The 115,343-nt window shown below is 67.3% G+C and carries 98 protein-coding genes, 2 tRNA genes, 1 pseudogene and 1 riboswitch (2 of these 102 running past the window's edge); of the genes and pseudogenes, 52 read left to right on the plus strand and 49 right to left on the minus strand.

What is annotated here, in order from left to right; genetic code table 11:
- Positions 1-524, plus strand: partial view of an MlaD family protein gene (locus tag C8J26_RS03295; protein WP_107956689.1) — the 3' portion only. The gene continues 439 nt to the left of window position 1, outside the view; the window shows 524 of its 963 coding nt (coding positions 440-963); the start codon falls outside the window, past its left edge; it ends in the stop codon at positions 522-524.
- Between the two features lie 8 nt (positions 525-532).
- Positions 533-1,114 carry an ABC-type transport auxiliary lipoprotein family protein gene (locus tag C8J26_RS03300; protein WP_056412228.1) on the plus strand — a complete coding sequence of 194 codons (582 nt, stop codon included), beginning with the start codon at positions 533-535 and terminating at the stop codon, positions 1,112-1,114.
- A gap of 93 nt (positions 1,115-1,207) precedes the next feature.
- Here C8J26_RS03300 and C8J26_RS03305 read toward each other — a convergent pair whose 3' ends face one another.
- From C8J26_RS03305 to C8J26_RS03335, 7 genes are all read right to left on the minus strand, one after another.
- Positions 1,208-2,044: an HpcH/HpaI aldolase/citrate lyase family protein gene (locus C8J26_RS03305; protein ID WP_244185133.1), complete on the minus strand. Its 837-nt coding sequence runs from the start codon at positions 2,042-2,044 to the stop codon at positions 1,208-1,210.
- 14 nt (positions 2,045-2,058) lie between these two features.
- Positions 2,059-3,678 (minus strand): alpha-D-glucose phosphate-specific phosphoglucomutase, encoded by a 1,620-nt coding sequence (locus C8J26_RS03310; RefSeq protein WP_107956691.1) that lies wholly within the window; start codon positions 3,676-3,678, stop codon positions 2,059-2,061.
- A complete protein-coding gene (gene glgA, locus C8J26_RS03315; protein ID WP_107956692.1) occupies positions 3,675-5,120 on the minus strand; it encodes a glycogen synthase GlgA in 1,446 nt (481 codons plus the stop codon). Before glgA ends, C8J26_RS03310 begins: the two co-directional genes overlap by 4 nt.
- Before the next feature lie 40 nt (positions 5,121-5,160).
- Positions 5,161-6,423, minus strand: coding sequence for a glucose-1-phosphate adenylyltransferase (gene glgC, locus C8J26_RS03320; RefSeq protein ID WP_082445047.1), 1,263 nt, complete (start codon positions 6,421-6,423; stop codon positions 5,161-5,163).
- 87 nt (positions 6,424-6,510) lie between these two features.
- On the minus strand, positions 6,511-8,673 hold the full coding sequence (gene glgB / locus C8J26_RS03325; protein WP_107956693.1) for a 1,4-alpha-glucan branching protein GlgB: 2,163 nt from the start codon (positions 8,671-8,673) through the stop codon (positions 6,511-6,513).
- Positions 8,670-11,102 (minus strand): glycogen/starch/alpha-glucan phosphorylase, encoded by a 2,433-nt coding sequence (locus C8J26_RS03330; RefSeq protein ID WP_107957039.1) that lies wholly within the window; start codon positions 11,100-11,102, stop codon positions 8,670-8,672. The genes glgB and C8J26_RS03330 overlap by 4 nt, the downstream gene beginning before the upstream one ends.
- A 174-nt stretch (positions 11,103-11,276) precedes the next feature.
- A tRNA-Tyr gene (locus tag C8J26_RS03335) sits at positions 11,277-11,362 on the minus strand.
- A 150-nt stretch (positions 11,363-11,512) separates the two neighbouring features.
- Here C8J26_RS03335 and rlmB point away from each other — a divergent pair.
- Positions 11,513-12,256, plus strand: coding sequence for a 23S rRNA (guanosine(2251)-2'-O)-methyltransferase RlmB (rlmB, locus tag C8J26_RS03340; RefSeq protein ID WP_055881478.1), 744 nt, complete (start codon positions 11,513-11,515; stop codon positions 12,254-12,256).
- Between the two features lie 161 nt (positions 12,257-12,417).
- On the opposite strand, the gene C8J26_RS03345 is transcribed toward rlmB, so the two are convergent.
- Positions 12,418-12,735 carry a 2Fe-2S iron-sulfur cluster-binding protein gene (locus C8J26_RS03345; RefSeq protein WP_056412212.1) on the minus strand — a complete coding sequence of 106 codons (318 nt, stop codon included), beginning with the start codon at positions 12,733-12,735 and terminating at the stop codon, positions 12,418-12,420.
- Between the two features lie 60 nt (positions 12,736-12,795).
- Between C8J26_RS03345 and C8J26_RS03350 the strand changes: the two genes are divergently transcribed.
- Together C8J26_RS03350 and C8J26_RS03355 are read left to right on the plus strand one after the other, a co-directional pair.
- A complete protein-coding gene (locus C8J26_RS03350) occupies positions 12,796-13,419 on the plus strand; it encodes a DNA-3-methyladenine glycosylase family protein (RefSeq protein WP_107956694.1) in 624 nt (207 codons plus the stop codon).
- A gap of 187 nt (positions 13,420-13,606) precedes the next feature.
- Entirely contained in the window at positions 13,607-14,923 is a 1,317-nt protein-coding gene (locus C8J26_RS03355; protein WP_107956695.1) for an Nramp family divalent metal transporter, read from the plus strand.
- On the opposite strand, the gene C8J26_RS03360 is transcribed toward C8J26_RS03355, so the two are convergent.
- The 4 genes from C8J26_RS03360 to C8J26_RS03375 form a co-directional block, all read right to left on the minus strand.
- Positions 14,920-16,434 carry a lipopolysaccharide biosynthesis protein gene (locus tag C8J26_RS03360; protein WP_107956696.1) on the minus strand — a complete coding sequence of 505 codons (1,515 nt, stop codon included), beginning with the start codon at positions 16,432-16,434 and terminating at the stop codon, positions 14,920-14,922. The genes C8J26_RS03355 and C8J26_RS03360 overlap by 4 nt on opposite strands.
- Positions 16,435-16,552: 118 nt before the next feature.
- Positions 16,553-19,327, minus strand: coding sequence for a DNA polymerase I (gene polA, locus C8J26_RS03365; RefSeq protein ID WP_107956697.1), 2,775 nt, complete (start codon positions 19,325-19,327; stop codon positions 16,553-16,555).
- Between the two features lie 377 nt (positions 19,328-19,704).
- Complete coding sequence (locus C8J26_RS03370; RefSeq protein WP_107956698.1) at positions 19,705-20,661, minus strand: isopenicillin N synthase family dioxygenase; 957 nt, start codon at positions 20,659-20,661, stop codon at positions 19,705-19,707.
- Positions 20,662-20,800: 139 nt separating this feature from the next.
- Positions 20,801-21,289, minus strand: a complete 489-nt coding sequence (locus C8J26_RS03375; RefSeq protein ID WP_107956699.1) for a hypothetical protein — start codon at positions 21,287-21,289, stop codon at positions 20,801-20,803.
- A gap of 136 nt (positions 21,290-21,425) precedes the next feature.
- On the opposite strand from C8J26_RS03375, the gene C8J26_RS03380 reads away from it, so the two are divergent.
- Positions 21,426-22,685, plus strand: a complete 1,260-nt coding sequence (locus tag C8J26_RS03380; RefSeq protein WP_056412187.1) for a multidrug effflux MFS transporter — start codon at positions 21,426-21,428, stop codon at positions 22,683-22,685.
- A 79-nt stretch (positions 22,686-22,764) separates the two neighbouring features.
- Positions 22,765-23,109 (plus strand): hypothetical protein, encoded by a 345-nt coding sequence (locus tag C8J26_RS03385; RefSeq protein ID WP_056412184.1) that lies wholly within the window; start codon positions 22,765-22,767, stop codon positions 23,107-23,109.
- Between the two features lie 33 nt (positions 23,110-23,142).
- On the opposite strand, the gene C8J26_RS03390 is transcribed toward C8J26_RS03385, so the two are convergent.
- The gene (locus C8J26_RS03390) at positions 23,143-23,349 is read right to left on the minus strand and encodes a hypothetical protein (RefSeq protein WP_107956700.1); all 207 of its coding nucleotides are present in this window, start codon (positions 23,347-23,349) and stop codon (positions 23,143-23,145) included.
- 296 nt (positions 23,350-23,645) lie between these two features.
- Between C8J26_RS03390 and C8J26_RS03395 the strand changes: the two genes are divergently transcribed.
- The 5 genes from C8J26_RS03395 to C8J26_RS20375 all read left to right on the plus strand — a co-directional run bounded on the left by C8J26_RS03395 (position 23,646) and on the right by C8J26_RS20375 (position 26,156).
- On the plus strand, positions 23,646-24,311 hold the full coding sequence (locus tag C8J26_RS03395) for an outer membrane protein (protein ID WP_056412176.1): 666 nt from the start codon (positions 23,646-23,648) through the stop codon (positions 24,309-24,311).
- Positions 24,312-24,725: 414 nt separating this feature from the next.
- The gene (locus C8J26_RS20795) at positions 24,726-25,523 is read left to right on the plus strand and encodes a thermonuclease family protein (protein ID WP_244185134.1); all 798 of its coding nucleotides are present in this window, start codon (positions 24,726-24,728) and stop codon (positions 25,521-25,523) included.
- Positions 25,524-25,565: 42 nt separating this feature from the next.
- Positions 25,566-25,742 (plus strand): CopG family transcriptional regulator, encoded by a 177-nt coding sequence (locus C8J26_RS03405; RefSeq protein ID WP_244185135.1) that lies wholly within the window; start codon positions 25,566-25,568, stop codon positions 25,740-25,742.
- 7 nt (positions 25,743-25,749) lie between these two features.
- Complete coding sequence (locus C8J26_RS03410; protein ID WP_279628930.1) at positions 25,750-26,019, plus strand: type II toxin-antitoxin system RelE/ParE family toxin; 270 nt, start codon at positions 25,750-25,752, stop codon at positions 26,017-26,019.
- Positions 26,016-26,156, plus strand: coding sequence for a hypothetical protein (locus C8J26_RS20375; protein ID WP_167398764.1), 141 nt, complete (start codon positions 26,016-26,018; stop codon positions 26,154-26,156). Before C8J26_RS03410 ends, C8J26_RS20375 begins: the two co-directional genes overlap by 4 nt.
- 284 nt (positions 26,157-26,440) lie before the next feature.
- On the opposite strand, the gene C8J26_RS03415 is transcribed toward C8J26_RS20375, so the two are convergent.
- The 4 genes from C8J26_RS03415 to C8J26_RS03430 all read right to left on the minus strand — a co-directional run bounded on the left by C8J26_RS03415 (position 26,441) and on the right by C8J26_RS03430 (position 28,832).
- Positions 26,441-26,716 (minus strand): DUF2442 domain-containing protein, encoded by a 276-nt coding sequence (locus tag C8J26_RS03415; protein WP_208631311.1) that lies wholly within the window; start codon positions 26,714-26,716, stop codon positions 26,441-26,443.
- A 116-nt stretch (positions 26,717-26,832) separates the two neighbouring features.
- Complete coding sequence (locus C8J26_RS03420; RefSeq protein WP_333998710.1) at positions 26,833-27,510, minus strand: DUF4145 domain-containing protein; 678 nt, start codon at positions 27,508-27,510, stop codon at positions 26,833-26,835.
- A gap of 6 nt (positions 27,511-27,516) precedes the next feature.
- Positions 27,517-28,569 (minus strand): ribonucleotide-diphosphate reductase subunit beta, encoded by a 1,053-nt coding sequence (locus C8J26_RS03425; protein ID WP_107956703.1) that lies wholly within the window; start codon positions 28,567-28,569, stop codon positions 27,517-27,519.
- A 59-nt stretch (positions 28,570-28,628) separates the two neighbouring features.
- Entirely contained in the window at positions 28,629-28,832 is a 204-nt protein-coding gene (locus C8J26_RS03430) for a hypothetical protein (RefSeq protein ID WP_107956704.1), read from the minus strand.
- 56 nt (positions 28,833-28,888) lie between these two features.
- Between C8J26_RS03430 and C8J26_RS03435 the strand changes: the two genes are divergently transcribed.
- Entirely contained in the window at positions 28,889-29,149 is a 261-nt protein-coding gene (locus C8J26_RS03435) for a DUF2171 domain-containing protein (protein WP_055881432.1), read from the plus strand.
- Positions 29,150-29,249: 100 nt separating this feature from the next.
- Here the strand turns inward: C8J26_RS03435 and C8J26_RS03440 are convergent, their stop codons facing one another.
- The 5 genes and pseudogenes from C8J26_RS03440 to C8J26_RS03455 form a co-directional block, all read right to left on the minus strand.
- Complete coding sequence (locus C8J26_RS03440; protein WP_425275390.1) at positions 29,250-31,136, minus strand: ribonucleoside-diphosphate reductase subunit alpha; 1,887 nt, start codon at positions 31,134-31,136, stop codon at positions 29,250-29,252.
- Positions 31,137-31,636: 500 nt separating this feature from the next.
- On the minus strand, positions 31,637-33,301 hold the full coding sequence (locus C8J26_RS03445) for an ATP-binding protein (RefSeq protein ID WP_425275394.1): 1,665 nt from the start codon (positions 33,299-33,301) through the stop codon (positions 31,637-31,639).
- Positions 33,278-33,742: pseudogene (locus C8J26_RS21155) on the minus strand (PAS domain-containing protein); the annotation flags it as partial. The pseudogene C8J26_RS21155 and the gene C8J26_RS03445, both read right to left, overlap by 24 nt.
- Before the next feature lie 105 nt (positions 33,743-33,847).
- Positions 33,848-34,573: a haloacid dehalogenase type II gene (locus C8J26_RS03450; protein ID WP_107956706.1), complete on the minus strand. Its 726-nt coding sequence runs from the start codon at positions 34,571-34,573 to the stop codon at positions 33,848-33,850.
- Between the two features lie 90 nt (positions 34,574-34,663).
- A complete protein-coding gene (locus C8J26_RS03455; RefSeq protein ID WP_244185136.1) occupies positions 34,664-37,342 on the minus strand; it encodes an EAL domain-containing protein in 2,679 nt (892 codons plus the stop codon).
- 376 nt (positions 37,343-37,718) lie between these two features.
- Between C8J26_RS03455 and C8J26_RS03460 the strand changes: the two genes are divergently transcribed.
- Positions 37,719-38,858 (plus strand): Gfo/Idh/MocA family protein, encoded by a 1,140-nt coding sequence (locus C8J26_RS03460; protein ID WP_107956707.1) that lies wholly within the window; start codon positions 37,719-37,721, stop codon positions 38,856-38,858.
- Between the two features lie 204 nt (positions 38,859-39,062).
- On the opposite strand, the gene C8J26_RS03465 is transcribed toward C8J26_RS03460, so the two are convergent.
- Genes C8J26_RS03465 through C8J26_RS03475 form a run of 3 tightly spaced genes read right to left on the minus strand, consistent with a single transcriptional unit; the run spans position 39,063 to position 45,163 of the window.
- Positions 39,063-40,640 carry an efflux transporter outer membrane subunit gene (locus C8J26_RS03465; protein WP_107956708.1) on the minus strand — a complete coding sequence of 526 codons (1,578 nt, stop codon included), beginning with the start codon at positions 40,638-40,640 and terminating at the stop codon, positions 39,063-39,065.
- Positions 40,637-43,918, minus strand: coding sequence for a multidrug efflux RND transporter permease subunit (locus C8J26_RS03470; RefSeq protein WP_107956709.1), 3,282 nt, complete (start codon positions 43,916-43,918; stop codon positions 40,637-40,639). Before C8J26_RS03470 ends, C8J26_RS03465 begins: the two co-directional genes overlap by 4 nt.
- 6 nt (positions 43,919-43,924) lie before the next feature.
- Complete coding sequence (locus C8J26_RS03475; RefSeq protein ID WP_107956710.1) at positions 43,925-45,163, minus strand: efflux RND transporter periplasmic adaptor subunit; 1,239 nt, start codon at positions 45,161-45,163, stop codon at positions 43,925-43,927.
- Between the two features lie 422 nt (positions 45,164-45,585).
- Between C8J26_RS03475 and rpiA the strand changes: the two genes are divergently transcribed.
- From rpiA to C8J26_RS03550, 14 genes are all read left to right on the plus strand, one after another.
- The gene (gene rpiA, locus C8J26_RS03480; RefSeq protein ID WP_107956711.1) at positions 45,586-46,260 is read left to right on the plus strand and encodes a ribose-5-phosphate isomerase RpiA; all 675 of its coding nucleotides are present in this window, start codon (positions 45,586-45,588) and stop codon (positions 46,258-46,260) included.
- A 70-nt stretch (positions 46,261-46,330) separates the two neighbouring features.
- Positions 46,331-48,421, plus strand: a complete 2,091-nt coding sequence (gene tkt, locus C8J26_RS03485) for a transketolase (RefSeq protein ID WP_244185137.1) — start codon at positions 46,331-46,333, stop codon at positions 48,419-48,421.
- Positions 48,421-49,545 carry a transaldolase gene (tal, locus tag C8J26_RS03490; protein WP_107956712.1) on the plus strand — a complete coding sequence of 375 codons (1,125 nt, stop codon included), beginning with the start codon at positions 48,421-48,423 and terminating at the stop codon, positions 49,543-49,545. Before tkt ends, tal begins: the two co-directional genes overlap by 1 nt.
- 127 nt (positions 49,546-49,672) lie before the next feature.
- A complete protein-coding gene (gene gnd, locus C8J26_RS03495) occupies positions 49,673-50,656 on the plus strand; it encodes a phosphogluconate dehydrogenase (NAD(+)-dependent, decarboxylating) (protein WP_107956713.1) in 984 nt (327 codons plus the stop codon).
- An 8-nt stretch (positions 50,657-50,664) separates the two neighbouring features.
- Positions 50,665-51,480: an HAD family hydrolase gene (locus C8J26_RS03500; RefSeq protein WP_107957046.1), complete on the plus strand. Its 816-nt coding sequence runs from the start codon at positions 50,665-50,667 to the stop codon at positions 51,478-51,480.
- On the plus strand, positions 51,477-52,220 hold the full coding sequence (locus C8J26_RS03505; RefSeq protein WP_107956714.1) for an HAD-IIB family hydrolase: 744 nt from the start codon (positions 51,477-51,479) through the stop codon (positions 52,218-52,220). The genes C8J26_RS03500 and C8J26_RS03505 overlap by 4 nt, the downstream gene beginning before the upstream one ends.
- A 4-nt stretch (positions 52,221-52,224) precedes the next feature.
- On the plus strand, positions 52,225-52,692 hold the full coding sequence (locus C8J26_RS03510; protein ID WP_107956715.1) for a GreA/GreB family elongation factor: 468 nt from the start codon (positions 52,225-52,227) through the stop codon (positions 52,690-52,692).
- Complete coding sequence (locus C8J26_RS03515; protein WP_056412115.1) at positions 52,692-52,874, plus strand: hypothetical protein; 183 nt, start codon at positions 52,692-52,694, stop codon at positions 52,872-52,874. The genes C8J26_RS03510 and C8J26_RS03515 overlap by 1 nt, the downstream gene beginning before the upstream one ends.
- 323 nt (positions 52,875-53,197) lie before the next feature.
- Positions 53,198-54,379: a BaiN/RdsA family NAD(P)/FAD-dependent oxidoreductase gene (locus tag C8J26_RS03525; protein WP_107956717.1), complete on the plus strand. Its 1,182-nt coding sequence runs from the start codon at positions 53,198-53,200 to the stop codon at positions 54,377-54,379.
- A gap of 56 nt (positions 54,380-54,435) precedes the next feature.
- Complete coding sequence (locus C8J26_RS03530; protein ID WP_107956718.1) at positions 54,436-56,205, plus strand: DEAD/DEAH box helicase; 1,770 nt, start codon at positions 54,436-54,438, stop codon at positions 56,203-56,205.
- A gap of 276 nt (positions 56,206-56,481) precedes the next feature.
- Positions 56,482-56,949 carry a YaiI/YqxD family protein gene (locus tag C8J26_RS03535; protein ID WP_107957047.1) on the plus strand — a complete coding sequence of 156 codons (468 nt, stop codon included), beginning with the start codon at positions 56,482-56,484 and terminating at the stop codon, positions 56,947-56,949.
- A 90-nt stretch (positions 56,950-57,039) separates the two neighbouring features.
- Positions 57,040-58,338: an Hsp70 family protein gene (locus tag C8J26_RS03540; RefSeq protein ID WP_107956719.1), complete on the plus strand. Its 1,299-nt coding sequence runs from the start codon at positions 57,040-57,042 to the stop codon at positions 58,336-58,338.
- Positions 58,338-59,000 carry a spermidine synthase family protein gene (locus C8J26_RS03545; RefSeq protein ID WP_107957049.1) on the plus strand — a complete coding sequence of 221 codons (663 nt, stop codon included), beginning with the start codon at positions 58,338-58,340 and terminating at the stop codon, positions 58,998-59,000. Before C8J26_RS03540 ends, C8J26_RS03545 begins: the two co-directional genes overlap by 1 nt.
- Entirely contained in the window at positions 58,997-60,052 is a 1,056-nt protein-coding gene (locus C8J26_RS03550) for an AbrB family transcriptional regulator (RefSeq protein WP_208631314.1), read from the plus strand. The genes C8J26_RS03545 and C8J26_RS03550 overlap by 4 nt, the downstream gene beginning before the upstream one ends.
- Before the next feature lie 95 nt (positions 60,053-60,147).
- On the opposite strand, the gene C8J26_RS03555 is transcribed toward C8J26_RS03550, so the two are convergent.
- Positions 60,148-61,500, minus strand: coding sequence for a sigma-54-dependent transcriptional regulator (locus C8J26_RS03555; RefSeq protein ID WP_107956720.1), 1,353 nt, complete (start codon positions 61,498-61,500; stop codon positions 60,148-60,150).
- The gene (locus C8J26_RS03560) at positions 61,497-63,296 is read right to left on the minus strand and encodes a sensor histidine kinase (protein ID WP_208631315.1); all 1,800 of its coding nucleotides are present in this window, start codon (positions 63,294-63,296) and stop codon (positions 61,497-61,499) included. The genes C8J26_RS03555 and C8J26_RS03560 overlap by 4 nt, the downstream gene beginning before the upstream one ends.
- Positions 63,297-63,499: 203 nt before the next feature.
- On the opposite strand from C8J26_RS03560, the gene C8J26_RS03565 reads away from it, so the two are divergent.
- The 4 genes from C8J26_RS03565 (at position 63,500) to C8J26_RS03580 (ending at position 68,947) form a co-directional block, all read left to right on the plus strand.
- Complete coding sequence (locus tag C8J26_RS03565) at positions 63,500-64,846, plus strand: dicarboxylate/amino acid:cation symporter (protein WP_107957051.1); 1,347 nt, start codon at positions 63,500-63,502, stop codon at positions 64,844-64,846.
- 60 nt (positions 64,847-64,906) lie between these two features.
- Positions 64,907-66,430 carry an alginate export family protein gene (locus C8J26_RS03570; RefSeq protein WP_425275395.1) on the plus strand — a complete coding sequence of 508 codons (1,524 nt, stop codon included), beginning with the start codon at positions 64,907-64,909 and terminating at the stop codon, positions 66,428-66,430.
- Positions 66,431-66,666: 236 nt separating this feature from the next.
- Complete coding sequence (locus C8J26_RS03575) at positions 66,667-67,863, plus strand: acyl-CoA dehydrogenase family protein (protein WP_107957053.1); 1,197 nt, start codon at positions 66,667-66,669, stop codon at positions 67,861-67,863.
- 4 nt (positions 67,864-67,867) lie between these two features.
- On the plus strand, positions 67,868-68,947 hold the full coding sequence (locus tag C8J26_RS03580) for an acyl-CoA dehydrogenase family protein (RefSeq protein ID WP_107956721.1): 1,080 nt from the start codon (positions 67,868-67,870) through the stop codon (positions 68,945-68,947).
- Positions 68,948-69,097: 150 nt separating this feature from the next.
- Here C8J26_RS03580 and C8J26_RS03585 read toward each other — a convergent pair whose 3' ends face one another.
- Positions 69,098-69,415, minus strand: coding sequence for a hypothetical protein (locus tag C8J26_RS03585; protein WP_056412093.1), 318 nt, complete (start codon positions 69,413-69,415; stop codon positions 69,098-69,100).
- A 51-nt stretch (positions 69,416-69,466) separates the two neighbouring features.
- A complete protein-coding gene (locus tag C8J26_RS03590) occupies positions 69,467-70,396 on the minus strand; it encodes a LysR family transcriptional regulator (RefSeq protein WP_107956723.1) in 930 nt (309 codons plus the stop codon).
- Positions 70,397-70,502: 106 nt separating this feature from the next.
- Between C8J26_RS03590 and C8J26_RS03595 the strand changes: the two genes are divergently transcribed.
- Positions 70,503-72,029, plus strand: coding sequence for a CoA-acylating methylmalonate-semialdehyde dehydrogenase (locus C8J26_RS03595; RefSeq protein ID WP_107956724.1), 1,527 nt, complete (start codon positions 70,503-70,505; stop codon positions 72,027-72,029).
- 93 nt (positions 72,030-72,122) lie between these two features.
- On the opposite strand, the gene C8J26_RS03600 is transcribed toward C8J26_RS03595, so the two are convergent.
- Complete coding sequence (locus C8J26_RS03600) at positions 72,123-72,440, minus strand: GIY-YIG nuclease family protein (RefSeq protein ID WP_107956725.1); 318 nt, start codon at positions 72,438-72,440, stop codon at positions 72,123-72,125.
- 110 nt (positions 72,441-72,550) lie between these two features.
- On the opposite strand from C8J26_RS03600, the gene C8J26_RS03605 reads away from it, so the two are divergent.
- The 4 genes from C8J26_RS03605 (at position 72,551) to mmsB (ending at position 76,755) form a co-directional block, all read left to right on the plus strand.
- Complete coding sequence (locus C8J26_RS03605) at positions 72,551-73,696, plus strand: acyl-CoA dehydrogenase family protein (RefSeq protein ID WP_107956726.1); 1,146 nt, start codon at positions 72,551-72,553, stop codon at positions 73,694-73,696.
- A 141-nt stretch (positions 73,697-73,837) separates the two neighbouring features.
- Positions 73,838-74,878: an enoyl-CoA hydratase/isomerase family protein gene (locus C8J26_RS03610; protein WP_107956727.1), complete on the plus strand. Its 1,041-nt coding sequence runs from the start codon at positions 73,838-73,840 to the stop codon at positions 74,876-74,878.
- A gap of 92 nt (positions 74,879-74,970) precedes the next feature.
- Positions 74,971-75,747 carry an enoyl-CoA hydratase gene (locus C8J26_RS03615; RefSeq protein WP_056412075.1) on the plus strand — a complete coding sequence of 259 codons (777 nt, stop codon included), beginning with the start codon at positions 74,971-74,973 and terminating at the stop codon, positions 75,745-75,747.
- 132 nt (positions 75,748-75,879) lie between these two features.
- Complete coding sequence (mmsB, locus tag C8J26_RS03620; RefSeq protein ID WP_107956728.1) at positions 75,880-76,755, plus strand: 3-hydroxyisobutyrate dehydrogenase; 876 nt, start codon at positions 75,880-75,882, stop codon at positions 76,753-76,755.
- Between the two features lie 3 nt (positions 76,756-76,758).
- Here the strand turns inward: mmsB and C8J26_RS03625 are convergent, their stop codons facing one another.
- The 9 genes from C8J26_RS03625 to C8J26_RS03665 form a co-directional block, all read right to left on the minus strand.
- The gene (locus C8J26_RS03625) at positions 76,759-77,154 is read right to left on the minus strand and encodes an MAPEG family protein (protein ID WP_056412068.1); all 396 of its coding nucleotides are present in this window, start codon (positions 77,152-77,154) and stop codon (positions 76,759-76,761) included.
- Between the two features lie 36 nt (positions 77,155-77,190).
- A complete protein-coding gene (locus C8J26_RS03630; RefSeq protein WP_055881323.1) occupies positions 77,191-77,409 on the minus strand; it encodes a hypothetical protein in 219 nt (72 codons plus the stop codon).
- Positions 77,410-77,494: 85 nt separating this feature from the next.
- Positions 77,495-78,865, minus strand: coding sequence for an MATE family efflux transporter (locus C8J26_RS03635; RefSeq protein ID WP_107956729.1), 1,371 nt, complete (start codon positions 78,863-78,865; stop codon positions 77,495-77,497).
- Positions 78,866-79,109: 244 nt separating this feature from the next.
- Positions 79,110-80,198, minus strand: coding sequence for an extracellular catalytic domain type 1 short-chain-length polyhydroxyalkanoate depolymerase (locus tag C8J26_RS03640; RefSeq protein ID WP_244185139.1), 1,089 nt, complete (start codon positions 80,196-80,198; stop codon positions 79,110-79,112).
- A 121-nt stretch (positions 80,199-80,319) separates the two neighbouring features.
- Complete coding sequence (locus tag C8J26_RS03645) at positions 80,320-81,579, minus strand: adenosylmethionine--8-amino-7-oxononanoate transaminase (protein ID WP_107956731.1); 1,260 nt, start codon at positions 81,577-81,579, stop codon at positions 80,320-80,322.
- On the minus strand, positions 81,576-82,193 hold the full coding sequence (gene bioD / locus C8J26_RS03650; protein ID WP_107956732.1) for a dethiobiotin synthase: 618 nt from the start codon (positions 82,191-82,193) through the stop codon (positions 81,576-81,578). Before bioD ends, C8J26_RS03645 begins: the two co-directional genes overlap by 4 nt.
- On the minus strand, positions 82,190-83,311 hold the full coding sequence (locus C8J26_RS03655; RefSeq protein ID WP_107956733.1) for an 8-amino-7-oxononanoate synthase: 1,122 nt from the start codon (positions 83,309-83,311) through the stop codon (positions 82,190-82,192). The genes bioD and C8J26_RS03655 overlap by 4 nt, the downstream gene beginning before the upstream one ends.
- Positions 83,312-83,363: 52 nt before the next feature.
- Positions 83,364-84,008 carry a 2-dehydro-3-deoxy-6-phosphogalactonate aldolase gene (locus C8J26_RS03660; protein WP_107956734.1) on the minus strand — a complete coding sequence of 215 codons (645 nt, stop codon included), beginning with the start codon at positions 84,006-84,008 and terminating at the stop codon, positions 83,364-83,366.
- Complete coding sequence (locus tag C8J26_RS03665) at positions 84,005-84,868, minus strand: 2-dehydro-3-deoxygalactonokinase (RefSeq protein WP_107957054.1); 864 nt, start codon at positions 84,866-84,868, stop codon at positions 84,005-84,007. Before C8J26_RS03665 ends, C8J26_RS03660 begins: the two co-directional genes overlap by 4 nt.
- Before the next feature lie 195 nt (positions 84,869-85,063).
- Between C8J26_RS03665 and C8J26_RS03670 the strand changes: the two genes are divergently transcribed.
- On the plus strand, positions 85,064-88,219 hold the full coding sequence (locus C8J26_RS03670; RefSeq protein ID WP_341871490.1) for a helicase-related protein: 3,156 nt from the start codon (positions 85,064-85,066) through the stop codon (positions 88,217-88,219).
- Positions 88,220-88,229: 10 nt separating this feature from the next.
- Here the strand turns inward: C8J26_RS03670 and C8J26_RS03675 are convergent, their stop codons facing one another.
- A complete protein-coding gene (locus C8J26_RS03675) occupies positions 88,230-89,093 on the minus strand; it encodes an N-formylglutamate amidohydrolase (RefSeq protein ID WP_107956736.1) in 864 nt (287 codons plus the stop codon).
- Positions 89,094-89,204: 111 nt separating this feature from the next.
- On the opposite strand from C8J26_RS03675, the gene cpdR reads away from it, so the two are divergent.
- The 8 genes from cpdR to alr all read left to right on the plus strand — a co-directional run bounded on the left by cpdR (position 89,205) and on the right by alr (position 97,784).
- Positions 89,205-89,582 carry a cell cycle two-component system response regulator CpdR gene (gene cpdR, locus C8J26_RS03680; protein WP_056412047.1) on the plus strand — a complete coding sequence of 126 codons (378 nt, stop codon included), beginning with the start codon at positions 89,205-89,207 and terminating at the stop codon, positions 89,580-89,582.
- A 44-nt stretch (positions 89,583-89,626) separates the two neighbouring features.
- Positions 89,627-89,701: transfer RNA gene (locus tag C8J26_RS03685), tRNA-Val, on the plus strand.
- 93 nt (positions 89,702-89,794) lie between these two features.
- Entirely contained in the window at positions 89,795-91,876 is a 2,082-nt protein-coding gene (locus C8J26_RS03690; RefSeq protein ID WP_107957055.1) for a TonB-dependent receptor, read from the plus strand.
- Positions 91,877-91,924: 48 nt separating this feature from the next.
- A riboswitch (cobalamin riboswitch) is annotated at positions 91,925-92,141 on the plus strand.
- A gap of 113 nt (positions 92,142-92,254) precedes the next feature.
- Positions 92,255-94,153: a TonB-dependent receptor plug domain-containing protein gene (locus C8J26_RS03695; RefSeq protein WP_107956737.1), complete on the plus strand. Its 1,899-nt coding sequence runs from the start codon at positions 92,255-92,257 to the stop codon at positions 94,151-94,153.
- 5 nt (positions 94,154-94,158) lie between these two features.
- Positions 94,159-94,947, plus strand: coding sequence for an ABC transporter substrate-binding protein (locus C8J26_RS03700; protein WP_244185140.1), 789 nt, complete (start codon positions 94,159-94,161; stop codon positions 94,945-94,947).
- Entirely contained in the window at positions 94,944-95,912 is a 969-nt protein-coding gene (locus tag C8J26_RS03705) for a FecCD family ABC transporter permease (protein ID WP_107956739.1), read from the plus strand. The genes C8J26_RS03700 and C8J26_RS03705 overlap by 4 nt, the downstream gene beginning before the upstream one ends.
- Entirely contained in the window at positions 95,903-96,706 is an 804-nt protein-coding gene (locus C8J26_RS03710; protein ID WP_107956740.1) for an ABC transporter ATP-binding protein, read from the plus strand. The genes C8J26_RS03705 and C8J26_RS03710 overlap by 10 nt, the downstream gene beginning before the upstream one ends.
- A gap of 40 nt (positions 96,707-96,746) precedes the next feature.
- The gene (alr, locus tag C8J26_RS03715; RefSeq protein ID WP_107956741.1) at positions 96,747-97,784 is read left to right on the plus strand and encodes an alanine racemase; all 1,038 of its coding nucleotides are present in this window, start codon (positions 96,747-96,749) and stop codon (positions 97,782-97,784) included.
- Here alr and C8J26_RS03720 read toward each other — a convergent pair.
- The 4 genes from C8J26_RS03720 to C8J26_RS03735 form a co-directional block, all read right to left on the minus strand.
- Positions 97,777-98,748 (minus strand): 2OG-Fe(II) oxygenase, encoded by a 972-nt coding sequence (locus tag C8J26_RS03720; protein ID WP_107956742.1) that lies wholly within the window; start codon positions 98,746-98,748, stop codon positions 97,777-97,779. The genes alr and C8J26_RS03720 overlap by 8 nt on opposite strands.
- Before the next feature lie 114 nt (positions 98,749-98,862).
- Complete coding sequence (locus C8J26_RS03725) at positions 98,863-102,135, minus strand: TonB-dependent receptor domain-containing protein (RefSeq protein WP_107956743.1); 3,273 nt, start codon at positions 102,133-102,135, stop codon at positions 98,863-98,865.
- Positions 102,136-102,282: 147 nt separating this feature from the next.
- Positions 102,283-103,470 (minus strand): acetyl-CoA C-acetyltransferase, encoded by a 1,188-nt coding sequence (locus C8J26_RS03730; protein WP_107956744.1) that lies wholly within the window; start codon positions 103,468-103,470, stop codon positions 102,283-102,285.
- A gap of 33 nt (positions 103,471-103,503) precedes the next feature.
- Complete coding sequence (locus C8J26_RS03735) at positions 103,504-104,499, minus strand: alpha/beta hydrolase (RefSeq protein WP_341871491.1); 996 nt, start codon at positions 104,497-104,499, stop codon at positions 103,504-103,506.
- Positions 104,500-104,576: 77 nt separating this feature from the next.
- On the opposite strand from C8J26_RS03735, the gene phaR reads away from it, so the two are divergent.
- On the plus strand, positions 104,577-105,137 hold the full coding sequence (gene phaR / locus C8J26_RS03740; protein WP_107956745.1) for a polyhydroxyalkanoate synthesis repressor PhaR: 561 nt from the start codon (positions 104,577-104,579) through the stop codon (positions 105,135-105,137).
- Between the two features lie 16 nt (positions 105,138-105,153).
- A complete protein-coding gene (locus C8J26_RS03745) occupies positions 105,154-105,339 on the plus strand; it encodes a hypothetical protein (protein ID WP_107956746.1) in 186 nt (61 codons plus the stop codon).
- Between the two features lie 4 nt (positions 105,340-105,343).
- Here the strand turns inward: C8J26_RS03745 and C8J26_RS03750 are convergent, their stop codons facing one another.
- The 3 genes from C8J26_RS03750 to C8J26_RS03760 all read right to left on the minus strand — a co-directional run bounded on the left by C8J26_RS03750 (position 105,344) and on the right by C8J26_RS03760 (position 109,816).
- On the minus strand, positions 105,344-106,792 hold the full coding sequence (locus tag C8J26_RS03750; protein WP_107956747.1) for an ArnT family glycosyltransferase: 1,449 nt from the start codon (positions 106,790-106,792) through the stop codon (positions 105,344-105,346).
- A gap of 7 nt (positions 106,793-106,799) precedes the next feature.
- The gene (locus tag C8J26_RS03755; RefSeq protein ID WP_244185141.1) at positions 106,800-108,020 is read right to left on the minus strand and encodes a S41 family peptidase; all 1,221 of its coding nucleotides are present in this window, start codon (positions 108,018-108,020) and stop codon (positions 106,800-106,802) included.
- A 260-nt stretch (positions 108,021-108,280) separates the two neighbouring features.
- The gene (locus tag C8J26_RS03760) at positions 108,281-109,816 is read right to left on the minus strand and encodes a TadA family conjugal transfer-associated ATPase (protein ID WP_055873623.1); all 1,536 of its coding nucleotides are present in this window, start codon (positions 109,814-109,816) and stop codon (positions 108,281-108,283) included.
- A gap of 135 nt (positions 109,817-109,951) precedes the next feature.
- Here C8J26_RS03760 and C8J26_RS03765 point away from each other — a divergent pair, with 135 nt between their 5' ends.
- Positions 109,952-111,454, plus strand: a complete 1,503-nt coding sequence (locus C8J26_RS03765) for a S1C family serine protease (RefSeq protein WP_107956748.1) — start codon at positions 109,952-109,954, stop codon at positions 111,452-111,454.
- Here C8J26_RS03765 and ada read toward each other — a convergent pair.
- Positions 111,430-112,482, minus strand: a complete 1,053-nt coding sequence (gene ada / locus C8J26_RS03770) for a bifunctional DNA-binding transcriptional regulator/O6-methylguanine-DNA methyltransferase Ada (RefSeq protein WP_107957058.1) — start codon at positions 112,480-112,482, stop codon at positions 111,430-111,432. The two genes, C8J26_RS03765 and ada, sit on opposite strands and share 25 nt — an antisense overlap.
- 115 nt (positions 112,483-112,597) lie before the next feature.
- Between ada and C8J26_RS03775 the strand changes: the two genes are divergently transcribed.
- Positions 112,598-113,443 (plus strand): oxidoreductase, encoded by an 846-nt coding sequence (locus tag C8J26_RS03775; RefSeq protein WP_107956749.1) that lies wholly within the window; start codon positions 112,598-112,600, stop codon positions 113,441-113,443.
- Between the two features lie 276 nt (positions 113,444-113,719).
- On the opposite strand, the gene C8J26_RS03780 is transcribed toward C8J26_RS03775, so the two are convergent.
- Positions 113,720-114,397, minus strand: a complete 678-nt coding sequence (locus C8J26_RS03780) for a dienelactone hydrolase family protein (protein WP_107956750.1) — start codon at positions 114,395-114,397, stop codon at positions 113,720-113,722.
- A gap of 332 nt (positions 114,398-114,729) precedes the next feature.
- On the opposite strand from C8J26_RS03780, the gene C8J26_RS03785 reads away from it, so the two are divergent.
- Positions 114,730-115,284 carry a F0F1 ATP synthase subunit delta gene (locus tag C8J26_RS03785; protein ID WP_056412003.1) on the plus strand — a complete coding sequence of 185 codons (555 nt, stop codon included), beginning with the start codon at positions 114,730-114,732 and terminating at the stop codon, positions 115,282-115,284.
- Positions 115,285-115,288: 4 nt separating this feature from the next.
- On the plus strand, positions 115,289-115,343 hold the beginning of the coding sequence (gene atpA, locus C8J26_RS03790; protein ID WP_055873607.1) for a F0F1 ATP synthase subunit alpha. It continues 1,475 nt past the right edge of the window; 55 of the gene's 1,530 nt are visible here — the first part of the coding sequence; it begins with the start codon at positions 115,289-115,291; its stop codon lies off the right edge, out of view.

Raw genomic sequence — 115,343 nt, forward strand, 5'->3', positions numbered from 1 at the left:
GCGCGATCCTGAACTCGGCACCGCAGTTGCTCGAGCGCCTGTCGACGCTGACCGAGCGGCTGACCGGGCTGCTGACCGACCGTAACCAGGCATCGATCGCGGGCATCCTCGAAAACACCAACCGGTTGACCGATGCGCTTGCCGATCGCGGGCCGGAGATCGCGGCGACACTCGCGCAGACTCGTGTTGCGATTCAGCAGGCGGGTGATGCCGCGCAGCAGTTCGGCGTGCTCGCCAAGACCACCAACGGCGTCCTGTCCGAGGACGTGAAGCCGGCGATGGCCAATCTGAACAAGGCGATCGTCTCCGCGCAGCAGAGCGCCGATACGCTGAATTCGGCGATCGGCGATGCGCGACCAGGATTGCAGGCCTTCTCGAAGACGACGATTCCCGAGGCCAACCGTCTGGTCCGCGATCTGCGGACGACGGCGGCGGCCTTGTCGTCGGTTGCCGAAAAGGTCGACCAGCAGGGTGCGAGTTCGCTGATCGGGCAGCAGAAGCTCCCGGGTTACAAGGGTAAGTGAGGCACGCCATGAAGACACCGCTCATCCTGATCGCGATGCTGCCGCTTGCCGGGTGCATCAGCTTCGGCGCAAAGCCGCCCCCCACGCTGCTGACGCTGACGAGCGCGTCTGCGGTGACGGTCGGGCAGAACCAGGATTCGGCGACGACCAAGTCGATCACGATCCAGGTGCCTGTCGTGCCGCAGTCGCTGGCGACCGCGCGCGTGCCGGTGCAGGCGACGCCGACCTCGATCGCCTATGTCACCGATGCGCAGTGGGCGGAGCCGCCGGCGCGTCTGTTCGCGCGGCTGGTGTCGGACACGGTCGCGTCGCGGACCGGGCTCGTCGTGTTGTCGACCGCGCAGTCGATCGGCGATCCTGGCGGCCTGCTCGGCGGCGAGCTCCGGACGTTCGGGCTTGATGCGACGACTCGCGAGGCGGTCGTGACGTTCGATGCCTCGCTGACCCGCGTCGGCAAGACGTCGGTCGAGAAGCATCGCTTCGAGGCACGCGTGCCAGTCTCGGCGATCGACGCCCCCTCGGCGGCGGCGGGGATCAACCAGGCGGCGAACCAGGTCGCGACCGAGGTGGCGGACTGGATCGGGCGGTGAACGCCGCGGCGGTCTGACCGTTGGGGCTCTCTGACAAGGAGAGCCGCAATGCCACGCGGCGCGCGAACGCCATGCGGTGAGCGCTAGCCGCTGTCAGAGCCGCAGCATCGCTTCCGCTTCGGCGAGGTGCAGCCGCTCGACCATCTGGCCATCGAGGCGAATGGCGCCCTTGTCCGCAGTGTCGGGCATCGCGAACGCAGCGACGATCGCGCGGGCCCATGCCAGCTCGTCCTCGCTTGGACCAAAGCCGCTATTTGCCGCCTCGATCTGCGATGGGTGGATCAGCGTCTTGCCGTCGAACCCCAGCATCGCGCCCTGCGCGCATTCGGCCTCAAATCGCGCCTGATCGTCGAGGGCGTTGCAGACGCCATCGAGCGCGACGATCCCCGCCGCGCGGGCGGCCATCACGATCGACGCAAGCGCCGGGATCAGCGGCGTCCGATCGGCCCCGAGGCGGCACCGCATCTCCTTGGCAAGATCGTTTGTACCCGCCACCAGCGCGGTCAGTCGCGCCGACGAGGCAGCTTCGGACAGCGCCGGCAGCGACAGGATCGCGGCACAGGTCTCGATCATCGCCCAGACCGGTGGGCCGTCGTCGCCAAGCGAGCCGCGGACCGCAGCCAGCTCGGCCGGGTAGGACAGCTTGGGCACCAGCACCGCATCGACGCCGATCCCGCGCACCGCGGCGATGTCGTCCGCGTACCACGCCGTGTCGAGGCCGTTGATCCGGACGACGAGTTCGCGCGCGCCGAAACCTCCTTCGCGCACGGCCGCGACGACGCGGTCGCGCGCGGCGATCTTCTCCTCCGGCGCGACGGCATCCTCCAGGTCGAGGATGACGACGTCGCAGTCGAGCGTCCGTGCCTTGGCAATCGCACGCGCGTTTGACGCGGGCATGTAGAGCGCGCTCCGACGGCGCCGATGCGTCATGCTGCCAGCGTTCATCAGGTGATGACGTCGGGGTTCAAGCGGCCGGTATGCTCGGCAATCCCTGCGATCGACTCCGCGGCGGCGACGATGCCGGCGAGCATCTCGCCGGTGTCGCGGTCGAGATCGCCGCCGACGGGTTCGTAGCGTTCGAGATAGACGCGCAAGGTCGCGCCGGTGGTGCCCGTGCCCGAGAGGCGGAACACGACCCGGCTGCCGCCTGCGAACAGGATGCGCACGCCCTGGTTGCGGCTGATCGAGCCGTCGGTCGGATCAGTATAGCCGAACTCGTCCGCGGTCTCGACGGTGAGGTCGCCGAACTGCTGTCCGGGGAGCGTTGCGAGGCTGGCGCGAAGGGCGGCCATCAGCGCGTCGGCCCGCTGGGTTTCGACGCCCTCATAATCGTGGCGTGCATAATAGTTGCGACCGAACTTGGCCCAGTGATCGCGCGCGATCACGTCGACACTCTCGCCGCGGACTGCGAGGATGTTGAGCCAGAGAAGGACCGCCCACAGCCCATCCTTCTCGCGGACATGGTCGGAGCCGGTGCCGGCGCTCTCTTCGCCGCAGATCGTCGCCATGCCCGCATCGAGCAGATTGCCGAAGAATTTCCAGCCGGTCGGCGTTTCGTAGGCTGGGATACCAAGCGCTGCCGCGACGCGGTCCGCCGCCGCGCTGGTCGGCATCGAGCGGGCGATGCCCTTGAGGCCGCCGGCGTAACCGGGGGCGAGGTGCGCGTTGGCCGCGAGCATTGCAAGGCTGTCGGAGGGGGTGACGAAGCGGTGCTTGCCGATGATCAGGTTGCGGTCACCATCGCCGTCCGACGCTGCGCCGAAATCGGGCGCGTCTGGGGCCATCATCGTCTCGTACAGCGCGTGCGCGTGGACGAGGTTGGGATCGGGGTGATGCCCGCCGAAATCGGGGAGCGGCGTGCCGTTGCGCACCGTGCCAGCGGCGAAGCCCAGCCGGCGTTCGAGGATCTCGGTCGCATAGGGCCCGGTGACCGCGCTCATCGCGTCGAACGCCATCGTCAGCTTGGCGGCGCGGATCGCGTCGAAATCGAACAGCGTCTCCATCAGCGCGGCATAGGCCTCGACCGGATCGACGACCTCGACGGGCATGTCACCGACCATGACCTCGCCGTCCTGGTCGAGATCGATGTCGGCCGCGTCGACGGTGAGCCAGCGGTCGATCTCGAGCGTCCGCGCGTTGATCGCGTCGGTGATCGATTCGGGCGCGGGGCCGCCATTGGCGATGTTGTACTTGATCCCGAAATCCTCGTCGGGACCGCCGGGGTTGTGGCTGGCGGACAGGACCAGCCCGCCGATCGCGCGACGCTTGCGGATCATGTGGCTCGCGGCGGGCGTCGACAGGATACCACCGCGGCCGACGATCACGCGGCCAAAGCCGTTCGCCGCCGCCATGCGGATCGCGACCTGGATCACCTCGCGGTTGAGGAAGCGGCCGTCGCCGCCGATCACCAGCGTCGCGCCCGCCTTGTCCGCGACCACGTCGAACACCGACTGGACGAAGTTCTCGGCATAGTTGGTCTGCTGGAAGACCTTCACCTTCTTGCGCAGGCCCGATGTGCCGGGCTTCTGGTCGGTGTAGGGCGTGGTCGAGACGGTGCGGGTCATGCGCGCTCCAGGAGGTTCGAATACAGGGTCGCGTAGCGGCGGCCGCTCTCGTCCCACGAGAAGTCCGCGCGCATCGCGTTGCGCTGCAACATGGCCCAGCGATCGGGGCGTGCATAGAGCGCGAACGTTCGGCGCAACGCATGGCTGAGTGCTTCCGGCGTGATGCCGTCATGCTGGATGCCCGTCGCGACCCCCGCGGCGATCGCCGCCTCGTTCGCGTCGATCACCGTGTCGGCGAGGCCGCCGGTGCGCGCGACGACGGGGATGCAGCCATAAGCCAGTCCGTAGAGCTGAGTCAGGCCGCAGGGTTCGAACCGCGATGGGATCAGGATCGCGTCGGCACCCGCCTGGAGCAGATGCGATACCGGCTCATCATAGCCGATGCGGACGCCGATCCGGTCGGGATGGCGCTCGGCAGCGGCGAGGAAGGCGCGTTCGAGCGCGGCATCGCCCGAGCCGAGCAGCGCGAGCCGGCCGCCGAGCGCGACGAGTTCGTCGATCTCTGCGACGAGGACGTCCATGCCCTTTTGCCAGGTCAGCCGGCTGATGACGGTGAAGATCGGGCCATCGTCGCGGTCGAGCCCATAGAGTGTCTCGACCGCGCGCTTGTTCGCGCGACGGCGGGTGAGCGTGCGGGCGGTGTAGGACGACGGGAGTGTCGCGTCGGTGGCGGGGTTCCAGACTGCGGGGTCGATGCCGTTGACGATTCCCGTGAGCCGATCGGCACGGACGTTGATCAGCCCTTCGAGGCCCATGCCAAATTCGCCGCGACGGATCTCGGCGGCATAAGTGGGGCTGACCGTCGTGATCGCATCGGCAGCCTCGAGCCCGGCCTTCAGGAAACCGACGCCGCCATAATATTCGACCCCGTCGAGCGCGAACGCCGCGTCGGGCAGCGCAAGGTCGGCGAAGATCTCCGCGCCATAGCGGCCCTGGAACGCGATATTGTGGATCGTGACGATCGTCTTTGCGGGGGTGCCGGGGCCGGGGGCATAGCGCAGATAGGCGGGCGCCATCGCCGCCTGCCAGTCATGCGCGTGGAGGATATCGAAGTCCTGGCCCTCGACCACGCCCGAGGCGAGATCCGCCGCGGCCCGGCTGAACGCGGCGAACCGCAGCCAGTTGTCGACCCAGTCGGCGCCGGTCGCGTCGCCGTACGGGCCGCCACCGCGCGTGAAGAGGCTGGGTGCGTCGAGCACGAGCAGCGGATGCTCGCCGATCCTGGCTTCGAGGATCCGGGCCTCGACGCCGAGCAGGTCGTCATAGCGGTGGACAACCTTCGCGTTCCCGGTGACCGCCGCGAGCGCGGGGTAGCCGGGGAGGAAGGTCGTCATCGCGACGCCGTGATGCGCGAGTGCGGCGGGCAGCGCGCCGACGACGTCCGCCAGCCCGCCGGTCTTGATCAGCGGATAGGCTTCGGAGGCTACTGAGAGAACGCGCATCAGATCTTCCTCGTTCGACCGGCAAGTCGGTCGTGCAGCTTCATTCCGTCAGCCGGTCGATCATCGATTTGGTCACGAGCACAACGCCGTTGTCGGTGCGGCGGAAGCGCTGCGCGTCGAGCACCGGATCCTCGCCGACGACGAGGCCGTCGGGGATCACCACGCCGCGATCGACCACCACCTTCGACAGCCGCGCGCCGCGGCCGATCACGCAGTGCGGGAGGATCACCGCCTGATCGAGCACCGAATAGCTATGCGCGCGCGTGCCCGTGAAGATCAGGCTGCGGTGGATCGACGAACCCGAGATGATGCAGTCGCCCGAGACGAGGCTCGATACCGCCTCGCCGCGGCGACCGTCCTCGGCGTGGACGAACTTGGCGGGGGGCGTGACCTCAGAATAGGTCCAGAGCGGCCAGCTGCGATCGTAGAGGTCGAGCTTGGGCACGACGTCGGTGAGGTCGATATTGGCTTCCCAATAGGCGTCGACCGTGCCGACGTCGCGCCAATAGGCCTCGACTTCGCCCTCGGATCGCACACAGCTGTCCGAGAAGCGATGTGCGACCGCCTTGCCGTGCTTGACGAGGTACGGAATGATATCCTTGCCGAAATCGCGCGACGAGCCCGGCGTCTCTGCGTCGCGGCGCAGTTCGTCGAACAGCAACTTGGTGTGGAAGACATAGATTCCCATCGATGCCAGCGCGATGTCCGGATTGCCCGGAATCGCGGGCGGATCGGCGGGCTTCTCGACGAACGCGGTGACGTTGTCATGTTCGTCGACCGCCATCACGCCGAAGCCGACCGCCTCCATCCGTGGCACTTCGAGGCAGGCGATCGTGACGTCCGCGCCGGTCTCGCAATGCTGCTGCAGGATCAGCTCGTAATCCATCTTGTAGATGTGATCGCCCGCGAGGATGACCATATATTCGGGCGCGTGGCTCTCGATGATGTCGATATTCTGGTAGACGGCGTCCGCGGTGCCCTCATACCATTGGAACTCGCTGATCCGCTGCGACGCGGGCAGGATGTCGAAGCTCTCGTTGCGTTCGGAGCGCAGGAAGTTCCAGCCGCTCTGAAGGTGGCGGATCAGCGAATGCGCCTTGTACTGCGTGGCCACGCCAATCCGGCGAATGCCCGAATTGATCGCGTTCGACAGCGCGAAATCGATGATGCGCGCCTTGCCGCCGAAATACACCGCGGGTTTTGCGCGCGTGTCGGTCAGCTCCATCAGCCGACTGCCGCGACCACCGGCCAGCACATACGCCATCGCGTCGCGCGCCAGTGGCTGTCCCCGCCGTTCAACCATGTCCGTCTCTCCCTAATCGTCCGCGGTATAACGCCCCGTCACCCGCGGGTTGTTCCGTCATTGCGCCGGATCGGTCTTCGAACTCGATCAGCCTTCATATTCGAGCATGATCGTGGCAAGCGGCGGCAGCGTCACCCACGCCGCGCCATTCTCCGCGACCACGCCGCCGAGATTGCCGAGCCCGCTGCCCCAATAGTCATGCGCGTCGCTGTTGATGATTTCGCACCAGCGCCCGTCGAGCGGCAGCGGGATGCGATAGGGTGCGCGCGCGATCGGCGTCATGTTGGCGATGATCGCGACCGGCTTCGCGCCGGGCGCCTTGCGCAGCCACGCGAAGACCGAATTAGCGGCATCGTCGGCGATCAGCCATTCGAAGCCCTCCGCCTCGCAGTCTCGGGCATGGAGCGCGGGCTTGTCGCGATAGACCGCGTTCAGGTCTCGGACGAGGTTGCGGATGCCTTCATGGCTGCGCGCGTTGCGCAGATCCCAGTCGAGCGCGCGGCCTTCGGACCATTCGCGCCGCTGCGCGAACTCCTGCCCCATGAAGAGCATTTTCTTGCCCGGATAGCCCCACATGAATGCGTAATAGGCGCGCAGGTTCGCGAATTGCTGCCAGTCGTCGCCGGGCATCTTCGTGAGCAGCGAGCCCTTGCCGTGGACCACTTCGTCATGGCTCAGCGGCAGGACGAAATTCTCGCTGAACGCATAGACGAGCCCGAAATTGATCTCGCCGTGATGATGCTTCCGGTGCAGCGGATCGCGCGCCATGTACTGGAGCGTGTCGTGCATGAAGCCCATGTTCCACTTGAACCCGAAGCCCAGGCCACCGCTCTTGCCGTCGTCGCCGACGGGGGCGGAGACGCCCGGCCACGAAGTCGATTCCTCGGCGATCGTGAAGATGCCGGGATGCTGGCCGTACACCGCGCGGTTCATGTCGCGCAGGAACGCGACCGCTTCCCAATTCTCGCGCCCGCCGGTGTCGTTGGGGATCCATTCGCCCGCCTCGCGCGAATAATCGCGGTAGAGCATCGACGCGACCGCATCCACGCGAAGCCCGTCGATATGATAGCGCTCGGCCCAGAACAGCGCGTTGTTGACGAGGAAGGACGATACCTCGCGCCGCCCGAAATTGTAGATCGCGGTGTTCCAGTCGGGGTGGAAACCGAGCCGCGGGTCTTCATGTTCGTACAGCGCGGTGCCGTCGAAATGCGCGAGCCCGAACGCGTCGGTCGGGAAATGCGCAGGCACCCAGTCGAGCAGCACGCCGATCCCCGCCAGATGCGCACCGTCGACGAACCGCGCAAAGCCCTCGACATCGCCGAACCGCGCGGACGGCGCGTACAGCCCGGTGGTCTGATAGCCCCAGCTCGGATCATAGGGATGTTCGCTGATCGGCATGAACTCGATGTGCGTGAAGCCCATCTCGACCACATACGGGATCAACCGGTCGGCGAGCGCATCCCAGGTCAGGAACCAGCCCTCGGCGTCGCGGTCCCAGGATCCGGCATGCACCTCGTAGATGCTGATCGGCACGCGGCGCGGATCGACCGAGGCCCAGTGCGCGCGGTGGCTCGTATCGGCCCATTCGTGCGCGAGCGTGCGCGTGATCGACGCGGTCGCGGGGCGCAGCTCGCTGGCAAAGGCGAACGGATCGGCCTTTAGAGGCTGGAGCCGGCCATCGGGGCCGACAATCTCGTATTTATACGCGCGATATTCGGCGATGTCGGGGATGAAGATCTCCCACACGCCGACGTCGCCGCGCTTGCGCATCGCGTGGCGGCGACCGTCCCAGTCGTTGAAGTCGCCGACTACCGAGACACGTTGCGCGTTGGGCGCCCAGAGCGCGAAATGGACGCCGTGCGCGCCTTCATGCTCGATCAGGTGCGCGCCCATCTTGTCGTGGAGGCGGTGGTGCGTGCCCTCGGCCATCAGCACGTCGTCGACGGGGCCGAGTACGGGGCCGAAGCTGTAAGGATCGGTCACCCACCAGTCCGCGCCGCCGCCCTCGGCATGATATTTCACCGGCTGCGGATCGCCGTCGATCGGCCCCTCGAACAGCCCGCGATCGTCGATCCGGGGGAGCGTGCCGAGCGCCGTGCCATCGAGTGCATGCGCCTCCGCGGTCGCCGCACCCGGCAGCCAGGCGCGCGCGAACGTGCCCCCGGGGCCGGCATGCACGCCGAGCAACGAGAAGGGGTCGTCGTGACGCCCCTCGATCAGGGCAACGATGGCGCCTTCGGGTGGCTTCACATTACCGTCCAGATATCGCGCGCATATTCGCGGATCGTGCGGTCGGACGAGAACCAGCCGACGCGCGCGACGTTGCGCACGGTCGAGGCGACCCACGCGTCGCGATCGTTCCAGCGCGTGTCGACGCTGCGCTGCGCGGTGGCATAGCTGTCGAAATCGGCGGCGAGCATGAACCAGTCGCCCTCGTACAGCCCGCCCATCAGCCCGGCATAACGCTGACGATCATCGGGCGAGAACACGCCCGAGGCGATCGCCGATACCGCCTGGCGCAGCTCGTTCGATCCGTCGATCACGCTACGCGGATCATAGCCCGCGGCCCGCTTCGCCTCGACCTCGTCCGCGGTCATGCCGAAGATGAAGATGTTGTCGTCGCCGACGCGGTCCTTGATCTCGATATTCGCGCCGTCGAGCGTGCCGATCGTCAGCGCGCCGTTCATCGCGAACTTCATGTTGCCGGTGCCCGACGCCTCGAGCCCCGCGGTCGAGATCTGTTCGCTGAGATCGGCGGCGGGAATGATCTTCTCCGCGAGCGACACATTGTAGTTGGGCAGGAACGCGACCTTGAGCAGCCCGCCGACCGACGGGTCCGCATTGATCCGGCGCGCGACGTCGTTCGCCAGTTTGATGACGAGTTTCGCATTGTGATAGCTCGACGCCGCCTTGCCCGCGAACAGCTTGACGCGGGGCGTCCAGTCGCGTTCCGGATGGCTGCGGATCTGATCGTACAGCGCAACCGTCTCGATGATGTTGAGCAGCTGGCGCTTATACTCGTGAATGCGCTTGATCTGCACGTCGAACAGCGCGTCGGGATCGATGCGCAGCCCCATGCTGTCCTTGATATGATTTGCCAATGCCACCTTGTTCGAACGCTTGACCGCCCAAAACCGCTCCCTGAAGGCGGAATCGTCGGCAAAAACATCGAGATCGATGAGCTTCTCCGCATCGTCGAGAAAGCCGTCGCCGATCGCGTCGCGGATCAGCGTGGTGAGGCCGGGATTGCACTGCTGGAGCCAGCGGCGCGGCGTGATCCCGTTGGTCTTGTTGTTGATCCGCGTCGGATACAGGCGGTGGAGATCGGCGAAGACCGTCTTCTTCATCAGCTGCGTATGCAGCGCTGCGACGCCGTTGACGCTGTGCGATCCGGCAAAGGCGAGATTGGCCATCCGCACGCGCCGTTCGCCACCCTCGTCGATCAGGCTGATCGCGGCGATCGCGCGGTCGTCGATGCCGTCCACGCCGCGTGCCTCGCGCAGCAGCCTTGCGTTGATCGCGTAGACGATCTGCATGTGGCGCGGCAGCAGTCGCTCGAACAGCGGCAGCGGCCAGCTCTCCAGCGCCTCGGGCAGCAAGGTGTGGTTCGTGTAGCCGAACGTCGCGCGCGTGATCTTCCACGCCTCGTCGAACGCGAATTCGTGATGATCGATCAGCAACCGCATCAGCTCGGCGACCGACACCGCAGGGTGCGTGTCGTTCAGCTGGATCGCGGCCTTGTCGGGCAGCGTGCGGATATCGCCGAAATACTGGATGTGGCGGCGGACGATGTCCTGGATCGACGCGGACGAGAAGAAATATTCCTGCCGCAGCCGCAATTCCTGCCCCGCCGCGGTCGAATCATTGGGATAGAGAACGCGCGTGAGCGTTTCGGCGCGGAGCTGATCGGCGAGCGCACCGGTGAAGTCGCCCGCGTTGAACCGGTCGAGCTTGATCGGATCGAACGCGCGGGCGGTCCACAAGCGCAACGTGTTGACGTGTTTGCCGCGCCAGCCGACGACGGGGGTATCGACCGCCATCGCCTCGACCGCTTCGGCCGGGCTCCAGTGGATCTGGCCGCTGTCGGTCGCGGTCACCTCGCCGCCGAAGCCAACGAAATAGGCGCTCTCGCGGCGTTCGAATTCCCACGGATTGCCGTGCGCGAGCCAGCTCTCGGGCATCTCGACCTGCCAGCCGTCGTCGATCCGCTGGCGGAACATGCCGTTCACGTAGCGGATGCCATAGCCGTAAGCCGGAAGCGCGAGGCTCGCCATGCTCTCCATGAAGCACGCCGCCAGCCGCCCAAGCCCGCCATTGCCGAGCGCCGCATCGGGCTCGATCTCCTCGAGCGCGGCGAGGTCAACGCCGTGCAGCGCGAGCGCACGCGTCACTTCGCGGCTGCGTTGCAGGTTCGTCACCGCGTCGCGCAACAGGCGGCCGATCAGGAATTCGAGGCTGAGATAATAGACGCGCTTGGCGCCGGCCGCATGCGCCGCCTTGGTCGACGCCATCCAGCGTTCGACGATGTCGTTGCGCACCGTCAGGATCGTCGCCGCAAGCCAGTCGTGCGGGAGCGCCGCCTGCGCATCCTTGCCGATCCGATGGACGAGCGTGTCGAGGATCGAATCGGCAAGATCCTGGGCGGTTGCCGTATTCTGGGTGGGCTGCTGTACGGCGATATCTGAGGTCACGCGGCTTCCGGCTTGGTTACGGTCGCCACAATCCTAGCCGTCCATGCGCGGTTGTCACGCGCGCTTCGGCTCGCCTGCAAGATAATCGGTATCTGGGGGGAGAGACGTCGACCGCGTGCAAGGCCGGTCGACATGGTCTGGGTAGACACTACCCGAGGGTAGTGGTGGACAGGGCTGGATTCGAACCAGCGTACGCTTGCACGGGCAGATTTACAGTCTGCTGCCTTTAACCACTCGGCCACCTGTCCAGATGAGCCGCTTATCAAAGCGAGGCGGCTCAATGGCGAAGCGAGCCCGGTGTGTCAACGCAGGTTTTGAGAAGTTTCGCGCTTCGCTGTTGCCGCGGGGGGAGAATGCCGACAAGGACGCCGCATACACAGACACGATCGAGAGCGAATATGGCACGCAAGGGACACAGGCCGAGCAAGGCGCCGGCAGGCCGCCCCCGCTTCTGGGGCAAGCACGCGGTTGGCGCCGCGCTGAACAATCCGGAGCGCACGGTGCGCAAGATCCTCGGCACGCGCGAGGCGCTGGCCGGGTTCGATCTGCCCGCCGACGTCCCCGTGACCTATGCCGAGGCAGCCGATCTGGCGCGGCTGGTGCCCGGCGATGCGCCGCACCAGGGCGTGGTGATCGAGGTCGAGCCGCTCGAGGACATGTGGCTCGCCGACCTGCTCGAGCATGGCAAGGACGATAATCGCCCGCTCGTGATCCTCGACGGCGTGACCGATCCACACAATGTCGGCGCGATCCTGCGCTCGGCGGCGGCGTTCGATGCGCTCGGCATCGTGACCCCCGATCGCAACGCACCACCCGAATCGGGGACGATCGCGCGCGCGGCATCGGGCGCGCTTGAGTCGGTGCCGTGGATTCGCGTCGTCAATCTGGCGCGTGCTCTCGAGGAGATCGCGGCGGCCGGCTTCTGGCGGATCGGGCTGACCGGCCACGCGACGCAGACGCTGGGCGAGGCGATGGGCACGCAGCGCATCGCGATCGTGCTCGGCGCCGAGGGCGAGGGCATGCGGCAGAATACCGAGCAGCATTGCGACGAGCTCGCCAAGTTGCCGATCTCGGAGAAGGTGGAGAGCCTCAACGTCTCGAACGCCGCAGCGATCGCGCTCTACGCGGTCACGACGCGGTGACCTGAGCTCCCTCTCCCCCTCGGGGAGAGGGAAGGGGCCCGCCGCGCTTGCGGTGGGAAGGGTGAGGGGTTTGAGGCTCGGGACACTCGTCCCAACGCCCCTCTCCCTTCCGTCGCCTACGGCTCCTCCCTCCCTCTCCCCGGAGGGGCGAGGGACTTGGGTCAGTCCTCTGCGGCGATGCGGACCTTTAGCCCGTCCAGCGCATCGGTCAGCTCGATCTGGCACGACAGTCGCGATCCCGCATCGCGGTCGCTGGTCGAATCGAGCAGGTCGTCCTCGTCCGGCCCCATGGGCTTCAGTTTGGCCGCAAAGTCCGGGTCGACATGGACGTGGCAGGTGGCGCACGAGCAGCAGCCGCCGCAAAGCGCCAGGATCTCGTCGATGCCGGCGTCGCGGATGACTTCCATCACCGAAAGCCCCGCTTCGCCCATGATCTCGCGTTCTTCCCCTTCGCGCGTCACGACGATAAGCTTGGGCATGTCATTCTCCGAAAAATCTTCCTCCGTTCATGCCGTTGCGCGGCGCCGGGATCAAGCATCATGGGCCTGAACGCCGACCAACTCAAAACCGCGATGGCGGCCCTGTGCGCGATCGAGCCCGCCTTTGCGGTGGCGGTCGGCAATGCCGGGCACCCCGCGCCGCGGATCAGCGAGCGCGGCTTTGCGACGTTGCTGCGCACCATCGTCGGCCAGCAGGTGAGCGTCGCCTCGGCGCAGGCGGTATGGACCAAGCTCGACACCGTGGTCGGCGGCGCGGGCGACCCCGCAAAGATCGCCGCCGCCAGCGACGAGACGCTACGCAGCGCCGGGCTGTCGCGGCAGAAGCTCGGCTATGCGCGCAGTCTTGCCGACGAGGTGACGAGCGGCCGGCTCGATCTGACCAACCTGCCCGAGGACGACGAGGAGGCGATCGCCGCGCTGGTCCGCGTCAAGGGGATCGGCCGCTGGTCGGCGGAGATATATCTGCTGTTCGCCGAAGGGCGGACCGACATCTGGCCCGCGGGCGACCTGGCGATCCAGATCGAGGTCGGTCGGATCCTCGGTCACGAGACCCGCCCGAGCGAGAAGCTGACGCGCGAGGTGGCGGAGGCGTGGCGCCCGCACCGCGGCGCGGCGGCGATCTTCGCCTGGCATCATTACCAGGCGGACATGAAGGTAATCTGAGGGGAGGTTTCCCCCCACTCCACGTCATCGCAGCGAAAGCTGGGATCTCCCCGTTCGAGCCGCGACGCCCGCCAATCGGGATACCCCAGCTTTCGCTGGGGTGACGGACGGGGAGCGGGCGACTTTGACGGTCCGCCTGGACGCAAGCGCTTGTTCCCGCTCGCCCCGTCCGGCAAAGCAGCCCCCGATGTCAGCGCCCAACCTGCCCGCCTCGGACTTCGCCAACTCGCTCGCCGAGAGTCATCGGACCATCGTCATTCCCGAGGGCGCGTCGTTCTGGCGGCGGCTGTTCGCCTTTGTCGGGCCGGGCTACATGGTCGCGGTCGGCTATATGGACCCCGGCAACTGGGCGACCGACATCGCCGGCGGGTCCGCGTTCGGCTATACCCTGCTGTCGGTGGTGCTGCTGTCGAACCTGATGGCGATGGTGCTGCAAGCGCTGTCCGCGCGGCTCGGGATCGTTGCCGGGCTCGATCTCGCCCAGGCCTGCCGCGCGCACTATTCGAAGCCGGTTTCGGTCGCGCTCTGGTTCTTCTGCGAAATCGCGATCATCGCCTGCGATCTCGCCGAAGTGCTCGGTACCGCGATCGCGCTGAAGCTGCTGTTCGGGTTCCCGCTGATCTACGGCGTCGCGATCACCGTGCTCGACGTGTTCCTGATCCTCGCGCTGCAACGCTTCGGGTTCCGCAAGCTCGAGGCGTTCGTCGTCGCGTTGCTGGTCATCATCGCCGGCTGCTTCGTGTTCGAACTGTTCCTCGCGCGCCCCGACATGGCGGGCGTGCTGAGCGGGCTGGTGCCGACGACGCAGATCGTCACCAACCCGGCGATGCTCTACATCGCGATCGGCATCCTCGGTGCGACCGTGATGCCGCACAATCTCTACCTCCACTCGTCGATCGTCCAGACGCGCGCGTTTGCGCGGGACGAGGCGGGCAAGCGCGACGCGATCACGATGGCGACGATCGACGGCACCGTCGCGCTGGGCCTCGCCTTCTTCATCAACGCCGCGATCCTGATCCTCGCGGCGGCGACCTTCCATGTCGCGGGGCGCACCGACGTCGCGGAGATCGATCAGGCGTATGAACTGCTCGCGCCGATGCTCGGCATGGGGGCGGCGAGCGTCCTGTTCGCAGTCGCGCTGCTGGCGTCGGGGCAGAACTCGACGGTGACGGGCACGCTCGCGGGGCAGATCGTGATGGAGGGCTTCCTCAACCTGCGCATGCCCGTCTGGGCGCGGCGACTGGTGACCCGGCTTCTCGCTATCGTTCCCGCGGTGTTCGTGATTGGTGCGACGGGCGATTCGGGCGCGACGAAATTGCTGGTGCTGAGTCAGGTCGTGCTCAGCCTCCAGCTGCCGTTCGCGGTCGTGCCGCTCGTCAAGTTCACCGGCGACCGCACGATCATGGGTGATCTGGTAAGCCCGGCCTGGCTGAAGATCCTCGCCTGGGGAATCGCCGCGGTGATCATCGGGCTGAATGCGACGCTGTTGGTCGGAATGCTCTAGGCGACCGGCGCACCGGCGTTGGGGAGGCTGGCGTCCTTGGCGGGCTTCTTAGCGAACAGCGCGCGATCTGCCGGCCCGAACGCGTATTTCCACAGGATGTAGAGATAGGTCGCAGCGATGGCAGGCTCGCCGACGGCCAGTTCGACCCATTCGTAGCGCTTGGGAAGCGCGGTGAACCCCGCCCCAACGACGATCGCCGCGAGCGCGGCCCAGACCAGCGGCCAGCGCCACGGCGACACGTTCGCGCCCAGCAGGTGACCGAGCAGCTTGGACTTGATGATCGACGTCAGCGCCACCGACAGCATCAGCGCGATCGCCGGCCCCGCTGCCTGGTAGTTGACCGGATAGCCCAAGCGACGGATCGCGAAGATCAGCGCAAAGCTCAGGGCGATCTGGAAGGCGAGCATCGCCGCCGAGATCATCAGGTTGCGGTGGCGCGCGATGTAGACGAGCGCCGATTCGCAGACCGCACCGGTCGAGGCAAGGAATTCGGCCGTCAGCAGGAACGCGAGCGCGGCGGTGCCCGCGACGAACTGCGGGCCAACCACGCCCATTACCGCCTCGCCGGGGATCGAGCCCATCAGCGCAAGACCGCCTTGCGCGGCCATGATCCAGAACGCGACCTGGCGGACCTGATTGGCGATCGCGGCGCGGTCGTTGATCGCGAGGCTGTGCGTGATGACGGGGCCGAGGATCGGATCGAAGCTGGTCTTCAGCTTCTGCGGCAGGGATGCGACCTGCTGCGCCATGTAGTAGATGCCGACGACCTTCGGCTCGAACATCACGCCGAGGATGAAGCGGTCGACGTTGCGGCTGCCCCATTCGAGGATGTCGGCACCGGCAAGCGGCACGTTGGCGCGCGCGAGCGCGTAGAGCGGGCGCAGATGCGGCGACCAGCCGCGCGGCACGCCGTAGCTGCGCAGGAACGGCACGAGGCTCGCGATCAGCGCCGCGGTCATCGACGCGACATAGCTGAGCACGAGCCCGTCGCGGATCGTGAAGTAGGAGAAGGCCCAGGCGGCGATCGAGATCGTCCATGGCTCGACCACCGCGCGCGCGGTCACCGCTGCCTTGACGTTGAGGCGATAGGCGAGGGCTGCAAGGCTGACGTCGGACCAGGCGATCGCGACGATGATCAGCGGCAGGAACCGGTCCAGCCCGGTGATCGCGCTGTTCGGGTACATGATCTGCGGGAAGGTGCAGAGGACGGCGCTGGCGATGAGCGAGGCGACGAAGGCGACCGCCATCGCATCCCACACGACGTTGGCGTGCGGGCGATCCGCGCTGCTGAGCGCCTGTGCGAGCCCGCGCTTGAGGCCAAGCGTCGCCAGCAACGCGGCGAGTTCGACCACCACGACCGCGATCGCGAACCGGCCGACCAGGTCGGGCCCGTAGATGCGACCGGCGATGAACAGGAACGGGATGCGCGCGGCGAGGCGGAGGACGAAGCCCGCGATGTTGGTGCGACCGCCCTTGGCGAGCGTGTCGATATCCTGCGTGGATTCGGTCACGGGCGGGCGCCGTTGGTGCGGCGCGCGGCGGCAAAGCCGCGTCGTCGGTCGGAGCAAGCGCTCCGCCGGCCGCGCTTGTGCGAGTCAGCCGGGCGCGGCCGGCTGCCGCCCTGCGCGATCAATGTGCCGCGCCCCAGCTCAGGCCGGTGCCGATTTCGATGCCGAGCGGCACGTCGAGCGTGACCGCCGGCGTCGCGGCGTTGGCCATCACGCGTTCGATCACGGGCTTGGCCGCCTCGACATCGCCCTCGGGCAGTTCGAACACGAGTTCGTCGTGGACCTGGAGCAGCATGCGCACGTTGGGCAGCCCGGCTTCGAGCAGTGCAGGGCCCATGCGGACCATCGCGCGCTTGATGATGTCCGCGCTCGTCCCCTGGATCGGGGCGTTGATCGCGGCGCGCTCGGCGCCCTGGCGTTCGTGCTGGATCTTCGAGCGGATCCGCGGGAAATGCGTTTTCCGCCCGAACAGCGTCGTCGTGAACCCTGTAGCGCGGACGCTTTCGGTGGTGTCGACGATGTAGCTGGAGATGCCGGGGAAGCGATCGAAATAGCGGTCGATCATCGCCTGCGCCTCGTCCGCGCTCACGTCGAGCCGACCGGCGAGCCCCCAGCGCGAGATGCCGTAGAGGATCGCGAAGTTGATCGTCTTGGCGCGGCCGCGCGTGTCGCGGTTGACCTCGCCGAACAGCTCCTGCGCGGTGAGGCTGTGGATGTCGTCGCCGTTCGCGAACGCCTGCTTCAGCGCAGGCACGTTGGCCATGTGCGCGGCCAGCCGCAGCTCGATCTGCGAGTAATCGGCGGCGAGGATGACGTTGCCGGGCTCGGCGACGAACGCGTCGCGGATCTGGCGGCCGATCTCGGTGCGGATCGGGATGTTCTGGAGATTGGGATCGGTCGACGACAGCCGCCCTGTCTGCGCGCCGGTCAGCGAGTAGGAGGTGTGGACGCGGCCTGTCGCCGGGTTGATCTGCGCCTGCAACGCATCGGTATAGGTCGATTTCAGCTTCGACAGCTGGCGCCAGTCGAGCACCTTGCGCGCGATTACCGCGCCGGGCGAATCCTTGTCCGCAGCGATCCGTTCGAGTTCGGTGACGTCGGTCGAATAGACCCCGGACTTGCCCTTGCGGCCGCCCTTGATCCCCATCTTCTCGAACAGCACGTCGCCAAGCTGCTTCGGGCTGCCGATCGTGAACGGCGCGCCAGCGAGCGCGTGGATCTCGGTTTCGAGGCTCGCCATCTGGCCGGCGAACTCGGTCGAGAGCCGCGACAGCTTCGCGGCGTCGACCTTGATCCCGTGCATCTCCATCTGCGCGATGACGGGGACGAGTGGGCGGTCGACCATCTCGTAGACGCGGGTCGAGCCCTCGGCGGGCAGGCGGCGCTTGAACCGGCGCCAGAGGCGGAGCGTCACGTCCGCGTCCTCGGCGGCATAGTGGGTCGCGGCCTTGAGGTCGATTTCGTTGAAGGTCCGCTGCGACTTGCCGGTGCCGACCACGTCCTTGAACGCGATGCAAGTGTGAGAGAGGTGCGTGGCGGCGAGTTCGTCCATGCCGTGGCCGTGCAGCCCTGCGTCGAGATCGAAGCTCATCAGGATCGTGTCGTCGAACGGCGCGATCGTCACGCCGCCGGTGGCCGCATAGGCGCGGGCGAGGACGATCATGTCGTATTTGAGATTGTGGCCGATCTTCAGGATGCTCGGATCCTCCAGCAACGGCTTCATCTTCGCGAGCACGATCGCGCGGTCTATCTGGACCGGGTTTTCCGCGAGCAGATCGGTGCCGCCATGCGCGATAGGAACGTAGCAGGCGAGGTTCGGATGCAGCGCCAGGCTGATTCCGACGAGATCCGCGCGCGTCGCGTCGATCCCGGTCGTCTCGGTGTCGATCGCGATCCAGCCCTGGTGCCGCGCGATCGTGATCCAGCGATCGAGCGCGGCTTCGTCGACCACCGTTTCATAGTCGTCGTGCTTGCAGGGCTCGTCTGCGTCCATGTCCGCCACGACGGGCGACTCGGCGACCGGCGCCTCGGCCACTGCCGACAATTTGGCGATCAGCGACTTGAAGCCGTGATGCTCGAGGAACGCGCGCAAGGGTGCGTCGGGGATGCCCTTGAGCTCGAGATCCTCGAGCGGCTCGGGCAGCGCGACGTCGCATTTGAGCGAGACGAGCACCTTCGACAGCCGGGCCATCTCGGCATGCTCGATCAGATTGTCGCGCAGCTTGCTCTTCTTCATGCCGTCGGCGGCGGCGAGCACCGATTCGAGATCGCCATGCTCGAGGATCAGCTTGGCGGCGGTCTTGGGGCCGACGCCGGGGACGCCGGGCACGTTGTCGACGCTGTCGCCCATCAGCGCGAGCACGTCGCCGAGCTGCGCGGGCGTAATGCCGAAGAACTTCTCCGCGACATGCTCGGGGCCGAGCCGGCGGTTGTTCATCGTGTCGTACATGTCGAGCCCGGGCTCGATCAGCTGCATCAGGTCCTTGTCCGACGAGACGATCGTGACCGACCAGCCCTGCGCCAGCGCCGCCTTCGAGTAACAGGCGATGATGTCGTCGGCCTCGAGCCCCTCGGTCTCGATGCACGGCAGCGAGAAGGCGCGCGTGGCGTCGCGGATCATCGGGAATTGCGGGATCAGATCGGCGGGGGCGGGGGGCCGCTGCGCCTTGTACTTGTCGTAGAGATCGTTGCGGAAGGTCTTCGACGACTTGTCGAGGATGACCGCCATGTGCGTGGGGCCGTCGGCGGCGTGGACCTCGTCCGCGAGCTTCCACAGCATGGTGGTATAGCCATAGACCGCGCCGACCGGCTCGCCATGCTTGTTGGTGAGCGGCGGCAGCCGGTGATAGGCGCGGAAGATATAGCCGGAGCCGTCGACGAGATAGAGATGGGGCATCGCGCGCGGTCTAGCGGATGCGGGGGCGCGGACCAATGGGCGAAGCGTGGTTGTTGGGTATCAGGTGGGGAGAAAAGCGATGGGGTGTTGGGGGGGGCTACTCGTTCCGAACCGAGTACTGCCGCTAGCCAAGCACCACCCCGGCGAAGGCCGGGGCCCAATCGGGGGACGGTGATGACGGAGCGGTGCGCGTCGTCACGACAACCTTTCCATTTGGACCCCGGCCTTCGCCGGGGTGGAGGCATAGGCTTGGAGAATGCTGCGTCGCTTTCCCGCTACGTTCTACCAACCTGTTCTCCCGCGAAGGCGGGAGTCCAGGGGTCGCAGGCGGTATCGTATGTGGCTCCTGGGCCCCCGCGGTCGCGGGGGAACAAGTGTTACTTCTTGATTAGGCCGATCTCGACCAGTCTTTCGTACAGGTAGTCGTGTGCGGTGATCGGCGTCGGGTAGCGGTTCGCATTGTCCGGCGTGATCGTGCCCGGCAGCGTCTCGATCAGGAAATCGGGGGCGGGATGCAGGAAGAACGGCATCGAATAGCGCGAATGGCCGCGGCGTTCGGGCGGCGGGTTGACGACGCGGTGCGTGGTCGACGGCAGCACGTTGTTGGTCAGCCGCTGGAGCATGTCGCCGACGTTGACGACCATCGCGCCCTCGGGCGGCTTGATCGACAGCCAGCGACCGTTCGCGCGGTCGAGCAGTTCGAGCCCGGCTTCCTCGGCGCCGAGCAGCAGCGTGATGAGGTTGATATCCTCATGCGCGCCGGCGCGGACGCCTTCGGCATCGGCGGGGATCGGCGGGTAGTGGAGCAGGCGCAGGATGCTGTTGCCGTCCTTGACCGCGGGATCGAACCAGTCGGGCTTCAGCTTCAGGTGGCGTGCGATCGCCGACAGCAGCTTGTCGCCCGCGCGGTCGAACGCGGCGAACAGCTCGAGGAACACCGGCTTGAAGCCCTCCGGCCGCGTCGGCCAGACGTTCGGGGCCATCGTGTCCGCATAGCGATGACCCTCGGGCAGCTCGCGACCGACGTGCCAGAACTCCTTGAGGTCGACGACCTTGGCGTCCTTGGCGATCTCGGTCTTGAACGGCGTGTAGCCGCGCGCACCGCCGCCGCCGGCGATGTGATAGCCGCGCTTCTCGTCCTCGGGCAGGTCGAACAGCAGTTTCGTCTCGGCCCAGGCGCGCTCGATCAGGTCGGCGGGGATGCCGTGATCGGCGACGATCGCAAAGCCGAACCGTTCGAACGATTCGCCGAACGCGGCGGCAAAGCCATCGGGGTCGGTGTCCTGCGTGGCGAGGCTGAGCGTCGGGACCTGGGCGGCGGGCGTGTCGAGCATGGGGTGCGTGTCCGGATTGGTGGCCGTCCGATATAGGCGCTCGGGGAAGCCGTGCCAAATGCTAGGGTTAGCGCGAACCGAGATTTCGACCGCCCCCCTGGTTTGAAGGGCAGGGATGTCAGGGCCGCGCTATTTTGCGTCAGCCGCTGATGACGATCGTGCCCGTCGCCTTGTCCGCGCCGTCGGGGGCAAGTTCGAGGCGGAAGGGCTTGTTGTCGTCGGTCGTGCCGATCAGGTTCTGGCCGTCCGCATGGACCTGGTAGCCGACCTTGCCGAGGCGTTGCGCGAACCAGTCGCGGACGATCGCTGGGGTGGCGGGAGCCGCAAACGCGACGCGGAGCCCGCCGGTCTTGTCGTCACCGACGATGTTCAGCGTCTTGATCGACGACCCCGGATACAGCCGCACGCCGTTCAGGTCGAAATCGCCGGCATTGACCTTGATCTTCGGCAGCTTCACCGAGCCCTGGAAGCCGGGGACGTTGATCTTCATCTCGCCCGTCTCGCCGTTGATCGCGCCAAGGACATTGCCGCCATCGGCGTTGATCGACACCGATGCGCCCTCGTTCGACCGGTCGCAGGCGGACAGCGCGAACAGGCCGGCGGTGGCAAGCAGAAGGGGGCGGAACATGGCGGTCTCCCAAGTGTGTTGCGATCGCAATACAGATAGGGCGCACGGCCCGATCCCGCAATCGGGCATGCCCGGCACGGATTGCGCCGGTTGACGGGTTCCGCAAGACAGCCCGAGCGGGTAAGGCGCTGGCATCATGCAGACCCAGGACCCCCAATCCGACGCGCCGGCGATGCGTGGCGCGCCGATCGGCTTCGTCGAGTTCGTCGCGCTCGTCGCGTCGCTGATGTCGCTGACCGCACTCGGAATCGACTCGATGCTGCCGGCGCTCCCGGCGATCGGCGACTCGCTCGGCGTCGCGTCGGAGAACGGCCGACAGTTCGTCGTGACCGCGTTCATCATCGGCTTCGGCGTCGCGCAGCTCGTCCATGGCCCGCTCGCGGACCGGTTCGGGCGGCGGACCGTGCTGCTCTGGTCGCTGGCGCTCTACATCGTCGCGAACGTGGCGTGCGCCACCGCGGGAAGCTTCACGCTGTTGCTGGCGGCACGGGTGTTCGGCGGTGCGGTGATCGCAGCGGCGCGGGTGGCGACGATCGCGCTGGTGCGCGATTGCTATCATGGGCGGGCGATGGCGCGGGTCATGTCGATCGCGTTCATGGTGTTCATGATCGTGCCGATCCTGGCGCCGACGTTCGGCTGGACGGTGCTGCAGTTCGGCGACTGGCGCGCGATCTTCTGGACCGTCGCGGTGCTGACGCTGGGCGTGCTCGTCTGGTTCTATCTCCGCATGCCCGAGACGCTGGCGCCCGAGAACGTCCTGCCGATCACGCCGAGCCGGATCTTCAGCGACTGGCGGCAGACGCTCGGCGACCGCAATTCGCTCGGCTACACGCTCGCCTCGACCGCGCTGATGGGCGCGTTGTACGGCTATCTCAATTCGATCCAGCAGGTCATGGCGGACGTGTTTCACAAGCCCGGCCTGCTCGCGCTGATCTTCGCGACGACGTCGGTGACGATGGCGGCGTGCAACCTGCTCAACTCGCGCATCGTCATGCGGCTGGGGACCCGGCTGATCAGCCATGGCGCGCTGTCGGTGCTGATCCTGGTGTCGCTGGTCCATCTGTTCGCGATCGAGATCGGGTTCGAGACGCTGGTGAGCTTTGCGATCTTCCAGGCGCTGACGCTGGGCTGTTTCGGGCTGGCGACGTCGAACTTTTCGGCGATGGCGATGGAGAATATGGGGCGGATCGCGGGTACCGCATCGAGCGTGCAGGGGTTCCTGAGCGTCACCGTGGGCGCGGTCATCGGCGCGGTGATCGGGCAGGCGTTCGACGGGACCACCGTGCCGCTGGTCGCAGGCTTTCTGATCGCCGGGATCGCCGCGCTGGTCGCCATCCTCGTCACCGAGCGCGGGCGGTTGTTCCGGCCGGCATCCACGGCGCCGACGCGCGCTTGAAGGAACCACCGCGCACGTCCACCGTTCGCATCGGGTAGGCCCGCACCGTGCGGGCGTCCTGGAACGAGGGAGTGTGACCATGGGCGGACATCAGGTGCCGAGTGCCGGATCGGGCGACGACGGCTATGACGAAGAAGGCTATGACGAGAGCCAGCGCGCCGAGATCCTCGAGGCCACGCGCAATGGACCGAGCGACGGCGTCATCCTGACCGACCTCGATCCCGACCTGGGCGAGGACGACACGGACGACGAGTCGATCGACGAGACCGCGATGGACTCCGAAGAGGTCGGCGAGACCGATTCCTCGGTCACGATGGACGAGGACGACATGGACGAGGACGACGTCCAGGACGAACTCGATGACGGCAGCATCGACGAGGACGAGGATCTCAAGGACGCCGACGACGTCGCGCTGAAGCCCTGAACGATCCGCGACGCGCCCGGACTGGGTGCGTCGCTATTCCCCCGCGTTCGCGAGCACAGCGAGGTCGCGGGGATCGAATGTCGCGCCGGTCGCATCGGTAGGCTGCGCGGCAGTCCGGTCCGGCATCGTCTTGGGCTGCGGTTCCGGCGCATCGCCAGCGACGTCGTATGCGGTCCACAGGATCCCCGCGGACCAGAACAACGCCGCCCAACGGCTGCGGAAAAGCCTCGAAAATCCCATTCATGCTGCATTGCACACGGGATCTCACCGGCGTGTGAAGCGACAGCGTTAACGGCGGCGCAGGCTGATTTTTGCCACTTTTCCGCTGTCTTTCGACCCGGTTCCGGGTGCCGCCGCCATAGTTCGTTCATCAAAGCGACAGGAACCGTTGCTGTAACGCAACACTCGGGAAGAGTTCCCCGATTGTGACGTTTTTTGTGCAACCTTGTGCCCGCCGGCCTGTTTCGACTTGCCTGGACCAACCGGCGCACCGTGCAGTCGGGGATCCACGCAACACTCGAGATAAGGTCACACGCATGCGTAAGCTTTCCCTGGCAATCGCCCTCGCCGCCGCAACGGTCGCAGTCCCCGCCTTCGCGCAGGACATGTCGGCACCGGCCCCCACCGACAACAGCGCGCAGCCCGGCGAAGCAGCAGCGCCCGACGGCTCGAAGGCTTTCGGCATCGAGCCGTATTTCGGCGTGATGGGCGGCTGGGAGCAGTTCGACAACGAGCGTGGCCATGGCATCCCGCAGGCGCTGAACGCTGACAACTCGCTCCGTCGCGGCTACAAGCCCTCGGGCTCGCTGGTCCAGGGCGTGCTCGGCGTGAACGTGCCGCTCGGCCCGGTCTTCGTCGGCGCAGAAGGCAACGTGATCAAGGGTATCGATGGCAACATCGATTGGGAATATGGCGCAGCAGGCCGTTTCGGTTTCCGCGCTGGCGACAGCGGCCTGTTCTACGGCAAGGTCGGCTACCAGTGGGTCAACTTCGACCACTTCTCGGCACGTTCGACCAACGGTGGCAACACCGGTCGTGACTACAGCGCGATCACCTACGGCATCGGCGCAGAAGTCGGTCCGCAGAGCATTGGCCTGAAGGGCATCACCGGCAACGCAGGCTTCCGCATCCGCGCCGAGGTCAACACCTTCGGCGACGCGCAGAGCTTCCGTCCGATGCTCGGCATCATCACGCACTTCTAAGCCCTTGCCTCGCAAGAGGGAATTGCTTGACGCGTGACAGGGGCGGGGAGTGGCTAGGGCCATTCCCCGCCCTTCGTGCGTCTGGCGTCCACGGTGTCGCGAGCGAGTGAAGTAGAGGAAGTAGAGACGCTGGCACGACGTTCGTCGGAGCATGTGCGTGGCGCCGGTCCGGACCGGATGTGCGCTGGTTGTGCCGTGTCGTGCCATGCGTCGACCTAAGCATGGCGACCTCGTGTAGGACACCGAAATCCCGGGCATTTCGGGGCAGTGCACGGCTTGGCGCGGACCATTCAGCCCGCCGATGCGGTCGGCGCGATGTTCACGATGCGTTCGCCTCATTTCTGACTCCGCCTGGCGCAAGTCGAACGGTCGGACAGGTGACATACGCGCGCGCGCGCGTACGCGCGGGGGACGATGGAGTATGTCTTTGATTTCATGCGGTTGCTGAGCGGCGATCGCGCGGGCGCCACGCGTCGCGGCGGGTCGGGCCGCACGGCCGCGCCCGGTGTCCTGCTACAGCTCCGCCTAGTGTTCTACGGCGTGCTGATCGGTCTGATGATGCCCGTCATCCGCCAGATCGACTGGTCGGCGCTGGTGCCGCCGGGGCTGAAGATCGAATGGCCGACCGGATTCGGGATCGCCTGGCCTGCCGGGCACCTGCGCGTCCCCGGCGGCTGGAGCAAGGCGGCGGACGCGGCTGCGGCGGGGGCTAAGGCGGACGCGTCGTCGGCCGCTGCTGCCGCTGCCGGGGCTGCCACCACCGCTACGGGCGCGCTCGCCACCGCGGCGGGCGTCGCGAGCGCGGCGTCGACCGCGGCCGCGCTCGCCTCGGCGCTGTCGGGCAGCAAGCCCGTATCGACGCGCTTTACGATCTGCGGCCATGCCAAGCGGATCGACTGCATGGTCGACGGCGACACATTCTGGATGGCAGGCACCAAGATCCGCATCGCCGACATCGACACGCCGGAGACGCACCCGCCGCGCTGCGCGCGCGAAGCGCGGCTCGGGCAGGCTGCGACGGTGAAGATGCAGGCGCTGCTCAATGCCGGCCCGTTCACGCTGGTCCCGATCAAGCGCGACGTCGACCGCTACGGCCGCAAGCTCCGCCTCGTCGAGCGCGATGGCAAGTCGCTGGGTGCGGAACTGGTCCGCCACGGCCTCGCGCGGCAGTATGGCGGGGGGAAGCGCTCGCCCTGGTGTGGGTGGGCGTGAGGTCGCTTTTCGGGCGACGGGTTTTGGCGTAACGTCGCAACGATGACGCGCGAGAAGGCCCTGTTCGAGACCAGCGATTCTGCGTTGGAAGCGGAAGCCGACGCGCGTGCCGATGCCGATGTGCGGAATGGTCGACTGATCAGCCACGACGCGGTCAAGCGCTGGCTGTCGTCCTGGGGATCGGCCAAGCCGCTGCCTCGGCCGCGGGTCGGCGATTAGTTTTCGGATCGTCTGGACGGACGACGCGGTTGCCAATCTGGAGGCGATCGTAACCTATATCTCGGCCTTCAACCCAGCTGCTGCCGGTGCGCTGGCCGATCGGTTTATCGAGGTTGCAGATAGTTTAGGGGTGTTTCCCTATCGCGGTCGCGACGTCGGCGGCGGGCGGCGGGAGACGACGACGGTCTGGCCGTACGTCCTGCGTTACCGCGTTGTGGAAAACGCGGTCATCATCTTGCGCGTACGCCACGGGGCTAGAGACGATGAGGCAGGATGAGCGACCGGGACAAGGTTCGGCTGGTCGAGCGTGGCTATGATGCGTGGAAGCGCGCGAAGATCGAGCGCGGGTTGGCGCAGGCACAGGACCGATCCGCGATGATCCCGGTCGAACAGGTGTTGCGCGATCTCTCTTGAAATCCGAGCAACGCGCGGGCGCGGCGGTGTCGCGAAATCGAGGGCGGTGGGTTTGTGGACAGGCGGACCCCGCAACAGATACCCCGGTCTAACCCACTCGACCCTGTACCCATCGTCATCCCCGCGCAGGCGGGGAACCATATCCTCAACGGGTCGCGATTCCGCCGTGAAGCCAGCGAGTATGGGTTCCCGCCTTCGCGGGAATGACGATGTATGGGCGGACGATATAAGGGCCGAAGAGGTTCGTAGTGACGGAGTATGGGCGCGCGGCTGCGGTCAGCCCCTCAGGCGGCATCGCAAGTGAGCGCGCCGTTGGCCGCCAAGCGCTGGTGCAGCGCGTCTGCGGACAGTTCGAACCCGTTGGGCCAAGCCAGAGCGCCGTCTTCGATGAAGGCGCGGGCGAAATAGGCTGGGTCGCCTAAGGGGCGCGTCATCACGGTATCACGCGCGATGAGAGCGGCGGCCGACCAACGTGCCGCCGATCCGTCCGTGAACGTCAGTTCGAGCGTGTCGGTACCTGTGACGGTCAGTCTGGCGAGTTTAATCATCGAGGTCAGCACTGGCGATCATCTCCAGCGGAAGCAGGTGCACGCCGCGCTGCCAGTTTGGTATGAGTTCGGCCCAATGGTCGAGAGCCCACTGGCAGGGCGCAGCCTTACTTCTACCTTGAAAGCAGTTAGCTTTTCATCGGCGGCTTCCCTGCTGCTACTAATTTTGCTGCCAGATTCGCGCGCTGTTTGGCTGCCTTGGCCGGTGCAACGTAATAATGGTCAAATAGATCTAATAGTAATTGTAGGCACCACTCCGCTTCGCCCTCTTCAACTTCCACAACTTGGAGCGTTGTTTGATCTGTAATAGGGTGCGCTGAAAAATTGCCAAAATTGCGAATTGCATCAATATTTTCGCGTAAAGACGACGGAAGGGCCTTAGCTGCATCGGCTTCGGATAGGGCCGACTCGATCTGCTTCATAAGATCGCGGCCCGTATAGCTGTGCGACGAAAGTATTCCCTGGAGGCAGCGGCGAGCTAAGGCTGCCGAAGCTTTTGGGCTTATGGGTAAAACCTCATTGGCTTCTGAGTAGTCCAAAGAAATTGATTTCGGTACATCTGGCGGAGGTGGCGGAAACGGCCCTGTTCGCGGGTAAGACCTTAGTACGGAGTAAACAGTAGGTCCGTTGTAAAATGTCAGCTCGACTGTCGCGCCCTTGCAGTTAGGGCAAGTATGAACTGTCCCGTTAATGCCTAAAGGGTTGCCCGCATTGTCGCCTCCAACCATAACTGGCGAATTGTATGTGGTCAGATTGGTTGAAGCGCTGCTTGGATAAATATCGTGCAGGCAATGCGGGCATTTCATAATCGTTTACTCCGCAGCAACTGAATCTGAAAACATGTCCCGAACCTCACTCAGGTCCACGTTCGCCGCAGGCCCCTTCTTCGCGGTCTGGCGCTTGTCGAACGAGTCCCAGACGTCGTTCCACTGGCCCTTGGTCGCGGCCTTCGAATATTCGGTGGCGCGCTGTTCGAAGAAGTTCGCGTGCTCGACGCCGTTGAGCATCGGGGCGAGCCAGGGCAGCGGGTGCTCGTCGATCATGTAGATCGGCTTGAGACCGAGCTGGGTCATGCGCCAGTCGGCGATGAAGCGGATATACTTCTTGATCTCCTTGGGGGTCATGCCGTTGACCGGGCCCATTTCGAAGGCGAGATCGATGAAATTGTCCTCGAGGCGGATCGTCGTCTGGCAGACGTCGGCGATGTCGTCCTTGACCGCCTTGGTCAGGCACTGGCGCTCCTGACAGAAGGTGTGGAACATCTTGATGATGCCCTCGCAGTGCAGGGACTCGTCGCGGATCGACCAGGTGACGATCTGGCCCATGCCCTTCATCTTGTTGAAGCGCGGGAAGTTCATCAGCATCGCAAACGACGCGAACAGCTGGACGCCCTCGGTGAAACCACCGAACATCGCGAGCGTACGCGCGATGTCCTGGTCGTTCTCGACGCCGAAATTCTGCATGTAATCATGCTTTTCCTTCATCTCGGCATATTCGAGGAAGGCGCCATACTCGCTCTCAGGCATGCCGATCGTGTCGAGCAGATGGCTGTAGGCGGCGATGTGGACCGTCTCCATGTTGCTGAACGAGGTCAGCATCATCTTGATCTCGGTCGGCTTGAACACGCGGCCGTACTTCTCGTGGTAGCAATCCTGCACCTCGACATCGGCCTGCGTGAAGAAGCGGAAGATCTGCGTGAGCAGGTTGCGCTCGTGGTCGCTGAGCTTCTGCGCCCAGTCGCGGCAATCCTCGCCCAAGGGCACTTCCTCGGGGAGCCAGTGGAGCTGCTGCTGGCGCTTCCAGAATTCGAACGCCCAGGGGTATTCGAACGGCTTGTACTGCTTGGAGGCGTGAAGGAGGGACATGGGGTAAGCCTTTCGGGAAATCTGTCGTAAACTGGGGAAACTGGTGGGTTAGCGGTGCGTCATATCTGCGTGCTCCATCGCCACATCGCGGCGGCGGACATGGCGAGGACGATCGCGCCCGAGGTGAGCATGATGCCGATCATCCTGAACGCATAAGTCTGCGGTTCGGTGATCGTCGGCGAGCGCAGCCGCAAAAGAAGCACGGAGCCGACGATTCCGAGCACGGCCGCGACCGCGAACATGATAGCTGAACCATACGTCATGCGACCAACTCGCGCGGCGCGCGTTCAGCACCCGTATTCAACACAGGAGAACGACCATGGTCGATGCAACCCAGATTCAGGAACATGCCGAAGTCATCGGTGCGGACGGCGTCCATGTCGGCACCGTCGACAAGGTCGAAGGCAACCGCATCAAGCTGACCAAGAAGGACTCGGGCGCGCAGGTCAACGAGGGCACCGGCAGCCATGAAGGGCATCATCACTTCATCTCGCTCGGGCTGGTTGCGGATATCGAGGACGGCAAGGTCCGCCTTTCGGCCAACGCCGACGTGGCGGTGACGTTCGAAGAAGAGGCCTGACACGCTGGCGGTACGCGTAACGCGTGCCGCCGAGCCTGCTTGAACCCCGGTCCGCGTCGTGCGGGCCGGGGTTTTTTGCGTCAGGCCGCAGCGAAGGGCCTTACTGACAGGCAAGGCACTCATCGTAATCCTTCGATTCCACGTCGATCTGACGCAGGTCGATGGTGTTGTCCGCCTCGACCCCGCCTGCGAACCCGGCGCGCTGCACCGACTTCGAGCGCAGATAATAGAGCGACTTGATGCCGAGCTCCCACGCGCGGAAGTGGAGCATCAGCAGGTCCCACTTTTCCACGTCGGCCGGGATGAACAGGTTCAGCGACTGCGCCTGGTCGATATAGGGCGTGCGATCGGCGGCGAGCTCGAGCAGCCAGCGCTGGTCGATCTCGAACGAGGTCTTGTAGCAGTCCTTTTCCTCGACCGAGAGGAAGTCGAGATGCTGGACCGACCCGCCCTGTTCGAGGATCGAGTTCCACACCGCATCCGAGTTCTTCGACTTCTCGGCGAGCATCTTCTCGAGATACGGGTTCTTGATCGAGAAGCTGCCCGAGAGCGTCTTGTGCGTGTAGATGTTCGCGGGGATCGGCTCGATGCATGCCGACGTGCCGCCGCAGATGATGCTGATCGATGCGGTCGGGGCGATCGCCATCTTGCAGCTGAACCGCTCCATCGCGCCGACATCGGCGGCATCGGGGCAGGGCCCGCGCTCGATCGCGAGCTGCATCGAGGCTTCGTTCGCCTGGCTGCTGATGTGCTTGAACATCCGCAGGTTCCACGACTTCGCCATCGCGCCCTCGAACGGGATGCCGCGTGCCTGGAGGAAGCTGTGGAAGCCCATGACGCCGAGGCCGACCGAGCGCTCGCGGCCCGCCGAATAGGCGGCACGTTCCATGCCGGGCTCGTGGCGGTCGATATAATCCTGGAGCACGTTGTCGAGGAAGCGCATGACGTCCTCGATCAGGCCCTTCTCGTCCTTCCACTGATCCCAGGTTTCGAGGTTCAGCGACGACAGGCAGCACACCGCGGTCCGCTCGTTGCCGAGGTGATCCTTGCCGGTCGGCAGCGTGATCTCCGAGCACAGGTTCGAGGTCGAGACCTTGAGGCCGAGCTCGCGGTGATGCTTCGGCATCGCCTTGTTCACGTGATCGGCGAAGACGATGTACGGCTCGCCGGTCTGGAGGCGGGTCTCGACGAGTTTCTGGAACAGCGAGCGCGCGTCGACGGTGGCGCGGATCGCCTGGTCCTTCGGGCTGCGCAGATGCCATTCCTCGCCATTGCGCACGGCTTCCATGAAGTCGTCGGTGATCAGCACGCCGTGGTGCAGGTTCAGAGCCTTGCGGTTGAAATCGCCCGAGGGTTTGCGGATCTCGAGGAATTCCTCGATCTCGGGGTGCGAGACGTCGAGATAGACCGCGGCCGACCCGCGGCGCAGCGAGCCCTGGCTGATCGCGAGCGTCAGCGAATCCATGACGCGGACGAACGGGATGATGCCGCTGGTCTTGCCGTTGAGGCCGACCGGCTCGCCGATGCCGCGGACATTGCCCCAATAGGTGCCGATGCCGCCGCCGCGCGAGGCGAGCCAGACATTCTCGTTCCAGGTGTCGACGATGCCGCCGAGGCTGTCGGGGACCGAGTTCAGATAGCAGGAGATCGGCAGGCCACGACCGGTGCCGCCGTTCGACAGAACGGGGGTGGCGGGCATGAACCAGAGCTTCGAGATCGCGTCGTAGAGGCGCTGCGCATGGCCGGCGTCATCGGCATAGGCCGACGCGACGCGGACGAACAGGTCCTGGTAGCTCTCGCCCGGGAGCAGATAGCGGTCCTTGAGCGTGTCCTTGCCGAACTCGGTCAGCAGCGCGTCGCGGCTGTGATCGACCTCGACCGGGTAGATCTGCGCGCGCACGGAGTGGCTGTCCTGCGCCTGGCGCGGCGCCTTGGGGGCCTCTGCTGCAGGCGTTTCGGTGGTCTGTTCGATCGTATCTGTGGTCATGTCGCTATCCCGGCTGCTGTTTCTGAAATCCATCGAAACCGCTCCTAGTGTTCTGTATTCGTTCGAATCGGTCGCCTGTCGCCATGCTACCATCGGACGGGCCCAAACGGGAGAACAAAAAGTGACCATCGCGGCGGTGGAAGGCGCGCTTACGGTCAAATCGCATAGGGCTATGCAAGGGTTGTTCTACCAGCGATTGGGTTCGCCCCCGAACGCAACCCCAAGAGATTGTGCCAAACCGCGAAGAGACGCAAGGGGGTGAGGGGGTGGTTCGAGGCTCGGTTCGTCGCGTTCGGCTGAGCACTGGCCGACCGGCATATTCGCGACGCGTGGAGTTCTGCGGGGTTCGCGATGTGCAAGGGGACGAAGCGGGAACGAAAAATTATTTCGGGCTGGGAAGTGGCAAATGTTTCTTCGCGAACGGCAACGTTGCGACGGCCACCAGATCTAGGGGTCGGCTGTCTCGTTTCGGTGCGATCCTCGCCGCCCTGGCCTGCGGCTCAGCCCTCGATGATCGTGCGGATCTGCGTGGCGAGCGCTTCCATCGCGAAGGGCTTGGTGATCATCGACATGCCCGGCTCGAGAAAGCCCGACGCCAGCGCCGCATTTTCCGCATAGCCGGTCATGAACAGCACGCGCAGCCCGGGACGCATCATCCGGCCGGCATCGGCGACCTGGCGGCCGTTAAGCCCGGGTAGCCCGATATCGGTGACGAGCAGATCGATCCGCTCCATCGTCCGCAAGCAGTCGAGCCCGGCCGGGCCGTCATGCGCCTCGACCGCCTGATAGCCGAGTTCGCCGAGCACCTCGACGATCAGCGCGCGGACGACCGCATCATCCTCGACCACCAGCACGATCTCGCCCGCGTTGGTGGCATGGTCCTGAGTCAGCCCGGGGAGTGCCTCGCCCTGCTCCGCCTCGCCATAATGACGGGGGAGATAGAGCTTGATCGTCGTGCCGTGGCCGACCTCGCTGTAGATCCTGGCATAGCCCTCCGACTGGCGGGCGAAGCCATAGATCATCGAGAGGCCTAGACCCGTCCCCTGGCCGATCGGCTTGGTCGTGAAGAACGGCTCGAACGCCTTGGCGATCGTGTCGGCGGACATCCCGGTGCCGGTGTCGGAGACGCAGATGCAGACATAATGCCCCGGGCGGACGTCGCGCTGGCTGGCGGCGAAATGGTCGTCGAGCAGCGCGTTGCGGGTCTCGATCGTCAGCACGCCGCCATCGGGCATCGCATCACGCGCGTTGATGACCAGGTTGAGCAGCGAGTTTTCGAGCTGGTTGGGGTCGCACAGCGTTGTCCACAGACCGTCCGCGAGCACCGTCTCGAACGCGATCTGCTCGCCGGTGGTGCGGCGGAGCAGGTCTTCGAGCGAGGCAATCAGCGCGTTGGCCTGGACCGGGCGCGGATCGAGCGGCTGGCGGCGCGAGAAGGCGAGCAGGCGGTGGGTCAGCGACGCCGCACGGTTGGCGGCGGTGGTCGCGCCGGTGATGAAGCGATCGAGTTCGTCGATCCGCCCTTGCGCGACGCGGCGCTGGACGATCTCGAGGCTGCCCGTGATGCCTTGCAGCAGATTGTTGAAATCATGCGCAATGCCGCCGGTGAGCTGGCCGACCGCCTCCATCTTCTGCGCCTGGCGCAGCGCCTCCTGCGCCTCGATCAGTTCTTGCGTACGGTCGCTGACTCGCTGTTCGAGATCGGCGTTGAGCGACTGCAGATCCCGTTCGAGCCGCTTGCGGTCGGTAACGTCCGCGCCCTCGACGAAGACGCCGACGACCGCACCGGTCGCATCGCGGATCGGCTGGTAGACGAAATCGACATAGCGATCGTTGATCGGCCCGCCGGGTTCGGCCTGGACGGCATAGAGCATGCCCGTCGCGGTAAACGCGACGCCGCTGGTGAACACCCCGTCGAGCAGGTCGAGGAAACCCTGTTCGACCGCGTCGGGCAGCGTCTCGGCGACAGTGCGGCCCAGCACGTCGCGGTGGCCGATCAGCTTGTCATAGCCGGGGTTGGTCAGTTCGAAGCGGTGCTCGGCGCCGCGCAGCATCGCCATGAAGGTCGGCGCCTGCGCAAACATCTGGCCCATCCGCTCGCGCTCGTCGCGCAGCGCGCGTTCGGTCTGGACTCGCTCAGTGCTTTCATAGGTCGAGCAGAACATGCCCGCGATCGCGCCACTGTCGTCGCGGAGGGGCGAATAGGAGAAGGTGAACCAGGCCTGCTCGTCATAGCCCTTGCGGTTGGTGACGAGCGGCAGATTCTCGAAGAACGACGCGTCTCCGCCAAGCGCCTTGTCGACCAGCGGGCTGATATCGCTCCACACGTCCGCCCAGACATCCGCAAACGGCCGGCCGAGCGCGGCGGGATGCTTGTCGTGCATGATGCGTGCGTAATGGTCGTTGTAGAGGAAGCCGAGCTCGTCCCCCCAGGCAAGGCACATCGCGAATTCGGACGCGAGCATCAGCGAGACGATCGAGCGCAGCGACTGCGACCAGCCCGCGATCGGGCCGAGTGGCGAGGACGACCAGTCATGCGCGCGGATCATCGCGGCCATCTCGTCGCCGCCGGTCAGGAAATCGGCCTGGGCCGTCTGTGAAGTCATCTCAAGATCCTGCCGGGTCGCACACCGGGTCGAATTTTACTTCGACGGCCGTTGGATACGGGCCTGCGCCTTGCGATTCCATCGTTTTGGACGCGGTTCGACAGGTCAACGGCACAGTTCGTCGGCCAGCTGGGTCAAGCTGCCGACGGAAACGTCCCAGTCCTGCGCGGCATCGGCGTCGGGCGCGGCGCGACCGCCATATTCGTGCGGGCGATCGACATAGGCGGTCTGCAAGCCCGCCGCGCGCGCCGCGGCGAGGTCGCTATGGTGCGCGGCGACGAGGCAGAGCTCGGACGGATCGATCGCCAGCAGGCGCGCGGTGGCGAGGTAGGATTCGGGCAGCGGCTTGTAGACTCGGCTGACCTCGGCACCCAGGATCGCGTCCCAGGGGAGACCCGCGCGGCGCGCCATGTCGAGCATCAGTGCGATGTTCCCGTTGCTCAGCGTCACGATCGGGAACCGGGTTTTCAGGCGGGCGAGGCCTTCGACCGAGTCGGGCCATGGGTCGAGCCGGTGCCAGGCGTGGGTCAGGTCGTCGAGCGTGGCGTCATCGATCGCCGCTGGATCGATGCGGTGATGGCGGAGGAGATCCTCGAGCGCTTCGCGGTGGAGCGTGTCGAGGATGACGAACGGCCTGCGACCGCTGCGCACCTCTTCGAGTGCGGGCTGATAGCGTTTGCGCCAGCCATCGGCGAAGACATGCGGGTCGATATCGCTGCGGTCCAGCCGCGCGAGGACGGGCGCCGCGTCGCGCGCGATCCCCGATCGCCAATCGACGACGGTGCCGAATACGTCGAAGGCGAGGGCTTTGATCGGTGCGCGGTTTACCATGAAGGAGAGACGGCGACAGGGGGCGGTTGGTTCCCCCTTGGCTCGCCATTTTCCCCGTCTCCCCAAGCCCGGACGAACGTCCGTTGCCGATCATCCCGCCCGGCGGATCCGCGATGCCTGGCCGTGGTTCAGACGGTCGAGGTTGAACGCCTCATGGAACTCGATCCCCGCCTTGCCGTCGCGCGCCCAGCGGACGCGGGCGGGGGTGAGCTGGTCTTCGAGCAGCTCGATCTGCATCTCGACGCCATAGGGATCGCCGTCGATCCGGAGCCCGTCGACCATCGCCCCCGAGGTCGAGATGTCGCGGATGCGGACATCGCCGCGCACGCCCCCGATCATGATGCGCGCGGAGCGCAGCATCTTGGTCCGCGGCGCGCGGCTGACCTTGAAGCCGCTCGCGGTCGCCGTCCCGTTCTCGACGCCCAACTGGCGCATTGCCTCCTCCGCGCGCACCGGGCGGCCATAGACATAGCCTTGGATGTGGCTGCACCCCAGATCGCGCAACAGGTCGATCTCGTCCTGCACCTCGACGCCTTCCGCGGTGGTTTCCATGCCGAGCGTGTCGGCCAGCGTCACGATCGCCTTGATGATCGCGGCGTTGCGGTTGCCGGGTTCGGCCGCGCCCTTCACGAACGACTGGTCGATCTTGATCTTGTCGAACGGCGCGTTGCGTAAGTAGCCGAGCGACGAATAGCCGGTGCCGAAATCGTCGAGCGCCAGTCGCACGCCGACGCCCTTGAGCGCCTTGAACATCTGCTCGGACGAGCGAGTCTCGTCGAGGAACACGCCCTCGGTGATTTCGAGCTCGAGCCGGCGGGGCGCGATCCCCGACTGGGCGAGCGCGCTGGTGACGATCGCGGGCAGCACCGGGTTGGCGAACTGGATCGGCGATACGTTGACCGCGACGCGGATGCCGTCGGGCCAGCGCGCCGCCTCGATGCACGCGGTGCGCAACACCCATTCGCCGATCGCCTCGATCAGCCCGCATTCCTCGGCGACCGGGATGAAGTCGGCGGGCGAGACCATGCCACGAGTCGGGTGGTTCCAGCGGATCAGCGCCTCATAGCCGACGATCCTGACGGTCTTCGTGCTGACGACGGGCTGGTAGCAGAGGTGGAACGCGCCTTCCGCGACCGCGACGCGCAGATCGTCCTCGAGCAGTTTGCGCGTCCGCGCGCCCGCCAGCATCTCGTCCGAGAAGAACCGGTGGACGCCGCGCCCGTCGCCCTTGGCGGCATAGAGCGCGAGATCGGCGTTGCGGACCAGCGTCTCGGAGGTCTCGCCGTCGTCGGGGGAGATCGCGATGCCGATCGAGCAGCCGATCGTGACCGCGGTCCCGCTGATGAAATAGGGCTGCGACAGCGACGCGATCAGATCCTTGGCCAGCGTCGCCAGCGCATCGCGGTTGCCCATGCCCGGCAGCACGACCTTGAACTCGTCGCCGCCGAGCCGCCCGACCAGCCCGGCATCGCCGACCCCGCGCTGCAGGCGTTGCGCGACCTGCTGCAGCAACGCGTCGCCGGCCGGGTGGCCGAGCGTGTCGTTGACCGCCTTGAACCGGTCGAGATCCATCAGGAACAGCGAGGTCGCGCGGTAGGGGCCGGTGTTCTGCGCCAGCGTCTTTTCGAGCGAGATCCGCATCCGCTGGCGGTTGGCAAGCCCGGTCAGGCTGTCGAACAGCGCCAGGCGCGTGATCTCGGCCTCCGACTTGCGCTGTTCGGTCAGGTCGCTGCCCGAGCCGATAAAGCCCTGGAACCGGCCGAGATCGTCGACCACCGGACGGCCGGAGATCGACCACCATCGCTCGCACTGCTGCGCGGCGGCGCACACCGAATACTCCGCGAACGAGGTGCGCGACGAGATGTGGAAGGCGAGCGTACGTTCGGTGCCGGGCGCGTCGCTGTCCATCCGGAACAGGTCGGTCAGCAGCTGGCCGACCGCAGTGCCCGACGGCATGATATCGCGCGCGACCTTGTCCGACAGATAGGTGACTCGGCCCTGGCGATCGGCTTCCCAGAACCAGCCGGCGCCGTGATCCTCGAACTCGGTGATCATCTTGACCGCGATGCGGCCTTCGTTCGACGCGGTCTCGCGGTCGAGTTCGCGCGCATGGTCGATCCGCGCGAGGCTGACGGTCGCGGCGATCAGGCAGCCGAGAAACGCCAGTGCGATCGCGACCGACACGCTGGGCCCCGCCAGCACCGCGAGCGCCAGCACGAGGCCTGTCGCGAAGCCGAGCGTCGCCGCGCGGATCGGGTGGAGGCTTACCGCGGTCACGCCGATCAGGCCGCCGACCGCGATCGTGCTGTCGAGCTGGATCGCGCCGTCGGGCATCGTCGTGATCGCCCATAGCAGCGACGTCAGCGTCGCGGCCATCGCCGCCGCGCACAGCGTGACGATCCGGTTGCGCTTGTAGGACGCCAGCGCGCTGGCCGCGGGCAGGCGGACGGTCGCGAAGATCAGCAGCGAGCCGACCGCGAGGATGGCGGTATGGACCGCGATGCCGATGATCCGCTCCCCGGTCGACGTGCCGTCGAACAGCACGAGCGCGACGAGCAGCGAGCAGGTCAGGAGCTGGATCGCGAGCGTGAACGGCCAGACGACCGAGACCTGCGCGAGTTTCATCACGAACAGCTCGGTGACGGACGCGCGATCATTCTCGGTCAGGCCGAACAGCCCCTGCAAGGGCAGGCTGTGCGGCTGTCCGTCGGGGCCGCCGGGGGGGCGGGTTTGTGCGCGGCGATCGGCGGCGGGAAGCGGAGCGTACATCGGCGGCATCCTACCGGATCGAGGCTTGGCAGGCGGGACGACGATAGGCCTGGCCACGTCCATGGCGCCGGGATGCACGCGGTGTCCCTCGCATTCCGAACGTCCGAATTCGCAAGCCGGTCATCGTGTCGTCACCAGGGCGGGCTGGGGGGGGGGGAGCACGCGCGATGCCCGATCATTCGCGTACCAGGGTAATCGGCCCGAATTGGTTTCGTTCGGGTAAACGCGGCCATCCGTTCTCGCGCATAATCAATGGTTTCGAAGGGCAGGTCTGCGCGAAAACCTGGCACCTCGCGGCGCCCGCGGGGAATTTTCGAGGGATAGCTATGCGCGTTGTCGCGTTGAGCGCGCGACCCCTATCATCGAGGTATTTCCTATGAGCGCAGTTTCCACGATCACGTCCGCCCTTGGGCTGGGCAAGAAGAAGATCCGGTACGCGATCGTCGGGCTTGGCGACATTTCGCAGGCGTCGATGATGCCGGGTGTCGCGCACACCGGCAATTCCGAGATCACCGCACTCGTCACCGACGATGCGGAAAAGGCCCGCAAGCTGGGCAAGATGTACGGGGTCGAGGCGACCTATCGCTACGACCAGTTCGACGAACTGCTCGCGTCCGGCCTGATCGACGCGATCTATCTGGGGACGCCGAACTGGCGCCATGCCGAGTTCGCGATCCCCGCGCTGAAGGCAGGCATCCACGTGCTGTCGGAAAAGCCGCTCGAAATCTCGACCGAGAAGGCCGAGGCGATCCGCGATGCCGAGCGTGCGTCGTCCGCCAAGCTGATGACCGCGTACCGGCTGCATTTCGAGCCGTCGACGCTCGACGCGATCCGCCGCATCCGCGCGGGCGAGCTGGGCGACCTCGTCGCGTTCACCTCGTGCTTCATGCAGAAGCTCGATCCCGCCAACCACCGCGCGAAGAACGGCGTCGTCGGCGGGCCGCTGTTCGACATGGCACCATATCCGATCAACGCGACGCGCTATCTGTTCGGCGCGGAGCCGATCGAGGTCGTCGCCGCCGCCGCATCGCGGCACGCGGATTCGGGTTTCCCCGATCTCGACGACACCTATGCCGTGACGTTGCGCTTTCCCGGCGACCGGCTCGCGCAGTTTACCGTCTCCTATTACGCGAACAACGTCGACAGCCTGACGATCTCGGGGACGAAGGGCAGCATCCACATGGATCCCGCCTACGGCTTTGGCGATGCGATGGAGCAGCGTGTCACGATCGGCGAGAAGAAGAGCCATGAGAGCTTCAAGCCGACCGACCAGTTCGGCGGCGAGATGCGCTATTTCTCCGACTGCATCCTCGAAGACCGCGATCCCGAGCCCGATGCCGAGGAAGGGCTCGCCGACCTGCGCGTGATCGAGGGCGTGCTCGAAGCGCTCAAGACGGGCAAGGCGGTCACGCTGCCGCCGTTCCATCGCTCGCGCCGGATCTCGGCCGACCAGGAGCAGACGCTGTCGCCGATCAAGGTGCCCGAGCTCGTCAACGCCGCCAGCCCGACCGGCTGAGCGGAGGCTCCCCCTCCCCGTGCCGTCGCCCGGGGGAAGGGGGCACTCCTGCACCACCCCCGATCGTCATCCTGACGAAAGTCAGGATCCAGAGCCAAGATCGTTATGCCCGTGACCCTGGATCCTGACTTTCGTCAGGATGACGGTATGGGGAGGGTGAGGGAGCGTTCGATAAGCGGGTGAGTCAGAACACCGACGCGAGCGTCAGTTCGTCTCCGACCGTGGCGCCCCGCTCATCGTCACCGGTTGCGGCCCGGCTGCGGTCGCCTCGAGCGTCGAATCGCCGCCCAGCACGCGGTACAGCGTCACGCGGTTGCTCGCGCCGACCAGCTGCGTCGCGACGAGGTTGCGCTGCGCGGTGTAGAGCGATCGCTGCGCATCGAGCGAGTTGAGGAACGTGTCGATCCCGCCACGATAGCGCGCATCGGACAGGCGATAGGTGTCGAGTGCCGCGGCGGAGAAGTTCTGGTTCGCCTTCAACTGGTCGGCGATCGTGCCCTGTCGTGCGAGCGCGTCGGCAGTTTCCTGGAACGCGGTCTGGATCGTCTTCTCGTAGGTCGCGAGCGCGGCATCGCGTTGCGCCTTCGAATAGGCGACCCCGGCGATCCCGGCACCCGCGCGGAAGATCGGGTAGCTGATCGAGGGCGCGACCGAATAGTTGAACGCGCCGCCGCTGAAGAGCGAGGTCAGCGCGGTGCTTGCGAACCCGAGGATCCCGGTCAGCGAGATCTTCGGGAACAGCTCCGCGCGCGCTGCGCCGATCTCGGCGTTGGTGGCGCGCAGTTCATATTCGGATTCGACCACGTCCGGCCGACGCAGGAGGATGCTGCTGTCGAGGCCGGCGGGCAGCGTCGCGATGGTCGGCAGCGCCTGCTCGATCGAGGCGGGCAGCAGCGCCGTATCGACCGGCGCGCCGACGAGCAGTTGCAGCGCGTTGACGTCCTGCGCGAGCGCGGTGCGCTGTTGCGCGAGGTCGCTCTGCGCGGTGAACAGGATCTGCTGCGCCTGGCGCAGGTCGGTGCGCGGGGCGACACCGCCGCGCAGCCGCGCCTCGGTCAGCGTGACGCTGCGCTGCGAGCTGGCGACGGTGTCCTGCGCGATCTTGAGCAGGCTCTGGTCCGACGCATAGGTGAGCCAGGCATCGGCGATGTCGCCGACGAGCGTCAGCCGCGTCGCGCGCGCGGCGGCTTCGGTCGCGAAATAGCGATCGAGCGCGGCGCTGGTGAGCGAGCGGATCCGGCCGAACAGGTCGAGTTCGAACGCGGTCGTGCCGAGATCGACCGAGAAGGAACTGTTCGAGCTCGACGAACTGACCACCGATCCGGTGCTGCCGGTGCCGGTGCCGGTGCCGCCCGTGTTACCCGTTCCCGTATTACCCGTTCCGGTCCCGGTATTGCTTCCCGTCCCCGAGCCGCTCGTGGCGGTGTTGCGCGTGCCGTTGCCGCCGCCCGAATAGGTGTAGCGGCCGCTCGCATCGACCTGCGGCAACAGGTCGCCGCGCTGAATCCGGTATTGCGCGCGCGTCGCGGCGATGTTGGCGGCGGCGACGCGGAGGTCGCGGTTGTTCGCGAGCGCCTGGACGATGATCTGCTGGAGCCGCGGGTCGCGGAACACGTCGCGGTACGTGATCGCGGGCAGCGCCGCCTCGGACTGGCGCAGATAGGCGTCGCCGACCGGGAGCGACGGCGGCACCGGGAGTTCGGTGCGCGCATATTTGGGCGCGAGCGAGCATCCGGCGAGCGCGGTCGAGGCGGCGATAATCAGGACTAACGAACGCATCATGCGGGCTCCGGCCGATGAGGGCCCTGTGGTTCGGGTGGACCCAGCGGTTCCCTGTGGTCGCCGTCGTTTCCGTCGTGATGCGTGCCGCCCTGGTGACCGGTCGGGCGCCCACGCAGCTTGGCGATGCCGTCGCGCGCGCCGCGGCGGACGAGGACGAAGAACAGCGGGATGTAGAAGATCGCGAGGATCGTCGCGGTCAGCATGCCGCCGACCACCGCGGTGCCGATCGCGATGCGGCTGTTGGCGCCCGCGCCGGTCGACAGCGCGAGCGGCAACACGCCGAGGATGAACGCGAACGACGTCATCAGGATCGGGCGCAGACGGATCTTCGCCGCGGACAGCGCCGCCTCGATGACTCGCTTGCCCTTCTTTTCCTCCTGCTCGGCGAACTCGATCATCAGGATCGCGTTTTTCGCGGCGAGCCCCATCGTCGTGAGCAGGCCGATCTGGAGATACACGTCGTTGATCAGCCCGCGCAGCGTGACCGCGAGGATCGCGCCGACGAGGCCGAGCGGGATCACGAGCAGCACCGCGATCGGGATCGACCAGCTTTCGTAGAGCGCGGCGAGGCAGAGGAACACGACGAGCAGCGACAGCCCGTAGAGGATCGGCGCCTGACCCGAGGACAGGCGTTCCTGATAGGACAGGCCGGACCATGCGACCGACGTGCCGGGGATCTGCCCGGCAAGCTCGGCGATCCGGTTCATCGCGTCGCCCGAGCTGACGCCGGGCGCGCCCGAGCCCTGGATCTCGTACGAGGCGATGCCGTTGAAGCGCGACAGCGTCGTCGGCGCCTGTCCCCAGCTGGTCTTGGCGAAGGACGAGAACGGCGCCATCTGGCCGTTCGAGCCGCGCACGAACCACTGGCTGAGGTCCGACGGCTGCGCGCGGAACTGCGCGTCGCCCTGGACATAGACTCGCTTCACGCGGCCGCGGTCGATGAAGTCGTTGACGTACTGGCCACCCCAGGCAGTCGACAGCGTGGAGTTCACGTTCGCCTGGGTGAGCCCGAGCGTCGACAGCTTCTGCTGGTCGGCATCGACTCGCAGCGTCGCGACGTCGGGCAGTTCGGTGAGGCGGATCGCGGTCAGCGACGAATCGGCACGGGCGAGCGCGAGCAGCTTGTCGCGCGCGGCGTTGAACTCGACCTGCGTGAGGCCGCCGGCGTTCTGCAGTTCCATCGTGAAGCCGTTCGACGAGCCGAGACCACGCACCGCGGGCGGCACGAGCGAATAAACCTGCGCGTCACGGAAACCCGCAAATGCCTTCGACGCGCGTCCGGTGATCGCCTCGGCGGTGTTTTCCTTGCCCTCGCGCAGGTCCCATGGCGCGAACGCGATGAAACCCTGGCCGGTATTCTGTCCGCTCGCGCCACCGCCGCCGCCACCGCTGACGGTGAACATCGTGCGGACGTTCGCCTTCTCGTTGGTGTAGTAATATTGCTCGATCTGCTTCTGCAGCGCGAAGGTGCGGCCCTGCGTGGCGCCCGCGGGAAGCTGGAACTGGACGATGCCCGACCCCTGGTCCTCGGTCGGCAGGAAGCCCGTCGGCAGCCGCAGGAACAGCACCGCCAGCAGCGCGACGACCGCGGCGTAGATCAGCAGGAACAGCCACTTGCGGTCGATCACCGACTGCACCGTGTTGGTGTATTTCTGCGTGCCCTTTTCGAACCCGCTGTTGAACTTGTCGCCTGCGCGCGTGAAGAAATTCGCGACCTTGGGGAATTTGCGCTGGCCCCAGCTCTGCTCGGGGTTACCGTCCGCGTCGGTCTTCTTCTGCTTGAGCAACGTCGCGGTCAGCGCCGGGCTCAGGATCAGCGCGACGAGCACCGACAGCACCATCGCCGACACCATCGTCAGCGAGAACTGGCGGTAGATCACGCCGGTCGACCCGCCGAAGAACGCCATCGGCAGGAACACCGCCGACAGCACCAGCGCGATCGCAACCAGCGCGACGGTGATCTCATTCATCGATTCGATCGTCGCCTCCCGAGGCGTCATCTCGGGATTTTCCTCCATCAGACGCTCGACATTCTCGACCACGACGATCGCGTCGTCGACCAGCAGGCCGATCGCGAGCACGAGCCCGAACAGCGTCAACGTGTTGATCGAGAAGCCGGCGAGATAGAACACGCCGAACGTGCCGAGCAGCACGACGGGGACCGCGATCGTCGGGATCAGCGTCGCGCGCCAGCTTTGCAGGAACACGAACATGACGATCACGACGAGGATGACCGCCTCGATCAGCGTCTTGACGACCTCGTCGATCGACAGCTTGATGAAGTCGGTCGTGTCGTTGGCATAGGCGAACTTCAGGCCGGGCGGAAAGCTCTTGGCGGACTTCTCGACAAACGCCTTGACCAGCTCGGCGGTCTTGAGCGCGTCGGCGCCGGGGGCGAGCAGCACCGCGATACCCGCGCCGGGATGTGCGTTGACCCGGCTGCGTGCGTTGTAGTTCTCGGCGCCCAACTCGATCCGCGCGACATCGCGCAGTTTGACCGTGGCACCGGTGTTGGTGGTCTTGAGGATGATGTTGGCGAACTGCTCGGGCGTCTGGAGGCGCGACTGTGCGGTGACGGTCGCGTTGAGCATCTGCGTGTCGGGCTGCGGCTGGCCGCCGAGCTCGCCCGCGGCGACTTCGGTGTTCTGCGCCTGGATCGCGGTCGTCACGTCGCTCGGGATCAGCTGGTAGCTGGCGAGCTTGTTCGGGTTGAGCCAGATCCGCATCGCGTACTGCGCGCCGAACACGTTGCTGTCGCCGATGCCCGGAATACGGCCGAGCGGGTCCTGCAGGTTCGAGACGAGATAGTCGGAGACGTCCTGGTTGGTCAGCTTGTCGGTCTCGTCATAGACGCCGACGATCAGCAGATTGTCCGGGTTCGATTTGCGGACAACGAGGCCCTGCTGCTGGACCTGCGAGGGGAGGCGCGAGAGCGTCTGCTGGACCTGGTTCTGGACCTGGACCTGCGCGATGTCGGGATCGGTGCCCTTCTCGAACGTGACCGTGATCGTCACCGACCCGCGCGACGACGAGGACGAACTGAAATAGATCAGCCCGTCGATGCCCGTCAGCGATTGCTCGACGACTTGCGTGACGCTGTTCTGGATCGTCTGTGCATTGGCGCCGGGGAAGGTCGCGCGGACGGTCACCTGTGGTGGCGCGACGTCGGGGTACTGCGCGATCGGCAGGCTCATGATCGCGCCGATGCCGCCGAGCATCACGATGATCGCGAGCACCCAGGCGAAGATCGGGCGATCGATGAAGACACGGGAGAGCATGAGCGGTTAGCCGGCCTTTTTCTGGCTGGCCTGATCGCCGCCTGAGGAGTCGCCCTTGGGCGCTTCGATCTTTTGCGCGGTGTTCTCGGGGACCGGCTTCACACTCTGGTTCGGCGCGATCTTCGACAGCCCTTGCGTGACGATCCGGTCGCCGGAGTTGAGACCCTCCGTCACGACCCAGAACGCACCCTGGGTGCGGTCCGCCTTGATCTTCTTCTGCACCGCCTTGTTGTTCGCATCGACGACATAGACCGTCGCATTGCCCTTGGCATCGCGCGACACGCCCGCCTGCGGCACGAGGAAGGCGCGCTGGTTGATCGACTGCGCGAACTTGGCCTGGACGAACATGCCGGGCAGCAGCAGCCCTTGCGGATTGGGGAAGCGCGCGCGCAGCGTCACGGTGCCGGTCTCGGTGTTGACCAGCGCCTCGGCGAACTCGACCGAGCCGGTCGCGCCGTACTCGCTGCCGTCCTCGAGCGTCAGGCGGACTTCGGCGCGGGTCGCGACGATGCCGTTCTGGCCGAGCGAGCGACGCAGCGCGAGCAGGTCGCCGGAGGACTGCTGGATGTCGACGAACATCGGATCGAGCCGCTGGATCTGCGCGAGCGGATCGGTCTGCGTGGCGGAGACGAGCGCACCGACGGTGAACAGCGAGCGGCCGATCCGCCCGGTGATCGGCGCGGGGACGGTGGTGAACTTCAGGTTGATCCGCGCGGTCTCGAGCGCGGCGCGCGTCTGCGCGACCGAGGCGGTGGCCTGGCGCGAGGTGGCGACCGCGTTGGTGTAATCCTGCTTGCTGATCGCCTCCATCTCGGCGAGCGGCTTGTAGCGATCCGCGAGCACCTTCTGCGCCTGCTGGTTCGCCTGCGCGCTCTGCAGATTGGCCTGCGCCTCGTTGGCGGCGGCGCGGTAGAGGCGCTGGTCGATCTCGTAGAGCGGCTGCCCCTTCTTCACGAGCGTGCCCTCGGTGAAATAGCGGCGGCGGATGATGCCGGTGACCTGCGGGCGGACGTCCGAGCTCTCGAACGCGGTCGTGCGGCCGCTCAGCTCGGTGGTCATCGCGACGCTGGTCGGCTGGACGACGACATAGCCGACGGTCGGCGTGCCCTGGCCCGGTTGCCCGCCCTTGCCCTTGCCTTGTGCCTTGTCACCGCCGCCGCCGGAACAGGCGGCGAGCGCCAGCGCGGGGACGAGCAGAACGGCGGACCGTCGCGCAGAAAATCGTTTGGCTATCAAGTTGGGCATCCGCGATCAGGTGTTGGTCGGGCTAAACCACGAGGATGTACCAGAAGTATGTCAGTTGAAAAGCGGGCGCGAGAAATAGGGAAGAAAGAGTAACCTGCTTTGTCGGGCGGGGGTGTTTTGGAGAGTGCTCGCTGAACGTAAGAGAGTGTTTCCCCGCGAAGGCGGGGACCCAGACTGGGCTCCCGCCTTCGCGGGAGTCCAGTGGCGCGTCCGCACCAGTACAGCACCACCCCGGCGGAGGCCGGGGTCCAAATGGCAAGGTCGTAGTAACGGCGGACTGCGCTCCGTCAGCGACGTCCTCCAATTGGGCCCCGGCCTTCGCCGGGGTGGTGCTTCGCCCCCGGGGCCCGCAAACTAAATCCTCTGGCATGTGTTGAAGCGTGATGCCGGAACGTGCCCGGCATGACGGATTGGGGGGCGCTATGATCGATGACGACAAGAAAGCCGCGGCGGTCGCGGCGGTGGCGGAGGTGGCGGACGGGATGCTCGTCGGCCTTGGCACCGGGTCGACCGCGGCGTTCGCGATCCGGGCGCTTGGCGAGCGGGTTGCTGCGGGTTTGACCGTTCGCGCGGTCGTCACCTCGGACGCCAGCGGCACGCTCGCGCGCGACGTGGGAATCGACGTCCTCGACTTTGCCGATATCGCTGCGGTCGACCTGACGATCGACGGCGCGGACGAGATCGACGCGCGGTGCTTCGCGATCAAGGGCGCGGGCGGTGCGATGCTGCGCGAGAAGATCGTCGCCGCAAGCTCGGCACGGATGATCGTGATCGCCGATGGCTCCAAGCAGGTCGACCGGATCGGCGCGGCCAAGCTTCCGGTCGAGGTGCTGCCGTTCGCCATAACCTATGTGATGCGCGTGCTGACCGAGCTCGGGGCCGCACCGGTGATGCGCGACAACTACCGGACCGATCAGGGCAATCTCGTCGTCGACTGTCACTTCGCCACGCTCGAAGACCCCCGCGCGACCGCCGCGCTGCTCGCCGCCATCCCCGGCATTCTCGGCCACGGGCTGTTCCTCGACGAGGTCGATGCGGCATATATTGCAACGAATGGCGTCGTTACGCGACTGGAACGGGCGGGTGCATCTGCCTAAAGGCACCCTATGTTGGCAACCAGATCGGATGCGCGGCGTTCGGTCACCGTCTAGAGCGAGGCTTTCTTCCATGACCGATACCGCAACCGTCGCCCCCAAGGCGGACCCCATGCTGCACGAGGACGGTTCGCCCGAGCGCCTCGCGATCGATACGATCCGCACCTTGTCGATGGACGCGGTGCAGAAGGCCAATTCGGGCCATCCCGGCACGCCGATGGCGCTGGCCCCGGTCGGCTACACGCTCTGGTCGAAGTTTCTGCGCTACGATCCCAAGCACGCCGACTGGCCCAACCGCGACCGGTTCGTTCTGTCGGTCGGGCATGCGTCGATGCTGCTCTATTCGCTGATCCACCTCGCCAAGATCGAAGAGATCGACGCCGACGGCAACAAGACCGGCAAGGAGGCCGTCAGCCTTGCGGACATCGAGCAGTTCCGCCAGCTGTCGTCGAAGACCCCGGGCCACCCCGAATATCGCCACACGACGGGTGTCGAGACCACGACGGGGCCGCTCGGCCAGGGTTGCGGCAATTCGGTTGGCATGGCGATCGCCGAGCGCTGGCTCGCCGCGCGTTACAACAAGGACGGCTTCACGCTGTTCGATCATGACGTCTACACGCTGTGCGGCGATGGCGACATGATGGAGGGCGTGTCTGCCGAGGCCGCGAGCATGGCGGGCCATCTGAAGCTCAGCAACCTGTGCTGGATCTACGACAGCAACCATATCTCGATTGAGGGCGCGACCGATCTCGCGTTCGACGAGGATGTCGGTCTGCGCTTCGACGCCTATGGCTGGAATGTCATCCATATCGACGACGCGAACGACACGGCCGCGCTTGCCCGCGCGATCGAGACGTTCAAGTCGACCACCGACAAGCCTACCTTCATCGTCGTGCATTCGGTGATCGGCTACGGCAGCCCAAAGGCGGGCAGCGAGAAGGCCCACGGCGAGCCGCTCGGCGACGAGAATATCCGCCTCACCAAGCAGGCCTATGGCTGGCCCGAGGACAAGTCCTTCTACGTGCCGGACGGCGTGATCGAGCATTTCAACGGTGCGATCGCGGATCGTGGCGCGAAGCTGCGGGACGAGTGGGTCGCGCTGACCGACAAGTATCGGACGGAGCATCCCGAGTTGTCCGCTGAGCTCGACCTGCTGCTCAAGGACGAGCTGCCCGAGGGCTGGGATGCGGATATTCCGGTGTTCGAGGCGGACCCCAAGGGGCTCGCCAGCCGCGATTCGGGCGGCAAGGTGCTCAACGCCATTGCAGCCAAGGTGCCTTGGCTGATCGGTGGTTCGGCCGATCTCGCGCCCTCGACCAAGACCGACATCAAGGGTCAGCCCTCGTTCGAGGCGGACAATTACGGCGGCCGGAACTTCCATTTCGGCATTCGCGAACATGGCATGGGCGCGATCGTCAATGGCATGGCGCTATCGCATCTGCGCTCCTACGGCTCCACCTTCCTGGTGTTCGTCGATTACATGCGCGCACCGGTGCGGCTGTCGGCGATCATGGAGGTCGGTGCGGTATGGGTGTTCACGCACGACTCGATCGGTGTCGGCGAGGACGGCCCGACGCACCAGCCGATCGAGCACCTCGCCACGCTGCGCGCGGTACCGGGTCTCGATACGCTGCGTCCCGGTGATGCGAACGAGGTTGCTGCGGCCTGGAAGGCGGTTCTCAAGGACGCCAGCACGCCGGCCGCGCTGATCCTCTCGCGCCAGGCGCTGCCGACGCTGGATCGGACCAAATATGCGAGCGCCGACGGCGTCGAGCAGGGCGGCTATGTCCTCGCAGACTCAGACGGCACGCCAGACGTGATCCTGATCGCGACCGGCAGCGAAGTATCGCTGGCGATCGACGCGCATGAGAAGCTGAGCGCGGACGGCGTGAAGAGCCGCGTCGTGTCGATGCCGAGCTGGCATCGCTACGAGCTGCAGGACGCGGCGTACAAGGAAAGCGTGCTGCCGCGGGCCGTGCGGGCGCGCGTTGCGATCGAGATGGCCGGGTCGATCGGTTGGGACCGCTATGTCGGGCTCGACGGCGCGACCGTGACGATGTCGACCTTCGGTGCCTCGGCACCGCTCGCCAAACTGCAGGACAAGTTCGGGTTCACCGTCGACAATGTCGTCAAGGTTGCCCGCCAGGTTATGGAGACCAAGTGATGGGTGCGCTCAACGATCTCGAAGGCTTCGGCCAGGCGGTATGGCTCGATTTCGTCGACCGGAAGTTCCTGGAGGCCGGTGGCCTTCAGAAGCTGGTCGACGAGGATGGCCTTACCGGTGTCACGTCGAACCCGTCGATCTTCGAAAAGGCGATGGGGCATGGCGAGGCGTATGACTCGACACTCGCCAAGTTCGACAAGGAGAACCCCGGCGCCGCGACGATCGACCGGTACGAGCATCTTGCGATCCAGGACATCAAGGCGGCGGCGGATACGCTGAAGCCAGTCTATGACAAGCTCGATGCGAAGGACGGCTATGTCAGCCTCGAAGTGTCGCCGTATATCTCGGACGACACCGACGCGACGATCGCCGAGGCAAAGAAGCTGTGGGGGATGGTCGACCGGCCGAACCTGATGATCAAGATCCCGGGCACGCTCGCGGGCGGCCCGGCGATCTCGACCGCGATCTCGGAAGGGATCAACGTCAACGTGACGCTGCTGTTCTCGATCGAGGCGTATGTGCGCGTCGCCGAGGCCTATGCCGCGGGGCTCGAGAAGCGCGTCGCCGAGGGTAAGCCGATCGACCGGATCGCCAGCGTCGCGAGCTTCTTCGTCAGCCGGATCGATTCGACGATCGACAAGGCGATCGATGCACGGCTCGAAAAGGGCGATGCCGAGGCGGAGGCCTTGAAGGCGGTGCGCGGCAAGGTCGCGATCGCCAATGCGAAGATGGCGTATCAATGGTATCTCGACTTCCTCAAGTCTGACCGCTGGCAGGCACTCGCCGCCAAGGGCGCGCAGCCGCAGCGCCTGCTTTGGGCGTCGACCGGCGTGAAGGATCCGAGCTATCCCGACACGCTGTATATCGACACGCTGATCGGCAAGGATACGGTCAACACGATGCCGCCCAAGACGATGGACGCGTTCCGCGACCACGGTACCGCGGCGGAGACGATCACGCAGGACGTCGAAGGCGCCAAGCACGTGCTGGCAGAAGCCGAACGGCTGGGTCTCGACCTCAACGGCGTGACCGGCAAGCTGGTCGAAGAGGGCGTCGCTTCGTTCGTGAAGGCGTTCGACGACCTGCTCGGCGCGATCGCGAAGAAGCAGCCCGCGACGGCGTGAACTTCTACTCCCTCTCCCCGTTGGGGAGAGGGTCGGGGTGAGGGGCTGCCAAGAGCGCCTCCGCCCGGAACTGCCCCTCACCCCGACCCTCTCCCCGGAGGGGAGAGGGAGAAGATAAGGAATTCACATGAAGATCGGACTGATCGGCCTTGGCCGGATGGGCGGCAATATCGCGCGCCGGTTGATGAAGAACGGCCACGCGGTCGTCGCCTATGATCGCGATGCGGAGGCGGTGAAGAAGCTTGCCGCCGACGGCGCGGAAGGCGCGGACTCGCTCGACGATATGCACGCCAAGCTCGACAGCCCGGCGATCTGGTGGGTGATGGTGCCCGCGGGCGAGCCGACCGAGCAGACCGTCCAGGCGATCGCCGAGAAGGCGTCCGCCGGCGACATCATCATCGATGGCGGCAACAGCTTCTACAAGGACGACGTCCGCCGCGCGAAGGAACTCGCCGAAAAGGGCATCCGCTATGTCGACGTCGGGACGTCGGGTGGCGTCTGGGGCCTCGAGCGCGGCTATTGCATGATGATCGGCGGCGAGACGGACACGGTCGACTATCTCGATCCGATCTTCGACACGCTGGCGCCGGGCATGGGCGAGATCGTCCGCACGCCGGGCCGCATCGAGGGACAGGCCGATCCGCGTGCCGAGAAGGGCTATATCCATGCCGGCCCTCCGGGTGCCGGGCACTTCGTCAAGATGGTGCATAACGGCATCGAATATGGCCTGATGCAGGCCTATGCCGAGGGCTTCGACATCCTCAAGGGCAAGTCGGGCGAGCATGTCGTCGAGGACCAGCGCTTCGACATCAACCTGACCGACGTCGCCGAAGTGTGGCGTCGTGGCAGCGTGATCTCGTCGTGGCTGCTCGATCTGTCGGCGATCGCGCTGGCGAAGGACGGGACGCTCGAAGGGTTCAGCGGCAGCGTCGCGGACTCGGGCGAGGGCCAGTGGACGATCGACGCGGCGATGGAGGAGAAGGTGCCGGCCAACGTGCTGAGCGCCGCACTCTACGCGCGCTATCGCAGCCGGGTGGACCACACGTTCGGCGACAAGCTGTTGTCGGCGATGCGCTTCGGCTTTGGCGGGCATGTCGAGATGCCCCAGTGAGCGGCGAAGTGAGCGGGGCAATCAAGCTCCTCGTCTCCGATGTCGACGGCACGCTCGTCGACAAGGAGAAGAAGGTCACGCCCGCGACCGTCGATGCGGTCAAGCGGCTCAAGGCGGCGGGCCTCGGCTTCACGATCATCAGCGCACGTCCGCGATCGGGGATGATGCCGATCGCCGAGCTGCTCGGCATCGACGAGCCGATGGGGGCCTTTAACGGCGGGATCGTGTTCAGGCGCGACGGCACCGTGATCGAGCACCACATGATCGACGTCGACGTCGTCCGCGGCGCGATGGAGATCGTCGGCGATGCGCCGGTCGATACGTGGTTTTTCGCCGACGACGTCTGGTATGCCAGCACCGACCAGGGTGGGCATGTCGGCAGCGAGCGCAAGGCGTCGGCGCAGGATCCGGTGATCGTCTCCGACTTCACCGATCTGCTCGCCAAGGCGGACAAGGTGACGTTCGTCAGCGACGACGAAGAGTTGCTGCGCGACCTGCATGCCAAGGTCGCGGCGAAGTTCGACACGCAGGCGACGATCGTCCAGAGCCAGACCTATTATCTCGATATCACGCCCGTTGCAGGCAACAAGGGTAGCGGGATCGAGGAACTGGCGGACGCGTTCGGCATCAGCTTGACGCAGACCGCGGCGATCGGCGATCAGGCGAACGACATCGCGATGCTCAAGCGCGCCAAGCTCGCGATCGCGATGGGCAATGCGCCGCAAAACGTCCGCGACGTTGTGCACGAAATTACATCCGCGAACGATGCCGACGGCGTCGCCCACGCGATCGATACCTTTATCCTGAATGGAGTTTCCGCATGAAAGAACTGGTTGCCTTCGACCTCGATGGAACGCTGGCCGAAAGCAAGCAGCCCTTGCAGGAGCCGATGGGCGAGGCGCTCGCGAACCTGCTCGACGTCGCGCATGTCGCGGTGATCTCGGGTGGCGACTGGCCGCAGTTCGAAAAGCAGGTCGCGAGCCGTCTGCCCGAGCGCGCCGACCGCACCAAGCTATGGCTGATGCCGACGACGGGCACCAAGCTGTACCGGTTCGACGATGAATGGCGTGCGGTCTATGCCGAGCTGTTCGAGGAGGAGGAAAAGCAGAAGATCTTCAAGGCGTTCGACGAATCGCTCGAGGCGACCGGATTCGTGCCCGAGCAGACCTGGGGCGAGCGGATCGAGGATCGTGGCAGCCAGATCACCTTCTCGGCGCTCGGCCAGGAAGCGCCGATCGATGCCAAGCACAGTTGGGATCCCGACTTCGCCAAGCGCAAGGTGATCCAGGCCGATCTGCGCCAGCGCCTGCCGGGGCTGTCGATCAACATGGGCGGCGCGACCTCGATCGACATTACTCGGGAAGGCGTCGACAAGGCGTATGGCCTCAAGAAGCTCAACGAAGCGAGCGGCATCGCGCTCGACAAGATGATGTTCATCGGCGACGCGATCTTCCCGGGTGGGAACGATTATCCGGCCGAGCAGCTTGGGCTCGACGTCGTCAAGGTCAAGAACGTCGATGGCACGCTCGCGGCGATCGCGGGGATCGTTGCGTGTCTGAAGTAATCTCGTGAGCGTCGCGTTTCGCCGGGAGAGCGACGAGGAACATCTCGAGCCGAAGTTCGAACAACCGATCGCGCCGGGACCCAATCTGGTCACGGCGCGTGGGTTGCGGCTGATCGGCGAGCGCGTGGTCGAGATCGAGGCGGCAGTTGCGGCGGAGACCGACGAGGAAGCTCGGAAGGTTTTGCTGCGCGACCTGCGCTATTGGCATACGCGCCAGACGACCGCGGAGATCGCGCCTTCGCCCGAGGAGGACGAGGTCGGGATCGGCTCACGAGTCCGGGTTCGCATGAACGGGGCCGAGCGGGTGATTGCGATCGTGGGTGGCGACGAGGCCGAGCCTGGCGAGGATCGGCTGGCGTTCTCGGCGCCCTTGGCCCGCGCGCTGATGGGCGCGGCCGTTGGCGAAAAGGTCGCGTTTGCGGACAAGGCGGACGCGATCGAGGTGCTCGCGATCGACAAGGATGAGAGCTGATGGCTGAAGCGAAATTCGAGCGGCATCGTCAGGCGTGGACGCAGGACGAGATCCAGAAGCTGCACACGCTCGCCAAGAAGGGCATGGCGCTGAAGGCGATCGCCAAGGCGCTGACCCGGAGCGAGGAATCGGTGAAGACCCGGGCGAAGGAAGATTCGCTCAATATCGCGAAGTTGCGGTAGGTTTGAGGGGCGAGAAGCTCTCTCCCCTCCGGGAAGAGGGTTGGGTGAGGGGCTGTCCCGGGCGGTGCGCTACTTGGCAGCCCCTCACCCCGACCCTCTCCCCGGAGGGGAGAGGGAGCAGAAGGGCGCTGCACGAGCCCTTCGGACCACTCCGGCTTTCGCCGGGGTGGTGTTTGGTTGAGAGCAGGCGCTACCCTAAATTCCCCTTCCGCTTGCGGGAGGGGCTAGGGGAGGGCAGTGCCGCATGTGCGCCGGGTCGGTCTCGGACGCGTTCCCTCCCCCGACCCCTCCCGCAAGCGGAAGGGGAGCTTTGGTGATCCAACTTGGCTACCTCCCCTGACTACGACGCGATCATCCTTGGCGCAGGTGCCGCTGGCCTCATGTGCGCCGCGGTTGCCGGGCAGCGCGGGCGGAAGATCCTGCTCGTCGATCATGCCGAGCAGGCGGGGAAGAAGATCCTCATCTCCGGGGGCGGGCGGTGCAATTTCACCAACGTGCATATCGCGGCGGATCGGTACCTCTCCGCCAATCCGCATTTCGCAAAGTCCGCGCTGGGCAGATACACCGCGCAGGATTTCATCGCGCTCGTCGACTCCTACGGGATCGCGTGGCACGAAAAGACGCTCGGGCAACTCTTCTGCGACGGGTCGGCGAAGCAGATCGTCGAGATGCTACTCGACGAATGCGACAAGGGGCGGGTCGATCTGTCGCTTGGCCGCGCGGTCACCGCGGTCGAGCATGCCGATGGCCGGTACCGGGTGTCGCTCGACGGGCGGGCCGTCACCGCGCCGGCGCTGGTCATCGCAACCGGCGGGCCATCGATCCCCAAGATGGGCGCGACCGGGTTTGCCTATGACCTCGCGCGGCAATTCGGGTTGAAGGTGGTCGAGCCGCGCCCCGCGCTGGTGCCGCTGACGTTGGGCGGTGACGAAATCCTGTTTCGCGAGCTTTCGGGGGTCGCAGCCGACGTCGTCGCGACCGCCGGCAAGACCAAGTTCCGCGAAGCGGCGCTGTTCACGCACCGTGGCCTGTCGGGCCCGGCGATCCTGCAGGCGTCATCCTATTGGCGCAACGGCCAGCCGATCGGGATCGACTTTCTCCCCGACCGCGACTCCGGCTGGCTGCCTGCCGCCAAGCGTACCACGCCGCGCACGACGCTGCGAAAACTGCTCGCAAACACGCTCCCGGACCGACTCGCGGAGACTTTGAGCGACCGATTGGGCATGGCAAACGAGATTTCCACGCTTACCGATCGCAAGCTCCAGGACGCCGAGCGCGCACTAAGCCATTGGCAATTCACGCCAAATGGCTCGGAGGGCTATGCCAAGGCCGAGGTCACCGCGGGCGGAATCAGCACCGCGGAGCTCTCCTCGCAAACAATGCAAGCCAAACGCGTACCAATGCTGTATGCAGTCGGCGAAGCGGTCGATGTCACAGGGTGGCTCGGCGGCTACAATTTCCAATGGGCATGGTCGAGCGGGTGGGCCGCGGGTCAAGTCCTGTAGGGACCACCACGCCAGTGCCTTGCCGTTGCGTAAGCCGGCCACCAAGTAGGACGTACATGCCTTTTACAAATATTCCATCGCTTCTTTCCGAGGCGCTCGCCGCGCGTGGCTATACCGCGCTCACCCCTGTGCAGGCGCACGTGATCGAGGACAATGCGATCGGTCGCGATCTCGTCGTGTCGGCGCAGACCGGCTCGGGCAAGACCGTCGCGTTCGGCCTGGCGATGGCCGGCGAGCTGCTCGGTGAAGCGGGTGAGGACGGCGTCCAGCGCCTGCCAGCTCCGCACAAGCCGCTCGTTCTCTGCATCGCGCCGACTCGCGAGCTCGCGCTTCAGGTCAGCCGCGAGCTGATGTGGCTCTATGCCAAGGCTGGCGCGCGCATCTCGACCTGCGTCGGCGGCATGGACGCCTCGAAGGAGCGTCGTAGCCTCGCCCACGGCGCGCATATCGTCGTCGGGACGCCTGGCCGTCTGCGCGACCATCTCGAGCGCGGCGCGCTCGACCTGTCGGCCTTGAAGGTCGCGGTGCTCGACGAGGCCGACGAGATGCTCGACATGGGCTTCCGCGAAGATCTCGAGCAGATCCTCGACGCGTCGCCCGAGCAGCGTCGTACCTTGCTGTTCTCGGCAACGATGCCGCGGCCGATCGTCGCGCTCGCCAAGCGCTACCAGAAGGACGCGCTGCGCATCTCGACCGTCGGCGAGGATCGCGGTCATGGCGACATCTCGTACCAGGCCGTCACGGTCTCGCCGTCCGAGATCGAGCATGCGGTGATCAACCTGCTGCGCTTCCACGAGGCGGAGACGGCGATGCTGTTCTGCGCGACTCGCGACAATGTGCGTCATCTGCATGCGAGCCTGGTCGAGCGTGGCTTTGCCGCAGTCGCATTGTCGGGCGAGCATTCGCAGAACGAGCGTAACGCCGCGCTTCAGGCATTGCGTGACCGCCGTGCGCGCGTCTGCGTCGCGACCGACGTTGCCGCACGCGGCATCGATCTGCCGACGCTGAGCCTCGTCGTGCACGTCGAGCTGCCGCGCGATGCCGAGACGCTCCAGCATCGCTCGGGTCGTACCGGTCGTGCGGGCAAGAAGGGCACCGCCGTCCTGATCGTCCCGTTCCCGCGTCGCCGTCGCGTCGAGATGATGCTCCGCGGTGCCAAGATCAACGCGGAGTGGGTCAACGCCCCGACCGCGGAGGACATCCGCAAGAACGACCATGAGCGGCTGATCGGCATGCTGTTGCAGCCGGTCGAGGTCGAGGAGGAGGATCGCGCGCTCGCCGTGCGCCTGATGGCCGAGAAGACGCCCGAGGATATCGCCGCGGCGCTGGTGCACATGCACCGCGCGACGATGCCGCAGGCCGAGGATTTGATCGATCAGAGCAAGCAGTCGGTCAGCGACGATCGGTCGCAGGGTCCGCGCGCGGGCTTTGAGGACACCGTCTGGTTCCGCATGGATATCGGCCGTCGCCAGAACGCCGATCCGCGCTGGATCCTGCCGCTGATCTGCCGTCGCGGGCACATCACCAAGTCCGAGATCGGTGCGATCCGCATCGGCCCGAACGAGACCGCGTTCGAGATTCCGCGCGCCGTTGCGTCGCGCTTCTCGGCGGCGATCCAGCGTACCGCGCAGCAGGGCGAAGAGGAGAGCGGCGTCGCGATCGAGGCGATGCAGGGCGCGCCCGAGAGCGGTGCGCGGCATGACGGCGGCGGCGGCGGTCGCAGCAATGCGGGCGGTTCGCGCTCGACGCTGCACCGGGCTGCACCGCGTGGCGGTCCGGCACCGGCGCGCAAGCCGCCGTATCGTGGGAATCGCGAGCGCAGCTGAGCCAGCTCGATCCTCCCCCGCAAGGGGGAGGTGTCGCCGAAGGTGACGGAGGGGGAGGACCCGGAACAAGCGTTTCGCTTACCTCCCCCTCCGTCAGGCTGCGCCTGCCACCTCCCCCTGGCGGGGGAGGATTGAGGGGTATCGGCTTTGCGGATTGCACTCGGTAACCCCAAACCCCGTCATCCTGACGAAAGTCAGGATCCAGAGTAACGAACGCCGTCCTGCTTGATCCTGGATCCTGACGTTCGTCAGGATGACGAGAGGCGTGAGATGACCATGACCGATACGCCATCCTCGCTCCGCATCCTCGTCGACGCCGACGCGTGTCCGGTGAAGGACGAGATCTACAAGGTCGCGTGGCGCCACGAGGTGCCCGTCACGATCGTGGCCAACAGCCATTTCCGCATCCCCGTCCACCCGCTGATCAGCCGCGTGGTCGTCAGCGACGGGTTCGACGCCGCCGACGACTGGATCGCCGAGCAAAGCGACGCGAAAGCGGTCGTGATCACCGCCGACATCCTGCTTGCCGATCGCTGCCTGAAGGCCGGCGCTACCGTGCTGGCGAACACCGGCAAGCCCTTCACCACCAGCTCGATCGGCGGCGCGATCGCGACGCGGGCGATCATGGCTGACTTGCGTGCTGGCGGCGACGTGATCGGCGGGCCGGCGCCATTTTCCAAGACCGATCGGTCGAGTTTCCTCTCCGCGCTCGACGCCGCGCTCGTCCGGTTGAAGCGCCGCTAAGGCGCGCGCGATCGGGTGGAAACCGACTTTACCGGTTGCCATCCCGCCCTCCGCATCGGCATAGGCGCGCGTTCATTAAAGGACGACGCGATGCAGACGGACGCTGGCGGCCCCGCCTTGGGGCTGGATTTCGGCACGACCAACAGCGTCGTGGCGCTGGGGACGCCCGGGGGCACGCCCGAATTGGTAACCTTCGCCGCGCCCGCCGAGACGAGCCCGGTGTTCCGCTCGGCGCTCTGCTTCTGGCAGGACGACAGCGGCAAGGGGCTCGCGTCGGATGCGGGGCCGTGGGCGATCGCCGAATATATGGAATACCCGCTCGACAGCCGGTTCATCCAGTCGTTCAAGTCGGTGGCGGCGATGAAGACGTTCGAGCAGGCCTCGGTCTTCGACAAGCGCTATCGCTTCGAGGAGATGGGGCAGCTGTTCCTCGAGAAGCTGATTGCGCATGCGGGCGGCAAGCTCGACACGCGGCCGCACCGGATCGTCGTCGGGCGCCCGGTCGAATATGCGGGCGCGCGGCCCGACGAGGCGCTCGCGCGGACGCGGTATGACGCGATGTTCAAGGGCTTCGGCGCGGAGATCCATTATGTCTATGAGCCGCTTGGCGCCGCCTACAGCTACGCGACGCGGCTGACCGAGCCGGCGACGATCCTGGTCGCGGATTTCGGGGGCGGGACGAGCGACTTTTCGGTGGTGCGCGTCGCCGAGCCGGGTGCGGCGCGGCGGTGTACGCCGCTCGGGCATGCGGGCGTGGGGATCGCGGGCGACCGGTTCGATTACCGGATCCTCGACCGGCTGGTGCTGCCGATGCTGGGCAAGGGCGGCGCGTACAAGTCGTTCGGCAAGGAGCTGGAGATCCCGCGCGCCTATTTCGCCGACTTCGCGGACTGGTCCAGGTTAGCGCTGATGCGCAACCGCAAGACGATGACCGAGCTGGAGCGGTTGCAGAAGACCGCGGTCGATCCGGAGTCGATCGGGCGGATGATCGCGGTGATCGAGAACGAGCTGGGCTATCCGCTGTATGATGCGGTGGGGTCGCTCAAGCGCGCGTTGTCGAGCGGCGAGGACGCGCATTTCCACTTTGCGGGGGCGGGGCTGGAGATCGAGGCGGACGTGACTCGCGCGCAGTTCGAGGGCTGGATCGCCGACGACGTCGTGCGGATCGAGGCGGCAGTCGACCGGGCGCTGGAAGTCGCGAACGTCGGCGGCGGCGATATCGACCGCGTGTTCCTGACCGGCGGGTCGTCGCTGATCCCGCGCATCCGCCGGATCTTCGTCGAGCGGTTCGGCGAGGCGGCGATCATGAGCGGCGGCGAGCTTACGTCGATCGCGCATGGGCTGGCCCTGATCGGCGAGCAGGACGATATCGCGGCGTGGTCCGTCTGATGGTGCCGCGGGTTCTTCTCGGGACGGCGCAGGTGCCGGGGGGCGGTGAATTGCGGCTGCTCCAGCGGGGTGCGGAGTTTTCGATCATGCTGGGCGCGAACGAGTTGATGAACAGCCGGCTGAGCGGGTCGGAAGAGATGCTGGCCGAGCAGGCGTGTGACCGGATCGGTGATCGGCCGGGCGTGCGGATGCTGATCGGCGGGCTCGGCATGGGGTTCACCTTGCGGGCGGCGCTCTCGCGGCTGGGGCCTGATGCCGAGGTGGCGGTGGCGGAGATCGTGCCGGCGGTGATCGAATGGGCGCGGGGGCCGATGGCGGCGTTGCACGGCGACAGCCTGACCGATCCGCGGACCCGGATTTTCGAGGGCGATGTCGCCGCGGCGATCGCGGAAGGGGCGTGGGACGCGATCCTGCTAGATGTCGATAATGGTCCCGACGGGATTTCGCGGCCCGGTAACGATCGGCTCTACGGCGCGGCGGGGTTGGCGCGCGCGCGTGCGGCGTTGCGGCCGGGGGGCGTGCTGGCGGTGTGGTCGTCTGCGCCGAGCAAGCCGTTCGCCAAGCGGCTCGACGAGGCGGGTTTCGCGGTCGACGAGGTTATCGCGCGGGCCACGCGCAAGGGCGGCGCGCGGCATGTGATCTGGTTCGCGACCAAATCTTGATCGGGCGCTGGGCCGTCTTGATCGCACTGTCGGCGGTGGTTGCGGGCGTGCTCGAACTGGTCGGGCTGCCCGCCGGACTGTTGCTCGGGCCGATGATCGCGGCAGTGGTGCTCGCGGTGCGCGGCTGGTCGCTGAGCGTGCCGACCTCGGCGTTTCGGGCTGCGCAAGCGGCAGTGGGAACGCTGATCGCGGGATCGATCACGACGGGAATCGTCGCGACGGTGGGCGAGCATTGGCCGGTGTTCCTGATGGTCAACGGCGTCACGCTCGCGGCGAGCAGCGTGCTCGGCTATCTGCTGAGCCGGTGGCAGGTGTTGCCGGGCACCGTCGCGGTGTGGGGATCGACGCCGGGGGCGGCGAGCGCGATGGTGCTGATGGCGCAGGCGTACGGCGCGGATTCGCGGCTGGTCGCGGTGATGACCTACACGCGGGTCGTGAGCGTCGCGGTGGTCGCGTCGGTGCTGGCGGCGGTGATGGTCGGCGGCGGGAGCGGACATCACGTCGCCGCGACGTGGTTCGCGGCGGTCGACCCGATTGCGGTGCTGCGGACGATCGCGATCGCCGGCGTTGGTGCGGGGGTGGGCGTCGCGTTGAAGCTGCCGGCGGGGGCGCTACTCGGCTCGCTGGTCGCGGGGGCGGCGTTGAACGTCACCGGGATCGCGCAGCCGGTGTTGCCGCAGTGGCTGCTGGCGATCAGCTATGCGGTGGTCGGGTGGCGGATCGGGCTGTCGTTCACGCGCGACACGCTGCGCGTCGCGGGCAAGGCGATGCCGCGGATCCTGCTGTCGGTGGCGCTGCTGATCGCGTTCTGCGGCGGGATCGCGGCGGCGTTGACGCGCTGGTGGGGGATCGATCCGGTCACCGCCTATCTCGCGACGAGCCCGGGCGGGATGGATTCGGTCGCGATCATCGCCGCGTCGAGCCCGGTGGATGTGCCGTTCGTGATGGCGTTGCAGGTGTTGCGATTTCTGGGGGTGTTGCTGATCGGGCCGCCGCTCGCGCGGTTCGTGGCGACGCGGCAGGGCGGGGTGCCGCCGGTTATTCCGATCTGACACTCCGCAGTGGCCCCATACTGCCGTCATCCTGACGAAAGTCAGGATCCAGAGCCATAATCGGCGTCGTCTGGAACTCTGGGTCCTGGCTTTCGTCAGGATGACGGTGGGCCCTTGGTCGGGCGGTAGGCTTCGACGTCGATGTCGTGGCGCTTGAGCTTGTCGTAGAAGGTTTTCCGCGGGATGCCGAGCGCCGCCAGCGCCGAGCGGACGTCGCCGCTGACCTGTTGCAGCGTGGCGCGGATCGTCGCTTCCTCGAACTTGTCGACGCGCGCGGGGAGGGGGATGTCGCTGTCCTCGTCGACCGCGTCCTCCGCCTCGACGCGCAGCACCAGCCGCTTGGCGAGATTGTCGAGTTCGCGGACGTTGCCGGGCCAGTCGTGCTGGCCGAGATAGGCGAGCGTCGCGGTATCGACGGTCGGCACGTCGCGGCCGAACCGCTCCGCCGCCTGGTGGAGCAGGTGGCCGAACAGCAACGGCACGTCGTCGCGGCGTTCGCGCAACGGCGGGATGCGGAGGCGGACCGCGTCGAGCCGGAACAGCAGGTCGGCGCGGAACCGGCCATCCTCGACCGCCTGGTCGAGCCCGGGCTTGGCCGCGGCGATCACGCGAAGGTCGAGCGCGCGCGGCAGGTCGCCGCCGACCGGCATGACCTCGCGCTCCTCCAGGACGCGGAGGAGCTTGGCCTGGAAGGCGGGCAGCGTGCTCTCGATCTCGTCGAGGAACAGCGTGCCGCGGTTCGACGCCTCGATCCGGCCGGTGCGCGGCAGGCGCGAGTCGCCATCATGGCCGAACAGCTCGATCTCCGCGACCGCCTCGGGCAGCGCGGCGCAGTTGACCGCGACGAACGGGCGCGAGCGGCGGTTGCTCCAGCGGTGGAGGAGGACGGCGACGAGCTCCTTGCCGGTGCCCGTCTCGCCCTCGACCAGCACGTCGATATCGGCTTGCGCGATCTGGCGCATGGTCTCGCGGAGGCGGACCATGACGGGCGTTTCACCGATCAGCGGTTCGGCGCCGATCGTCTCCTCGGCGGCCGCTCTGAGCCGGCGATTGTCGAGGACGAGGCGGCGCATCTCCAGCGCACGCCTGGCGCCCGCGATCAGGTGATCGGTCGCAAACGGCTTCGGGATGAAGTCGAACGCGCCGTTCTTGAGGGCTGCGACCGCCATCGCGACGTCGCCGTGGCCGGTCATCAGCAGCACCGGAATCTCGTGGTCGATCGCGGCAATCCGGCGGAACAGCTCGAGCCCGTCCATCTTCGGCATGCGGATGTCGGACACCACCGCGCCGTCGAACCCGGCATGGACGCGGGCCAGCGCGACGGTCGGATCGCGCTCGGCGATCACCGCGATCCCTGCGAGTTCGAACGATTGTTCGAGCGCGCCGCGCAGCACGTCGTCGTCGTCGACCAGGAGAACGCTTTGCTCGAACTGGGGCTGCGCGGTCATGCTTTTACCAGGATCATGCGGAAGATCGCACCTTCGGGGGCTGGGACGAGGTCGAGCGTGCCGCCGAACTCGGTCATGATGTCGCGCGCAATGCCGAGGCCGAGCCCGAGGCCGTCCTTCTTGCTCGTCGCGAACGGGGTGAAGAGGTGGTCGGCGATATCGCGCGCGATGCCGGGGCCGTTGTCGGCGACGGTCAGCACGACGTCGCGGCCTTTCCGGCCGACCGTGACGCTGACTCGGGCGTCGCGCCGGTCGGCGACCGCATCGAGCGCGTTCTGGAGGAGATTGACGAGGACCTGCTCGAGCCGGACTCGGCCCGCGATCACGGTCAGCCGCGCCTCGGGACCGGTGGGGAGGTCGAGCGTCACGCCCTTCGCGCGGAAGCGGTCGCCGATCAGCAGGCGGACGCCGTCGACCGCCTCGTCGAGCGCGACCGGGCCGATTGAGCCTGCGCCACGTCTTGCGTAGCGCCGCAGCCCGGCAGTGATCGTGCCGATCCGGCTTGTGAGATCGACGATCGACTGGAGGTTGGTCGCCGCGCGCGCGGGTTCGTCGCGCGCGAGGAAGGCGGCGGCGTTGTCGGCGAAGGTGCGGATCGCGGCGACCGGCTGGTTGATCTCGTGCGCGACGCTGGCGGTGATCGTGCCGATCGAGCCGACTCGGTTGGCGTGCGCCAGCTCCTCGCGCGCCTGGCGAAAGCGCTGGTCGGACGCCTCGCGCTGCTCGACCTCGATCTGCAGCCGGTCGGCGGTGGCGCGCAATTCGGCGGTCCGCCGCGCGACCTCGGCCTCGAGTTCGGCGCGCGCGCCTGCGTTGCGCTTGCGGCGTGCCTGAAGCCACCAGGCGGCAACGATCACCGCGATCGTCAGCAGCGCCGCGATCGCGGTCGCCCAGCGCGTGCGTGCCGCAGCGGTGCGCAACGCGGCGTCGAGCGGCTCCATATGCACCAGCCGCCAGCCTGCGATCGGCACCGGGAGCGAGACCGCGATCGCCGGCGATCCGTTGGGCAGCCGCGACACCCCCTCGTGCCATACGCCGCCGCGCAGCGTCAGCGGTGCCGGGTCGAGCGGTGACGTGCCGAACTGGCGCGTCGCGATCAGTGCCGCGCGGCGCGCAGGGGGCAGCGTGCGCGTGGTCCGGAATTCGAGCGTCGGATCGCTCGCGATCAGGATGATGCCATCGGGATCGGTGACGAAGGTCGCCATCATGTCCTGGATCCACGCGCGCGCGATCTTGCCGAATTCGACCTTCACCACGACCACGCCGAGCGGTCGGCCGTCCCGATCGATCCGTCGCGACAGATACAGGCCGGGCCGCCCGCTGACGCTGCCGAGCGCGAAGAATTCGGTCGCGCCCGACGCCATCGCCTTGGTGAAATAGTCGCGGTAGCGATAGTCGTGACCGAGGAAGCTGTCCGCACGTGCGGCGTTCGAGGCGGCGATCGTCATGCCCTGCGTATCGAGCGCGTAGATCACCGGCGCGCCGGTCCGCTCCGCCAGCATCGCCAGCTTCGTATTGAGCGCCGGATCGACCGTGCCCGAGGCGAGTGCGGCACGAACGTCGGGATATTCGCCGAGCATGACGGGCAACAGCCGATAGGTTTGCAGCTCCGCCTCGAGCAGGCGGAGGTTGCTGCGGGTCTGCTGAACCGCGCGCATTCGCACCGTCGCGGTCGCGTCCGCCACCGCGCGCGGGCCGTAGATAGACGCGACTCCCGCGACGACCATGCCGAGCGCGGCGAATGCCAGCAGCACCGCCAGCGCGGTGATGAAAAGGGGGGATTTGAGCCGCGCCATTTGTGCGGATTATCACACACCACCGCGTCCCGCTACCGCTGAAAAGCGGCATTTTTCGCACATCTGAAAAGTGGGTATGTCGAAAACTCTTGGAAAACCAACGTTTTATGTAGAGTCAGACTCGGTCTTGTAGTCCCCGGTCCGGCCCGGCATTACCGTCGCCATAACGTCCCGTGGCAGTGGACGAAGGTTTTCAGGAGGCGATGTTGACCATACCAACCCAGACATATGGCGTCGCGCAAGCGCCGGCGCGCAAGCGCTGGACCGGCCAGCTGTATATCCAAGTGCTGATCGCGATCGCGCTGGGCGCAGCGCTCGGGCATTTCTATCCGACGTACGGCGCGGCGCTCAAGCCGCTCGGCGATGCGTTCATCAAGCTGGTGAAGATGATCATCGCCCCGGTGATCTTCCTGACGCTCGTCACGGGTATCGCGGGCATGAAGGAACTGGGTTCGGTCGGCCGAGTCGCCGGCAAGGCTTTCGCCTATTTCCTGTTCTTCTCGACGCTCGCGCTGATCGTCGGCCTGATCGTCGCCAACGTCGTCCAGCCGGGCGCGGGGATGAACATCGACGCCGCCTCGCTCGATACCAAGGGCATCGCCGACTACACCGTGAAGGCGCACGAGACGACGATCACCGGGTTCCTGATGAGCATCATCCCGGACACGATGGTCAGCGCGTTCACCGAAGGTAACATCCTCCAGATCCTGCTCGTCGCGATCCTGTTCGGCATTTCGCTGAGCCTGGTCGGTGAGCCTGCCAAGCCGGTGCTCAACTTCCTCGAGCGCCTCAGCCTGATCGTCTTCAAGCTGGTCGGCATCCTGATGCGCGCAGCACCGCTCGGTGCGTTCGGCGCGATCGCTTTCACGATCGGCAAATACGGGATCGGCAGCCTTGCCAATCTGGGTGCGCTGGTTGCGACCTTCTATCTCACCGCGATCCTGTTCGTCGTGGTCGTGCTCGGCACCGTCGCGCGCCTGACGGGCTTCTCGATCTTCAAGCTGATCAAGTATCTGAAGGCCGAGCTGCTGCTGGTGCTCGGCACCTCGTCGTCGGAAGCCGCATTGCCGAACCTGATCCAGAAGATGGAGGCTGCGGGCTGCGAGAAGTCGGTCGTCGGGCTGGTCGTGCCGACCGGCTATTCGTTCAACCTCGATGGTACCAACATCTACATGACGCTGGCGGCGCTGTTCATCGCGCAGGCGACCAACACGCATCTGACGCTCGGGCAGGAATTGCTGCTGCTGGTCGTCGCGATGATCTCTTCGAAGGGTGCAGCGGGCGTGACCGGTGCGGGCTTCATCACGCTGGCCGCGACGCTGTCGATCGTGCCGACCGTGCCGATCGCGGGCATGGCGCTGATCCTCGGCGTCGACCGCTTCATGAGCGAGTGCCGCAGCCTCACCAACTTCATCGGCAATGCGGTCGCGACGATCGTCGTCGCCCGCTGGGAAGGCGCACTCGACCGCGACAAGCTCGACGCGGCGCTGTCGGGCAAGCTGCCCGAGTTCGTGCCTGCGACGATCCCGCCTGCCGCCACCGCCCATTGACGCGTACGGGGCGGGTTCGTCCGGTCCCACGTCCTGTACCGGATATTCACTATGACCTCGATGATGATGCGCCGCACGGCGTATGCGGCCGGCCTGACCGCGGCCGCGCTTTCGATGCTTGCTGCCTCGACCACTGCGACCGCCCAGGCGGCGCCGGCGAACCCGACCGGGCTGCTGGCGAAGGAATCGGCCAACAGCGCCGCGGCGTCGCCGATCGCCGAGAGCTACCCCGACGCCGCGATCGGCGACGGCGTGACGGCGGGTGGCTACAACCAGTCGCGCTGGGCGGAAGATTGGTCGAAGCTGCGTGACCCCAAGAAGCGCAAGGACATCGTCGACCAGCTGAAGTTCATCTCGCTTGCCGGCGATGGCGACGTGTATCTGACGCTGTCGGGCGAGGCGCGGCTGCGCGTCAATCAGACGACCAACCCCAATCTGCGTGATGCGGAAGCGCAGCGGCAGGACATTCTTCGCCTCTTCGGCGGCGCCGACCTGCATGTCGGCAAGCATGTGCGGTTCTACGGCGAGCTGGCGCACGGCACGCTCGAGGGTGAGAATCTGGGAACCGCGCTGCCGAACCTGCGCAACAAGCTGGCGGTGCAGCAGGCGTTCGTCGATCTGACGGGCACGGTCGCCGATGTCGATGTCGGGGTCCGCTATGGTCGCCAGACCTTCGCCGATGGTCCGAACCTGATGGTCGTGCCGCGCGACAACAATACGCTCTATTTCGGGTTCAACGGCTTCCGTGCCTGGGCGCGCGCCGCGGGTGTCCGCGCCGATGTGTTCGATTTCAAGCCGACCGCCTATGGCAATGGCGGGACGCAGGACGACAATGCGGAGAGCGCGCGGCGCTTCTCGGGTATCTCGACGGGAATCGTCGTGCCCGAGACGCTGTTCGGCGGATCGAAGCTGTACGTCGATCCCTTCCTCTGGCGGCTGCGCAACCGGACGGCGGTATGGGGCACCGACACCGCGCGCGAAGTCCGCAACTTCTACGGCCTGCACGTTTGGGGCGATGCGGGTCCGGTCAATCTCGACTGGACGATCAACTATCAGGGCGGGTCGTACGACAACCGCTCGATCAAGGCGTGGCTGGTGCTGCTCGCGCAGACGTACCAGCTGGGCAAGGGCAAGACCGCGCCACGGGTCGGCTTCCACGCCGATTACGCCAGCGGTGGCGGTGCGTACGGCAAGGGAACGCTGCGCAACTCGCTCGCGCCGTTCGGCAACAACATCTATTACAGCTATCAGCTGTTCGCGACGCCGACCAACCTGATCGCGCTCGCGCCGAACGTCACTTTCAGCGCGTTCAAGAAGCTGCGCATGACGGCGGAATATCAGCTGTCGTGGCGCGACACGACGACCGACGCGGTATACCGCGCCAACGGCACCGCCTTTGCCGGGACGCAGAATTTTGGCGGGCGCAAGATCGCCGATACGATCCGGTTCCAGGCGACCTATCCGATCACCTCGCGCCTGTCGCTGCTCGGGCGGTACGAGCATCTCATCGCGGGGCCTGCGCTGACCAATGCGGGGTACAAGAACTCCGACTTCATGGCCGGCTGGATCAGCTACCGGTTCTAAGGGTGTCTACCGTCCCATTCCACGCCGTCATCCTGACGAAAGTCAGGATCCAGAGTAGCAGGGGTTAACGCTTTTGGCTCTGGATCCTGACTTTCGTCAGGATGACGCGGGGGGTGATACCGTCTGAATTAACCTGCGGCATATTCCCCCGCGGATTGATAGAAATAGACCATACCGGTCCTTCAATTCCGTGATCGACTGTGGCACATGGACTCCAACATCAGGAGCACATGGCCATGGATCTCAGCTTCACGCCCGAGGAAGAATCGTTCCGCGACGAAGTCCGCAGCTTCTTCCGCGACAAACTCCCCGCCCGCCTCTCGACGCTGGTCCGCGAAGGCAAGCGCCTGCGCAAGGCGGACATGGAAGAATGGCACGCGATCCTCAACGAACGCGGCTGGCTCGCGAACCATTGGCCCGGGCAATGGGGCGGTCCCGGCTGGAGCGTGATCCAGCGGTTTATCTTCGATAACGAATCGGCGCTCGCGCACGCGCCCCGCGTGGTGCCGTTCGGCGTCAACATGCTCGGTCCGGTGCTGATCAAATACGGCTCCGAGGAGCAGAAGAAGCACTGGCTGCCGCGTATCCTCGACGGCTCCGACTGGTGGTGCCAGGGCTATTCCGAGCCGGGCGCGGGCTCCGATCTCGCGGGCCTCAAGACCACCGCGGTGCGGAACGGCGACGTCTATGTCGTCAACGGCCAGAAGACGTGGACGACGCTCGGCCAGCATGCCGACATGATCTTCTGCCTCGTCCGCACCGATGCGACCGCGAAGAAGCAGGAGGGCATCAGCTTCTTGCTGATCGACATGAAGTCGCCCGGCATCGAAGTCCGCCCGATCACGCTGATCGATGGCGAGCAGGAGGTGAACGAGGTGTTCTTCACCGATGTCGAGGTGCCCGTCGCCAACCTCGTCGGCGAAGAGAATATGGGCTGGACCTACGCCAAATATCTGCTGACCTATGAGCGCACCAACATCGCGGGCGTCGGCTTCTCGATCGCGTCGTTCGAGCGGCTGAAGGAAGTCGCGCAGTCGCAGAAGAAGGGCGGGCGGGCGCTCGCCGACGATCCGCTGTTCGCTGCAAGGATGGCACGCGTCGAGATCGACTTGGCCAATATGCAAACGACCAATTTGCGCGTGCTGGCCGCGGTCGCGGGCGGCGGCGCGCCGGGCGCGGAAAGCTCGATGCTCAAGATTAAGGGCACCGAGATTCGCCAGGAGATCACCGCGCTGACCAGGCGCGCCTACGGCTCCTACGCCGCGCCCTACATACCCGAAGCTCTGGAAGCCGGGTGGAACGGCGAGGATGTCGGGCCGGAGGACGCGGCGATGGCGGCGCCGAGCTATTTCAACAACCGCAAGCTGTCGATCTTCGGCGGATCGAACGAGATCCAGAAGAACATCATCTCCAAAGCCATTCTGGGTCTCTGAGCACATGAACTTCGACCACACCGACGACCGCCGCATGCTCGCCGACACGCTCGTCCGCGCGCTGCGCGACGGCTATCCGATCGATACGCGCAATGCGGGTGCGTATAGCGACGTTGGGTATGACCCCGCGGTCTGGCAGCAGTTGACCGAACTCGGAATCGTGTCCGCGTTGTTCGACGAGGCGGCGGGCGGCTTTGGCGGCAGCGGGTTCGACATCATGGTGGTGTTCGAGGCGCTCGGCCGCGCGCTGGTGGTCGAGCCGTTCCTGGGGGCATTGATGGCGGGGCGCGCGCTGGCCGCGGCAGGCGGGCACGACGAGACGCTCGCCGGAATCGTGTCCGGCGAGACGATCGCCGCGTTCGCGCAAGAGGATGGCGCGACGCCGGTGACCGCGACGAAGAGCGGCGACGGCTGGACGCTCAGCGGGACCAAGGCGGTCGTGGCGCAGGCCGGCGCAGCGTCGGTGTTCGTGGTGGTGATCGAACAGGACGAACCGCTCGTGTTCCTCGTGCCCGCGGATACCGCCGGGGTGTCGGTCCGCAGCTACAACGTCGTCGAGGGCGGTGGCGCTGGCGACGTGACGTTCGATGGTGTGACGCTCGGCGCGGACGCGCGTGTCGGGGGCGAAGGGCAGGGGCAGGCGATCGTCGATGCGGCGGTCGGCGCCGGGTTGCTCGCGCTGTCGGCCGAGGCGGTCGGCGCGATGGAGTTCGTCAAGGAGGCGACGCTCGGCTATCTGCGCGACCGCAAGCAGTTCGGCGTGCCGATCGGCAAGTTCCAGGCGCTCCAGCACCGCATGGCGACGGTGCTGCTCGAGATCGAGCAGGCACAGTCCGCGGTGATCAACGCCGCCTCGGCGTTCGACGGCGACGACGCGAAGGCGCGCGCACGCGCATTGGCGGCGGCAAAGTACACGATCGGACGGACCGGCGCGCTGGTCGCGGAGGAGTCGATCCAGCTGCACGGCGGGATCGGCATGACGTGGGAATATGCGGTGTCGCACTACGCCAAGCGGCTGGTGATGATCGACCACCAGCTCGGCGACGAGGATCATCACCTTCAGCGGTATATCGCGCTGGGGTGAGGGCCCGTCATTTGCGTTCCGTTATCGCCTGCTCGTCACCCTGACGAAAGTCAGGGCCCAGGGTTACGGGCGTCGTCCTTCGTGGCTCTGGGTCCTGACTTTCGTCAGGATGACGGTGGTGGGATGACGGTGGGGGGATGGACGCGCGGCTTACCGCCCGCGCTTGCCGATCATCGGCCGCAGTCGCACGCCAAGGCAGATCACCGTCGGCCAGAGCAACGTGTTGAGGATATCGAGCGACGTATCCTCCCACCGCCACGACCCGAACGTCATCCGGTCCATGATCTCGTTGAACGCCTCGCCCGCGACGACCACCCACCACGGAATGAACGAGCCGAACGATCGCCGCGTGACCAACCGTGCGAGCATCAGCAGTGCCATGCCGGCATGGATGTGCAGGATCGTATCGGGCAGCCCGGTGCCGTCGCCGATCCAGTCGATCATCTTGTGGTAGAAAGTCGGGGTCACGCTGCTACTCCGGACGAACGGAATTCCGCCGCGAAGCGCGCTATACGGGGCTCACTCGGTCGCGGCAATCTGCGCACCGGCATCGACAGGCGTCGTGCCCAGCATCAGCGGCTTCAGAGCGCCGATGGTCGCGTCCAGCCACGCGATGAACCGGTCGATCCGCGCGATCCGGCGGACGTCGCGGTGGACGACGAGCCAGAACGAGCGCTGGATATCGACCGCCTTGGGCAGCACGCGCACCAGCCCCGGCACGCCGTCGCCGATGAAGCACGGGAGTATCCCGCACCCGGCCCCCGCCGCGATCAACTCGGCCTGCGCGACGATGCTCGAACTGCGGATCGACGCGTCGAGCCGCCCGTCGATCTCCGCCAGATAGCGGAGTTCGGGCGCGTAGATCATGTCGGGGACATAGCCGATCAACCGGTGCCGCATCAGGTCCGCGGTGGTCGCGATCGGGCCGCTCCGCGCGAGGTGATCGGGGTGCGCGTAGAGACCGAGATGGTAATCGGTGAGTTTGCGCGCCACCAGCGGCCCGCTCTTCGGGCGCGCGAGCATCACCGCGATATCCGCCTCGCGCCGCGACGGGTTGAGGAACCCGGTCGAGGCGATCAGGTCGATCGCGATGCGCGGATGCTGGTTGGTGAACGCGGCGAGCCGGGGCGCGAGGATGCGGCTGCCGAACCCTTCCGAGACGCTCAGCCGGATCGGCCCCGCGAGCACGCCCGCATCGGTGCCGACGACTTCCTGGATGCCGAGCGCGGACGCCTCCATCGTCTCTGCATGTTCGAGCAAAGCCGCGCCGCGCTCGGTCAGCGCATAGCCCGCGACGGTCTGCTCGAACAACGTCGTCTGGAGCCGGCGCTCGAGCCGTTGCAGACGTCGCGAGACCGTGGTTGCGTCCTGGCCGAGCAGTTTTGCGGCGGGACCGAGCCGGTGCGCGCGCGCCAGGGCCAGGAAATACCGGACGTCGTCCCAATCCATGAACGCCTCACCTCAAGCTGCATATCTGCAGAGCGAATCTGCAAACAGCCCCACTTGGCTGCGAAACGCTTATGGCGGACGATGCGCGCAACAAGAAGAGGATGCCATGCGGACGATCGAGAATTTCACGAGCGGTGCAGCGAGCAAGGCCGAGCGCTTCGGCGACGTGTTCGACCCCAATTCGGGCGAGGTACAGGCGCGCGTGCGGCTGTCGGGTGCGGTCGATCTCGATGCAGCGGTCGCGGCCGCGCAGAAGGCGCAGCCGGGCTGGGCGGCGACCAACCCGCAGCGGCGTGCGCGCGTCATGTTCGAGTTCAAGCGGCTCGTCGAAGTGAACATGGACGAACTCGCGCGCATGCTCTCGTCCGAGCACGGCAAGGTGATCGCGGATTCGCGAGGAGATATCCAGCGCGGGCTCGAGGTGATCGAGTTCTGCTGCGGCATCCCGCACATCCTCAAGGGTGAATACACGCAGGGCGCGGGGCCGGGGATCGACGTCTATTCGATGCGCCAGCCGCTCGGCATCGGCGCGGGGATCACGCCGTTCAACTTCCCCGCCATGATCCCGCTCTGGATGAGCGGCGTCGCGATCGCCACGGGCAACGCGTTCATCCTCAAGCCGTCCGAGCGCGATCCGTCGGTGCCGGTGCGGCTGGGCGAGCTGTTCGTCGAGGCGGGGCTGCCCGAAGGCATCTTCCAGGTCGTTCACGGCGACAAGGAAATGGTCGATGCGATCCTCGATCATCCGGCGATCAGCGCGGTGAGCTTCGTCGGCTCGTCCGACATCGCGCACTACGTCTACCGCCGCGGGGTCGAGGCGGGCAAGCGCGTCCAGGCGATGGGCGGCGCGAAGAACCACGGCATCGTGATGCCCGACGCGGATCTTGACCAGGTGGTTGCCGACCTTTCGGGCGCGGCGTTCGGCTCGGCGGGTGAGCGGTGCATGGCGCTGCCGGTGGTCGTGCCGGTCGGCGAGAAGACCGCGATCGCGCTGCGCGAAAAGCTGATCCCGGCGATCGCTGCGCTTCGCGTGGGCGTGTCGACCGACAACGACGCGCATTACGGTCCGGTGGTGAATGCGGCGCACAAGACGCGTGTTGAGAACTGGATCCAGACCGGCGTCGACGAGGGTGCGGAGCTCGTCGTCGACGGGCGCGGGTTCGCACTCCAGGGGCACGAGAAGGGCTTCTTCATCGGCCCGTCGCTGTTCGATCACGTCACCACCGAGATGTCGGCGTACAAGGAGGAGATCTTCGGGCCCGTTCTCCAGATCGTCCGCGCGGCCGATTTCGAGGAGGCTGTGCGGCTGCCGAGCGAGCATCAATATGGCAACGGCGTCGCGATCTTCACGCGCAACGGCCACGCCGCGCGCGAGTTCGCGGCGCGGGTGAATGTCGGGATGGTTGGGATCAACGTGCCGATCCCGGTGCCGGTGGCGTATCACACGTTCGGCGGCTGGAAGCGCAGCGCGTTCGGCGACACCAACCAGCATGGGATGGAAGGCGTGAAGTTCTGGACCAAGGTCAAGACGGTCACGCAGCGCTGGCCCGACGGCTCCGCGCTGCCGGCGATGGCGGAAGATGGCGGCCCGGCGCGGAACAACGACGCGTTCGTCATTCCGACGATGGGGTGATTGGGTGCCGCGCTCCCCCTCCGTCATCCTGGACTTGATCCAGGATCCAGAGTTACGGAGCGCGGCATTCGTGGCTCTGGATCCTGACTTTCGTCAGGATGACGGGGGCGGGAGAGGATCGAAGCCCCAGTCCTCGGCCAGATCGCGCCATGTCGGGTTGTCCGTCTCGATCAGCGTGATCTTCCAAGACCGTTTCCACACCTTCAACTGCTTCTCGCGTGTGATCGCCGCGTCCATCGTGTCCGCCATCGCAAACCAGACCAGCCGGTTCACACCGTATCGCTTTGAGAACCCGTCGAACATGCCCTCGCGGTGCTGAACGATCCGCGCCATCAGGTCGGACGTGAGGCCGATGTAGAGCGTTCCGTTGCGCCCGCTCGCCATGATATAGACCGCGGGTTGCCTAGCCATATCATTCCCCCCAGTCGTCAACCTGACGAAAGTCAGGATCCAGAGCCACAGGTTTCCGCGTTTGTGGCTCTGGATGCTGGGTCGAGCCCAGCATGACGGAAGAGAGATTTATGACCAACCAGTTCGACCTCACCGACGACCAGCGCGAGATCCAGGAGCTCGCGCGCCGCTTCACCGCCGACCGGATCACCCCGCATGCGGCCGAGTGGGACGAGAAGCACATCTTCCCGCGCGACACGATCAAGGCGGCGGCCGAGCTCGGTTTCGCGGCGATCTATGTCAGCGAGGAGAGCGGCGGGATCGCGCTCGGGCGCCTCGAAGCCGCGCTGATCATGGAGGCGATGTCGTACGGGTGCCCGTCGACGAGCGCGTTCATCAGCATCCACAACATGGCGGCATGGATGATCGACCGGTTCGGCTCGGCTGCGGTGAAGGACAGGTATCTCCCCGATCTGGTGACGATGGACCGGCTGGCGAGCTATTGCCTGACCGAGCCGGGCTCTGGCTCCGACGCCGCGGCGCTCAAGACGCGCGCGGTGCGCGACGGCGACGACTGGATCGTGACGGGCTCGAAGCAGTTCATCTCGGGCGCGGGCGAGAACGAGGTGTACGTCACCATGGTCCGCACCGGTGAAGACGGGCCCAAGGGTATTTCCTGCCTCGTGATCGAGAAGGACATGCCCGGCGTGTCGTTCGGCGCGAACGAGAAGAAGCTCGGCTGGCATTCGCAGCCGACTCGGCAGGTGATCTTCGACGGCGTCCGCGTGCCGGCCGCCAACATGGTCGGCGGCGAGGGCGAGGGCTTCCGGATCGCGATGATGGGGCTGGACGGCGGGCGGCTGAACATCGGTGCATGCTCGCTCGGCGGCGCGCAGCGGTGTCTCGACGAGGCGATCGCCTACACGCGCGACCGCAAGCAGTTCGGCAAGCCGATCGCGGACTTCCAGAACACGCAGTTCATGCTGGCGGACATGGCGACCGAGCTGGAGGCCGCGCGCGCACTGCTCTACATCGCGGCGGCCAAGGTGACGGCGAACGCGCCCGACAAGACCAAGTTCGCGGCGATGGCGAAGCGGCTGGCGACCGATACGGGCTCGTCGGTGGTCGACCGCGCGTTGCAGCTGCATGGCGGCTACGGGTATTTGCAGGATTACCCGATCGAACGCTTCTGGCGCGACCTGCGCGTGCATTCGATCCTTGAGGGCACCAACCAGGTCATGCGCATGATCGTCGGCCGCGAACTGACCCGGCAATGAGCGATATGGCCACCAACCGCCGAACAGCATCCACCCCGGCGGAGGCCGGGGTCCAGGTGGGGGACGCTAATCGGCTAGGTGGCATCCTCCGTCACATCGACCTTTCCAACTGGACCCCGGCCTTCGCCGGGGAGGTGCCTTATGAATGACCTGATCACGACCGTCGAAGGCCCCATCGGCCGTATCCGTCTGAACCGGCCAAAGGCGTTGCACGCGCTCAATCTTGCGATGTGCGAAGGCGTGCTGGAGGCGCTCGAGGCGTGGCGCGGGGATGCGTCGGTCGAGGCGATCCTGGTGGATCATGCCGAGGGTCGTGGGTTCTGCGCCGGGGGCGATATCCGGATGCTAGCTGCGTCGGGGGCTGGCGACGGGGTGGAGGCGCGCGCGTTTTTTCATGCTGAGTACCGGATGAATCACCGGCTGTTCGTCTATGCCAAGCCGATCGTCGCGTTCATGGACGGGATCACGATGGGCGGCGGCGTTGGGCTCGCGCTGCCGTGCACGTACCGGGTCGCGACCGAGAACACGAAGTTCGCGATGCCCGAGACGGGGATCGGGCTGTTCCCCGATGTCGGCGGCGGCTGGTATCTGTCGCGGCTGCCGGGGCGGATCGGGCAGTATCTCGCGCTGACGGGGCATCGGCTCGATGGTGCGGAGTGTGCCGCGCTCGGATTGGCGACGCATTATCTGCCGAGTGAGACGCTCGACACCGCCAAGGCGCAGATCGCGGAGACGCCGCAGGATATTGCCGGCGTGCTCGATGCCTTGTCGACTGCCGCGCCAGAAGCGCAGATCCTCGCGCGCAGGGACGAGATCGACCGGCTGTTCGCGTCCGACGTGCTCGAGGAGATCTATGCCGCGCTCGACGCCGATGGTGGTGAGTGGGCTGCCAAGACGCTCGCGACGCTCAGGACCAAGTCGCCGCAGTCGATGAAGGTGTCGCTCCGGCTGCTCCACGAAGGCGCGGCGATGGCGAGTTTCGCGGACGAGATGCGCCAGGAATATGCCGTCGGCGCGCATGTCGTGCAGCGCCACGACTTCATCGAGGGCGTGCGCGCGGTGATCGTCGACAAGGACAATGCGCCGCGCTGGGATCCGGCGACGCCCGAGGACGTGACCGATCATGTGATCGACCAGATCTTCGCGCCGTTGCCGGAAGCCGAGGCGTGGACGCCGGGTTGAACGTAAAACACGTCACCCCAGCGAACGCTGGGGTCTCTCGATGATGGTGAGACCCCAGCTTTCGCTGGGGTGACGGAATTGGAGAAGTCGAAATGGCCGATTACGAAACGATCCTCGTCGAGCAACGCGGTGGCGTCACGCTCGTCACGCTCAACCGGCCGCAGGCGCTCAACGCGCTCAACTCGCAGGTGCTCGCCGACCTGATCGCCGCGTTTGCCGCGTTCGATGCGGATCCGTCGCAGGGCTGCGCGGTGCTGACCGGCTCGGCCAAGGCGTTCGCGGCGGGCGCGGACATCAAGGAGATGCAGAGCCAGGGCTTTGCCGACATGTATGCGAGCAACTTCTTCGCCGGCTGGGAACAGGTGACGCGGACGCGCAAGCCGATCATCGCCGCGGTCGCGGGCTACGCGCTGGGCGGCGGCTGCGAGGTCGCGATGATGTGCGACTTCATCCTCGCCGCCGACACCGCCAAGTTCGGCCAGCCCGAGATCAAGCTCGCGGTCTCCCCCGGCATGGGTGGATCGCAGCGCCTCACGCATGCGGTCGGCAAGGCCAAGGCGATGGAGATGGTGCTGACCGGGCGGATGATGGACGCGGTCGAGGCCGAGCGCGCAGGCCTCGTCTCGCGGATCATCCCCGCCGCCGAGCTGGTCGAGGAAGCGGTGAAGACCGCCGCGACGATCGCCGCGATGGCGCCGCTCGCGGTGCTGGCGAACAAGGAAATGGTCAACGCGGCGTTCGAGACGGGGCTCGCGATGGGCGTCCAGTTCGAGCGGCGGCTGTTCCACGGGCTGTTCGGCACCGCGGACCAGAGCGAAGGCATGGCCGCGTTCGTCGAGAAGCGCGCCGGGACCTGGACGGGGAAGTGATGCAATTCCCCTTCCGCTCGCGGGAGGGGCTAGGGGAGGGGCGTGCCCCGGTTGCCGACGCAACCTATGCGGCGCTGCCCTCCCCCAACCCCTCCCGTGAACGGGAGGGGAGCGAAATTCAGGAGAGAGAACATGGCACGCATCGGATTCATCGGGCTCGGCAACATGGGCGGCGGAATGGCTGCCAACCTCGCGAAGAAGGGTCATGACGTTCGCGCATTCGACCTGAGCGCCGACGCGCTGGACCGGGCGAAGGCTGCCGGCTGCCTGCCGGTCGCCTCCGCCGCCGAAGCCGCGGACGGTGCCGAGGCGATCGTGACGATGCTCCCCGCCGGCAAGCACGTCGCGGAGGTGTACGACACGCTGTTCGGCGTCGCGTCGCCGTCGGCGATCCTGATCGACTGCTCGACGATCGACGTCGCGACTGCCAAGCAGGTCGCCGAGGCGGCGCAGGCCAAGGGTCTCGCCGCGGTCGACGCGCCGGTCTCGGGCGGGATCGGTGCGGCCAATGCGGGCACGCTCACCTTCATGGTCGGCGGTTCGCGCGAGGCGTTCGATCGCGCGCAACCGATCCTCGCCGACATGGGCAAGGCGGTGATCCACGCCGGCGCGAACGGCGCGGGGCAGGCGGCAAAGATCTGCAACAACATGATCCTCGGCGCGACGATGATCGCGACCTGCGAGGCGTTCGTGCTGGCGGACAAGCTCGGGCTCGACGCGCAGGCCTTTTACGACATCGCCAGCGTATCATCGGGGCAGAGCTGGTCGATGACGAGCTATGCGCCGCTGCCGGGGATCGGCCCCGATACGCCCGCCGACCACGACTATCAGGGCGGGTTCGCCGCGGCGCTGATGCTCAAGGACCTGCGCCTCGCAATGGCGGCGGCGCAGGACGTCAGCGCGGATACGCCGATGGGCGCGAAGGCCGCCGAGCGCTACGAGGCGTTCGCGGCGGCCGGGCAGGGTGGGCTCGACTTCTCGGCGATCATCCGCACCTTGCGCGACTGAGCCTCAGAGAAAGCGGATCAGCATCAGCAGCAGCCCGAGGATCGACGCCAGCCAGCACAGGCTGCGGACGTAGCGGATACCGAACAGGTACAACGGGATGTACGCGATCCGCGCGCCGAACCACAGCCAGGCGCCGATCGCACCGAGTCCGCCGGTGCGATCGGTCACCGCGAGCCCCAGCGCGAGCGCGACGAATACCGGGTAGGTTTCCTGGAAGTTCTTGAGCGCGCGCTCGGCGCGGCCGGCCATCTCGCCGAGCGGTTTCTGCTCGCCGTCGCGTGGGCCGGCATTCCAGTCGAGCCCGCGATCGCGCGTCGCGGTCTGTCCCTGGATCATGACATAGGCGAACAGCAGGACCGTCGACCAGCCCAGCAGCAGCAATTCGGTAGGCAGCGTCATCGTCGATCTCCGCAAGGGTGCGGGTCTCGAACGCCGCTACCCGCGCGAGGTTGCGCCGTGTCGGGGTGCGCTGGCAAGCTGCCGCGCATCATGCGCGCGGTGGAACGCGCGGTCGGCATCGTCGATCGCGCCGAGCAACGCACCGAAGCACGGCGCCTCGTCGATCGGATAGACTCGCGACAGGTCGTGGCCGAGCGCGAAGACGTCGCGCTGCGTGAGCAACCCGATCGCAACGATGCGGTCTTGATCAGGCATAAGGCAGGCTCCAGTGGTGTAACGCATGTTAACACACTGAAACGATTGTGTATCGCAAATATCGGATAAAGAGCCGAGCCGAGCCTTAGCCGAGCCCAAGTCGCTCGCGCGCGTGCCAGCGGGCGATCATCAGCACCGATACCACGGCGAGCCCGGTCGCCAGCCCGGTCCAGATCCCGACGCCGCCCCAGCCGCGCGCGAAGGCGAGCCACGCGCCGACGCCGATACCGATCCCCCAATAGCCGATCGCCGCGAACAGCATCGGCACGGTGGTATCGCCCAGCCCGCGCAACATGCCCGCGCCGATCACCTGCGCGCCGTCGACGACCTGGAACACCGCGGCCACCGCGAGCAGCGAGATCGCCAGCGCCACCACCGGCGCGTTGGCGGGCGCATCGACGTCGAGGATGATGCCGATCAGCAGTTGCGGCGCGAGCACGAGCAGCAGCGCGGTCAGCACCATGAACCCCTCGCCGATCGCGAACGCGGCCCAGCCCGCGCGGCCGATGCCGGCGCGGTCGCCGCGCCCGGAGGCGAGCCCGACTCGGACGGTGGCGGCCTGCGCGATGCCGAGCGGGACCATGAAGGTGACGCTGGCAATCTGGATCGCGATCGCGTGCGCGGCGAGCGGCACGGTGCCGAGCAAGCCCATCAGGAAGACGGCGGCGATGAACACGGTCGATTCGAACCCGAGCGTGATCGCGATCGGCAGACCGAGCGTCCACACTGCGCGGTACCGCGGCCAGTCGGGGCGCCAGAACCGGCCGAGCAGGTGGTAGCGGCGGAACGGCCTTGCGCAGACGATGACGATCGCCATCGCGACGAAGCTCAGCCCGTTGGCGATGCTGCTCGCCATGCCCGACCCGAGCAGGCCGAGCGCGGGAAAGCCGGCATGGCCGAAGATCAGCATCCAGTTGAGCGCGGCGTTCACGCTCAGCAGCCCGACCATCACCACCAGCGACCAGCCCGGTCGCTCGAGCGCGGCGACGAAGGCGCGCAGCACGAGGAAGGCGAGGCTGGGCAACATCCCCCACATCACCGCGCGCACGAACCGCGCAGCCTCGTGTGCGAGCGCGGGATCCTGATCGAGCAGGTGGACGAGGATCGGCTCGGCCTGCCACAGCAGGATCCAGGACGGGATGCAGAGCGTGGCGGCGACCCAGATCGTCTGGCGCACCGTACGCCGGATATCGCGCACCGCATGCGGCCGCGCGCCCCGCTCGCGCGCGATCATCGGCACCGCGGCGGTGGTGAGTCCCATGCCGAACACGAGGAAGACGAGGTACAGGTTCAGCCCCAGCGTCGCTGCCGCCAGCGTATCGGGGCCCAGCCGCCCGAGCATCGCGACGTCGGTCGCGCCGACCAGCGCCTGGGCGAGGTTGGTCGCGACGAGCGGCCAGGCAAGCGTCAGCGTCGCCGCGAATTCGGTGCGCCAGGGGCGGGGCGGGGTGGTCATGCGCCGGCTTTACCCGGGTTCGCCGCCAAGTCGATCACCGACCGATGCTTCCCCAGAGATCGACGCGGACCGATCCGACGCGTGCTTGTACCGACACGCTCACCACACCCCCCCCGTCATCCTGACGAAAGTCAGGACCCAGAGCCACACAGGATCCCGCCCGTAACCCTGGGTCCTGACTTTCGTCAGGATGACGGATAGGGGTGAGTGCGAAAAAGACCTCAACGCAAACCGTTATGCCGCCCTACCGCATCAACCCGGCAGCGCGGAGCGCGTGCTCGATCGTCGCCTGGATCCCCGCCGGCGCCGCCGTGCGAGGCTTCCCCGCGGGCTTGGGCGTCACGGGAATCGCGATCTTCGCAACGCGGTCGATCGCCGCGGGCTTGGCTGCGACGGCGGCGTCGGGCGCGGCAATCAGGCCCCAGGATCGGGCGATGATGGCAGTGCTCGAAATCCCGACGTCGAGCATATACGGCCCCGCGGCGCCCAGCCGTTCGCCACGCGAAGGATCGATCGGCGTGCCGTGGCCCATCCCCGGCACGGTCCAGTCCTCGACCACGTCGCGCCCCTGTGCGTCCGACCAGATCCGGTGGATGGCGGTTCCCCTGCGTTCCTCGCGAACCGCTGTCGCGTTGACGCCGTGGATGCCGCGCCACTGCCGCGCGATCGTGTCCGCGTTCGAGACGCTCACCGTCGCATCCGCCCCGCCATGCCAGATCGCCAAGGTCGGCCAGCGTCCGTCATGCCCGCGCGCGCCGCTGCGGACGAGCTCGACCAGCGCGGCATCGCTGGTGTCGCCATGCCCGCGCATCCGGTCGAACGCCTGCGACACACCGGTCGCGGTGCCATAAGCGAGCCCGCCAATCACCGCGCCGCCCGCGAACAGGTCGGGCCGGGTCGCGAGCATCGCCAGCGTCATCGCGCCGCCCGCGGACAGGCCGGTGACATAGACCCGGCCCCGGTCGAGGCCGTGGCGGGCGATCATCGTTTCGGTCATCTGCGCGATCGATTCCGCCTCGCCGCCCGCCTGCGCGGTATCCTCGGAGGCGAACCAGTTGAAGCAGCGGTTGGGATTGTTCGCGTGCGTTTGCTCGGGAAACACCACCGCGAACCCGGCGCGGTCGGCCAGCCGCGACCAGCCCGATCCATGGTCATAGCTCGCCGCGGTCTGCGTGCAGCCGTGGAGCACCACGACCAGCGGCGCGCCGGCCGGCAGATTTTTGGGCACATGGACATGGCCGAGCAGCGCGCCCGGATTCGTCCCGAACGCGGTCAGCGCGACGAGGCGGCTCGGCCCATCATGCGCGCTTGCGGGCGCACCTACGCGGGCCATGCGTGCGATGGTATCGGCGATGTTTCTCAAGACTAGGGGCCTTTCACCACAGGCCGTGTGGGCCGCGATAGCGTATCAACGCACACCCTAGCCTATTTGTTGCTGCACTGCAGCATCTAGGTCAGGACTCGTGTCCAAGCCGGTCGCATGCCTCGCCGATCGCGGCATAGATCCGGTCGAGGTCGGCATCGTCGATGCAATAAGGCGGCATGACGTAGACGGTGTTGCCGAGCGGCCGGAGCAGCAGGTCGCGCGCGCCGAAAAAGGCGAGCAGGCGCGGGCCGATCTGCGAGAGATACCCGTCCTCGCCGCGCAGTTCGACCGCGGTGATCGTGCCGATCTGGCGCGCATTGGCGATTCGCGGATGCCGGGCAAGTGCCTCCAGCCGCGTCGCCTGACGGGCGGCGAGATCGGCGATCCGGTCGCGCACCGGCTCGTCGCGCCAGATCGCGAGATTCGCATTGGCGGCGGCGCAGGCGATCGGGTTGGCGGTATAGCTCGACGAGTGGAAGAACATCCGCGCGCGGTCGGTGCCGTAATGCGCCTGGTAGATCGCCTCGGTCGCCATCGTCACCGCGAGCGGGATCGCGCCGCCGGTCAGCCCCTTCGACAGGCACAGGATATCGGGCACCACGCCCGCCTGTTCGCAGGCGAGCAACGTGCCCGTGCGGCCCCAGCCGGTCATCACCTCGTCGGCGATGAACAGCACGTCGTGGCGCGCGCAGATGCGGCGCATCTCGGCCAGCACATGCGGCGGATAGATGTGCATCCCGCCCGCGCCGAGCAGCAACGGCTCGACGATGAACGCGGCCGGATGCGCGGCACACGCCGCCTCCAGCGCGTCGAGTGTCGCTTGCTCGCGCCCGGCGGCGGGGAAGGGGATCGTCCCGACATCGAACAGCAGCGGCGCGTAGGCGCGGTTGAAGACGCCGCGCGCGCCGACCGACATCGCGCCGATCGTGTCGCCATGATAGCTGTGCTCGAGCACGAGGATGCGGTGGCGATCCTCGCCGCGATCGAGCCAATAGCCGAGCGCCATCTTCAGCGCGCACTCGACGCTGGTCGACCCTGAGTCGGAGAAGAACACGCGCGTCAGTTCGGGCGGCATGATCGCGGTCAGCCCGCGCGCAAGGTCCTCGGCGGGCTGATGCGTCCAGCCGGCGAAGATGATCTGGTCGAGCGTGCCCGCCTGCTCGGCGATCGCCGCCATGATCGTCGGGTTGGCATGGCCATGCGTGGTGACCCACCAGGACGAGATCGCATCGACGATACGCCGGCCATCCGATGTGTAGAGCGCGGCGCCCTCGGCATGCGTGACGAGCGGGATCGGCTCGCGCAGGCCGTGCTGCGTGAAGGGGTGCCAGACGGGGGAGTCGCTCACCGGAACGCCTCCAGGTCGAAGGCCGCGGCGAACGCCTCGGCCAGCGTCGCGGCGTTCAGCGGATCGAGGCGGGGCAGGCGGCCGAGCCGGCGGACCTTGCCGAGCGCGGCGATCGTCGCCTCGCTATCCTCGATCGCATCGCCGACGAACGCGATGCCGAGGATCGGCACGCCGCGACTTCGCAGCGCCTCGATCGACAACAGGCTGTGGTTGATCGTGCCGAGCCCGGTCCGCGCGACGAGCACGACCGGCTTGCCCCAGCGCGCGAACAGGTCGGCGAAGATGAGATCGCGCGTGACGGGCACCATCACGCCGCCAGCGCCCTCGACCACCAGCGCGCCGTCGACCTCGGGCAGCACAAGCCGGTCCGGCTCGATCGTCACGCCATCGATCTCGGCCGCGAGATGCGGCGAGCACGGCGTCGTGAGCCGATACGCTTCGGGCAGGACCCGGTCCGCGGGCACGCCGAGCGTCACGACCGATGCCGCATCGCTGCCGTCCGCAAGCCCGGCCTGCACCGGCTTCCAGTAGCGCGCGCCGAGCGCGGCGGTCAGGCCGGCGGCGAATACCGTCTTGCCGATGTCGGTGTCCGTCCCGGTGACGATGATCGTCATTGCAGCGCCTCTCCCATGATCGCTCCCAGTGCCTCGATATCCGCGACGGTCGCGTTGAGCGTCAGCGATATCCGCAACCGCGATCCGCCCTCGGGCACGGTCGGCGGCCGTATCCCCCGCACGTCGAACCCGGCGCGCTGGATCGCGTCGGCCACCCGCATCGTCCGCGCGGCGTCGCCGAGGACGAGCGGCAGGATCTGCGACCCCGTCGCCGCGACGCCGTGCGGCGCGAGCACGCGCGCCGCGGTCGCGACGAGGTCCCACAACCGCTCGCGCCGCGCCGGCTCGTCCGCGACGATCCGCAACACCTCGTCCACCGCCAGCGCCATCAGCGGCGACGGCGCGGTCGAGAAGATGAAGCCGCGCCCGCGATTGACGATGAAGTCGCGCATCACCGCCGGCCCGCACAACAGCGCGCCCTCGCAGCCCAGCGCCTTGCCGCAGGTGCGCAAGGTGATCACGTTCTCGCGCCCGTCGAGTCCTTCGGCCAGCCCGCGGCCGTCCGTACCGAACACGCCGGTCGCATGCGCCTCGTCGATCAGCAGGATCGCGTCGTGGCGATCGGCCACGCGCGCGAGATCGCCGAGCGGCGCGCGGTCGCCGTCCATGCTGTAGAGGCTCTCGACCGCGATCCAGACTCGCCCCGTGCCGCCCGCGCTGCGCCAGGTGGCGATCGCATCCTCGACCGCGCCGGCATCGTTATGCTCGGCTTGGACGCAGGCTGCGCGGGTCAGTCGCATGCCCTCGTGCGCGCTCGCATGGATCAGCGAGTCGTGGACGATCAGGTCGGCGCGCTGCGGCAGCGTCGCGAACAGGATCGTGTTGGCGGCATACCCGCTGGCGAAGAACAGCGCCGCCTCGGTCCCGAAGAACCGCGCGGCCGCGGCCTCCAGCGCCTCGTGCTCGGGCGCATTGCCGCGCAGCAACCGCGAGCCGCCCGAACCGACCGGCACGCCGCGCGCCAACGCCTCGACCATCGCACCGCGCAGCCGATCCGAACCGGCAAGCCCGAGATAGTCGTTCGACGCAAAATCGACGCCTGCGCGCGGGCGGAGCGATCGGTACCGGTCGGCGGCGGTCAGCGTGGCAAGGTCTCGGTGCTGGTCGGCGAACATCATCGCGCCGCCCTAACCGCTACGCGGCGCGAAGACGAGAGGCGCGACCGCGCGGTTAGCTCGCCTGCAGCGCCGCGATGAACCGTGCCGCGCGCGCGCCGACCTCCGCCGCCGTCATCCCCGGCGCATAGAGCGCGGAGCCGAGGCCGAAGCCTGCTGCGCCCGCGTTGCGCCACTCGGCCATGATCTCGGGCACGATTCCGCCGACCGGCAGCACGCGCGTACCCTTGGGGAGGACGGCGCGCATCGCCTTCAGCACGGCGGGGCTGGCGGCCTCGGCGGGGAACAGCTTCAGCGCGGCGGCGCCCGCGTCGAGCGCTGCGAACGCCTCGGTCGGCGTGGCGATGCCGGGCAGCGCGACATAGCCGCGCTCGGCCGCCGCCGCGATCACCTGCACGTTCGCGTTGGGCGCGATGATCAGCGTACCTCCCGCCGCGCCAACCGCCGCGACGTCCTCGACTCGCAGCACCGTGCCCGCACCGACGACCGCGCGGCCTTCGAGCCTGCGCGCCAGGCGGGCGATGCTGTCGAGCGGATCGGGCGAGTTCATCGGCACTTCGAGGATCGTGAACCCGGCCTCGACCAGCGCGTCGCCGATCGCCTCCACCGAGTCGGGCGTCACGCCGCGCAGGATCGCGATCAGCGGGCAGCGCGCGAACGCGTCGTCAAAGGCCTGGCGGTGGGGCGTCGTGGAAGTCATGCGGCAAGATCCTTGATGCGCGTGATGCCGGCCACGAACGCGGCCTGGCTGTCGATAGCGTGCGACGTGCCGCCGAGTGCATCGATCGCCCCGGCATAGAGTGCGCCGAGCGCTGGATCGGCGAGAATATGGACCGTCGTGCCGGACTCGATCCGGGCGGCGGTATCCGCGCCGATCAGCAATCCGCTCGCGAACGAGGCCGCATCCGCATCGTCGGCAAGCCCCAGCACGCCGCGCGCGCGGATCGCGAACAGGCTCGCGGCGAGATCGCGTTTCGCCCCCTCCGCGACGCCGGCGAGGAACGCCGCCCCCGGCTCGACCGGGTGGCCGAGCTGTCGGGCGAGGACGCCGTGCGTACGGAGCAGCGCAAACAGCTCGCCGGTCATCGCGGTGGTGAAGCGGGTGATCGCGCCGCGCTCGACCGTCGCCCATTTGCAGTGCGTGCCGGGCTGGCACAGCAGCGCCTCCGCGGGCACGAGCCCGGCCGCGACCGCGCCGAGCAGCTGGACCTCCTCGCCGCGCATGACGTCTGCATGCACCCCGTCGCGGTAGGACAGCCCCGGCACGATCGCGGTGCGGTCGTCGACCCAATCGAGCGCAGCGGCGACGTCGGCAAGACCCGCGGGGGCGGCCACATAGGTAACGCTGCGCCAGCCGATGTTCGATCCGACCATCCCGGCGAGCAGCATCGGCAGGTCGCCGAGCCGCTGGCGGATCCCCGCGACCTCGGCGGGATAGTCCGCCGCGGCGACGCTCGCCGCGCCGCGATCGTCGCGTTCGGACGCGACCACCTGGCCGTCCTCGATCCGGAACGCGCGTCGGTTGGAGGTGCCCCAGTCGACTGCGATGAAAGACGTCATGGTCGCCACCTTGCTCCCGTCGCGACGCAACGGCGTAGGTCCTCCGAATTATACGATAAAACAACCATGTCCAGCCTCCACCGAGTCGTCCGCCCCCGCAAAACGCATTCGGCCGAAACGCACTGATCGAGGATAGCGCCGCAGGAACAGACACCGAACCCCCTCGTTCAGCCCCGACCAGCGAGAGGAATGCGTGTGCTTCAGATTAGCGCTCAGGCCGAGACCGACACCGGCACTATCGAGGCAGCGCCTCCCGAATCGGTCGCGGTGGCGATCGCCGAACGGCTCGCGCAAGGAAGTCTGGTCTATGTCGCGCTGGACGACCGACGCGCGACCGATATCGCAGCGATCGCCGCCGCGCTCGTGCCCGATGCGGTGGTGATCCAGCTGCCGTCGAGCGACGCGTTGCCGGGCGACGACGCGCCGGCCTCGCCCGCCAATGTCGGGTTGCGCGTCGCGGCGCTGCGTCGCGTGCGGCACGCGACCACGCATGAAACCGGACCGGTCCTGCTGGTGACCACCGCCGAAGCGACCGCGGTACGCTATCCCGAACCGGTATCGTTCGATGCGGCCCCACCGCGGCTTGAGGTCGGCGATACGCTCGACGTCGAGGCGTTCGCGGCGGCAGCGGCGGAGATCGGCTATATCGTCGACGACCGGATCGATGAGCCCGGCGAGATCGCAGTGCGCGGCAACGTGATCGACATCTTTCCCGCCGACCGCGAGACCCCGGTCCGCATCGAATTCGCGAACGGACGGATCACCGCGCTGCGCGACTATGATCCCGTCTCGCAACTCGGCTCCGCCGACATCGCCTGTGTCGAGGTCGGGCGCGCGACCGAGCCGTTGGTCGAGAAGGGCGTCGCGCTCCTCGCGCATCTCCCCGATGCGGCGATCGCGTTCGATCCCGGCGTCGATCGCCGTCGCGCACGGTTCATGGCGATCGCCGCCGATGGCCTGCCGCGTCGCAAGGCCAGCGCCGATCTGGTCGCGACCCGGTCCTGGGATGCCGCGGTCGCCAAGCGCGACGTCGTCGTGATCAAGCCGGATGCCACGCCGTCGCCCCGCTTCGTCGAACAGCGCGATCCCGCGCGAGGGTTCGCCAAGCTCGCCAAGGACGTGCTGGCCGATTCGCGCCTCGTGCTGGTCGGCTCGCCCCGCGACCTGCGCTTTCTCCAGCCGCGGCTCGAGCGGCGGGCGAAGATCGATCTCGTGCCCGTCGAGCGCTGGTCGGATGTCGTCGCGGCCAGGCCCGGCACCGCGATGATGCTGGTCGCACCGATCGATCGCGGCTTTGCGAGCTCTGGCGTCACCGTCGTCGCGGGTGCAGACCTGCTCGGCGGCCGCGCGCGTGGCGACGAGATCGCCGCGAGCGGCGCGGGCGCGCTCACGGGTCTTTCGAGCGAGCTGCGCTGCGGCGACGTCGTCGTGCACGAGGAGTTCGGAATCGGCATCGTTCGCGGGCTCGAGACGCTGCCCGATACCGGCGGCGACGCGATCATCCTGTGCTACGCGAAGGAAGGCCGCCGGCTCGTCCCCGTCGCCGAGGCCGACCGGATCTGGCGCTATGGCGCGGACGCCGATGCGGTGACGCTGGACACGCTCGACGGTGCATCGTGGCAGAAGCGGCGCGGCGCGATCGATGCGGCGATCGCCGACAGCGCGCGCGATCTTGCGGCGATCGCCGCCGAGCGCGCGGCGCAGACGACCGACCCGATCATTCCCGACCGGGTGGCCTATGAGCGGTTCGCCGCCGGGTTCGCCTTCACCGAAACGCCCGACCAGGCGCGCGCGATCACGACCACGCTGGCCGATCTGGCGAGCGGCAAGCCGATGGACCGGCTCGTGATCGGCGACGTCGGCTACGGCAAGACCGAGATCGCGCTCCGCGCCGCCGCCGCGGTCGCGCTGGCGGGTCGCCAGGTCGCGATCACCGCGCCCACGACGGTCCTCGTCCGCCAGCATATCGAGACGTTCACGCGGCGGTTCGAGGGGACCGGCGTTGCCGTCGCCGGTCTGTCGCGCCTGTCGAGCACCGCCGAAAAGACGCGCGTGAAGGCCGGGCTTGCGGACGGATCGATTGGCGTCGTCATCGGCACCGGCGCGGTCGCGGGCAAGGGCGTGGCGTACAAGGATCTGGCGTTGGTCGTGATCGACGAGGAGCAGCGGTTCGGCACCGCGGACAAGGCCAGGCTGCACGCGCTGGGCGCGGGGCACGTCCTGACGCTGAGCGCCACGCCGATCCCGCGCACGCTGCAATCGGCGATGATCGGGCTCCAGGGCATGTCGGTGATTGCGACTCCGCCCGCGCGTCGCCAGCCGATCCGTACCGCAGTCGCCGCGTTCGACGATGCCACCGTCCGTGCGGCATTGCGGCGCGAGCGCGCGCGTGGCGGGCAGAGCTTCGTCGTGGTCCCGCGGATCGACGACATGGCGCCGCTGGCGGCCCGGCTCGCCAAGCTCGTCCCCGAACTTGGCATCGTCCAGGCGCATGGCAAGATGCCCGCCGCCGAGATCGACGAGGCGATGGTGGGGTTCGCCGCGGGCGATGGCGACGTGCTGCTCGCCACCAACATCATCGAGGCGGGGCTAGACGTCCCGCGTGCGAACACGATGATCGTCCACCATGCCGACCGGTTCGGCCTGTCGCAGCTGCACCAGTTGCGCGGCCGGGTCGGGCGTGGCGGGCGGCGCGGGCAGGTGATGCTGCTCACCGACGGCGACGCGACGATCGCCGAGGCGACGCTCAAGCGCCTGCGGACGTTGCAGGCATTCGACCGGCTCGGCGCGGGCTTCGCGATCAGCGCGCGCGATCTCGACCTGCGCGGCGCGGGCGATCTCGTCGGCGAGGCGCAGGCCGGGCACATGAAGCTGATCGGGATCGACCTGTACCAGCATCTGTTCGGCCGCGCGCTGCGGCTGGCGCGCGGCGAACAGGTCGACGACTGGGTGCCCGACCTCCATCTCGAGCTCGGCGGCACGCTGCCCGAAGCCTGGATTCCGGAGGAGGAGGTTCGCCTGTCGCTGTACGGCCGGCTGGCACGGCTCGAGGACGTCGTGGCGCTCGACCGGTTCGAGGCCGAGCTCGAGGATCGCTTCGGCACGATCCCCGATTCGGCGCGACAGCTGCTGTTGCTCGCACGGATCCGGTTGCGTGCCTGTGCCGCGGGAATCCGGCGGATCGACGCCGGCCCTGCGGCGATCGCGTTCACGCCGCACGATCGCCGCGCCGAGGCGCCGCTTGACGAGCTGGTCGAGAAGAACGGCCGCTGGATCTTGAAGTGCGCGGTCGCCGATCCGGTCGAGCGCGCCGCGCAGATCGAGGCGCTGCTCGACGCGCTGGCCGGGTGATCCGGCCCGTCTATTCCGCCGCAGCGGCCAGCGGTGTCGAGAGCGCCTCGTCGGCGAGCGCGGCGAGGATCGCCTGGACCAGGTCGACGACCCGCGCGAACCCCGCGCCGGGCGCGTGGAGCTTGCGATCGAGATAGACGGTGCGATCGAGTTCGAGCTGGATCGCGTGAATACCGCTGTCGGGGCGGGCATGGCGTTCTAGGATATGCCCGCCCGCATAGGGCGTGTTGCGCGCCACCGAAAAGCCGTACTCGGTACAGGCGCGCTCGGCGCGATCGACGAATCGCGGCGCGGCGGCATGGCCGAACCGGTCGCCGAGCACGATCCGCGTACCGCCCGGCCCGAGCGGCGGCATCGAGTGTAGGTCTAGCAGCACCGCGCAGCCGAATCGCGCCTGCGCGGCCTGCAACGCCGCCGCGACCGCCGCGTGATAGGGGCGGTGGTCGGCGACGATCCGCGCGGTGACTTCGGCATCGGTGAAGCGCCGCGCCCACAGGTCGCCCGCCCCCGATACGCGGCGCGGCACCAGCCCCAGGCCGCTGCGCAGCTTGGCGGATTGCTGGACAGGCGCGACCCCGCGCGCGCCCTCGTCGATCAGCGGATCGCGCTCGTCCTCCGCGCGGTTGAGATCGATCCAGGCGCGCGCGCGCCGCTGGATGATCGTCGCCTGGTCCGTCCGCGCGCTGCGTGCCACCGCATCGACCAGCCGATCCTCGAGCGGCAGCAACGCCGCCAGCGGCACGCGCAACGCGGTCTTGAGCGAAAGCGGATAGTCGCGCCCGGCATGCGGCACTGAAATCACCACCGGGCTGGTCGGCGGCGCGGCGTCCCGTTGGTCGGCAGGCGGCAGACGATCGAAGGGGGACAGCGGCATGGCGACCACGCTAAACCGACCGACCGGGACGGGCAATGGACCTGGAAATGTTAACCAATTTGCGGCTAGGACCGCGCGTCAAAGCACGCGTGCAAACAGGACTTTAGATCGATGTTGCGAATTCTGCTGGCCGAGGATGATCAGGTCATGCGCGAGTATCTGACGCGGGCGCTCGAACGCTCGGGCTATGCCGTCACCGCGGTCGATCGCGGGACGGCGGCGATTCCGCTGCTCGAGACGCAGACGTTCGACCTGTTGCTCACCGATATCGTGATGCCCGAGATGGACGGGATCGAACTCGCGCAGAAGGCGGGCGAGATGTGCCGCGATCTGCGCGTCATGTTCATCACCGGCTTTGCGGCGGTCACGCTGAAGGCCGGGCGCGCGATGCCGCAGGCCCGTGTCCTGTCGAAACCCTTCCATCTGCGCGACCTCGTCGCCGAGGTGGATCGGCTGTTCGAGATGGATAATGCAACGGGCATGCATTGAACGCTTGCACCCCGCGATAACCGCGGCTAGTGGAGCGCTCCGGCGGGCGTGTAGCTCAGTGGTAGAGCACTGTGTTGACATCGCAGGGGTCGCAAGTTCAATCCTTGCCACGCCCACCATAGAAAGCCCCGCTAGCCATTCGGTTAGCGGGGCTTTTTGCTGTCCGGGGCTTTGGGGCTTCCGGTATCGTGAAAAGCTGGCATGGCGCGGCGATGATCCGCTTCTCGCTCTCCGTTGCCGCCCTTCTGTCTTCCAGCGCTGCCGTCGCCCAGTCCGCCGAACAGCCCGCTGCCTCTGCCCCTGAAGACGCCGTCGCGCGCGAGATCGTCGTGACCGGGCGGGGGCTGGCCGACGCGCCCGGCGATCGCGCCTATGCTGTCGTCACGATCGATCGCGCGCGGATCCAGGCGAATGCGAGCAACCGCCTTGAGAGCGTGCTCGCCGATGTTGCCGGCCTCCAGCAGTTCCGCCGGTCCGATTCGCGCAGCGCCAACCCGACCAGCCAGGGCATTTCGCTGCGCGGGATCGGCGGCAATGCGTCGAGCCGAGCGCTGCTGATCTTCGACGGCGTGCCGCAGGCGGATCCGTTCGGCGGCTGGGTGGCGTTTCCGGCCTATGCGACCGGACGGCTCGGGCGCATCCGGGTCACGCGGGGCGGTGGCAGCGGCTATCAGGGGCCGGGCGCCTTGGCCGGGACGGTCGAACTCGAAAGTGCGACGCCCGACCAGCTGGCGCCGGTCCAGGCGAGCGTCGCCTATGGCAGTCGTGATTCGGTAGACGCGCAGGGCTCGGCAGCACTCGTGCGCGGATCGGGGTTCGCGACCGTGTCGGGGGCCTATGCGCGCGGCGACGGGTTCACGCCGACCGTCGCGCAGAGCCGCGGGATCGTCGATCGCCCGGCCCCGTACGAGCAGGCGTCGGGCGCGCTCCGGACCGTTATCGGGATCGGCGCGACGACCGAGGTGCAGATGAATGCGAGCGCGTTCACCGATCGCCGCGATCGCGGGAGCGACTTCACCGCGAACACGAGCGAGGGTGCCGATGCGAGCGTCCGGCTGATCGGGCGCGGGCGCTGGGGCTATTCGGCGCTGGCGTATCTGCAGACGCGCGCCTTTGCGAGCAGCTTCAACAGCATCAATGCCGCGCGGACCACCGCGATCCAGTCGCTCAACCAGTATAATACGCCCGCCACCGGGCTCGGCGGGCGGATCGAGATCCTGCCGCCGCTGGGCGAGAGCATCACGCTCCGGCTCGGCGCGGATATCCGCGACGTCAGCGGCAAGACGCAGGAGCTCTATACCTTCGTCAACGCGGCACCGACGCGGCGGCGCGAGGCGGGCGGCGGCACGACGACGACGGGCGCGTTCGCCGATGCCAGCCTGGTGGCGGGCGACGTCACGTTCAGCCTGGGCGGGCGGATCGACTGGTGGTCGATCGATGGCGGCTATCTGTCCGAACGGCCGCTGGCGGGCGGTGCGGCGCTGACCAACCTGCGCTATGCGGACCGTGATGGCCATGAGACGACCGGCCGGGCGGGCGTGGCGTATCAGCCGGTGGAGTCGATCACGCTGCGCGCGGCCGGCTATCGCGGCTGGCGGTTGCCGACGCTCAACGAGCTGTACCGCCCATTCCGTGTCGGCAATGATGCGACCGCGGCGAACGCGCTGCTGTCGCCCGAGCGGCTGACGGGGATCGAGGGTGGCGTCACGCTGGCGCCCGCGCCGGGCGTGACGATCGCCGCCACCTATTTCTACAACCGGCTGAAGGATGCGATCGCCAACGTCACGACGACCAGCCCGCCGCAGATCCTGCCGGGGGTGACGACCTACCGGGTCCGCCAGAATCTCGACGCGATCCGCGCGCACGGGTTCGAACTCGACGCGGCGTATCGCCCCGATGCGGGGCCGTTCGGCGTGCAGGCATCATGGTCGCACACCAATCCGACGGTCGAGGGGTCCGGGATCACGGCTGCGCTTGATGGGCTTCGCCCGGCGCAGACGCCGCGCGACCAGGTGTCGGGGACGGTCGACTGGCGGCACGATGCGGCCGCGCTGTCGCTGACCGTGCGGCGCATCGGCCGGCAATATGACGACGACCAGAACACGCGCGTACTGGATCCGGCGACGACGCTCGACGGCTATGCTGCGCTGCCGATCACGCGTGCGCTCGTCGCCGAACTGCGCGGCGAGAACCTGTTCGATGCGCGCGTCGAGGCGGGGATCAGCGGCGCGAACATCGTCGAGCGCGCCACGCCCCGGACGATCTGGGTCGGCTTGCGCTACGGCCTGCGCTGAGGGGAACCGCTCGCCGCCGCTGCGTTGACCCGTGCAGGGCCTGCGACTAATGCAAACCCTGTGAAGGGTTCCCGGCGACGGGATCAAAAGGGAAGCCGGTGCGCGGGCAGGGTCGTCAGGATCCCCATCCGCAAGACCGGCGCTGTCCCCGCAACTGTGACCGGATAGCGGCCACCCCGATTGCGCCACTGGGTCTCGGCCTGGGAAGGCGGGGTGACAGCGACGACCCGGAAGCCAGGAGACCTGCCCGTCACGGTCGATCCACTGCGCGGGCGGGTGCTCCGGTGCGGACGAGTGCCCCATCGAAGGGGTGTCCTCGAGCGAGAGACGTCTGCCGGTCCGCGAATGGTCGTGGGCGGCCCTGCCAGGACGTGCCCCATGACGAAGTTCCTCCTCCTCCTGAGCGCCGCCGCGATCGCAGCATCGGCCGATGCGCAGACGGTCCCGGCTGCCGACGCAGCGGACGTCGTCGTTACCGCGACCCGCGTCGCACAACCCGCCAGCGAGATCGGCCAGGCGGTGACCGTGATCGACCGCGCCGAGATCGAGCGGCGCCAGACCGTCGTCGTGTCCGATCTGCTTGCGACCACGCCCGGCGTCACCGTCACGCGCAACGGCACGCTAGGCGCGCTGACCGGCGTGCGGATCCGCGGGGCCGAGTCCGACCAGACTTTGGTCGTGATCGACGGCGTGCGAGTCAACGATCCGGCCTCGACCGGCGGCGGCTTCGATTTCGGCAACCTGCTGGCCAGTTCGGTCGAGCGGATCGAGGTGCTGCGCGGCCCCAACTCGGTACCCTGGGGCAGCCAGGCGATCGGCGGCGTCGTCAACATCATCACCGCCGCCCCTGCCGAGGGGCTGCAGGCGCGCGCCAACGCCGAATATGGCTATGCCGACAGCATGTTCGCGAGCGCGGGCATCTCCGGCGCGAAAGGGCCCGTGTCGGGCTCGCTCACCGGCGGGTATCTGCGCACCGACGGCATCTCGTCGGCGGCCGGCGGTACCGAGCGCGACGGCTATCGCCAATACGGCGCGACCGGCCGGCTGGGCGTCGAGTTCGCGCCCGGGATCGGCCTCGATCTGCGCGGCTATTTCGCGGACAGTCGCGTCGAACTCGATGGCTTCCCCGCGCCGGACTATGTGCTTGCCGACACCGCGGACTATGGCAAGACGCAGGAGATCTACGGCTATGCCGGGCTGCACGCGAACGTCGCCGACGGGCGGTTCAACAACCGCGTCGCGTTCACGATCGCCGACATCAACCGCGACACGTACGAACCGGCCTTTGGTGCAGAGCCGTCGTTCCTCGGCCGCGGCCGCAGCGAGCGCTACGAATATCAGGGCGATTTCCGCCCGCTCGACCAGGTCCGCGTCGTCGCCGGCGTCGAGCGCGAGAATAGCCGCTTTAACGACGGCTTCACCTATGCCGACACCGGGATCACCAGCGTCTACGGCCAGCTGATCGTCAAGCCGCTCGACATCCTCACGCTCACCGGCGGCGTCCGCAACGACGATCACGAGAATTTCGGCAACCACACCACCTTCGGCGCGAACGCGGCGCTGGCGCTGCGGACGGGCACCACCGTCCGCGCAAGCTATGGCGAGGGCTTCAAGGCGCCGACGCTGTACCAGCTCTTCTCGGACTATGGGAACCGAGGCCTTGATCCGGAGACCGCCCGCAACTTCGACATCGGCGTCGAGCAGGCGTTCCTCGCCGACCGGGCGCGCGTCGGCGTGACCTATTTCAACCGCCGCACGCGCAACCAGATCGACTTCCGCGATTGCAGCCCGACAGAGCAGGCGACCGCCGGTTCGATCTGCGTCGACCGCCCGTTCGGCGTCTACGACAATGTCGCGCGCGCCGAGGCGGACGGGGTCGAGGTTTCGCTCGCGCTGCGTCCGGTCGATCCGCTGACGCTGACCGCGAACTACAGCTATATCCACACCGAGAACCGCTCGATCGGCGCCAATTTCGGCAACGTCCTCGCGCGCCGTCCCGAACAGACCACCAGCGTCAACGCGGATTACCGGTTCGCGGTTGGGCTCTCGATCGGCGGCACGGTGTCGCTGGTCGGCGACAGCTTCGACGATGCCGCCAACGCGACCCGCCTCGACGGCTATGCGCTCGCCAGCATCCGCGCAGAGATGCCGATCACCGACCAGGTCGCGCTCTACGGCCGCGTCGATAACCTCACCGACGCGCGCTACGAGACGGTGGCGGGCTATGGGAATTATGGCCGTGCAGCCTATGGCGGCGTCCGGCTTCGCCTGAAGTGAGGTCTGTGGGGATCCTTCTCGCGCTGCTACTCGGCGCGTGTGCGCAACCGCCGACCGGGGGCGGGGGGATCGTCTCGACCAACCCTTGCGTGGATTCGGTGCTGATCCGGATCCTGCCGCCCGCGCGGATCGCCGCGATCAGCCATTATTCGCAGGAGGCGACGGCGACCTCGATCCCGCTCGACGTCGCGCACCGCTTCCATGCGACCGCGGGGACCGCCGAGGAGGTGATCGCGCTGCACCCCGATCTGGTCATCGCCAGCACCTATACGCCGCCCGCGACGCAGTCGGCCTATGCGCGCGCCGGGCTGAAGACGCTGCTGCTCGGCATCCCCGATTCGATCGCGGAGAGCCAGGCGCAGGTCACGCAGATCGCCGACGCCGTCGGTGCGCCCGCAGGCGGCGCGCGGATCAACGCCGAGATCGATCGCGCGGTCGTGCGCTGGAGCCGCAAGGATGGACCCGCGCCAGCCGCGTTGCTCTATATCAGCGGCGATCTGGCGACCGGGGGCAGCACGCTGTTGAACGAGATGATGACCCGCGTCGGCTTCCGCAACGCCGCCGCGACCTATGGCCTGACGCATACCGGCACGCTGTCCGCCGAGACGATCGTCACGCAGCCGCCTGCGGTCGTGATCGCGCCCGAACGCGTCAGCCGCGGCACGCTGCTGCGGCACCGGCTGCTGCCGACCACGCCGCAAGCCGTCTTCCCGCGCGTGCTGATCAATTGCGGCGGCCCGACGCTGCCGCCCGCGCTCGAACGGCTCGCCGCGATCCGGGCGAGCGTCTCGTGACCCGGCCGCTCAAGCTTGCCGCGCTGCTGCTGCTCGTGATCGTCCTGTTCGGCCTGTCGCTCGGCTGCGGCAAGGTCTGGGTGCCGCCCGGCGCGTGGTTCTCGAGCGATCCGCGCTGGTGGATCATCCTCGAACTCCGCCTGCCGCGCGCGGTGCTCGGGCTCGCGCTGGGCGCGACGCTGGGGCTGTCGGGCGCGGTCCTCCAGGGCTATCTGCGCAACCCGCTCGCCGATCCGGCGGTGGTCGGCGTGTCGTCGGTCGCAGCGCTCGGCGCGGTCGCCGCGATCATTTTCGGGATCGGCTCGGGCTTCGCGATTTTCGTCGCCGCGATGCTCGGCGCGGGCGGCGCGGTCGCCATGCTCGCCGCGCTGACCTGGCGGTCGCCGAGCGCGATCACCTTCATCCTCGCGGGCACCGTGCTCGCCAGCCTGGCCGGCGCGCTGACCGCGTTCCTGATCTCGATCGCGCCCAACCCCTATGCGGTCGCCGAGGTGATCGACTGGATCATGGGCGCGCTGACCGACCGCGGCTGGGACGACCTGGCGCTCGCCTTGCCGCCGATGCTGGTCGGTGCGGTGCTGCTCCTGCTCACCGGCCGCGCGCTCGATGCGCTGTCGCTCGGCGAGGCGGCGGCGCGGTCGCTCGGGATCCGGATGGGCCGGGTCCGCTGGCAGGTGGTGCTCGGGACAGGCCTGGTGGTCGGCGCAGGCGTCGCCGTCACCGGCGTGATCGGGTTCGTTGGCCTGGTTGTCCCGCATCTGCTCCGGCCGATCTTCGGCCACCGCCCGAGCGACGTGCTGCTGCCCTCCGCGCTTGGCGGCGCGGCGCTCGTTCTCGCCGCCGACAGCCTCGTCCGCCTGGCCCCCGGCGTGGGCGAAGTCCGGCTCGGCGTCGCGATGGCGCTGATCGGCGCGCCGTTCTTCCTCGGGGTGCTGATCAGGGAACGAGGCCGCGCATGGATCTGATCGTCGACGCGCTCAGCGTGAAGCTCGGCAAGCGCATCGTCCTGCACGATGCGTCCGCGCACCTGCGCCCTGGCCGCGTCACCGCGATCCTCGGCCCCAACGGCGCGGGCAAGAGCACGCTCGTCAAGGCCGCCGCCGCGCTGGTCGGGCGGGCCGGGGGATGCGTCCGGCTCGATGCGCAGGACGTGGCGACGATGGACCCGCGCGTTCGCGCGCGCGCGATCGGGTATCTGCCGCAGGACGCGACGGTGCACTGGAACATCGTCGCCCGCGACGTCGTGGCGCTCGGCCGCCTACCGCACCTGGGGGCCCATGCCGCGCCGTCGCCCGAAGATCGCGCTGCCGTCGACCGCGCGATGCACGATACCGAGACGACCCATCTCGCCGATCGTCCGGTCGGCGAATTGTCCGGCGGCGAGCGCGCCCGCGTCCTGCTCGCGCGCGTTTTTGCCGGCGAACCGCGCTGGCTGCTCGCCGACGAACCGCTCGCCAGCCTCGACCCCGCGCACCAGATCGATCTGCTCGCGCGCCTGCGAACCTATGCGGCGGGCGGGGCAGGGGTCGCGATCGTCCTCCACGACCTCGTCCAGGCGCAGCGCGCGGCGGACGATGCGCTGCTGATCGCCGAGGGCCGCGTCGTCGCGTTCGGGCCGGTCGCCGAGGTGATGACCGCGGACACGCTCGCCCGCGTGTTCGGTGTCCGCGTCGCCCCGCTCGACGACGTCTCGGGCTTGGGGGAGGGTGGGGGCACGCGCCGCCTGCTGGTGCCGGTCGGCCGCATCGACGCGGCATAGACGGTCGACGCGCCCGGCCCGGCGCACTATCCCGCGCCGGGTGATCGATATTCCCGCCCCGCTCCGCCTGCGCCTCGACGGCGACGCCCTCGTCCGGAACTGGCGGACGCTCGACCGCATGAGCGGCACCGCGGCGTGCGGCGCGGCGATCAAGGCCAATGGCTATGGCCTCGGCGCGGCCGAGGTCGCCCGTCGTCTCGCCGACGCCGGCTGCCGCGATTTCTTCGTCTCGAACTGGCAGGAAGCCGCCGACCTCGCGCCGCTGGGCCTGACCGTCTCCGTCCTGCACGGCGTCCGCGAAGACGACATGCCCGCCGCGACCGCAGGGTTCGCCCGCCCGGTGCTCAACACCGCCACGCAGGTCGCGCGCTGGAAGGCCGCGGGCGGCGGCACATGCGACGTCATGGTCGACACCGGCATGAACCGCCTCGGCGTGTCCGCGGACGACATCGCGGAGGGGCTGCTGGGCGATCTCCGGATCGAGACGCTGATGAGCCACCTCGCCTGCGCCGACGAGGAGTCGCCGATGAACGCCACCCAGCGCGACCGCTTCGCCACGCTCGCCGGCCAGACCTCGGCGCGCCGGATGAGCCTCGCCAATTCCGCCGGCATCGCGCTGTCGGGCTACGCATTCGACCTGACCCGCCCCGGCCTCGCACTCTACGGCGGCGTCCCGCGCGGCGAACTCGGCGCGATCCGGCAGGTCGTCCGGCCCGAGGCGGAGATCCTGCAACGCCGCCGGGTCCGTGCAGGCGATACGGTCGGCTACAATGCGCAATGGACGGCCGCGGAGGACACCGAGGTCGCGATCCTCAATCTCGGCTATGCGGATGGTTATCGCCGGCATTTCACCAATGTCGGTGCGGCGCTGGCGTCGGGTCGGGTCTTGCCCGTGCTCGGCAGGGTCTCGATGGACCTGGTCGCGATCGACGTCGACGCGGCCAAGGACCTGGCCGAGGGGGACTGGGTCGAACTGGATTATGCCCTGCCGGCCAGCGCAGCGGCGTCCGGACTGTCGCAATATGAGCTGCTCACCGGTCTCGGCCAGCGGTTCGATCGGGTGTGGGCGGCTAGCTGATCGTCCACGGGTCGATCGGGTCCGCCCGGATCCAGCGTGTCGCCAGCCATTTGGCGCCGTGCGTGACCGGCAAGCCCGCATGTCGGCTCGACTGGTCGATCGCGCCATCCGTGGTCAGTGTCCTGAACACGATCGCGTCGCCACCGCGCGGCGTGATGGTCAGGTTGCCGGCGGGAAAATGCGTTTCGCCGCCGCCATAGCCTTCGTTCAGATAGACCAGGACGGTCGCGACGCGCTGGTTCGCGGCATCCTGGATCGTGTCCAGATGCAACCGGTATTGCTGGCCCGGCCGGTATCGCAGCACCGTCAGCGGTTCGCCTTGCCCGATGTCCGTACCGCTCGCGGCGGCGATGCGCCGGTTGATGGCGCGGACGACCAGATCCTCGCGCGCCGGCCCGATCGCGGTTCCGTCCGACGTCCGGATCGGATGCGCGATCCAGCGGCCGGTCCGCGGATCGATCACGCGCGCCGGCTCCAGCATCGCTGCGGCGACACCGGCGAGATGCGCGCACTCCGCCGCGGTCAACAATCTGGGAAAGCGGATGACGTCGGGCGTCTCGCTCAGCGTCTCGGGCACCGGCAAAGCGGTCGGCGCGCCAGCGGCGTCGATCGCCATCGCGTCGAGCAGCGTCAATTGCCCGAGCGCAACCGGATCGGCGCGCGCAGCCGTTCGCAACAGGGAAACCGCGCCGGGCCAATCGGGCGTACCGCCGCTGCCATTGGCGGTCAGCGCGATCTCCATCAGCGCGGCATCGACATGGCCGATCGACACCGCGCGCGCCAGCAGAGCGCGTGCCTGGACGAGGTCGCGCGCAACGACATCGCCCGCGAGATGCCACACCGCCAGTTGCATGATCGCGTCGACATCACCGCGATCGCCAGCACTGCGCAGGATCGCAAGCGCCTCCGAAGCTCGGCCGATCGAAACCAGATGCAGCGCGTTCGCCGCCGGGCTGTGGGTCATCCTGCTCTCCTATCAGACCGGCCCTATCAGACCGGCTTCGCAAAGCGCCATCCGGCAACAAAAAAAGGGGCCAGGTTTCCCCGGCCCCTCATCACGTCTGCGTGTTCCGATCGCTCAGAACTTGGCGGTGACGCCAATGTAACCGAACCGGCCACGGTTGTCATAGATGGCGCTGCCTGCGCCGATACCCGTGAGACCGTAAGGCGGCTGCTTGTTGCTGACGTTGTTCACACCGAAATACGCGTTGAAGCGCTCGGTCACGTCCACCCCTGCACGAATGTCGTGATAGGTGACGGCCGGGTACTGTTCGATCGTCGCGTAATCGGCATTCTGCGGCGGCTGGCCGTTCAGCGCGTTATAGTCCTCGAACGTGTTCAGGTACATCTTGTCGATCCAGCGCACCGAATAGCCCAAGGTGACCTTGCCGACCTTCACGTCTGCACTGATGTTGAACTGGTCGGACGGATCGCCCAGCTCACCCGTGATCGTGTTCTTGAAGCTTGGGTCGGCCGGATTGGTGTAGTTGTCGCGCTGGATCACGTGAGTCCAGATGCCCTTGGCGGACACTTCACCCCAGGCGAACCGATGGTTGTACGCGATGTTGGTGTCGATGCCGGTCGCCTTCAGCTTCGCGAAGTTGGCCGTCGTCTGCAACAGCGACCCTTCGAGAACGCGGAACGGGATCTCGCCACGCGGACCGCCACTGGCGCCGGCGCGCTGGAACAGGCCGCAGAACGGATTGTTCAGCGTCGGCGAATCGTAGCACAGGTTCAGGATGTTCTGCGCCGTCACTGCCGAGATCACCTTGTCGACGGTGATGTTGTAGTAATCGGTCGTGATCGAGAGCCCTGGCAGGAAGCGCGGCTGGAACGCGCCACCGATCGTGTAGGACTTGGACGTCTCCGCCTCGAGCTGCGGGTTGCCGCCGCTGATGATCTCGAGCGACGAGCTGTAGACATAGTCGTAGCCTGCCGGTGCACCCGCCGCGGTGCAGTTCGCAGCGCGGGTCGCGGAGCCCGTGGCAAGGTTGCGGGCCGAGCAGGGGTCGTTCGGAGCCGGCGTGAAGTTCTGGCTCTGCGCCGAATACAGATCACCGAGATACGGCGAGCGCACCGACTTCGAATAGGAGCCACGAACCATCAGGTCCCGGATCGGACGCCAGTTCACGCCGCCGCCATAGGCGTAGACGGTGCCGACCGAGCCCTTGTAATCCGCGACGCGGCCCGAACCGTTGATCGTCAGTTCCTGCAGAAGCGGAACGTCCTTGACCAGCGGGATCGAGATTTCGCCGAAGGCTTCCTTCACCTCGAACGCGGGCGAACGGAAGGTCGGGATGGCGTTGTAGAACGCATACCCGGCCTGCGTCACCGGATCGAGATCGTAGGACAGCGTTTCGCGGCGATATTCGCCACCCAGCGAGAAGCCGATCGGACCGCCCGGCAGGGTGAACAACTGGCTGAGATCGCCGGACACGAAGCCCATGCCCTGGAACTGCGTCGCCTTGCCCATCGCTTCGGTCGACACGGTCAGGTACTGGCGCGCGGCCTGGCTGACCGAGCCATCGCCGAACGGATTGAGCGGAACGCACGCCGCCACGTCCGCTGCCAGGACCGCGGGATTGCCTGCCCGGTCGGTGCCGGCATAGGCCGGATTGACCTGCGAGCGGCAGACGATCTGGCCCGCTGCGTTGCGCACCGTATCGTTGGCGAGCAGGAAGCGCTGGCGGTTGATGTTGCCCTGGATGACGTTGCGTTCGCGATGCTCGCCATAGTTGGCGGACAGTTCGTAATGCCAATCGTCGTTGAAATCGCCGCGGACGCCGCCGACGATGCGGTAGGTCTCGCGCCGGATGTTCTCATCGCGGATGCCCAGATCGACATAGTTGCGACGGTTCGAAAAGCGGAACGTCCCCGCCGCGATCTGCGCCAGCGTGGCATTGCGCAGGGCAACGCCGGTTGCGTTCGTGCCGAACGCGGCGCCGGTGTTCGGGTTGACGCCCGAGTTCACCGCTGCCGTCAACTGGGCAGTGATCGTCGCGCGTGCGCCCGCATCGAGATAGGGGTTGTCGAGACGGATGCCCTCGCGGTTGACCGGGCCGTTGCCGGTCGGGTTCGTCAGGACGTAGGACCGGTCGTTGAAGCCAGCGATCGGCGTGGCGTCGGCCAGCGTCTGCCCCTGCGAGAAGAACGGGCCGCTCTGCGAGCCGCGTGCTTCGGACCGGACATACTTGGCTTCGATGAACGGGACGAGCGCTGGGCTGACTTCGAAATGGCCGATCAGGTTGACGGCGTAACGGTTGAGTTCCGGCGACAGGACGAGCAGCCGGCCTTCGCGGCCGGTATAGCCGTTTCCGCCGATATAGCTGCCGTTCGGCCCGAGGCCGATGCGCGTGCCCGTCTGCGGAGTCAGCGCGCCATTCGGCTGGAACAGATAGGCGCAGGTGAACGAGCTGCCGGCCGAATCCACGCCGCACGGTGCATTGGCGGTGTTGGCATAGCGGATGCCGACCTGGCCGCCGGTCGAAATCGTCGTCGAGCGGATATCGCGCGCGAAGATGCGATCGGGAATGCTGTCCGATCCGTTGACCGAGCCCGCCGGATCGGTGTCGACGATGACGAAGCCGTCATTCTGGCGAAGATTGGGTCGGCCCGACGCGTAGTAATCCTGCTGATGCGCGTATTCGAGATTGACCGCGATATTGCCGCGACCATCGGCAAAGTTCTTGCCGGCGACGGCCGACAGATACTGGTTGCCTGCGTCGCCATATTTGCTGATGCCGGTCTGGCCGTGCAGGTCGAGGCCGTCGTAATTTTCCTTCAGGACGAAGTTGACGACGCCCGCGATCGCGTCCGAACCATAGACCGCCGAATTGCCGCCCGACACGATGTCGATCTTCTCGATCAGGTCGGTCGGGAAGGTGTTGATGTCGGGGCTGTTGCCGTTGTTGATGATCTCCGACGACACATGGCGTCGGCCGTTCACCAGCACGAGCGTGCGCGAGGTGCCGAGACCGCGAAGATCGAGCAGGTTGAGACCGCGAACGCCAAGGCCGCTCGTCGAGTTCTGCGAGCTGACCGTGCTGCGCAGCTGCGGCAGGTCGTTGAGGACGTCGCCGATCGACACGCGACCCGACGCGAAGATATCCGCGGCGGTCACCGTCGTGATCGGGTTGGGCGACTCATCGTTGGCACGACGGATGCGCGATCCGGTGACAAGGATTTCCTGGGACCCGGCATTGTCGCCCTGCGTGGCCTGGGTCGGCGTCGTGCCGTCCGCATTAACCGGCGGCGAGTTCGCATCCGGCACCGCTTGTGCGAGTGCGAGCGTCGGCAGGAGCGAGAAGGCGCCTACAAGCGCCGTTGCACCCAAAAGGCGTGATAAGTTCATGAAAAAGCCCCCGTTTTGGCATGTATGCCTTATGGCTACACGGTGACGAGACGGGGGCTCCCACGCAATCGTTTATTACAGGGAGATGAACGGCGCGTTATTTTTGTACGTATCGTGTTACACGAATGCAACAATTGGTAATAAGTCCTACCGTTCTATGCACATCGCGATTCCCATGCCGCCGCCGATGCACAAGGTCGCCAGCCCCTTCTTCGCGTCGCGCTTCTGCATCTCGTAGATCAGCGTCGTCAGGACGCGCGCACCGCTCGCGCCGATCGGGTGGCCGATCGCGATCGCGCCGCCGTTGACGTTGACCTTGCTCGCGTCCCAGCCGAGTTCCTTGCCGACCGACAGCGCCTGCGCGGCGAACGCTTCATTGGCTTCGATCAGGTCGAGGTCGGCGAGCGTCCAGCCGGCCTTTTCGAGCGCGCGACGCGTCGCGGGGACGGGGCCGATGCCCATCACCGACGGGTCGACGCCCGCCGACGCCCAGCTCTTGATCGTCGCGAGGATCGTCGAGCCGCGGCGTTCGGCTTCGTCGCGGCGCATCATGACGAGCGCGGCGGCGCCGTCGTTGAGGCCGCTCGCATTGGCGGCGGTGACGGTGCCGTCCTTCTTGAACGCGGGTTTCACGCCCGAGACGCTCTCGATCGTCGCACCGGCGCGAATATATTCGTCGTCGGCGACGATCGTGTCGCCCTTGCGGCCCTTGATCGTGACCGGCGCGATCTCGTCCTTGAACCGCCCTGCGCCGCGTGCGGCCTCGGCCTTGTTCTGCGAGGCGACCGAGAACGCGTCCTGCTCGCCGCGCGTGACCTGATATTGCTCGGCGAGATTCTCGGCGGTGATGCCCATGTGATAGCCGTTGAAGACGTCGGTCAGCCCGTCGCTGACCATCGTGTCGACGAGGCTGAGGTTACCCATTTTCTGGCCGCCACGGATCGACTGCGCGTGCGCCGAGAGCGACATCGATTCCTGCCCGCCCGCGACGACGATCGTCGCGTCGCCGGTCTGGATCGCCTGGGCCGCGAGCGCGACGGCGCGAAGGCCGGAGCCGCACACCTGGTTGACGCCCCAGGCGGGGATTTCCTTCGGCACGCCCGCCGCCATCGACGCCTGGCGCGCGGGGTTCTGGCCCTGTGCCGCGGTGAGCACCTGGCCGAGGATCACTTCGGAGACGTCCTCGCCTGCGACGCCTGCCTGTTCGAGCGCGGCCTCGATCGCGATCCGGCCGAGTTCGTGCGCGGGCGTTGCGGCGAACGCGCCGAGGAAGCTGCCGACCGGGGTACGCTTGGCAGCGGTGATGACGACGTCAGTGGGAAGCAGGTCGGTCATGTCGGGATCCTCTATGTTTGGACCCCATGTACGTCAGTCGAGCGCGGCGATCCAGTTGGCGAGCGGTTCCCAGAGGCGCGCGCGCGCGGATCGGCCGATGACCATGCCGACATGCCCCGCACCGAGATCGCGGCGGTCGGCAAGCCCGATCGCGGTGGCGGCGGGCACGATACGGTCACTGAGCGACACGAACTCGACGGTCGGGCAGGCGAGCGCGTGCGGGTTGACCGGGATGCCGGCGATGGTCCAGCGGCGCTTGCCGGGGCGGTCGTCGGCGATGCAGTCCTCGAACAGGCCGGCGGCGGCGGCGTAGGGGAGGGGTGCACCGGCGTTCGCCCAGTCCTCCAGCCCGACGAACGCGCGCGCCGCGTCGCTGTCGGGGGCGAGATCGGCAAAGGCTTCGTATTTGGCGATCGTGCGGGCCGGGTCGAGTTGCCAGAAACCGGCTTGCAGCACTTCCATCGGCAGCAGGCCGAGCAGCGCGGCGGCGGGCTTCACCGCGGCCCAGGTCGCGGCCAGCGTGGGACGGCTGTCGGCGTACCCCGCAAAATGCCACGGCGCGGCGATCGTCGCGACTCCCGCAACGGGCGTGACGGCGGCGGCACCCAGCGCGAGCGTGCCGCCGAGGCAATAGCCGACCACGACAGGCGGTTCGGGCAGCACCTGCAGCAACGGCAACAGCAATCGCTCGACATGCGCCGTCAGATCGAGGTCGCGGTCCTCGTCGCCGGGCGATCCCCAGTCGACCAGCCATGCATGGAACCCTTGCGCGGCGATCCACCGCAGCAGCGAAGACTCGGCCGTGTGATCGAGGATATCGGGCGGATTGATCAGCGACGGGACGAACACGACGGGGCGTCCGCTGCCGCCATAATCACGCAGACTTACACGGCCCGAACGGTGGATCGCGGGCATCGGATCGGCCCGCGGCTCTCGTGGCGCGGCCTGATACGCGCGCAATCCGGCCAGCGCGCGCGCCATCCGGTCGGGCGATGCTGCGGTCTCGCTGCGCAGCATCGCGAGGAACAAGGGCAGGGGCCTCGGTCCGTGTTGCGGTGCGTCATCAAAGACTGTAGCCTCCGTTTCAAACATAAGACGGGGGATCCATGAAGAAGCAACCGGCTGCCGACGGAATCGTCATCATCAAAAAATACGCCAACCGTCGACTCTATAATACCGAGTCCTCATCCTACATCACGCTCGATCATCTCGCGACGATGACCCGCGAGGGCCGCGACTTCAAGGTGGTCGATGCGAAGACCGATGAGGACATCACGCACAACGTCCTCACGCAGATCATCATGGAGGAGGAGAGCCGCGGCGAGACGATGATGCCGGTGAATTTCCTGCGCCAGCTGATTTCGATGTACGGCGATTCGATGCAGACGATGGTGCCGGGCTATCTCGAGGCGTCGATGGACAGCTTCCGCCGCAACCATGATCAGTTCAAGTCCGCGGTCGAGGGGGCGTTCGCGAACTCGCCGTTCGCCGATCTGGCCAAGCGCAACCTGGCGATGTTCGACGTCGCCGCGCAGGCGATGAAGCCCGCGGCCCCGGCACCCGCATCCCCCGGCGCGCCCGCCTCGGCCGCCAGCCAGGACGACGAGATCGCCGCGTTGCGCAGCGAACTCGCCAAGTTGCAGGAAAAGGTCGAGAAGCTCGGCTGACGGGCTGCGTCGCGCGATGGGGCCGGTCTTGTGGAGCGCGAGCGGCGGGCTCGCCGCGCTGGCCGTCGTCGCCGGGTTCGGCGAACGACGCCGGCGGCGGCGGCGCGATCCGGATTCGGTGGGCTGGGTCGACTGGCCGACGGTGCAGATGCTCGCGCTGATCGCGCTCGCCGTCACGATCGGGCTCGCGGTCAAAGGCTGACGGCTCAGCGGTTCAGGCGGTAGACGCGGTGCGGCAAGGTGCCGATCGCGACGATTCCGACCAGACGGTAATGCTGTGCGATCGCTGCGGCGACGAGCGTGCGGGTCGCCGGGTTGGTGTCGGCTTTCGGCGCGCGGACGACGATGATCCCGGGCCTGGCGGCGAGCAGCCGCGCGGTCTCGGCAGCCGGGTCGGTGCCGAGCCCGTGCGCCTCGGTCATCCGGCTGAGATGGCTGCGGAAGATATACGGCGTCGGCAGGCAGGACCGGGTCAGGTAATAGAGGATCGGCTCGCTGCCGAACGCGAACAGGCAGCCTTGCGGGCGCTGTCCGATCATCCGGACGAGCGTTGCGACCTGTCGCGCATCGCCGCGCCGGGCGACGCGGATGCCGCCCAGGATCGCCGCGGCGACCGTGCCGAACAGCAGCACCGCGATCAGCCATCGACGACCCGCGACGACCGAACACCGCGCTAGTCCGGTGCCGGCGGCGACCGCGAGCGGCAGCGTGACGGGCAGCAGGTACATCAGCTCGAAATTGCGCATGATGACCACGGCAATCCCCGCGGCGGCGAGCCAGCCGAGCGCGAACGGCGCCGTCCCCGACCGGTGCCCCCGCCATGCCAGCAGGATCAGCGGCGCGCCCAAGGCGAGCGCCCCGGCGAGTTTGAGCAGGCTCGAGCCGATGCCATCGTCGTTCTGCTGGCCGAAGATCGACAGGAAGTTCGCGAACACGAACGCGTCGTTGTGGCCGGCGAGCGCATAGACCACCCACGCGATCGCGGTCGGTAACAGCGCCGCAGCCACCCAGAGCACCGCACGCCCGAGTAGCCGCACGATCGCGCGATCCGCGTCGCGCGCCTGGCGGAGCAGCACCAGCCCGAAGAAGATGCCCTCGAACAGCGCGGTATATTTGACCTGCATCGCCAGCCCGACCAGCAGCATCGCGGCGATCCCGCGCGCCGTGAGGTGGCGCCCGCCCGAGTCCCGGCCGAGCACGAACAGCGCCGCGCCCGCCATCAGCGCATTGCCCCACACCGCGGACTGGCCGCCCGCGCCGTCGAAGATCATCAGCCAGACGAGATAGATCAGCCCCGCACCCAGGCTCGCGCGGGTCGCTTCACGCTCGGCTATCCCGGCCCCGACCAGCCGGTGCGTGATCCGGCCGACCAGGAACGCGGTCCCCGCCGCGACCAGCGTGGCGGCCACCTGGTACATCACGATGCCGTTGCCGCCGACGCTGCGGATGCCCGCGAAGATCAGGAACAGCCCGACCGGCTTGCGATCGAAGATGTCGACGAACGGCCACGCGCCGTGCAGCAGGCGATCGCCGACCAGCAGATAGAATTGCTCGTCGCTATGGATCACCGGGTTGCCGAACAGCGGGCTGCGGATCGCGAAGGCCACGAGCAGCAGCACGAGCGCCTGCCCAGTCCGGTGACGCAGGCTGGTCATGATGGTCCTAATAGAAATGCTTCAAGGCGAGTTTTCGCGTGGTGCCGTCGCAAAGGCCGAGCGTCACGACTCGACCGGACGTACCCGCCGACCAGGACGCGATCGGGCTGGACGCATAGTCGCCGGTGACCGCGATCCCGTCGATCGTGCAGATCAGGTCGCCGTCCTTCCAGCCTGCCGCCGCCGCGGGGCCGCCGCGCATGACGTGGAGCACCTTCAGCCGATCCTTCTCGATGCCGATCAGCAACCCGCTGGTCGAGCGGAGCGGCGGCGTGTCGGCCGTCGGCCCACGGCTCAGCACCATCCGGCGCGCACCGGGATCGAGCAGCACGCGATACTTCTGGAGAAAGCCCGAGCCGATCCGCCCGGCGGCGCCGATCGACTGCGAAAAGCCGCCGGCGGGTTCGATCCGGATCTCGGTCTCGCGCGCGGTCATCGCGCCGACGCGGAACTCGGGGACGATCGCGAGGCCGCTCACCACCGGGCCGGCGAGCCCGAACGAGACCGCGGTCGTCGCCGGCACGCGGAGCGCCGCGGCGTCCCAGCCCGCCGCCGTCACCGTCACCGCGGAGCCGTCGCCGGTATCGACGATCATTGGCGCCAGTCGCCGCGTGCCGAGCGTCGCGGCACTCTCGTACACGCTGCGCTCGGTCGAGACACTGAGCGGCGCCGTCTCGCCCTTGAACGGAAGCCGGCCGGAGCGGATCAGGCGGAAGCGGTGCGCGGCATAATCGATGTCGAGCGCATGCCCGGCGAGCAGGTCCGCGCCGACCAGCAGGTCGACCGCCGCGGTGCTGCCGGTCGCGATCGCGGGCAGATCGGTGACGGTGACGCCGCCGCCGGTCCGCGCGAGCCCGCCGATCGCGAGCGTGCGCGTCGGCATCCAGCCAAGCTGGACCGATCCGCCGATCGCCTGCGCGCTGCCGCCCGCGACCAGCTTGGCCGTGTCGACCGCGGGGGAGGCCTTCGCAAGCAGCGTGTAGCTGACGCCGGTGTCGAGGATCGCGGTGCGGTCGCGCCCGTCGAGCTGCATCGTGAACCGGATCTGGTTGCCCGGGGTGAGCTCGAACGGCACCCAACGCGCCTCGGCATCGTCGAACAGACGATAGACGCCGCGGTCACGCGACGCGGGGGAGACGCTCGCCGCCGCGACGGGTTTGGCCGGCTCGCGCGCCGAGACGAAGACGACCGCGATCAGCGGGACGAGGGCAAGCAGGGCACGGCGCATAGACCGTCGTCCCTAGCGGGTCGGGGGATGCGTACAACCCGCGGCGTCGTGACCGCCAGGCCCTAACGATCCTCCCCCGCCAGGGGGAGGTGGCGCCGAAGGCGACGGAGGGGGAGGACACGGAACCGGCGTTTGCCTTTCCTCCCCCTCCGTCTGGCAAGTGCCAGCCACCTCCCCCTGGCGGGGGAGGATGAGCTCCCGCCGCCCCGCTTTTCAGCGAAGGCAGGAGTTAGGGACAACGGGCGGGGCTCCGTTGCGCCCTACAGGCACGCCTCAAGATACGCCTGGTCGAACCCGAACTGCTTGGCTTTCTCCAGCGTATAGGGCCGAAGCCCCATCGAGCGGTATTCGCCCAGGATCTTTCCGTCGGCCGACTCGTCCATATATTCGAACTTGAACAGCTCCTGCGTGACGATCACCGGGCCTTCCATGCCGATCACCTCGGTGATGTTCGTCACGCGACGCGAGCCGTCGCGCAGGCGCTTCACCTGGATGATCAGCTCGACCGAATCCGCGATCTGGCGCGAAATCGCTTCCTTCGGCACCTTGATGTCCGACATCATCACCATGTTCTCCATACGCGCGAGCGCCTCGCGCGGGGAGTTGGCGTGGAGCGTACACATCGATCCATCGTGACCGGTGTTCATGGCCGCGAGCATGTCGAAACACTCGGAACCACGAATTTCGCCCAGGATGATCCGGTCCGGCCGCATACGCAGCGCGTTCTTCACGAGATCGCGGATCGATATCTCGCCCTGGCCCTCCAGATTGGCTGGCCGCGTTTCGAGCGGCAGCCAGTGCGGCTGTTGCAGGCGAAGCTCGGCGGCATCCTCGATCGTCAGCACGCGCTCGCCCGGGTCGATCATCTTCGACAGCGCGTTGAGCATCGTCGTCTTGCCCGAGCCGGTACCGCCCGAGATGACCACGTTGAACCGCGACGCGCCGGCGATCTTCAGCGCGGTCGCCATTTTCGGGCTCATGCTGCCGAACCCGGCCATCATGTCGAGCGTGATCGGCTTGGCCGAAAACTTACGAATCGAGATCGCGGTGCCGCGCAACGACAGCGGCGGCACGATCACGTTGACGCGGCTGCCGTCCTTCAGGCGGGCGTCGGCGAGCGGCGTGGTCTGGTCGACGCGGCGGCCGACCGAGTTCACGATCCGCTGCGCGATCTGGAACAGATGCTCCTCGTCGCGGAACTGGATGGGGGCGAGCTCGAGCTTGCCCTTGCGCTCGACATAGGTCTGTTCGGGGCCGTTCACCATGATGTCGGTGATGTTCGGATCCGCCAGCAGCTCTTCGAGCGGCCCGAGCCCGAGCAATTCGTCGACCAGCACCTTTTCCAGCGCGAACTGTTCGCGGCGGTTGAGCGTCAGCTTCAGCTCGGCGAGCACCTCGCCGATGATCGGGCGGAATTCCTCCGCCAGCTCGTCCTTGCCGAGCGTCGCCGCGGCCTCGGGATCGACGCGTTCGAGCAGGCGCGGGAGCACCTGTTCCTTGATCTTGTGGATCGACTGTTCGAATCCCTCGACACGGCTGTTCCCCGCCTCGCCGCTGGCGTTCTGGCGATCGGAGAGGCGCTGCATCGCGTCCATCTGCGTGCCGGGCATCGTGCCGGGGCCGAAGCCATCGGTTTCGCCGGGCATCGGCAGCGACTCGATCGGCGGAAACTGCGAACCGCCTTCGGGCTCGGGGCGTGGCGCAGGGCCACCACCTTGCATCGGGCGCGCCACGCCGAATGCTGGCCGGGCCGCTTGCCCCCCGCTGATGCCATTACGACGCCCGAATGCGCTCATGCCCAAATCCCTGGATGATTGCCCAACGGGTTAGGGGGCAAGGCTTGATAATTCGCTAACCAAACCGGATCGGCGCGCGTGGTCCCGGCGGTGCCGAGGGTTGATCGCCGCCGCGAACTCCCCGAAGGCGGGGACATGATCCGCCTGCTGCTCCTTCTCGCGCTGACTTTCGGGTTGGCCAGTTCCGCGTCGGCCGACGACATCGCCGCCACCGGGCGCGGCGTGGTGCGCGTCGTCACGATCGCGGTGGTCGACGACCAGGTCGTCGGCTTCGGCCATGGCAGCGGCTTTGCGGTCGCGCCCAACCGGATCGTCACCAACGCGCATGTCGTCGATCTCGCCGAGCGCTATCCCGACAACGTCGTCGTCGGGATCGTACCCACCGAGGGTACCAAATCCTACCAGGGCAAGGTGATCGCCTATGATTCGCAGCGCGATCTGGCGCTGATCGAGTTCACCGGCGCGCGCCTGCCGCCGAGCGCGCTCTATACCGGGCCGATGAACGAGGGCGATGCGGTGGTGTCGCTCGGCTTCCCCGGCAATGTCGACCTGGCGACCGCGCGTTCGGCGGCGGATTATATCCGGCCGATGACGCCGGTGCGATCTGAGGGCGTGCTGTCCGGGCGCCGCGTGCTGAGCGATATCGAGGTGCTGCTGCACACCGCGAGCATCGCGCGCGGCAATTCGGGCGGGCCGCTGCTCGACCGGTGCGGCCGGGTGATCGGGGTCAACTCGGCGATCACGCGCGGCGAAGAGGGCGATTCGACGTTCGGATTCGCGATCGCGGATACCGAGCTCGCGGGCTTCCTGCGCGATTCGAAACAGCCTTATGCGTCGATCGGCACGGGCTGCACCTCGATAGAGGACCGGCTGCGGCAGGACAGCGACGCCGATGCGCGCGCGACCGCCGATGCGGCGTCGGCGAGGCGCGACGCGGCGGCACAGGATGCGCTGGCGCGCGAGGGTGCGGTCGAAAAGGCCCGGACCGAGGCGGCGCACACGCGTGAGAACGTGATGGCGATCGCCGGCCTGTTGCTCGTCGCGGGCGCGCTGGTGATCGGCAGCGCGGGGCTGCTCGAATCGCGCGGCCAGCGGCGGCAGGCGATCTGGGCGGTGTCGATCGGCGGCGTCGCGGTGCTCGTCGCGATCATCGTGTTCGTGCTGCGGCCGTCGGGCGAGGTCGACGTGCCGCTGTCGGCGTTGCCGAAGTCGCGGTTGGCGACGCCCGATGCGGCGCTCGGCAAGCTGATGTGCACGCTGATCCCCGAACGCAGCCGGATCACGATCTCGTCGAGCGAGGACGTGCCGATCGAATGGGGCGCCAAGGGCTGCATGAACCGCAAGACGCAATATGTCGGTGCGAATGGGCGCTACGACCGCGTGCTGGTGCCGGACAATGAGCAGACCGTGTCGGTGCTGTCGTTCGATCCGGCGACGCGGATCTATTCGAACACGCGCTATCTGATGTCGGCGGCGGGGATGGCGGCGGCGCGAACCGCGCGCGGGGTCGTGCCGAACGTATGCGGGATGGACGACACCGCGCTCGCCAAGCTGACCAGCCAGCGGGCGGCGATCCGCGCGGTGCTGCCGCCGCTGCCCAACGAGAAGCTCGTCTATTCCTGCAAATCGGCGCGCTGAGCTTCGGTCGCGAGCAGCGCGCGTTTGCGGTCCAGCCCGTAGGCATAGCCGCCGAGCGCCCCGCCGATCCGCTGCGCACGGTGGCAGGGAATGACGATCGATACCGGGTTCTGCCCGCACGCGGTGCCGGCGGCGCGCACCGCGGCGGGGCGCCCAGCGAGCGCGGCGAGTTCGCTATAGGTGCGCGTCTCGCCGATCGGGATGGTCCGCAGCGCCTGCCAGACCGCCTCCTGGAACGCGGTGCCGCGCACGTCGAGCGGGAGGTCCTGGTCGCGGTCGGGGGATTCGACGGCGGCGACGACATGCGCGGCGAGCGCGGCGAGTGCGGCATCGCCCGGTTCGACCGTCGCGTTGGGGAAGCGGCGGCGGAGTTCGTCCGCGTCCTCGTCGAACGACACGCGGCACAGGCCCTTGTCGGTGGCGGCGACGAACAGCGCGCCCAGACTGGTGTCGGCGGTGGTCCAGCGGATCGTGACGCCTTGGCCGCCGCGCGCCCACGCGCTGGGCGCCATGCCGAGCCGTTTGGCATCGGCCTCGTAGAAGCGGCTGGGGGCGGAATAGCCGGCGTCGTAGATCGCTTCGGTCACGGTCGAATCCTCCGATAGGGCGTCGGCCGCGCGGCCGGTGCGCAACGCGCGCGCATAGGCGGCGGGGGTGACGCCGGTGGCGCGCTTGAACAGGCGGTGGAAATGGTGCGGCGCGTAGCCGACCTGCGCCGCGACCGAGTCGAGCGAGAGCCGGTCTTCGGCGGCTTCGAGCAGCGCGATGGCGGCGGCGACGGCGATCCGGTCGCGGCCGACCGTGTCCGGGGTGCAGCGCAGGCACGCGCGGAACCCGGCGGCGCGTGCGCTCGCCGGGTCGGGGTGGAAGCTGACATTCTCGCGCTTGGGGTGCCGCGCGGGGCAGCTCGGCTTGCAGTAGATGCCGGTGGTCTTCACGCCGACGAGAAACCGGCCGTCCCACGCGCGATCGCGCGCCGCGAACGCGCGCCATGCGGTGTCGTCGTCGAGGGCAAAGGCGGTGGTCATGCCATGGTTATAGCGCGCCGCGCGCGCCATGCATCCCGTGGCTTGCGGTCAAAGCCGGAGCCAAATGCCGGGCCGGTCGTTCTGAGCAAGTCCCCAAATATGAAAGACTTGCACCATGGCATCCGACACGCCCGTCTGGTTCATCTCCGGCTGCTCGACCGGTTTCGGCCGCGAACTCGCCAAGCTCGTGCTCGCGCGCGGCTGGCGCGCGGTCGTCACCGCGCGTGATGCCGACCGCGTCGCCGATCTGGCCGAGGACGCGGACGATCGCGCGCTCGCGGTCTCGCTCGACGTGACCGATCAGGCGCAGATCGACGCGGCGGTCGCGCAGGCCAAGGCCAAGTTCGGCCGGATCGACGTGCTCGTGAACAATGCGGGCTATGGCTATCAGGCGTCGGTCGAGGAGGGCGAGGAGTCCGAGATCCGCGCGCAGTTCGATGCCAACGTGTTCGGCCTGTTCGCGCTTACGCGGGCCGTGCTGCCGATCATGCGCGCGCAGAAGAGCGGGCATGTGATCAACATCACCTCGGTCGCGGGCCAGATCGGCTTCCCGGGGTCGGGCTACTATGCCGCGTCGAAGCATGCGGTGGAGGGCTGGTCGGATGCGCTGCTTGCCGAGGTAAAACCGCTCGGCATCGAGGTCACGTGCGTCGAGCCAGGGCCGTTCCGCACCGACTGGGCCGGGCGTTCGCTCAAGCAGACGCCGGTCGCGATCGCCGACTATGCCGACACCGCGGGCAAGCGGCTCGACGGCACGCGCGAGGGCAGCGGCACGCAGGCGGGCGACCCGGTGCGTGCAGGCGAGGCGATGATCGCGCTGACCGAGGATGCGAACCCGCCGCGGCATCTGGTGCTGGGCGCGTGGGGCTATGATCACGTGACCGCGAAGCTGGCGGAGCGGCTCAAGGAGATCGAGGCGCACAAGGCGGCGAGTTTGGGCGCGGATTTCCCGGCGGCTTGAACTTGGAAAACTACGCAGGCTTGTTTCCCCGCGAAGGCGGGGACCCAGACTGGGCTCCCGCCTTCGCGGGAGAACAAGGAAGCAGGGGCGGCCTTCACGTTTGTAGCGCCAGCCGGCGCCGAGGGCCTTATTGCATGGGCCCTACCAAAGCCACCACCCCGGCGAAGGCCGGGGTCCAATTGGAGGACGTTGCTAACGGAGCGTGTCCCTCAATTATTTCCACCTTTCCAATTGGGCCCCGGCCTTCGCCGGGGTGGTGCCAAAGGGAAGGGTGATTTAGCCCCCGTTGGCGCGGAACAACTCCAGCGTGCGCTGCTTGGCCAGATCCGCGCTCGGCTCGTGATAATCCTTCCGCCGGTCCGAATTGAAGCCGTGGCCGGCCTCGTAGACATACACCGTCGCGTTGGGCCAATCCTTGGCGATGACCTGCTCGACGCCCTCCATCGGGATGCCGTGATCGTGGCGGCCAAAGTGGAGGATCACCGGCACCTTGGGTTCCTCGTCCGCCGCGGCGGGGATCATGCTGCCATAATAGCCGCTCGCCGCCGCCACGCCGTTGAGCTTGGTCGACGCGAACCACGCGACCGACCCGCCATAGCAATAGCCGACCACGAACACCGGACCCGCGGGCGCGAGCGTGTCGATGCAGGTCTGGACGTCCTTCAGCGACAGATCGAACGGGTGGAGCTGCCGCGCGAGTTCGATCCCGCGCGCGAGGCCGTCGCCCGAATAGTCCGCCTCGAAGCCGGGATGCTCGCGGTCGAACAGCGCGGGCGCCAGCACCTCGTAGCCGTCGGCGGCATATTCGTCGCACAGGTCGCGGATATGATCGGTGACCCCGAAGATTTCCTGCACCAGCACGAGCCCGCCGCGGCGCTCGCCGGTCGGCTGCGCGTGATAGACCGCGACGGTCGCGCCGTCGGACATGGTCATCGTTTCCATCGTGCCGGTCATTTTAAGGTCCTCGTCGTGTGATCCTGTTCCGACCACTATCGTCATTCCCGCGGAGGCGGGAACCCATAGTGGCAGGCCGTGCGATGAAAGCGCCGGGTCCGGAGGTTATGGATCCCCGCCTTCGCGGGGATGACGGGGAGGGGGAGGATCGGGGGCCTCCAGCCCCGTACCAATGACAAAACAGTCACAAACCGACCGGCCCGACCCTCCCGCCGGGTTGCCAATCCCGGAACCCGATGCTACCCGCGCCGCGTCCCATGAGAGGTGCTTTCGCGCCCTCTTCCCCCATGGGACAGCAACATTTTCGGTTTCAGGCGAGGATTGACAGGTCCGTGGAGACATCCGGCGGTATTCAGGCGAGCTTAGGCGGGCGTTATGCGCTGGCCCTGTTCGAACTCGCACGTGACGCGAAGACGATCGACGCAGTCGAGTCGAGCCTGTCGCGCGTGCGTGACGCACTGGCGCAGTCGGAGGACTTCCGTACTCTGACGATCAGCCCGATGGTGTCGCGCGGCGCGGCGGTGAAGGCGGTCTCCGCGGTCGCCGACGAACTCGGCGTCGATGCGACCACCAAGAGCTTCCTCGGCGTCCTCGCCGAGAACCACCGGCTGGGCGCGCTCCCCAAGATCATCAAGGCGTTCCGCGCACTTGCCGCGCAGCATCGCGGCGAGATCGCCGCCGAAGTGACCTCTGCGCACCCGCTGACCGACGAACAGGTGATCGAGCTGAAGCATCAGCTCCGCCAGCGCGTCGGCCGTGAAGTTTCCGTCGACCTCAGCGTCGACCCATCGTTGCTGGGTGGACTCGTCGTCCGCGTCGGCAGCCAGATGATCGATTCGTCGATCAAGACGCGTCTCAACACTCTCGCGCACGCGATGAAGGGCTAAGCTAATGGATATCCGCGCCGCAGAAATCTCGAAGATCATCAAGGATCAGATCGCCAATT

Origin of the sequence: Sphingomonas aurantiaca, assembly GCF_003050705.1 — a bacterium.
Taxonomy (GTDB): domain Bacteria; phylum Pseudomonadota; class Alphaproteobacteria; order Sphingomonadales; family Sphingomonadaceae; genus Sphingomonas; species Sphingomonas aurantiaca.

Bases quoted from the DNA above. Each gene is read 5' to 3' on its own strand.
- C8J26_RS03300 (WP_056412228.1), top strand. From the start codon at position 533: ATGAAGACACCGCTCATCCTGATCGCGATGCTGCCGCTTGCCGGGTGC.
- C8J26_RS03305 (WP_244185133.1), bottom strand. From the start codon at position 2,044: ATGACGCATCGGCGCCGTCGGAGCGCGCTCTACATGCCCGCGTCAAAC.
- C8J26_RS03310 (WP_107956691.1), bottom strand. From the start codon at position 3,678: ATGACCCGCACCGTCTCGACCACGCCCTACACCGACCAGAAGCCCGGC.
- glgA (WP_107956692.1), bottom strand. From the start codon at position 5,120: ATGCGCGTTCTCTCAGTAGCCTCCGAAGCCTATCCGCTGATCAAGACC.
- glgC (WP_082445047.1), bottom strand. From the start codon at position 6,423: ATGGTTGAACGGCGGGGACAGCCACTGGCGCGCGACGCGATGGCGTAT.
- rlmB (WP_055881478.1), top strand. From the start codon at position 11,513: ATGGCACGCAAGGGACACAGGCCGAGCAAGGCGCCGGCAGGCCGCCCC.
- C8J26_RS03345 (WP_056412212.1), bottom strand. From the start codon at position 12,735: ATGCCCAAGCTTATCGTCGTGACGCGCGAAGGGGAAGAACGCGAGATC.
- C8J26_RS03350 (WP_107956694.1), top strand. From the start codon at position 12,796: ATGGGCCTGAACGCCGACCAACTCAAAACCGCGATGGCGGCCCTGTGC.
- C8J26_RS03355 (WP_107956695.1), top strand. From the start codon at position 13,607: ATGTCAGCGCCCAACCTGCCCGCCTCGGACTTCGCCAACTCGCTCGCC.
- polA (WP_107956697.1), bottom strand. From the start codon at position 19,327: ATGCCCCATCTCTATCTCGTCGACGGCTCCGGCTATATCTTCCGCGCC.
- C8J26_RS03370 (WP_107956698.1), bottom strand. From the start codon at position 20,661: ATGCTCGACACGCCCGCCGCCCAGGTCCCGACGCTCAGCCTCGCCACG.
- C8J26_RS03375 (WP_107956699.1), bottom strand. From the start codon at position 21,289: ATGTTCCGCCCCCTTCTGCTTGCCACCGCCGGCCTGTTCGCGCTGTCC.
- C8J26_RS03380 (WP_056412187.1), top strand. From the start codon at position 21,426: ATGCAGACCCAGGACCCCCAATCCGACGCGCCGGCGATGCGTGGCGCG.
- C8J26_RS03385 (WP_056412184.1), top strand. From the start codon at position 22,765: ATGGGCGGACATCAGGTGCCGAGTGCCGGATCGGGCGACGACGGCTAT.
- C8J26_RS03390 (WP_107956700.1), bottom strand. From the start codon at position 23,349: ATGGGATTTTCGAGGCTTTTCCGCAGCCGTTGGGCGGCGTTGTTCTGG.
- C8J26_RS03395 (WP_056412176.1), top strand. From the start codon at position 23,646: ATGCGTAAGCTTTCCCTGGCAATCGCCCTCGCCGCCGCAACGGTCGCA.
- C8J26_RS20795 (WP_244185134.1), top strand. From the start codon at position 24,726: ATGGAGTATGTCTTTGATTTCATGCGGTTGCTGAGCGGCGATCGCGCG.
- C8J26_RS03405 (WP_244185135.1), top strand. From the start codon at position 25,566: ATGACGCGCGAGAAGGCCCTGTTCGAGACCAGCGATTCTGCGTTGGAA.
- C8J26_RS20375 (WP_167398764.1), top strand. From the start codon at position 26,016: ATGAGCGACCGGGACAAGGTTCGGCTGGTCGAGCGTGGCTATGATGCG.
- C8J26_RS03420 (WP_333998710.1), bottom strand. From the start codon at position 27,510: ATGAAATGCCCGCATTGCCTGCACGATATTTATCCAAGCAGCGCTTCA.
- C8J26_RS03425 (WP_107956703.1), bottom strand. From the start codon at position 28,569: ATGTCCCTCCTTCACGCCTCCAAGCAGTACAAGCCGTTCGAATACCCC.
- C8J26_RS03430 (WP_107956704.1), bottom strand. From the start codon at position 28,832: ATGACGTATGGTTCAGCTATCATGTTCGCGGTCGCGGCCGTGCTCGGA.
- C8J26_RS03435 (WP_055881432.1), top strand. From the start codon at position 28,889: ATGGTCGATGCAACCCAGATTCAGGAACATGCCGAAGTCATCGGTGCG.
- C8J26_RS03440 (WP_425275390.1), bottom strand. From the start codon at position 31,136: ATGACCACAGATACGATCGAACAGACCACCGAAACGCCTGCAGCAGAG.
- C8J26_RS03445 (WP_425275394.1), bottom strand. From the start codon at position 33,301: ATGTTCTGCTCGACCTATGAAAGCACTGAGCGAGTCCAGACCGAACGC.
- C8J26_RS03450 (WP_107956706.1), bottom strand. From the start codon at position 34,573: ATGGTAAACCGCGCACCGATCAAAGCCCTCGCCTTCGACGTATTCGGC.
- C8J26_RS03455 (WP_244185136.1), bottom strand. From the start codon at position 37,342: ATGTACGCTCCGCTTCCCGCCGCCGATCGCCGCGCACAAACCCGCCCC.
- C8J26_RS03460 (WP_107956707.1), top strand. From the start codon at position 37,719: ATGAGCGCAGTTTCCACGATCACGTCCGCCCTTGGGCTGGGCAAGAAG.
- C8J26_RS03465 (WP_107956708.1), bottom strand. From the start codon at position 40,640: ATGATGCGTTCGTTAGTCCTGATTATCGCCGCCTCGACCGCGCTCGCC.
- C8J26_RS03470 (WP_107956709.1), bottom strand. From the start codon at position 43,918: ATGCTCTCCCGTGTCTTCATCGATCGCCCGATCTTCGCCTGGGTGCTC.
- C8J26_RS03475 (WP_107956710.1), bottom strand. From the start codon at position 45,163: ATGCCCAACTTGATAGCCAAACGATTTTCTGCGCGACGGTCCGCCGTT.
- rpiA (WP_107956711.1), top strand. From the start codon at position 45,586: ATGATCGATGACGACAAGAAAGCCGCGGCGGTCGCGGCGGTGGCGGAG.
- tkt (WP_244185137.1), top strand. From the start codon at position 46,331: ATGACCGATACCGCAACCGTCGCCCCCAAGGCGGACCCCATGCTGCAC.
- tal (WP_107956712.1), top strand. From the start codon at position 48,421: ATGGGTGCGCTCAACGATCTCGAAGGCTTCGGCCAGGCGGTATGGCTC.
- gnd (WP_107956713.1), top strand. From the start codon at position 49,673: ATGAAGATCGGACTGATCGGCCTTGGCCGGATGGGCGGCAATATCGCG.
- C8J26_RS03505 (WP_107956714.1), top strand. From the start codon at position 51,477: ATGAAAGAACTGGTTGCCTTCGACCTCGATGGAACGCTGGCCGAAAGC.
- C8J26_RS03515 (WP_056412115.1), top strand. From the start codon at position 52,692: ATGGCTGAAGCGAAATTCGAGCGGCATCGTCAGGCGTGGACGCAGGAC.
- C8J26_RS03530 (WP_107956718.1), top strand. From the start codon at position 54,436: ATGCCTTTTACAAATATTCCATCGCTTCTTTCCGAGGCGCTCGCCGCG.
- C8J26_RS03535 (WP_107957047.1), top strand. From the start codon at position 56,482: ATGACCGATACGCCATCCTCGCTCCGCATCCTCGTCGACGCCGACGCG.
- C8J26_RS03540 (WP_107956719.1), top strand. From the start codon at position 57,040: ATGCAGACGGACGCTGGCGGCCCCGCCTTGGGGCTGGATTTCGGCACG.
- C8J26_RS03545 (WP_107957049.1), top strand. From the start codon at position 58,338: ATGGTGCCGCGGGTTCTTCTCGGGACGGCGCAGGTGCCGGGGGGCGGT.
- C8J26_RS03555 (WP_107956720.1), bottom strand. From the start codon at position 61,500: ATGACCGCGCAGCCCCAGTTCGAGCAAAGCGTTCTCCTGGTCGACGAC.
- C8J26_RS03560 (WP_208631315.1), bottom strand. From the start codon at position 63,296: ATGGCGCGGCTCAAATCCCCCCTTTTCATCACCGCGCTGGCGGTGCTG.
- C8J26_RS03565 (WP_107957051.1), top strand. From the start codon at position 63,500: ATGTTGACCATACCAACCCAGACATATGGCGTCGCGCAAGCGCCGGCG.
- C8J26_RS03570 (WP_425275395.1), top strand. From the start codon at position 64,907: ATGATGATGCGCCGCACGGCGTATGCGGCCGGCCTGACCGCGGCCGCG.
- C8J26_RS03575 (WP_107957053.1), top strand. From the start codon at position 66,667: ATGGATCTCAGCTTCACGCCCGAGGAAGAATCGTTCCGCGACGAAGTC.
- C8J26_RS03580 (WP_107956721.1), top strand. From the start codon at position 67,868: ATGAACTTCGACCACACCGACGACCGCCGCATGCTCGCCGACACGCTC.
- C8J26_RS03590 (WP_107956723.1), bottom strand. From the start codon at position 70,396: ATGGATTGGGACGACGTCCGGTATTTCCTGGCCCTGGCGCGCGCGCAC.
- C8J26_RS03595 (WP_107956724.1), top strand. From the start codon at position 70,503: ATGCGGACGATCGAGAATTTCACGAGCGGTGCAGCGAGCAAGGCCGAG.
- C8J26_RS03600 (WP_107956725.1), bottom strand. From the start codon at position 72,440: ATGGCTAGGCAACCCGCGGTCTATATCATGGCGAGCGGGCGCAACGGA.
- C8J26_RS03605 (WP_107956726.1), top strand. From the start codon at position 72,551: ATGACCAACCAGTTCGACCTCACCGACGACCAGCGCGAGATCCAGGAG.
- C8J26_RS03610 (WP_107956727.1), top strand. From the start codon at position 73,838: ATGAATGACCTGATCACGACCGTCGAAGGCCCCATCGGCCGTATCCGT.
- C8J26_RS03615 (WP_056412075.1), top strand. From the start codon at position 74,971: ATGGCCGATTACGAAACGATCCTCGTCGAGCAACGCGGTGGCGTCACG.
- mmsB (WP_107956728.1), top strand. From the start codon at position 75,880: ATGGCACGCATCGGATTCATCGGGCTCGGCAACATGGGCGGCGGAATG.
- C8J26_RS03625 (WP_056412068.1), bottom strand. From the start codon at position 77,154: ATGACGCTGCCTACCGAATTGCTGCTGCTGGGCTGGTCGACGGTCCTG.
- C8J26_RS03630 (WP_055881323.1), bottom strand. From the start codon at position 77,409: ATGCCTGATCAAGACCGCATCGTTGCGATCGGGTTGCTCACGCAGCGC.
- C8J26_RS03635 (WP_107956729.1), bottom strand. From the start codon at position 78,865: ATGACCACCCCGCCCCGCCCCTGGCGCACCGAATTCGCGGCGACGCTG.
- C8J26_RS03640 (WP_244185139.1), bottom strand. From the start codon at position 80,198: ATGGCCCGCGTAGGTGCGCCCGCAAGCGCGCATGATGGGCCGAGCCGC.
- bioD (WP_107956732.1), bottom strand. From the start codon at position 82,193: ATGACGATCATCGTCACCGGGACGGACACCGACATCGGCAAGACGGTA.
- C8J26_RS03655 (WP_107956733.1), bottom strand. From the start codon at position 83,311: ATGATGTTCGCCGACCAGCACCGAGACCTTGCCACGCTGACCGCCGCC.
- C8J26_RS03660 (WP_107956734.1), bottom strand. From the start codon at position 84,008: ATGACTTCCACGACGCCCCACCGCCAGGCCTTTGACGACGCGTTCGCG.
- C8J26_RS03665 (WP_107957054.1), bottom strand. From the start codon at position 84,868: ATGACGTCTTTCATCGCAGTCGACTGGGGCACCTCCAACCGACGCGCG.
- C8J26_RS03675 (WP_107956736.1), bottom strand. From the start codon at position 89,093: ATGCCGCTGTCCCCCTTCGATCGTCTGCCGCCTGCCGACCAACGGGAC.
- cpdR (WP_056412047.1), top strand. From the start codon at position 89,205: ATGTTGCGAATTCTGCTGGCCGAGGATGATCAGGTCATGCGCGAGTAT.
- C8J26_RS03690 (WP_107957055.1), top strand. From the start codon at position 89,795: ATGATCCGCTTCTCGCTCTCCGTTGCCGCCCTTCTGTCTTCCAGCGCT.
- C8J26_RS03695 (WP_107956737.1), top strand. From the start codon at position 92,255: ATGACGAAGTTCCTCCTCCTCCTGAGCGCCGCCGCGATCGCAGCATCG.
- C8J26_RS03710 (WP_107956740.1), top strand. From the start codon at position 95,903: ATGGATCTGATCGTCGACGCGCTCAGCGTGAAGCTCGGCAAGCGCATC.
- C8J26_RS03720 (WP_107956742.1), bottom strand. From the start codon at position 98,748: ATGACCCACAGCCCGGCGGCGAACGCGCTGCATCTGGTTTCGATCGGC.
- C8J26_RS03725 (WP_107956743.1), bottom strand. From the start codon at position 102,135: ATGAACTTATCACGCCTTTTGGGTGCAACGGCGCTTGTAGGCGCCTTC.
- C8J26_RS03730 (WP_107956744.1), bottom strand. From the start codon at position 103,470: ATGACCGACCTGCTTCCCACTGACGTCGTCATCACCGCTGCCAAGCGT.
- phaR (WP_107956745.1), top strand. From the start codon at position 104,577: ATGAAGAAGCAACCGGCTGCCGACGGAATCGTCATCATCAAAAAATAC.
- C8J26_RS03745 (WP_107956746.1), top strand. From the start codon at position 105,154: ATGGGGCCGGTCTTGTGGAGCGCGAGCGGCGGGCTCGCCGCGCTGGCC.
- C8J26_RS03750 (WP_107956747.1), bottom strand. From the start codon at position 106,792: ATGACCAGCCTGCGTCACCGGACTGGGCAGGCGCTCGTGCTGCTGCTC.
- C8J26_RS03755 (WP_244185141.1), bottom strand. From the start codon at position 108,020: ATGCGCCGTGCCCTGCTTGCCCTCGTCCCGCTGATCGCGGTCGTCTTC.
- C8J26_RS03760 (WP_055873623.1), bottom strand. From the start codon at position 109,816: ATGAGCGCATTCGGGCGTCGTAATGGCATCAGCGGGGGGCAAGCGGCC.
- C8J26_RS03765 (WP_107956748.1), top strand. From the start codon at position 109,952: ATGATCCGCCTGCTGCTCCTTCTCGCGCTGACTTTCGGGTTGGCCAGT.
- ada (WP_107957058.1), bottom strand. From the start codon at position 112,482: ATGACCACCGCCTTTGCCCTCGACGACGACACCGCATGGCGCGCGTTC.
- C8J26_RS03775 (WP_107956749.1), top strand. From the start codon at position 112,598: ATGGCATCCGACACGCCCGTCTGGTTCATCTCCGGCTGCTCGACCGGT.
- C8J26_RS03780 (WP_107956750.1), bottom strand. From the start codon at position 114,397: ATGACCGGCACGATGGAAACGATGACCATGTCCGACGGCGCGACCGTC.